Source organism: Phenylobacterium sp. (genome assembly GCF_022402485.1).
In the GTDB taxonomy this organism is placed as follows: domain Bacteria; phylum Pseudomonadota; class Alphaproteobacteria; order Caulobacterales; family Caulobacteraceae; genus Phenylobacterium.
Genome location: NZ_JAKRSA010000027.1, coordinates 1 through 111,059, shown reverse-complemented (window position 1 = coordinate 111,059; position 111,059 = coordinate 1). Strand labels below are relative to the sequence as shown.

115 protein-coding genes, 2 tRNA genes and 2 pseudogenes are annotated in these 111,059 nt (G+C 65.7%); 35 read left to right on the top strand and 84 right to left on the bottom strand.

Going from position 1 to position 111,059, the window contains the following annotated elements:
* The first annotated feature begins 23 nt into the window (after positions 1-23).
* Positions 24-245, top strand: coding sequence for a general stress protein (locus MH112_RS11285; protein ID WP_296567797.1), 222 nt, complete (start codon positions 24-26; stop codon positions 243-245).
* A 14-nt stretch (positions 246-259) separates the two neighbouring features.
* Here the strand turns inward: MH112_RS11285 and MH112_RS11280 are convergent, their stop codons facing one another.
* From MH112_RS11280 to MH112_RS11230, 11 genes are all read right to left on the bottom strand, one after another.
* Entirely contained in the window at positions 260-1,750 is a 1,491-nt protein-coding gene (locus MH112_RS11280) for an MFS transporter (RefSeq protein ID WP_296567795.1), read from the bottom strand.
* Entirely contained in the window at positions 1,747-2,520 is a 774-nt protein-coding gene (locus tag MH112_RS11275) for a TIM barrel protein (RefSeq protein ID WP_296567793.1), read from the bottom strand. The genes MH112_RS11280 and MH112_RS11275 overlap by 4 nt, the downstream gene beginning before the upstream one ends.
* A complete protein-coding gene (locus tag MH112_RS11270) occupies positions 2,517-3,668 on the bottom strand; it encodes a Gfo/Idh/MocA family oxidoreductase (protein WP_296567790.1) in 1,152 nt (383 codons plus the stop codon). Before MH112_RS11270 ends, MH112_RS11275 begins: the two co-directional genes overlap by 4 nt.
* Positions 3,665-4,723, bottom strand: a complete 1,059-nt coding sequence (locus MH112_RS11265) for a sugar phosphate isomerase/epimerase (RefSeq protein WP_296567788.1) — start codon at positions 4,721-4,723, stop codon at positions 3,665-3,667. Before MH112_RS11265 ends, MH112_RS11270 begins: the two co-directional genes overlap by 4 nt.
* A 33-nt stretch (positions 4,724-4,756) precedes the next feature.
* Positions 4,757-5,488 (bottom strand): sugar phosphate isomerase/epimerase, encoded by a 732-nt coding sequence (locus MH112_RS11260; RefSeq protein ID WP_296567787.1) that lies wholly within the window; start codon positions 5,486-5,488, stop codon positions 4,757-4,759.
* A 3-nt stretch (positions 5,489-5,491) separates the two neighbouring features.
* A complete protein-coding gene (locus MH112_RS11255; RefSeq protein ID WP_296567784.1) occupies positions 5,492-7,186 on the bottom strand; it encodes a GMC family oxidoreductase in 1,695 nt (564 codons plus the stop codon).
* Positions 7,187-7,326: 140 nt separating this feature from the next.
* Positions 7,327-7,980: a DUF2490 domain-containing protein gene (locus tag MH112_RS11250; protein ID WP_296567782.1), complete on the bottom strand. Its 654-nt coding sequence runs from the start codon at positions 7,978-7,980 to the stop codon at positions 7,327-7,329.
* Between the two features lie 153 nt (positions 7,981-8,133).
* Positions 8,134-8,940 carry an AraC family transcriptional regulator gene (locus MH112_RS11245; RefSeq protein WP_296567781.1) on the bottom strand — a complete coding sequence of 269 codons (807 nt, stop codon included), beginning with the start codon at positions 8,938-8,940 and terminating at the stop codon, positions 8,134-8,136.
* 128 nt (positions 8,941-9,068) lie between these two features.
* Entirely contained in the window at positions 9,069-11,153 is a 2,085-nt protein-coding gene (locus MH112_RS11240) for a molybdopterin cofactor-binding domain-containing protein (protein WP_296567780.1), read from the bottom strand.
* Entirely contained in the window at positions 11,153-11,608 is a 456-nt protein-coding gene (locus MH112_RS11235) for a (2Fe-2S)-binding protein (RefSeq protein WP_296567778.1), read from the bottom strand. The genes MH112_RS11240 and MH112_RS11235 overlap by 1 nt, the downstream gene beginning before the upstream one ends.
* A gap of 249 nt (positions 11,609-11,857) precedes the next feature.
* Positions 11,858-12,898: a sensor histidine kinase gene (locus MH112_RS11230; RefSeq protein ID WP_296567776.1), complete on the bottom strand. Its 1,041-nt coding sequence runs from the start codon at positions 12,896-12,898 to the stop codon at positions 11,858-11,860.
* A gap of 359 nt (positions 12,899-13,257) precedes the next feature.
* Here MH112_RS11230 and MH112_RS11225 point away from each other — a divergent pair, with 359 nt between their 5' ends.
* Positions 13,258-14,427: a hypothetical protein gene (locus tag MH112_RS11225; protein ID WP_296567775.1), complete on the top strand. Its 1,170-nt coding sequence runs from the start codon at positions 13,258-13,260 to the stop codon at positions 14,425-14,427.
* A gap of 443 nt (positions 14,428-14,870) precedes the next feature.
* On the opposite strand, the gene MH112_RS11220 is transcribed toward MH112_RS11225, so the two are convergent.
* Positions 14,871-15,050, bottom strand: coding sequence for a hypothetical protein (locus tag MH112_RS11220; protein WP_296567772.1), 180 nt, complete (start codon positions 15,048-15,050; stop codon positions 14,871-14,873).
* A 388-nt stretch (positions 15,051-15,438) separates the two neighbouring features.
* Between MH112_RS11220 and MH112_RS11215 the strand changes: the two genes are divergently transcribed.
* From MH112_RS11215 to MH112_RS11205, 3 genes are all read left to right on the top strand, one after another.
* A complete protein-coding gene (locus MH112_RS11215) occupies positions 15,439-15,609 on the top strand; it encodes a hypothetical protein (RefSeq protein ID WP_296567770.1) in 171 nt (56 codons plus the stop codon).
* Positions 15,610-15,768: 159 nt separating this feature from the next.
* Positions 15,769-16,188: a hypothetical protein gene (locus MH112_RS11210; protein WP_296567768.1), complete on the top strand. Its 420-nt coding sequence runs from the start codon at positions 15,769-15,771 to the stop codon at positions 16,186-16,188.
* Positions 16,185-17,291, top strand: a complete 1,107-nt coding sequence (locus tag MH112_RS11205; protein WP_296567766.1) for a site-specific integrase — start codon at positions 16,185-16,187, stop codon at positions 17,289-17,291. Before MH112_RS11210 ends, MH112_RS11205 begins: the two co-directional genes overlap by 4 nt.
* A 102-nt stretch (positions 17,292-17,393) precedes the next feature.
* Here the strand turns inward: MH112_RS11205 and MH112_RS11200 are convergent.
* A tRNA-Ser gene (locus MH112_RS11200) sits at positions 17,394-17,483 on the bottom strand.
* 215 nt (positions 17,484-17,698) lie between these two features.
* Here MH112_RS11200 and MH112_RS11195 point away from each other — a divergent pair.
* From MH112_RS11195 to MH112_RS11180, 4 genes are read left to right on the top strand one after another with little or no spacing between them, the layout of a single operon-like run.
* Positions 17,699-19,315, top strand: coding sequence for an exopolysaccharide biosynthesis polyprenyl glycosylphosphotransferase (locus tag MH112_RS11195; protein ID WP_296567764.1), 1,617 nt, complete (start codon positions 17,699-17,701; stop codon positions 19,313-19,315).
* A 10-nt stretch (positions 19,316-19,325) separates the two neighbouring features.
* Positions 19,326-20,768 carry a lipopolysaccharide biosynthesis protein gene (locus MH112_RS11190; RefSeq protein WP_296567762.1) on the top strand — a complete coding sequence of 481 codons (1,443 nt, stop codon included), beginning with the start codon at positions 19,326-19,328 and terminating at the stop codon, positions 20,766-20,768.
* Complete coding sequence (locus tag MH112_RS11185; RefSeq protein WP_296567761.1) at positions 20,765-21,685, top strand: glycosyltransferase family A protein; 921 nt, start codon at positions 20,765-20,767, stop codon at positions 21,683-21,685. The genes MH112_RS11190 and MH112_RS11185 overlap by 4 nt, the downstream gene beginning before the upstream one ends.
* Entirely contained in the window at positions 21,685-22,458 is a 774-nt protein-coding gene (locus MH112_RS11180) for a polysaccharide deacetylase family protein (protein ID WP_296567759.1), read from the top strand. The genes MH112_RS11185 and MH112_RS11180 overlap by 1 nt, the downstream gene beginning before the upstream one ends.
* 6 nt (positions 22,459-22,464) lie before the next feature.
* Here MH112_RS11180 and rsgA read toward each other — a convergent pair whose 3' ends face one another.
* The 4 genes from rsgA to MH112_RS11160 all read right to left on the bottom strand — a co-directional run bounded on the left by rsgA (position 22,465) and on the right by MH112_RS11160 (position 27,123).
* Positions 22,465-23,532, bottom strand: coding sequence for a ribosome small subunit-dependent GTPase A (gene rsgA, locus MH112_RS11175; RefSeq protein WP_296567758.1), 1,068 nt, complete (start codon positions 23,530-23,532; stop codon positions 22,465-22,467).
* Positions 23,533-23,575: 43 nt separating this feature from the next.
* The gene (locus MH112_RS11170; RefSeq protein ID WP_296567757.1) at positions 23,576-24,853 is read right to left on the bottom strand and encodes an O-antigen ligase; all 1,278 of its coding nucleotides are present in this window, start codon (positions 24,851-24,853) and stop codon (positions 23,576-23,578) included.
* Positions 24,850-25,551 carry a sugar kinase gene (locus tag MH112_RS11165; RefSeq protein WP_296567756.1) on the bottom strand — a complete coding sequence of 234 codons (702 nt, stop codon included), beginning with the start codon at positions 25,549-25,551 and terminating at the stop codon, positions 24,850-24,852. The genes MH112_RS11170 and MH112_RS11165 overlap by 4 nt, the downstream gene beginning before the upstream one ends.
* Before the next feature lie 69 nt (positions 25,552-25,620).
* Positions 25,621-27,123 carry a lipopolysaccharide biosynthesis protein gene (locus MH112_RS11160; protein WP_296567755.1) on the bottom strand — a complete coding sequence of 501 codons (1,503 nt, stop codon included), beginning with the start codon at positions 27,121-27,123 and terminating at the stop codon, positions 25,621-25,623.
* Between the two features lie 171 nt (positions 27,124-27,294).
* On the opposite strand from MH112_RS11160, the gene MH112_RS11155 reads away from it, so the two are divergent.
* The gene (locus tag MH112_RS11155) at positions 27,295-27,969 is read left to right on the top strand and encodes a polysaccharide biosynthesis/export family protein (protein WP_296567852.1); all 675 of its coding nucleotides are present in this window, start codon (positions 27,295-27,297) and stop codon (positions 27,967-27,969) included.
* A 27-nt stretch (positions 27,970-27,996) separates the two neighbouring features.
* Here MH112_RS11155 and MH112_RS11150 read toward each other — a convergent pair whose 3' ends face one another.
* Positions 27,997-28,272 carry a sel1 repeat family protein gene (locus MH112_RS11150; RefSeq protein ID WP_296567754.1) on the bottom strand — a complete coding sequence of 92 codons (276 nt, stop codon included), beginning with the start codon at positions 28,270-28,272 and terminating at the stop codon, positions 27,997-27,999.
* 347 nt (positions 28,273-28,619) lie between these two features.
* Between MH112_RS11150 and MH112_RS11145 the strand changes: the two genes are divergently transcribed.
* Entirely contained in the window at positions 28,620-29,153 is a 534-nt protein-coding gene (locus tag MH112_RS11145; RefSeq protein ID WP_296567751.1) for an RcnB family protein, read from the top strand.
* 72 nt (positions 29,154-29,225) lie between these two features.
* On the opposite strand, the gene gatB is transcribed toward MH112_RS11145, so the two are convergent.
* On the bottom strand, positions 29,226-30,719 hold the full coding sequence (gene gatB, locus MH112_RS11140; RefSeq protein ID WP_296567749.1) for an Asp-tRNA(Asn)/Glu-tRNA(Gln) amidotransferase subunit GatB: 1,494 nt from the start codon (positions 30,717-30,719) through the stop codon (positions 29,226-29,228).
* 123 nt (positions 30,720-30,842) lie between these two features.
* Here gatB and MH112_RS11135 point away from each other — a divergent pair, with 123 nt between their 5' ends.
* A complete protein-coding gene (locus tag MH112_RS11135) occupies positions 30,843-31,127 on the top strand; it encodes a hypothetical protein (RefSeq protein ID WP_296567747.1) in 285 nt (94 codons plus the stop codon).
* Between the two features lie 49 nt (positions 31,128-31,176).
* Here MH112_RS11135 and gatA read toward each other — a convergent pair whose 3' ends face one another.
* From gatA to MH112_RS11120, 3 genes are all read right to left on the bottom strand, one after another.
* Positions 31,177-32,649 carry an Asp-tRNA(Asn)/Glu-tRNA(Gln) amidotransferase subunit GatA gene (gatA, locus tag MH112_RS11130; RefSeq protein ID WP_296567746.1) on the bottom strand — a complete coding sequence of 491 codons (1,473 nt, stop codon included), beginning with the start codon at positions 32,647-32,649 and terminating at the stop codon, positions 31,177-31,179.
* A complete protein-coding gene (gene gatC, locus MH112_RS11125; protein ID WP_296567744.1) occupies positions 32,650-32,937 on the bottom strand; it encodes an Asp-tRNA(Asn)/Glu-tRNA(Gln) amidotransferase subunit GatC in 288 nt (95 codons plus the stop codon).
* Positions 32,938-33,095: 158 nt separating this feature from the next.
* The gene (locus MH112_RS11120) at positions 33,096-33,995 is read right to left on the bottom strand and encodes a sulfotransferase domain-containing protein (protein ID WP_296567742.1); all 900 of its coding nucleotides are present in this window, start codon (positions 33,993-33,995) and stop codon (positions 33,096-33,098) included.
* A gap of 117 nt (positions 33,996-34,112) precedes the next feature.
* Between MH112_RS11120 and ruvX the strand changes: the two genes are divergently transcribed.
* The 11 genes from ruvX to rpmG all read left to right on the top strand — a co-directional run bounded on the left by ruvX (position 34,113) and on the right by rpmG (position 46,823).
* Positions 34,113-34,595, top strand: coding sequence for a Holliday junction resolvase RuvX (gene ruvX / locus MH112_RS11115; RefSeq protein WP_296567740.1), 483 nt, complete (start codon positions 34,113-34,115; stop codon positions 34,593-34,595).
* A 64-nt stretch (positions 34,596-34,659) separates the two neighbouring features.
* Positions 34,660-35,670, top strand: a complete 1,011-nt coding sequence (locus MH112_RS11110; RefSeq protein WP_296567739.1) for an aspartate carbamoyltransferase catalytic subunit — start codon at positions 34,660-34,662, stop codon at positions 35,668-35,670.
* Entirely contained in the window at positions 35,667-36,965 is a 1,299-nt protein-coding gene (gene pyrC, locus MH112_RS11105; RefSeq protein WP_296567850.1) for a dihydroorotase, read from the top strand. The genes MH112_RS11110 and pyrC overlap by 4 nt, the downstream gene beginning before the upstream one ends.
* A 138-nt stretch (positions 36,966-37,103) precedes the next feature.
* Positions 37,104-37,760, top strand: a complete 657-nt coding sequence (plsY, locus tag MH112_RS11100; protein WP_296567738.1) for a glycerol-3-phosphate 1-O-acyltransferase PlsY — start codon at positions 37,104-37,106, stop codon at positions 37,758-37,760.
* Positions 37,757-38,851 carry a DNA-processing protein DprA gene (dprA, locus tag MH112_RS11095; protein ID WP_296567737.1) on the top strand — a complete coding sequence of 365 codons (1,095 nt, stop codon included), beginning with the start codon at positions 37,757-37,759 and terminating at the stop codon, positions 38,849-38,851. Before plsY ends, dprA begins: the two co-directional genes overlap by 4 nt.
* Before the next feature lie 122 nt (positions 38,852-38,973).
* Complete coding sequence (topA, locus tag MH112_RS11090; RefSeq protein WP_296567736.1) at positions 38,974-41,640, top strand: type I DNA topoisomerase; 2,667 nt, start codon at positions 38,974-38,976, stop codon at positions 41,638-41,640.
* Positions 41,641-41,646: 6 nt separating this feature from the next.
* On the top strand, positions 41,647-42,786 hold the full coding sequence (locus MH112_RS11085; protein WP_296567735.1) for an AAA family ATPase: 1,140 nt from the start codon (positions 41,647-41,649) through the stop codon (positions 42,784-42,786).
* Positions 42,787-42,846: 60 nt separating this feature from the next.
* Positions 42,847-45,138 (top strand): ribonuclease R, encoded by a 2,292-nt coding sequence (gene rnr, locus MH112_RS11080; RefSeq protein WP_296567734.1) that lies wholly within the window; start codon positions 42,847-42,849, stop codon positions 45,136-45,138.
* Between the two features lie 62 nt (positions 45,139-45,200).
* A complete protein-coding gene (locus MH112_RS11075) occupies positions 45,201-45,911 on the top strand; it encodes an NUDIX hydrolase (protein WP_296567733.1) in 711 nt (236 codons plus the stop codon).
* Between the two features lie 18 nt (positions 45,912-45,929).
* Entirely contained in the window at positions 45,930-46,487 is a 558-nt protein-coding gene (locus tag MH112_RS11070) for an NAD(P)H-dependent oxidoreductase (protein ID WP_296567732.1), read from the top strand.
* A gap of 168 nt (positions 46,488-46,655) precedes the next feature.
* Positions 46,656-46,823: a 50S ribosomal protein L33 gene (rpmG, locus tag MH112_RS11065; RefSeq protein ID WP_111458827.1), complete on the top strand. Its 168-nt coding sequence runs from the start codon at positions 46,656-46,658 to the stop codon at positions 46,821-46,823.
* 87 nt (positions 46,824-46,910) lie between these two features.
* Here the strand turns inward: rpmG and MH112_RS11060 are convergent, their stop codons facing one another.
* A complete protein-coding gene (locus MH112_RS11060) occupies positions 46,911-48,275 on the bottom strand; it encodes a PleD family two-component system response regulator (RefSeq protein ID WP_296567731.1) in 1,365 nt (454 codons plus the stop codon).
* 5 nt (positions 48,276-48,280) lie between these two features.
* Positions 48,281-48,646: a response regulator gene (locus tag MH112_RS11055; protein ID WP_296567730.1), complete on the bottom strand. Its 366-nt coding sequence runs from the start codon at positions 48,644-48,646 to the stop codon at positions 48,281-48,283.
* A gap of 98 nt (positions 48,647-48,744) precedes the next feature.
* On the opposite strand from MH112_RS11055, the gene MH112_RS11050 reads away from it, so the two are divergent.
* From MH112_RS11050 to clpA, 5 genes and pseudogenes are all read left to right on the top strand, one after another.
* Positions 48,745-49,449: a hypothetical protein gene (locus tag MH112_RS11050; protein WP_296567729.1), complete on the top strand. Its 705-nt coding sequence runs from the start codon at positions 48,745-48,747 to the stop codon at positions 49,447-49,449.
* Between the two features lie 18 nt (positions 49,450-49,467).
* Positions 49,468-50,364 (top strand): ROK family protein, encoded by an 897-nt coding sequence (locus MH112_RS11045; RefSeq protein ID WP_296567728.1) that lies wholly within the window; start codon positions 49,468-49,470, stop codon positions 50,362-50,364.
* The gene (locus tag MH112_RS11040) at positions 50,361-51,635 is read left to right on the top strand and encodes a DNA polymerase IV (protein ID WP_296567727.1); all 1,275 of its coding nucleotides are present in this window, start codon (positions 50,361-50,363) and stop codon (positions 51,633-51,635) included. The genes MH112_RS11045 and MH112_RS11040 overlap by 4 nt, the downstream gene beginning before the upstream one ends.
* A 155-nt stretch (positions 51,636-51,790) precedes the next feature.
* Positions 51,791-52,120, top strand: coding sequence for an ATP-dependent Clp protease adapter ClpS (gene clpS / locus MH112_RS11035; RefSeq protein ID WP_296567726.1), 330 nt, complete (start codon positions 51,791-51,793; stop codon positions 52,118-52,120).
* A 10-nt stretch (positions 52,121-52,130) separates the two neighbouring features.
* Positions 52,131-54,421 (top strand): annotated as a pseudogene (gene clpA, locus MH112_RS11030) (ATP-dependent Clp protease ATP-binding subunit ClpA); the annotation flags it as partial.
* A 95-nt stretch (positions 54,422-54,516) separates the two neighbouring features.
* On the opposite strand, the gene MH112_RS11025 reads toward clpA, so the two are convergent.
* On the bottom strand, positions 54,517-54,954 hold the full coding sequence (locus MH112_RS11025; RefSeq protein WP_296567725.1) for an HIT family protein: 438 nt from the start codon (positions 54,952-54,954) through the stop codon (positions 54,517-54,519).
* 238 nt (positions 54,955-55,192) lie between these two features.
* Here MH112_RS11025 and MH112_RS11020 point away from each other — a divergent pair, with 238 nt between their 5' ends.
* The gene (locus MH112_RS11020) at positions 55,193-57,517 is read left to right on the top strand and encodes a TonB-dependent receptor (RefSeq protein ID WP_296567723.1); all 2,325 of its coding nucleotides are present in this window, start codon (positions 55,193-55,195) and stop codon (positions 57,515-57,517) included.
* 67 nt (positions 57,518-57,584) lie between these two features.
* Here MH112_RS11020 and MH112_RS11015 read toward each other — a convergent pair whose 3' ends face one another.
* The 4 genes from MH112_RS11015 to phaP all read right to left on the bottom strand — a co-directional run bounded on the left by MH112_RS11015 (position 57,585) and on the right by phaP (position 60,546).
* Positions 57,585-58,736 carry a GNAT family N-acetyltransferase gene (locus tag MH112_RS11015; RefSeq protein WP_296567720.1) on the bottom strand — a complete coding sequence of 384 codons (1,152 nt, stop codon included), beginning with the start codon at positions 58,734-58,736 and terminating at the stop codon, positions 57,585-57,587.
* Positions 58,733-59,479 carry a glycerophosphodiester phosphodiesterase gene (locus MH112_RS11010; RefSeq protein WP_296567718.1) on the bottom strand — a complete coding sequence of 249 codons (747 nt, stop codon included), beginning with the start codon at positions 59,477-59,479 and terminating at the stop codon, positions 58,733-58,735. The genes MH112_RS11015 and MH112_RS11010 overlap by 4 nt, the downstream gene beginning before the upstream one ends.
* Positions 59,476-59,937 (bottom strand): RidA family protein, encoded by a 462-nt coding sequence (locus MH112_RS11005; protein ID WP_296567716.1) that lies wholly within the window; start codon positions 59,935-59,937, stop codon positions 59,476-59,478. Before MH112_RS11005 ends, MH112_RS11010 begins: the two co-directional genes overlap by 4 nt.
* 165 nt (positions 59,938-60,102) lie before the next feature.
* Positions 60,103-60,546: a TIGR01841 family phasin gene (gene phaP / locus MH112_RS11000; protein WP_296567714.1), complete on the bottom strand. Its 444-nt coding sequence runs from the start codon at positions 60,544-60,546 to the stop codon at positions 60,103-60,105.
* 323 nt (positions 60,547-60,869) lie between these two features.
* On the opposite strand from phaP, the gene MH112_RS10995 reads away from it, so the two are divergent.
* Positions 60,870-62,150 (top strand): D-alanyl-D-alanine carboxypeptidase, encoded by a 1,281-nt coding sequence (locus MH112_RS10995; RefSeq protein WP_365786996.1) that lies wholly within the window; start codon positions 60,870-60,872, stop codon positions 62,148-62,150.
* Positions 62,151-62,200: 50 nt separating this feature from the next.
* On the opposite strand, the gene MH112_RS10990 is transcribed toward MH112_RS10995, so the two are convergent.
* Together MH112_RS10990 and MH112_RS10985 are read right to left on the bottom strand one after the other, a co-directional pair.
* Positions 62,201-62,650, bottom strand: a complete 450-nt coding sequence (locus MH112_RS10990) for a molecular chaperone DnaJ (protein ID WP_296567712.1) — start codon at positions 62,648-62,650, stop codon at positions 62,201-62,203.
* Between the two features lie 4 nt (positions 62,651-62,654).
* On the bottom strand, positions 62,655-63,479 hold the full coding sequence (locus MH112_RS10985) for a division plane positioning ATPase MipZ (RefSeq protein ID WP_296567710.1): 825 nt from the start codon (positions 63,477-63,479) through the stop codon (positions 62,655-62,657).
* 163 nt (positions 63,480-63,642) lie between these two features.
* On the opposite strand from MH112_RS10985, the gene panC reads away from it, so the two are divergent.
* Positions 63,643-64,500 carry a pantoate--beta-alanine ligase gene (gene panC / locus MH112_RS10980; protein ID WP_296567707.1) on the top strand — a complete coding sequence of 286 codons (858 nt, stop codon included), beginning with the start codon at positions 63,643-63,645 and terminating at the stop codon, positions 64,498-64,500.
* A 4-nt stretch (positions 64,501-64,504) separates the two neighbouring features.
* Here the strand turns inward: panC and MH112_RS10975 are convergent, their stop codons facing one another.
* Genes MH112_RS10975 through MH112_RS10960 form a run of 4 tightly spaced genes read right to left on the bottom strand, consistent with a single transcriptional unit; the run spans position 64,505 to position 69,273 of the window.
* A complete protein-coding gene (locus MH112_RS10975) occupies positions 64,505-64,915 on the bottom strand; it encodes a DUF1489 domain-containing protein (RefSeq protein WP_296567705.1) in 411 nt (136 codons plus the stop codon).
* Between the two features lie 9 nt (positions 64,916-64,924).
* Positions 64,925-66,814: an acetyl/propionyl/methylcrotonyl-CoA carboxylase subunit alpha gene (locus MH112_RS10970; protein ID WP_296567703.1), complete on the bottom strand. Its 1,890-nt coding sequence runs from the start codon at positions 66,812-66,814 to the stop codon at positions 64,925-64,927.
* Positions 66,811-67,650 carry an enoyl-CoA hydratase-related protein gene (locus tag MH112_RS10965; protein ID WP_296567698.1) on the bottom strand — a complete coding sequence of 280 codons (840 nt, stop codon included), beginning with the start codon at positions 67,648-67,650 and terminating at the stop codon, positions 66,811-66,813. The genes MH112_RS10970 and MH112_RS10965 overlap by 4 nt, the downstream gene beginning before the upstream one ends.
* 15 nt (positions 67,651-67,665) lie before the next feature.
* Positions 67,666-69,273 carry a carboxyl transferase domain-containing protein gene (locus MH112_RS10960; RefSeq protein WP_296567695.1) on the bottom strand — a complete coding sequence of 536 codons (1,608 nt, stop codon included), beginning with the start codon at positions 69,271-69,273 and terminating at the stop codon, positions 67,666-67,668.
* 47 nt (positions 69,274-69,320) lie between these two features.
* On the opposite strand from MH112_RS10960, the gene MH112_RS10955 reads away from it, so the two are divergent.
* Positions 69,321-71,090, top strand: coding sequence for a patatin-like phospholipase family protein (locus MH112_RS10955; protein ID WP_296567693.1), 1,770 nt, complete (start codon positions 69,321-69,323; stop codon positions 71,088-71,090).
* 315 nt (positions 71,091-71,405) lie between these two features.
* Here MH112_RS10955 and MH112_RS10950 read toward each other — a convergent pair whose 3' ends face one another.
* The 6 genes from MH112_RS10950 to MH112_RS10925 all read right to left on the bottom strand — a co-directional run bounded on the left by MH112_RS10950 (position 71,406) and on the right by MH112_RS10925 (position 76,900).
* Positions 71,406-72,104 (bottom strand): methyltransferase domain-containing protein, encoded by a 699-nt coding sequence (locus MH112_RS10950; RefSeq protein ID WP_296567690.1) that lies wholly within the window; start codon positions 72,102-72,104, stop codon positions 71,406-71,408.
* Positions 72,105-72,171: 67 nt separating this feature from the next.
* The gene (locus MH112_RS10945) at positions 72,172-73,338 is read right to left on the bottom strand and encodes an isovaleryl-CoA dehydrogenase (RefSeq protein WP_296567688.1); all 1,167 of its coding nucleotides are present in this window, start codon (positions 73,336-73,338) and stop codon (positions 72,172-72,174) included.
* A gap of 118 nt (positions 73,339-73,456) precedes the next feature.
* The gene (locus MH112_RS10940) at positions 73,457-74,932 is read right to left on the bottom strand and encodes a lysozyme (protein WP_296567685.1); all 1,476 of its coding nucleotides are present in this window, start codon (positions 74,930-74,932) and stop codon (positions 73,457-73,459) included.
* A 67-nt stretch (positions 74,933-74,999) separates the two neighbouring features.
* Entirely contained in the window at positions 75,000-76,421 is a 1,422-nt protein-coding gene (gene mgtE, locus MH112_RS10935) for a magnesium transporter (RefSeq protein WP_296567682.1), read from the bottom strand.
* A 57-nt stretch (positions 76,422-76,478) separates the two neighbouring features.
* Positions 76,479-76,563, bottom strand: a tRNA-Leu gene (locus MH112_RS10930).
* Between the two features lie 61 nt (positions 76,564-76,624).
* Entirely contained in the window at positions 76,625-76,900 is a 276-nt protein-coding gene (locus MH112_RS10925; RefSeq protein WP_296567680.1) for a FliM/FliN family flagellar motor switch protein, read from the bottom strand.
* A 51-nt stretch (positions 76,901-76,951) separates the two neighbouring features.
* Between MH112_RS10925 and lipB the strand changes: the two genes are divergently transcribed.
* Positions 76,952-77,683, top strand: coding sequence for a lipoyl(octanoyl) transferase LipB (gene lipB / locus MH112_RS10920; protein WP_296567677.1), 732 nt, complete (start codon positions 76,952-76,954; stop codon positions 77,681-77,683).
* 4 nt (positions 77,684-77,687) lie between these two features.
* Here lipB and MH112_RS10915 read toward each other — a convergent pair whose 3' ends face one another.
* The 3 genes from MH112_RS10915 to MH112_RS10905 all read right to left on the bottom strand — a co-directional run bounded on the left by MH112_RS10915 (position 77,688) and on the right by MH112_RS10905 (position 80,445).
* Positions 77,688-78,050, bottom strand: coding sequence for a PRC-barrel domain-containing protein (locus MH112_RS10915; RefSeq protein ID WP_296567675.1), 363 nt, complete (start codon positions 78,048-78,050; stop codon positions 77,688-77,690).
* A gap of 83 nt (positions 78,051-78,133) precedes the next feature.
* Complete coding sequence (locus MH112_RS10910) at positions 78,134-80,113, bottom strand: acetyl/propionyl/methylcrotonyl-CoA carboxylase subunit alpha (RefSeq protein WP_296567672.1); 1,980 nt, start codon at positions 80,111-80,113, stop codon at positions 78,134-78,136.
* 11 nt (positions 80,114-80,124) lie between these two features.
* Positions 80,125-80,445, bottom strand: a complete 321-nt coding sequence (locus MH112_RS10905) for a heavy metal-binding domain-containing protein (protein ID WP_296567670.1) — start codon at positions 80,443-80,445, stop codon at positions 80,125-80,127.
* A 78-nt stretch (positions 80,446-80,523) separates the two neighbouring features.
* Here MH112_RS10905 and msrB point away from each other — a divergent pair, with 78 nt between their 5' ends.
* Positions 80,524-81,006 (top strand): peptide-methionine (R)-S-oxide reductase MsrB, encoded by a 483-nt coding sequence (gene msrB, locus MH112_RS10900; RefSeq protein ID WP_296567668.1) that lies wholly within the window; start codon positions 80,524-80,526, stop codon positions 81,004-81,006.
* 5 nt (positions 81,007-81,011) lie between these two features.
* Here the strand turns inward: msrB and MH112_RS10895 are convergent, their stop codons facing one another.
* The 8 genes from MH112_RS10895 to MH112_RS10860 all read right to left on the bottom strand — a co-directional run bounded on the left by MH112_RS10895 (position 81,012) and on the right by MH112_RS10860 (position 88,649).
* Positions 81,012-81,806 carry an aminoglycoside phosphotransferase family protein gene (locus MH112_RS10895; protein ID WP_296567665.1) on the bottom strand — a complete coding sequence of 265 codons (795 nt, stop codon included), beginning with the start codon at positions 81,804-81,806 and terminating at the stop codon, positions 81,012-81,014.
* A gap of 43 nt (positions 81,807-81,849) precedes the next feature.
* Complete coding sequence (locus MH112_RS10890; protein ID WP_296567663.1) at positions 81,850-82,647, bottom strand: BON domain-containing protein; 798 nt, start codon at positions 82,645-82,647, stop codon at positions 81,850-81,852.
* A 102-nt stretch (positions 82,648-82,749) separates the two neighbouring features.
* The gene (locus MH112_RS10885; RefSeq protein WP_296567660.1) at positions 82,750-84,276 is read right to left on the bottom strand and encodes an acyl-CoA carboxylase subunit beta; all 1,527 of its coding nucleotides are present in this window, start codon (positions 84,274-84,276) and stop codon (positions 82,750-82,752) included.
* Between the two features lie 91 nt (positions 84,277-84,367).
* Entirely contained in the window at positions 84,368-85,099 is a 732-nt protein-coding gene (locus MH112_RS10880) for an ATP12 family protein (RefSeq protein ID WP_296567658.1), read from the bottom strand.
* A gap of 33 nt (positions 85,100-85,132) precedes the next feature.
* Positions 85,133-86,122 carry an RluA family pseudouridine synthase gene (locus MH112_RS10875; protein ID WP_296567656.1) on the bottom strand — a complete coding sequence of 330 codons (990 nt, stop codon included), beginning with the start codon at positions 86,120-86,122 and terminating at the stop codon, positions 85,133-85,135.
* The gene (gene crcB / locus MH112_RS10870) at positions 86,122-86,502 is read right to left on the bottom strand and encodes a fluoride efflux transporter CrcB (protein WP_296567653.1); all 381 of its coding nucleotides are present in this window, start codon (positions 86,500-86,502) and stop codon (positions 86,122-86,124) included. The genes MH112_RS10875 and crcB overlap by 1 nt, the downstream gene beginning before the upstream one ends.
* Before the next feature lie 6 nt (positions 86,503-86,508).
* Positions 86,509-87,330, bottom strand: coding sequence for an RluA family pseudouridine synthase (locus MH112_RS10865; protein ID WP_296567652.1), 822 nt, complete (start codon positions 87,328-87,330; stop codon positions 86,509-86,511).
* An 11-nt stretch (positions 87,331-87,341) separates the two neighbouring features.
* Positions 87,342-88,649, bottom strand: a complete 1,308-nt coding sequence (locus tag MH112_RS10860) for a replication-associated recombination protein A (protein ID WP_296567650.1) — start codon at positions 88,647-88,649, stop codon at positions 87,342-87,344.
* 207 nt (positions 88,650-88,856) lie between these two features.
* Between MH112_RS10860 and MH112_RS10855 the strand changes: the two genes are divergently transcribed.
* Positions 88,857-89,366, top strand: coding sequence for a hypothetical protein (locus MH112_RS10855; RefSeq protein WP_296567649.1), 510 nt, complete (start codon positions 88,857-88,859; stop codon positions 89,364-89,366).
* Positions 89,367-89,664: 298 nt separating this feature from the next.
* Here MH112_RS10855 and MH112_RS10850 read toward each other — a convergent pair whose 3' ends face one another.
* From MH112_RS10850 to MH112_RS10695, 32 genes and pseudogenes are all read right to left on the bottom strand, one after another.
* A complete protein-coding gene (locus MH112_RS10850; RefSeq protein ID WP_296567647.1) occupies positions 89,665-91,080 on the bottom strand; it encodes a Do family serine endopeptidase in 1,416 nt (471 codons plus the stop codon).
* A 65-nt stretch (positions 91,081-91,145) separates the two neighbouring features.
* Positions 91,146-92,462 (bottom strand): TCR/Tet family MFS transporter, encoded by a 1,317-nt coding sequence (locus MH112_RS10845; RefSeq protein ID WP_365786977.1) that lies wholly within the window; start codon positions 92,460-92,462, stop codon positions 91,146-91,148.
* Positions 92,463-92,583: 121 nt separating this feature from the next.
* On the bottom strand, positions 92,584-93,831 hold the full coding sequence (locus MH112_RS10840) for an ectonucleotide pyrophosphatase/phosphodiesterase (protein ID WP_296567645.1): 1,248 nt from the start codon (positions 93,829-93,831) through the stop codon (positions 92,584-92,586).
* Between the two features lie 130 nt (positions 93,832-93,961).
* The gene (rplQ, locus tag MH112_RS10835; RefSeq protein WP_296567643.1) at positions 93,962-94,375 is read right to left on the bottom strand and encodes a 50S ribosomal protein L17; all 414 of its coding nucleotides are present in this window, start codon (positions 94,373-94,375) and stop codon (positions 93,962-93,964) included.
* 182 nt (positions 94,376-94,557) lie between these two features.
* Positions 94,558-95,573: pseudogene (locus MH112_RS10830) on the bottom strand (DNA-directed RNA polymerase subunit alpha).
* 74 nt (positions 95,574-95,647) lie between these two features.
* On the bottom strand, positions 95,648-96,037 hold the full coding sequence (gene rpsK, locus MH112_RS10825; RefSeq protein ID WP_183777088.1) for a 30S ribosomal protein S11: 390 nt from the start codon (positions 96,035-96,037) through the stop codon (positions 95,648-95,650).
* Positions 96,038-96,053: 16 nt separating this feature from the next.
* Positions 96,054-96,422: a 30S ribosomal protein S13 gene (rpsM, locus tag MH112_RS10820; RefSeq protein WP_293319335.1), complete on the bottom strand. Its 369-nt coding sequence runs from the start codon at positions 96,420-96,422 to the stop codon at positions 96,054-96,056.
* A 216-nt stretch (positions 96,423-96,638) separates the two neighbouring features.
* A complete protein-coding gene (locus MH112_RS10815; protein ID WP_296567639.1) occupies positions 96,639-97,211 on the bottom strand; it encodes an adenylate kinase in 573 nt (190 codons plus the stop codon).
* 60 nt (positions 97,212-97,271) lie between these two features.
* On the bottom strand, positions 97,272-98,624 hold the full coding sequence (gene secY, locus MH112_RS10810; protein WP_296567636.1) for a preprotein translocase subunit SecY: 1,353 nt from the start codon (positions 98,622-98,624) through the stop codon (positions 97,272-97,274).
* A gap of 145 nt (positions 98,625-98,769) precedes the next feature.
* Positions 98,770-99,258, bottom strand: coding sequence for a 50S ribosomal protein L15 (rplO, locus tag MH112_RS10805; RefSeq protein WP_296567633.1), 489 nt, complete (start codon positions 99,256-99,258; stop codon positions 98,770-98,772).
* Between the two features lie 89 nt (positions 99,259-99,347).
* Positions 99,348-99,536 (bottom strand): 50S ribosomal protein L30, encoded by a 189-nt coding sequence (rpmD, locus tag MH112_RS10800; RefSeq protein WP_296567844.1) that lies wholly within the window; start codon positions 99,534-99,536, stop codon positions 99,348-99,350.
* Complete coding sequence (gene rpsE, locus MH112_RS10795) at positions 99,533-100,144, bottom strand: 30S ribosomal protein S5 (RefSeq protein ID WP_296567631.1); 612 nt, start codon at positions 100,142-100,144, stop codon at positions 99,533-99,535. Before rpsE ends, rpmD begins: the two co-directional genes overlap by 4 nt.
* Positions 100,145-100,154: 10 nt before the next feature.
* Positions 100,155-100,511 (bottom strand): 50S ribosomal protein L18, encoded by a 357-nt coding sequence (rplR, locus tag MH112_RS10790; RefSeq protein WP_296567628.1) that lies wholly within the window; start codon positions 100,509-100,511, stop codon positions 100,155-100,157.
* A gap of 3 nt (positions 100,512-100,514) precedes the next feature.
* Positions 100,515-101,048 carry a 50S ribosomal protein L6 gene (rplF, locus tag MH112_RS10785; RefSeq protein ID WP_296567626.1) on the bottom strand — a complete coding sequence of 178 codons (534 nt, stop codon included), beginning with the start codon at positions 101,046-101,048 and terminating at the stop codon, positions 100,515-100,517.
* Position 101,049: 1 nt separating this feature from the next.
* The gene (gene rpsH / locus MH112_RS10780; protein ID WP_293319349.1) at positions 101,050-101,445 is read right to left on the bottom strand and encodes a 30S ribosomal protein S8; all 396 of its coding nucleotides are present in this window, start codon (positions 101,443-101,445) and stop codon (positions 101,050-101,052) included.
* A gap of 9 nt (positions 101,446-101,454) precedes the next feature.
* Complete coding sequence (gene rpsN, locus MH112_RS10775; RefSeq protein ID WP_296567623.1) at positions 101,455-101,760, bottom strand: 30S ribosomal protein S14; 306 nt, start codon at positions 101,758-101,760, stop codon at positions 101,455-101,457.
* 20 nt (positions 101,761-101,780) lie between these two features.
* The gene (rplE, locus tag MH112_RS10770) at positions 101,781-102,338 is read right to left on the bottom strand and encodes a 50S ribosomal protein L5 (protein WP_293319353.1); all 558 of its coding nucleotides are present in this window, start codon (positions 102,336-102,338) and stop codon (positions 101,781-101,783) included.
* Entirely contained in the window at positions 102,331-102,645 is a 315-nt protein-coding gene (rplX, locus tag MH112_RS10765; protein WP_296567842.1) for a 50S ribosomal protein L24, read from the bottom strand. Before rplX ends, rplE begins: the two co-directional genes overlap by 8 nt.
* The gene (rplN, locus tag MH112_RS10760; RefSeq protein ID WP_056018090.1) at positions 102,645-103,013 is read right to left on the bottom strand and encodes a 50S ribosomal protein L14; all 369 of its coding nucleotides are present in this window, start codon (positions 103,011-103,013) and stop codon (positions 102,645-102,647) included. Before rplN ends, rplX begins: the two co-directional genes overlap by 1 nt.
* A gap of 16 nt (positions 103,014-103,029) precedes the next feature.
* Complete coding sequence (gene rpsQ, locus MH112_RS10755; protein ID WP_296567621.1) at positions 103,030-103,281, bottom strand: 30S ribosomal protein S17; 252 nt, start codon at positions 103,279-103,281, stop codon at positions 103,030-103,032.
* Positions 103,282-103,292: 11 nt separating this feature from the next.
* On the bottom strand, positions 103,293-103,487 hold the full coding sequence (gene rpmC, locus MH112_RS10750) for a 50S ribosomal protein L29 (protein ID WP_293319368.1): 195 nt from the start codon (positions 103,485-103,487) through the stop codon (positions 103,293-103,295).
* Positions 103,487-103,915 (bottom strand): 50S ribosomal protein L16, encoded by a 429-nt coding sequence (gene rplP / locus MH112_RS10745; RefSeq protein ID WP_293319370.1) that lies wholly within the window; start codon positions 103,913-103,915, stop codon positions 103,487-103,489. Before rplP ends, rpmC begins: the two co-directional genes overlap by 1 nt.
* Before the next feature lie 12 nt (positions 103,916-103,927).
* Positions 103,928-104,680 (bottom strand): 30S ribosomal protein S3, encoded by a 753-nt coding sequence (rpsC, locus tag MH112_RS10740; protein WP_296567616.1) that lies wholly within the window; start codon positions 104,678-104,680, stop codon positions 103,928-103,930.
* On the bottom strand, positions 104,680-105,060 hold the full coding sequence (gene rplV, locus MH112_RS10735) for a 50S ribosomal protein L22 (RefSeq protein ID WP_293319374.1): 381 nt from the start codon (positions 105,058-105,060) through the stop codon (positions 104,680-104,682). The genes rpsC and rplV overlap by 1 nt, the downstream gene beginning before the upstream one ends.
* A 2-nt stretch (positions 105,061-105,062) precedes the next feature.
* Positions 105,063-105,341 (bottom strand): 30S ribosomal protein S19, encoded by a 279-nt coding sequence (rpsS, locus tag MH112_RS10730; RefSeq protein WP_296567612.1) that lies wholly within the window; start codon positions 105,339-105,341, stop codon positions 105,063-105,065.
* A gap of 3 nt (positions 105,342-105,344) precedes the next feature.
* Positions 105,345-106,181 (bottom strand): 50S ribosomal protein L2, encoded by an 837-nt coding sequence (rplB, locus tag MH112_RS10725; protein ID WP_296567610.1) that lies wholly within the window; start codon positions 106,179-106,181, stop codon positions 105,345-105,347.
* A gap of 4 nt (positions 106,182-106,185) precedes the next feature.
* The gene (locus MH112_RS10720; RefSeq protein WP_296567607.1) at positions 106,186-106,485 is read right to left on the bottom strand and encodes a 50S ribosomal protein L23; all 300 of its coding nucleotides are present in this window, start codon (positions 106,483-106,485) and stop codon (positions 106,186-106,188) included.
* The gene (gene rplD, locus MH112_RS10715; protein ID WP_296567605.1) at positions 106,485-107,123 is read right to left on the bottom strand and encodes a 50S ribosomal protein L4; all 639 of its coding nucleotides are present in this window, start codon (positions 107,121-107,123) and stop codon (positions 106,485-106,487) included. Before rplD ends, MH112_RS10720 begins: the two co-directional genes overlap by 1 nt.
* Positions 107,123-107,869 carry a 50S ribosomal protein L3 gene (gene rplC, locus MH112_RS10710; protein ID WP_296567602.1) on the bottom strand — a complete coding sequence of 249 codons (747 nt, stop codon included), beginning with the start codon at positions 107,867-107,869 and terminating at the stop codon, positions 107,123-107,125. Before rplC ends, rplD begins: the two co-directional genes overlap by 1 nt.
* Positions 107,870-107,881: 12 nt before the next feature.
* The gene (gene rpsJ, locus MH112_RS10705; RefSeq protein ID WP_004616952.1) at positions 107,882-108,190 is read right to left on the bottom strand and encodes a 30S ribosomal protein S10; all 309 of its coding nucleotides are present in this window, start codon (positions 108,188-108,190) and stop codon (positions 107,882-107,884) included.
* Between the two features lie 290 nt (positions 108,191-108,480).
* Positions 108,481-109,329 (bottom strand): DUF2807 domain-containing protein, encoded by an 849-nt coding sequence (locus tag MH112_RS10700; RefSeq protein WP_296567599.1) that lies wholly within the window; start codon positions 109,327-109,329, stop codon positions 108,481-108,483.
* Between the two features lie 83 nt (positions 109,330-109,412).
* On the bottom strand, positions 109,413-110,867 hold the full coding sequence (locus MH112_RS10695) for an adenosine deaminase (RefSeq protein WP_296567597.1): 1,455 nt from the start codon (positions 110,865-110,867) through the stop codon (positions 109,413-109,415).
* Positions 110,868-111,059: the final 192 nt, after the last annotated feature.

Here is a 111,059-nt window from a genome sequence, read left to right as displayed (position 1 = left end):
CGAGAGGGTTCCAGGAGTGACCCATGAGTAGCCCCGAGCAAGATCCCCCGCGCGCCCGCCGAGGCTTTGCTGCCATGAACCCGGAGCGTCGCCGCGAAATCGCCCGCAAGGGCGGCGCAAGTGTCCCCAGTGAAAAGCGCAGCTTCGCCAAGGACCGCGATCTGGCCGCCTCGGCGGGTCGGAAGGGGGGCGAGGCCTCAAAGGGAAGCGGGCGCAAGCCAGACGCCGATACGACCGAATCCTGAAACCTGAACAATTCTCAGGTTGGACCGGGACTCGGCACAGGCTCGTCAGACGCCAGATCAGCGGCGCGGCGGCGACGGATTTCGGTGCTGATCTCCTGCTGGCGCAGCCGTCCGACCGCGTACGGCGCAAACAGCACCATGGCCACCAGAGCGACCAGGGCTGAACCTGGCCCCCAGGCCAGGAGCAGTCGGGTCAGCACATCTGCCGGCAGTTCAACCCCGACGGCCCGGCCGGCTTCCCGGGGAAAACGCAGGGCGTCGAGCGCCAGGCCTGCCACCAGCACCCCCACTCCGGAGGCCGCCTTGGCGGCAAAGCCGAGGCCGGCGAAATAGAGCCCTTCCCGGCGCCTTCGGAACAGGAATTCATGCTCGTCGGCGGCATCGGCCATCATTGAGGGATAGGCGATCATGGCGAAGCCCACCCCGATCCCAGCCATGGCGCTGTTGGCCGCCAGGAGCACAGCAGAGGCCGCGCCCTCAGGCCGATAAAGCCCGCTGACCCAGACGAGCGGGAGGATGACCCACGACACCAGCACAAGACCAAGCCCGACCAACACCACCGTGCGCTTTTCGAGGCGTTGGGTCAGTCTCGGGGTGACCGGAATGCCGACCAGAATCCCGGCGAGATAGGCATAGCCGACGAACTGCATCATCTCTGGACGCAGCTTCCAGACGAACAACTGGCTGTGGGTGTTCAGCGTGCCGTTGGCACCCACGGCGGCGTAAAAAATCACCGCGGAAAAGAACAGAATGCGGAACGAGCGGTTGCGAAGGATCTCGCTCACCTCCCCCGGAAGCCGACTGATCATGGAGGCGTCTACCGATGGCACCCGAGGCAGGGTCGCGGCGAACTTGTAGATCCCCAGACAGCAGAGGGTCATGGCGGTCAGCACCAGGGCTGCTACCGACCAGCCAAAGGCCGGATAGCGCTCAGGACTCTGCAGGCCGCCCTCACCGGCGAAGAACACAGAATAGGCCAGGGCCGTGATCAGAACGCTGGTGAGAATGCCCACCACCACCCGCCAAGCGACGATGCGAGAGCGCTCCACATAGTCGTCGGCCATCTCCGCCCCGAGGGCGAGATAGGGCACCCAGAACAGCGAAATGAAGGCCCTCACCGCCACCGAGGTCACCGCAAGCCAGATGAACAACATCGTCGGCGGGAGGCCTTCGGGCGGGGAGAACAGCAGCCCCAAACCCAGGGCGGTCAGGGGCGCCCCAGCGAACATCAACGGCGCGCGACGGCCAAACCGCGACTGAAGATTATCTGACCAGGAGCCGATGAACGGATCGACGGCGGCATCAGCGCAGAGGCCTATGAACAGGGCCGCCCCCACCATGGTCCCGGAAAGCCCCAGAACCGCCGTGTAGTAGAAGAAGATGAAACCAACGGCGGTGGAGAACAGGGCGTCCCCAGCCCCCCCCAGGCTGTAGGCGAACTTGACCCGGCGGGGCGGCCCAAGCGGTGCAACCTGACTTGCGGCTGCATCAGAGACTGCGCTCATGCGTCAGGGGTCCTGAAATGACCGATCGCCTGGCGAAGGGCGGCAGCCGGATCGTCGCGGGGGATGAACTCGTGACCGACCCACGCGTCGTACTCGAGGTGTCGCAGCAGTCCGGCCACGGCGGGCCAGTTGATTTCCTGCCGATCGTCCAGGTCCCGGCGTCCAGGGGCGCCGCCCGTATGCACATGGCCGATCAGGGGCAGGTTCGCGCGGATTGTCCGCAGGAGGTCTCCCTCCATAAGCTGCATGTGATAGGCGTCATAGAGCAGCCGCAGGGCGGGCGAATTGACCGCCGAGACCACCTGGGCGCCCCAGGCTGTATGGTCGCATTGCTGGTCGGGATGATCGACCTTGGAGTTCAGCAGCTCCAGCAGCAGCATGACGCCCGCGTCCTCAGCTACCTTTGTCAGGGGCGTGAGCCCCTCAATGGTGGCCGCCAGGCCCGCCTCATCGGAACGGCCTTCGCGGTTGCCGGAAAACACGATGACCTTTTCGACACCGCCGGCCGCAGCCTTGGCGATGGACTCCCTTACCGTCGCCTGCAGGGCCAGATGATGGGCGCGGTCATTGAAGCCGATCTCCAGGGGCTGATGTCCGGTCAGGGTCACCAGGCTCAAGCCCAGATCCCGGGCCACCGGCCAGAGGACCTCAGGCAGCATCTCCACCCCTTGAGCCCCGGCCTCGACCATCTGGCCTAGAAACTGCGGGCCGTCCACCTCGCGGCCTGCGGTGAAGGACCACCAGGCGAAGGACTGTCGAAAGCCGCTCATGGGGAAATCCTTGTCCACGCACCGTCCGCCCCGTGGCTTTCCACCACGGCGGAAATGAAAGCCACGCCCTCGATCCCATCAGCGATCCCGGGTGCCAACTGGGCCAGGGGGTTGGGCGCACGCCCTTGCTGATGGGCGCCGATTAACTCGGCGGCGTCGGCATAGATCTGGGCGAAACCCTCCAGATACCCCTCTGGGTGGCCCGCCGGCAGTCGGGTGGCCGCCGTGGCGTCCGACGACAGGCCAGGCCCACCCCGGCGCAGGATCCTGGGCGGCTCCCCGAGGGGGGTAAAGCGCAGCAGGTCGGGTTCCTCCTGCGACCATTCCAGACTGGCGTCCTCGCCATAGATCCGCAGTCGCAGACCATTGGCCGCGCCAACCGCCACCTGACTGGCCCAGAGCTGACCCCGGGCACCGCCCTCAAACCGCATCTGGACGTGGACATTGTCGTCGACCCGCCGCCCGGCGACCAGGGTTGCAAGATCGGCGCTGAGGCTGGCGACTCGCGCACCGGTCACAAATCGAACCAGGTGGAAGGCATGGGTGGCGATGTCCCCCAGGGCGCCGCCGGGGCCGGCCCGATCAGGGTCGCCCCGCCACTCAGCCTGCCGGTTGCCGGGCAATTCCCGGGCCAGCCAGTCCTGGGCATATTCCACCTGCACCACCCGCAAGGCGCCCAGCCGACCTGCTGCCATCAGGGCGCGGGCTTCCCGGACCATGGGATAGCCGGAATAGTTGTGGGTCAGGATGAAGGGCAGCCGGCTTTGCGCCACCTGGTCCCCCAAGGCCCTGGCGGAGGTCAGATCTGTCGTCAGGGGCTTGTCGCAGATCACCGGGATGCCAGCCGCCAGAAAGGCGAGGCTAATGGGTGCGTGCAGGTGGTTTGGAGTTACCACGGCGACTGCATCAATCCCGTCCGCCCGCGCCGCCTCGGCCCGGGCCATCCCCGTCCAGTCCCCGTAGGCCCGCTCAGGGGCGAGACCAAGGGAAGTGCCGAACGCCTTTGAGGTGTCAGGGTCCGAGGAAAAGGCGCCTGCCGTCAGGGTCCAGCGACCATCCAGTCGGGCGGCCATGCGATGGACCCCGCCGATGAAGGCCCCCGGCCCGCCGCCGACCATGCCCAGCCGCAACATCTTCGGATTGCTCAACGGTCGAGGCCAAGGAGCTTGCGATTGGCCGCCTGATCCACATCGGTGGCGACAAAGTCGTCAAAGGCCCGATCGGTCACCCGGATGATGTGGTCGGCGATGAAGGCGGCGCCTTCCCGGGCGCCGTCCTCCCAATGCTTGAGGCAGCACTCCCACTCCAGCACCGCCCAGCCTGCGAAGTCATAGGCGGCGAGTTTGGAGAAGATGGCCCCGAAATCCACCTGCCCATCGCCCACCGAGCGGAAGCGCCCGGCCCGGTTGATCCAGGGCTGATAGCCGCTGTAGACCCCCTGTCGTCCGGTCGGATTGAACTCCGCATCCTTGACGTGGAACATCTTGATACGCTCGTGATAGATGTCGATATATTCCAGATAATCAAGCTGTTGCAGCAAGAAGTGGCTAGGATCGTAGAGGATGTTGCACCGGGGGTGATGGCCCACACGTTCCAGGAACATCTCGAAGGTCGCCCCATCGAACAGATCCTCGCCGGGATGGATCTCGTAGCAGAGGTCGACGCCCGCCTCATCAAAGGCATCGAGGATCGGCCGCCAGCGCCTGGCCAGCTCATCAAAGGCCGTCTCGATCAAGCCGGCGGGCCGTTGCGGATAGGGATAGATGTAGGGCCAAGCCAGAGACCCTGAGAACGTCACATGGGCGTCGAGGCCCAGCCGGCGGGACGCCTTGGCCGCCAGCAGCAGCTGGTTCTCCGCCCAGGCCTGCCGAGCGGCGGGATTTCCCCGCACCTCCCGCGGCACACCGCCGTCATAGAGGGCGTCATAGGCCGGATGAACGGCCACCAGTTGGCCCTGGCTGTGGGTGGAAAGCTCGCTGATCTCTAGGCCGGCGTCGGCCAGCATCCCCTTTACGTCATCGCAATAGGTCTGGCTCTCGGCGGCCTTGGCCAAGTCGAACAGGCGCCGGTCCCAGGTGGGGATCTGCACGGCGACAAAGCCCATCTCCGCCGCCCAGCGGGCGATCCCCGGCAAGGTGTTAAACGGCGCCTCATCGGTGGCGAACTGCGCCAGGAAAAGTCCGGGGCCCTTGATGGTCTTCATCTTGTTTCGCCTCTTGCTTCGCGCCCAGCCCCCTCAGGCCGGCAGGGTCAGTCCACGCAGATGGTTCAGGCTGGCGGCCACGCTCTCCCAGGGTTCAGCTGGCCGGTCATGCTCGACAATGAAGTGCTCAGCCCCCGCCGCACGGGCCGCCGCGATCAGGGACGCGAAATCCATGACGCCGGCCCCCACATCGGCCATGTCACCATCAGCCGCCATGTCCTTCAGGTGCACCAGCTTCACCCGGCCCGACAGTCGCGACAGCATCGCTTCGGGGTCCTGGCCCGCCTTCCGCGTCCAGTAGAGATCCAGCTCCATCTTCACCAGATCAGGGTCAGCGCCGGCCAGGATGCGGTCATAGGGCCGATCCCCTTCCCCGCCTTCGAACTCAAAGTCATGGTTATGATAGGCAAAGCCGAAGCCCCCAGCCCGCACCGTCCGGGCGAGCCCGTCCAGGGCGGGGATGACCTCGTCCCACTGGCGCTGTTCGGGGGTCAGATAGGGCAGGACCAGATAGTCGCAGCCCAGTTGCTCGCCCATCTTCAGCACCTCGGCAGGCCGCTGGCGAAGATCGTCCAGCCCCACATGGGCAGCGGGACAGACCAGGCCAATCTCGTCCATCGTCCGCCTCAGGGCGGCGAAATCCGTGCCCAGGGGGGCGGCGAACTCCACTGCGTCATAGCCGATGGCCCGCACCCGCTTGAGGGTGGCGACCGGATCGGTCTGGAAGGCCCGGCGCAGGGTGTAAAGCTGAAGACCGATCTGCATGGGTCAGAGCACTCCGTCGCGCAACAGGTCGGCGGCGTGATTGGCCGCCCGGGCGCTGAGCGCCATATAGGTCAGGGACGGGTTCATTGAGGCCGACGAAGTCATGGCCGCCCCGTCGGTGATGAACAGGTTCGGAACTTCGTGAGCCTGGCTCCAGCCGTTCAGAACCGAGGTGGACGGATCCCGGCCCATCCGCGCGGTGCCCATCTCGTGGATACGGTCGCCTGGCGGCGTGATCTTCTCCCCGGCCGCTTCCCACGGCGTGATGTCCACACAGCCGGCGGCCTGGAGCATTTCATAGGCGTCCCGTGCGGCCTCCCGCATCATGATCTGCTCATTGGCCCCATGAGCGGCGTCGATCACCGGCACAGGAACGCCCCACTGATCGGTACGGCTGGCCGACAGGGTCACCCGGTTGTGGGCATAGGGCAGCACTTCCCCAAAGGGGGTCAGCACCATGGACCAGGGCTTGCCGCCGCTGACCTCTTCCCGCTCCGCGCCGCCCATGGCGCGAGCCTCAATGCGCCGAGTGCGCCCGGCCCCGCCCTGCATCCCAAAGCCCCGCAGGTAAGGCTTCTCCCGCTCTGTAACCTGGGCATAGCGGGGAATATAAATGCCCGTCGGCCGGTCGGCGGCGTCATGGACGTCATCAAAGCCCGGATAGCGCCCCGTAATGCTCTCGCAGCTCACATGGTCCATCAGGTTGCGGCCCACCTGATCGCTGCCATTGGCCAAGCCCCGGGGATGGGCCTCAGAGCGCGAATTGAGCAGGATCGAAGCCGTCGCAATGGTCGAGGCGTTGAGGAAGATGATCTTGGCCTCAAAGACCTGACCGGCCTTGGTTACCCGATCCACCGTCCTCACGCCGGTCGCCCGCCCTGTGGCCGGGTCGTACTCTACCGCCGCCACGATGGTGTCGGTCATCACCGTCAGGTTGCCGGTCTTGCGCGCCGCCGGCAGGGTCGCCGCCAGGGTGGAGAAGTAGCCGCCGAGGGGACAGCCGTGGACGCAACGCATCCGCTGCTCACACCGGCCACGGCCCAGATCCTGATGAATCTTGGTCACCCGTGACAGCTGGGCGGCCCGGCCAATGATCATGCGCCGGCCTGGAAAGGCCTGTTCGATGGCCCCCTTGGCGGCCTCCTCTACGCAATTCAGGGCGTAGGGCGGCAGGAAGTCCCCGTCGGGCAGATGGGGGATTTCGTCATAGTCTCCGGAGATGCCGGCAAAGGCCTCCACATGGTCGTACCAGGGGGCGAGGTCCTCATAGCGGATGGGCCAGTCGACCCCGTGCCCGTCGGCCAGATTGGCCTCGAAATCCTGCGGCGCCCAGCGGTAGGACTGCCGCCACCAGGTGATCGAGCGCCCGCCCAGGTGATAGCCGCGGATCCATCGATAGGGCTTGCCGGGCACCGTCTCATAGGGATGGTCGTGGTCGCTGGCCCAGAACTTCCGGTTGGAGTTGAACAGGGCGTAGCTGACGCCTGGATAATAGGGGTGATGCAGGTCCCGCTCCTCGACCGGCACCTGATCTTCCCGCCGACTGAGCTTGGCCGCCAGATCGTGGCTGTAGTCGGCCCCGTGCTCGATATGCGGCCCACGCTCCAGCATCAGGACCTTCAGGCCCCGCTCGCACAGTTCCTTGGCCGCCCACCCGCCGCTGATGCCAGAGCCCACGACGATCGCGTCGAACGCCATACTGATTTCCCCCGTCTTTTTCGAGAGCATGTCAGCGGGTCCGAGCCGGTGCAAACCCAACTTGCCGGCACCTCCTGGGGTCGCCCAAAGGTGACGCAGGGGCGCAAAGGCCCCGCGCGCCAAAGCGCGGCTTTTATGGCCTAGAAATCCACATTGAAGCCGATGAACGGCGCGTGTCCGATCCGGTCTGGCCGGCCCTCACGGATGTCCTGCTGGCGCAGATAGCCAAGGCTGAGATCATAGGGACCAAACCCCCGCTCGAACCCGACAAAGGTTCGCACCCCAGTCAGGCCTGTCTGACCATTCTCCGACGTGCTCGCCAGGGTCATGATCAGCTCGGCGTCGGCTGCAAGGCTCCAGCCGTCTTCGGTCTGGCCCAGGGGTATGGTGGTTCCCAGTCTTTGGCGCAGGCGCCAGCCCGTATTCGGATCAGTGGACACAAACCGCTGCTCCAGCCGGGTTCGGAATTCCAGGGCCCGCCAGCCGTATCCGACCTGCTGCAGAAACCGGACTTCCTCCTGATCAGGTCCATTCCAGCGCTGCTCGGCACCCAGGCTCCACTTCGTCCCGTTCTCGGCCTTTCGATTCAGCCAGAGCCGGACATAGTAGGTGTCGTCCCGGGGCGCTTCGCGCAGCCGCTGGGCAGTTTCGATCTCCACCTCGGTTTGCTCGTCCAGGCTATGGGTGACCGACGGATTGAACCAAAGCTCCGCCGCCTCATCCGTGGCCATGGCCGCCCCGGGAAGCCCCATTACCGCAAAGGCAAAAAGGGCAAGACCAAGGGCAACGCGCATGAGGCTCTCCAGACCAGGGGCGCGGGCGACCAGAAGGCAGTATCCTGGCTGGGCCGCGAGGGAGAACAGGATACCTGTTCGGACACCTGCAGGTATAAGCCGTTTAGCTGCCTACAAAGCCCCCGCCGAATGGCCTAGGCCGTCGGAGTTTCTTCAGGCCTGCACGCCGCTGATACCAAACTGCGTCCGAAAGGCCGCCGGCGGGATGCCAACGGAGCGGCTGAAGGCGCGGGTAAAGTGCGCCTGGTCGGCATAGCCCGACAGAAAACCGACTTCAGCCAGGCTCGGCCCTCCACGCAAGCATACCTGTTCGGCGGCAACCTGCAGCCGACACTCCGCCAACAGTCGCGCAAAGGGTCGCTCGGCCCCAGCGAGCCGCCGCTGCAGGGTCCGCGACGAGGTACCAACCCGCAGCGCCATGTCATCGACGGTCCAACGGCGAACAGGATCGCTGAGCAGATGACCCCGGACAGCCTCAACCAGCCCCCTGCCGGGCTCCTCGTCATGGGCGGCCAGGGCCCTTGCAGGTGTCACACCAAGAGGCGTCAACGCGGGCTTGAGTTGGAATTGCCTGGATAATTTGCGCGGCGCCAGCCAGACGGCATTGCTCCGGACCACCTCTCCCGTGTCCAGGGTCAGGCGCGCGGCACCTCCTGTGACTTGCTCGACCATGACCGTGACGACCGCCACCACCAGCAGGGTCTCTGCCCCCGTGGGCTCCGGTCCCTGGTCGATCGCGTGGTGAGTCAGATGGAAGGCGCCGCCTGGTTCGGGAGTCCACGTCAAGCGGTGACGCGCATGACTGAAGCGCTCAAGCCGGCTCCACCGATCCAGCAGATCAGCGCCATCGCGAGCCTGGATCAGGGCCTGCATCACAGGCTCTGGCGGAAGCTCTGGTATGACATCTGCGATCTGCAGGATTGCCAGCGCTCCATGGGCGGCCTCGATCGCGGCCAACACCTCGCGCTTCTGCGCCTGCTGGACATGTGCGCCAATCGGCGCGGTCGATCGCACAAGGCCTTGCCGTTCGAGCCCCGCGGCCACCAAACGCATCATGGCCGCCGAGGCAAAATCCGTCGTCCTGTCCCTCATGGTGCCAGAGCGAACCCGGCGGGGTCGATAGGGAACCTCACCGGTCGTTGGCCGGTGGCCGCCCGGATCGCATTGGCGATGGCGCCTGGCCCCGCCACGATCGCGGTCTCACCCGCCCCTGACAGCGTGGTCTTCCCCACCACCAGATCGACCACAATGGGCGGGGTATCGCTCATGCGCGGGATCGGCGCATCTGCGAAGGTTTCCGCCACAACCCGGCCCGCCTCGACGGGCAAGTTATCAGAGAGCACCATCCCAATGGACCAGACCAGATTGCCCTCGCATTGCGCCCGGACCTGGTCGGGATTGATCACCAGCCCGCAGTCATGGGCGCACCAAAGCTTGGTCACCTTCACCTGACCCTCCGGCGTCACGGCCACGTCAGCCACCACGGCAGCGTAGCTGGTCTCCTTGTAAACGCCACAGGCCAGCCCCCTGCCCGTCCGGTTCCGCAGGGGAAGGCCGGCCGACGGGGCGGGAGGTCGCCCCCACTCCGCGATCTCAGCGACCCGGCGAAGGACCCCGGCAAGCCGCACATCGCTCACATGGGCCAGTCGGAACGCCAGGGGATCAATCCCGGCCGCCAGGGCCGCTTCATCTATGGCGCTCTCAATGGCCAGGCCGTTGGGGCCAGCCCCAAGACCCCGCCATGGGCCGGTGTGAACTGACAGGCGCTCGGCGTCGTAGCGCGCTTGAGCGCGGCCAAGCTCGTAGGGTGCCTTCATCCCCCGGGCAACTCCGCCGTCCCCCAACAGCAGATCTGTGCCCCTCTGCATCCATGCCGGGGCGACGGCGGCTGTGAAAAGGATGTGCGATGAGACCTGCCCGTGCCCCCAGTCAGTGACTTTCCCGTCCACCACCCTGGCCTGCACCCGATGTGACGAAGGCGGGCGATGGAACCCGAGGGCAAACTCCTGGGCCCGCGTCCACTGAACCTTGACCGGCACCGCCCCGGCCTTGGACAGCGCCGCAGCCTCGGCCTCCACCGTGCAGATTGTCTTGCCGCCAAAGGCACCGCCGATGCGGCAGGACTGGACCGTGACCTGTTCGGTAGAAAGCTTGAAGGCGTCCGCGAGCACGTCCCGAACATAGAAGGCGTCTTGCGTTCCGGCCCAGACCTTCAAGGCCCCCGCATCCCAGGAAGCCACAGCGGCCCGGGGCTCGATCGGCGCATGCGCGGCGAGCGGTATGTCCAGGCGGATATCCACATCCCAAGCGCCGGGCTCCGGGGTCCCGTCCAGCACGGTATGCGGCAGCGCCCCCTTCGCCAGCCGGGCGTCGATGTCGATGACCTGTGAGATGTCACGGACCCTCGACGTCTTATCGATGTCCCATTCCACCGCCAGAGCTTCGGCGATGGCGGCCAGAACGCCGGGACGCTCCGCCAGGATGCCCAGACCCCGTGCGCGGCCAATGGCCGGACCGCAGGCCTCTACCACAGCCACGAAACCTGGTATCCGCAAGGCCGCGTCAATGTCCCACCGACGTGGACGGGAGGCTGTCTCCACCGGAGCCGGCGCGCGCAGCACTCGCCCAAATAGCATCCCTGGCAGGCGCACATCGGCGCTATAGAGCGGCTCTCCCGTGACGATCTCACGACCGTGGACGATCTCAGGCGAGGTGCCTGAGGCACCGCCGGGCTGGAACGCCCGAAGCTCTCGAAAGGGTCGCGGGTTGACCTCGACCAGCCCCTGCTGGCGACCTGCGGCCAGGGCGTCACGAAGGGCCGCACAGGCTTGGGCCAAAGGCTCAGCAAACTGCATCACGGACTCGCTGCCCACCGTCGCCCGGACTCGCGGCAGGGCCGTGTCGTGCAGCTCGACCTCGACAGCTTCCCAGGGGACGCCCAGTTCCGCCACGGCCACCTGCTTCAGCGCGGTGGCGATGTTCTGGCCCATTTCTGCCCGGGGAAGGGTCAGGGTGAAGCGGCCATCGCGGTGGGCGATCCAGCCCACGGCGTCAGCCAGGTCCGGGAGCGGCCGCCTAGGGATCACCGGAACCAGCGCGCCGACCGCAGCGCCTGCGCCGACCAGGGCCACCAGTCCGCCCCCCGCCAGGGCCAGTATGTCCCGACGCCGCATCAGCTTAGCTCCACAGCCTGCTGAATAGCCGCCCGAATTCGCTCATAGGTGCCACAGCGGCAGAGGTTGCCATCCAGCGCCGTCTCCACGTCAGTCGCGCTCGGTCGTGGGGTCTGCTCCAGGAGCGCCACTGCCAACATGATTTGGCCGGCTTGGCAGTAGCCACACTGCGGGACTGCAGCGGCGAGCCAAGCCTGCTGCACGGGATGGAGCGCTTCGGCCGAGCCCAGACCTTCGATGGTGCGTACGGTAAGCCCCTGCGCGTCCCCCGCCCTTACGACGCAAGACCGCGTCGCTACGCCATCCACGATCACAGTACAGGCGCCGCAAATCCCCACGCCACAGCCGAACTTCGCCCCACTCAGACCATAGGCCTCCCGCAGGAGGCTCAGCAGGGTCTCGTCCGCCCAATCCTCGGGGATGGATTGGGGCGCGCCATTAAGAATGAGGAACACAGTCGGCCTCCAGACTGGATGGATCTGGCCGAATGATGCTCGGTCACGACCGGCAGGTCTTGAACGATCGCGCCACATCAGTGGGCGGCTCTGCCAGACCTATGACCTGGGTCCGCATGATCATGCTCCAATGGCTGCCAGCAATACGACGCGCGGCGTGTCCAGAACTGACGAGAATGAAGGAATGCGCCATGCGCTTTGCGCATCAGCTGCTCATCCCATAGGCCAGCTGCCTCGAGATTGAGGCGTTTAGCGCCCGGTGTCGGTGCCGATATCGGCGGCCTCTGTATGGGCCACGGAGATAATCGTCCCGGGGTGGGCTTCAGCGACACTGACCCGGGCATCCAGCTGGTTGGCGAGGGCTTCGACGATGCTGGTGCCCAGTCCGGGGGTCGCGCTGGCCGCGTCCTTGGGCATGCCCACACCATTGTCGGCCACCGAGAGGGTCCAGTTTGGTCCCTCGGATTCATAGCCAACCTCGATCTTGCCCTGTCGCCCACCCGGAAAGGCATGTTTGAGGCAGTTGATCACCAGCTCGGTGACGATCAGCCCCAGGCTCACGGACACATCGGCTTCGCTGGTGCTGTCATCAGCCTTTACCTCCAGGACCAGCTGTTCGTGATCGCGGATCATCGAGGCACCGATGCTGTCACAGAGCTTGCTGAAATAGGCGCGCAGCTCCACCTCGCCGAGGCGCGACGCCGACAATTGTTGCTGCAAGGCGGCTACCGACATCACCCGGTTGTGGGCGTCGGTCAGGTGATGGCGAGACTCATCTGAGTTCACCCGTCTGGCGCTTTGTAAGATCACACTGGCGATGATTTGCAGGCTGTTGGCCACCCGATGCTGCAGCTCCTGCAACAGGATCGCCTTCTCCCGCACAAGATCGTCCTTCAGCTTGGCGGCCAGCCGCGCATCGGTCACATCGACCACCGACAACAGGATGTAGCTGTGGGTGGCGTCGCCGAAGTCCAGCTTCTGGGCGTTGACCACCAGACGACGGGCGTCCCCCTTGGTCAGGGCGAGATCCATTTCATAGGCGTCGATTTCGGCATCGCCCGCGGCGGTGGCCTGCAACAGCGAGCGCAGCTGACGTATGTCCCATTCCCCCGCGCCCAGCTGGAACAGCAGCCGGCCCGGCGCACCGACCGGATCAATCTGGAACGCCCGGTAAAAGGTCTTGCTGGCACCCATGACCCTCAGGTCACCGTTCAGCAGCACCATGGGGGAATTTGAGGATGCGACAATCGCCAGCCCAAGGCTCTGTAGGGCATCGGGATGGACAGGCATGGCTAGCCTTTCAAAACGCCGGAGGCCTGCGGAGCGCAATCCATAGCCGGTGGCCTGTTCGCAAAGGTAGAACCCGTCGCCCGGCAAACCCGACCATATTCCAAACATTTAACACACTCTACCTGACGGCGTGAGTATATCTGCACTTGAGGCGGACAACCCTGTGGCGAGCGCCCCAAGATCGCCCCGGTTGAAGGCCGAGCGCGTCCGTCATCTGGCCACGGAACTCTCTTTCCATCGCAACAAAGTGGTCGAGCACGCGTTCCTGACCTTGCAGGACGAAGCTTGGGCGTCCTGCCGAACATTGGGTCGCGTCGTCCGATGACCCTGTCCAACCCGCCCCGGCGCAAGAGACCGCCATGACCCGATTTCTGACCCTCGCCGCCCTGACGGCGGGCCTACTTGCCGCGTCCGCGCCTGGAGCTCAGGCGCAGTACCGCTCGCCTGCCGCCAGCCTGGGGGGGTCCTGTCAGACTATCCAGACCCTGCAGACCGGCTATGTCACCGCTGAGTGCCGCGATGATCAGGGCCGCTACCGCTGGAGCAGCATCTATGCGCCCCAATGCCGCAGCGAGCTCATAAACCGCAACGGTGTCCTCGCCTGCCAGGGGGCCACCGGCAATGCCGGGGGATATGTCAGTCAGCCGACGTCCCAAGGCTCAACCGCCGCCAATGTGATCGGCGCGATTGCCCAGGCCCTGCTCGGCGTAGACAATGATCCCGTCTGGGGCCAGCCCGGCGATCAGGATCCTAACCAGTCCTACGGCCGCCCGGGCTGGGACTATGGGACCACAGGCCAATGGGTCCCGATCGCCAGTCGGAAAGCCTGGCTGGAGGATCGCCTTGCGACAGGTCAGTGGGATCGCAGCCTGTCGCGCCAGGACGCCACGCGCCTCCGCTCAGAGTTTCAGGCCATCGCCCGGCTTGAGGTCCAGTACCGCCGGGGCGGACTGAGCAATACCGAACAGGCCGATCTTGACCGTCGCTTCGATGCCCTGAGCGCCCGCCTGCCCGGCGTTCGTCAGAATGGCCCATACGGCTGGCAAGGTCTCACCGAGCGCCAGGCCGAGGTCGACGCCCGGATCGACGCCGCCCTGCGCGATCGCGCCCTGAGCGTCCGGGACGCCGCCCAGCTTCGCGCCGACTTCCAGGCGATCGTCCGGCTCGAAAGCCAGTATCAGCAACGCGGAATGACCAACGCGCAGCAAACCGACCTGAACCGCCGGTTCGAGGCCCTCACGGCCCGCATTCCGAACCAGGGCCAGTACGGTCAGTCCAATCCGTATGGCCAGTACGGCTGGGAAAGCATTAGCCAGCGGCAGGCCCAGATCGAGGCGCGCCTCAACACCGCCCTGCGCAACCGCGCCCTCAGCAACTGGCAGGCCGCGCGCCTGCGGGCTGACCTCAGCGCCCTCGTGCGCCTGGAAACTCAGTACAGCCAGGGGGGCATAACCCGCGCCGAACAGGCCGACCTGGACCGCCGCTTCAACGCCCTCAGCGCCCAGATCCCCGGCGCAAACGCCTACTAAGCAAAGAGGCTGCACGCCACGCACACCGCAGCGCCCATCAACGGCGCTGCGGTGAAGCGACATCATGTGCGGAAATGATGAGGAAAGGTGGCGGTGACGAAGCGGCGATCTAGTCTATTGGCAGTTGGATCTCGCATCAGCGCCTGGGTAAGCGCTCCTGATCAATATTACGCTCTTGCCGCCCCAGACTGTAAGCGCATGGCGAACTAACATTGAGCCAAACATCGTAGGCCACGTGGCAGTGACAAAGCTCTAATCGCCCTGAGAGCTGCGAGCTGCGAGCTGCGAGCTGCGAGATCTGTAAATTGAAAACTTAGGGTTACCCAGCGTACGGTCTCGCTCTTTCACTTAATACATGAAGTCGGACAAATTCTTCCCGAGGTCATATTTGATCCAGACAACCCGGTTAGGCATAGACCGAATGTTTGCCCGCGCCGCTCAGATTAAAACAATCGGTAGATAGTCAATCTATCAAAGATGGGCAGTTCCTTGGCGTCCTCTAGGCTGGCCATCAACTGGTCAATGGTCGTCCCCAGTTCTACCGACTTTGAATGTTCAGCCTCCGCCGAGCCGGTGGCTGCAGCAAGCAGAACCAGCGAGGCCAAGCCTGTCACCCAGAACATTACGTCCCCCTCCAGCGAGAGGCTCACAATAGCCGAGGCAAGGGCGGGCGCCTGCCTCTATTTCTGGCCCACTAAAAAGCTGGTAAAATCGGCGGCAAAATCGCTCGCGTAGACCGAGAGTTTTTCTCAATAAAATCAATGGGAAATAGCGGCAGTGGAGGGATCAAACCTAGCCACATCAAGGACTTCCCGGGAGTGGAAGGTGGGGGCCAGTTGGCAGCTTCCAGACAGACTGCCTTCTGCCCCCCCGGCACCCACTCGAAACGCCCACGGGATAGGCTTTCAGGCCTGCATAGGCGGTGCCATGATGGCAGGGCGAATTACTGCTCACCCTTGGCACAGGAGACTCTAACTAAAGGCTACCCCAAGGACACTTAAAGGAACCTTCATGACAGACAAACCCGTCCCCCTCCTCGACCGGCTGGGCGACCTTCGAGACTTCCTGAAGGCTGCCAGGGAACACGAGGAGGCCCAGCCCATGGTGACTGCCGACGACCTGGAGACATTCGATGAGCACATCGCCACCGTCGATGACGCCTGTGAGGCGCTGAGTCCTTAAGGGACCGCCTGTCAATTTCAGGCCCACCCACAACCCTCAGCCTCACCGCTGGGGGTTTTCATTTGGAGAGAGCCTTGAGCCTGAAAGTTGACCATCATCCAGGTTTAACGCAGATACTGGATAATCTGCGCCTAGCCCGAGACCTGGAGCGAACTGACCATGACCCGTAAGAACCTCACCATGGCTACCACGCCCGATCTTCTGCCCGGTTCCGCGCACGCCTTCGAGCGTTTGGCTGCGGCCATCCAGATACTCTCGGAGATGGTGCCGCCTAGACTCAGTGCCCGCCAACTCCTGGCCTTCTCAATCATCGCCTATGCCAACGCGATGGGCCGGCGCATCACCCTGGCTGAGGTCCGGGAGATCGCCGGGGACGGCCTGGGGGTGTCCATAGAGCGGACCATCAATAGCTTCTTCGAGCCCACCCGGCGCGAGCCTGACGGCCTGGGCTGGCTGGAGCAGGTCCCCGACGAAGACGACCGACGCCGCAAGTTCCTGGTCCTCACTGCTGAGGGCCGGCGTGCGGTCAACGAGATCACCGCCGCCTTCACGGCGACTGAGAGGGAGCTCCCGGCATGAACTTGAGACAGAAGCCCAGCGGCATCTGGGTGGTGGACTTCGAGGGGCCAGACGGCAATCGCCGCCGCGTCTCGACGGGCCTCCGTGACAAGCGGGAGGCCGCCAAGAGGGCGCGAGAGATCGTCCTGGGTATCGACACCCCACCGCCACCCTCAACGGCCCCTAGGCCCGGCTCTGAGGCCGCTCAGGGGCTCACCATGGCCAGCCTGTTCGACCTCTGCTGCAAAGGGGATGGCCCCTGGAGCGTCCGCGCCGCCAAGTCGCAGCGCACCGTGAAGTCGAACGTGAAGATACTGACGGAGATGCTGGGGTCAGAGCCGGTGTCATCCATCGGGGTCCTGCGGCTGAACCAGCTGCGGGATGGCCTGTTCGCCCGGGGCTATGCCCCCGCCACCGTGAAGCGGAAGCTGGACGCGGTCAGCCGCGCCCTCACCTATGCGGTCAGCCTCGCCCTGATCCCCTCCCGACCGGCCATGCCCTCGGTGAAGATCGACAACCTGCAGGACCGGGTCCTAGAGGACGACGAGGAGGCTGCCATCTGGGCTGCCATCGACCGGCGCATAGCGGCCGAACCGCAGCGGCAGTGGACCCGGTTCCGACACCTGATCCGGTGGCTTCTGGACACCGCCTGCCGCCTGGGTGAGCCCCTGCAGGCCAGCCCCAGCTGGGTCGCCACGCACCGGCAGCGCGCCGTCCTGGAGATACCAGCCTGGGCCACGAAGACGGGGAAGCCTCGCGCCATCCCCCTGTCTGAGGCTGTGGTCGAGACCCTCACCTACCTGCGGGTGACCGCGACCAACGACAAGCTGTTCGACATGCTCCCCGCCACCGTCTGGTATATGTGGGACACGATCCGCGCCGACGTTCGGGAGCAGACGAAGCTCAACATCGACGACGTGAAGCTCCACACCCTGCGCCACACGTGCCTGACGCGCCTGCTTCGGGGCGGTCTGCCCCTCCACAAGGTCAGCATCTGGGCTGGCCACGCCAACGTGAAGATCACCCTGGAGCGATACGCCAAGGTGAACGTGTCCGATCTGATGGACGGCCTGGACATTCTGGACGCGCCCCCGACACCGCACCTCAAAGCGGTATCTGCATGATCGCAGAAACCCCGCCGTCAAGGGTGCCAGTAAAAGGCCCGCCATCTGTGCCATATGCGGCACCCCTGGGGCGGCCTAGCTGTTGATTTCAGTGAGAAAAAGTGGCGGTGACGGAGGGATTCGAACCCTCGATACCCTTTCAGGTATGACGATTTAGCAAACCGTTGCCTTCAGCCACTCGGCCACGTCACCATATGATTTCAGCCGGGTTGTCTCCCGTGCCCTCAGCGCCGATCGGGAAGGTGAATCCCCAAGGCGGCGGCGAAGGAGGGTCTCCATAGCCGAAACCCTGGCCTGGGGGCAACGGCTCAAAATCGTCCCCATGGCAAACAGCAAGACCCCGCCGGTTAACCTGTCGATCAGAGGCCTCGTTCATAATGAGCGTCACACAGGGTCTCTCGAGCAGAATGTCCAACCTCGTTCACCTTCCCCGCCGCGAGGACCGCCTCCGCCCAGCGCGCCGGCCGGAGGCGTGGACGGGCGAAGCCCTCCCTGACGAAGCCCTGCCTGACGAAGCTCCGGGCGATGAGGCGTCGGCCTTTTCGCCGGCCCCCGATGATCGCCTGCCGCCGCCCGAGGTGGCGGGAAGCCAGGATCGCCGTGGCCCGATGCGCCCGGGCCAACTCAGCCCCAGCCGTCGCAGGCTCCACGGTCAGGCCTTTGCCTGGACCTTTCAGGGGGTGGATGGCCTTTGGCTGAGCCTCGTCGCCCTGGCGGCCTTTGTGACCGGCGGTAGCGATCAGGCGGGCGTCTACGCCACGCCGGTGCTGTCGGTGATGGTGATGCTCAGCCTTTTCGATCTCTATGCCTTCCGCGCCCGACAGGGCCTGGCCTACCACCTGGCCATGACCTCGATGGCCATCGCCCTCGGGATCGTCCTGGGGGTGCTGCTGCTCGACGCCTTCCTGCCGCTGGGTGAGGTGCTCTCGCGTTTGTCGGCCTGGATCGTCGGGGTGTTTGTGGGGCTCTACGTCCTTCACGCCCTATGGTGGCTGCAGGTGCGCCGTTGGCGCGCCGAAGGGCGCATGACCCCCAATGTGGTTGTGGTCGGTGCCACCAAGGCTGCGGAGCGGCTGATCAGCCGGGCGCTGAAGACGGGTGAGGTCAATGTCCTGGGGGTCTTTGACGATCGTCTGGCCCGCAATCCCGAAGCCCTGCGCGGGGTGCCCCTGCTCGGCGACACCCAGGCGCTCCTGAGCCATCGGATCATGCCGTTTGTCGACCGCGTGATCGTGGCGGTGCCCACGGGTGCCCAGGAGCGGGTCCGCCAGGTGATTGCGGCCCTGCGTCCCCTGCCCAATGAGGTCAGCCTGCTGCTGGAAGACGATTTCCTGACGGCTGCCGGATTGTCCTCCGCACACTCTAACCTGATCAGCGATCTGCCCCTGGCGCGGGTCGCGGGCATTCCGCACCATCTCGGCAGTGCCACCGTCAAGCGTGCGGTCGATCTGTTGGTTGGCAGTCTGGCCCTGGTCTGCGCCCTGCCCGTCATGGCCCTGGTGGCCCTGGCCATTCGCCTCGACAGCCCAGGCCCCATCCTGTTCACCCAGCGCCGCCAGGGCTTCAACAACGAAGAGATCATCGTCTGGAAGTTCAGGTCCATGCGCCACGACGTGGCCGACGCCAATGCGCGCCGCCAGGTTCAGGCCGGCGACGACCGCGTGACCCGGGTCGGCCGCCTGATCCGCAGCACCAGCCTTGATGAGCTGCCGCAGATCTTCAACGTCCTGAGCGGCGAGATGTCCCTGGTGGGGCCCCGCCCCCACGCCATCGGCATGATGACCGGCGATGTGGAGTCCGCGCGGCTGGTGGCCGAGTACGCCCACCGCCATCGGATGAAGCCTGGCATGACCGGTTGGGCGGCCATCAATGGCTCCCGCGGGCCGGTGGATACCCCTGAAGATGTCCGCCGCCGGGTGGAGCTGGATGTCGAGTACATCGAGCGTCAGTCCCTCTGGCTGGACCTGTACATTATCGCCATGACCATCCCCTGCCTGCTCGGGGATCGGCAGGCTTTGCGCTAGGCGGACCCTCATGTTCTGGCGCGGCGTGGTCGGCTACCTGCCGGTGAACATCATCCAGGGTCTGGTGGGTCTGGCGACCATCGTCACCTTCACCCGGCTGCTGGAGCCCTCGCAGTTCGGCGACTATGCCCTGGGCTTTGCCGCCATGAGCCTGCTGCATACGGCTGTTTTCACCTGGAACGAGGCGGCGATGGCCCGTTACTGGGTCGGTGAGTCCGACCGGGGTCATGGCCGCCAGCATGCCGCCACGGTCTACCGGACCTGGCTGGCCCTGCTGACGGTGCTGCCTGTGGCTCTGGCCGCCGCCCTGCTGATCCCTATGTCGCCGGGCCTGAAACTGGCTGTGATCGCCGGGGTCCTGTCCGTCCTGCCCCGGACGTTTGCCAAACTGGCCCAGGAGCGCCGCCGGGCGCAGGGCGATGTGGCCGGCGCAGCGACCATCGAAATCATTCAGACCCTGGGGGCCTTTGGCCTGGGTGCCATCCTGGCCTGGCAGGGGTTTGGCGGCGCAGCGCCCCTGATCGGTTTTGGCCTGGCCGCGGTCGTCTGCATGATCTGGGCCCTGCCCCAGGAGGTGGTCGAGAGCCGCCAGGGGACGTTTGAAGCCCCCCGGGCCCAACGCCATCTGAGCTATGGCCTGCCGGTCGCCCTGTCTCTGATCCTGGCCCTGGCGCTTTCGACCACTGACCGGTTCCTGCTGGCCGCCTTCCTCGATGAGGCGACGGTGGGCGTCTATCATGCGGGCTACAGCCTGGCGAACCGCACCCTCGATGTGCTGTTCATCTGGCTCGGCGCCGCGGGAGGTCCGGCCCTCATTGCCGCCCTGGAGCGTGGCGGCTCCAGCGAACTCACCCGGGCCGCCCGGGAACAGGCCAGCCTGATGCTGCTGCTCTGTGTGCCGGCCGCCGTCGGCCTGGCCCTGGTGGCCGCTCCCCTGGCGCAGCTGATGGTCGGACCCGATCTGGCCCAGGGCGCGGCCCAGGTAACTCCCTGGATCGCGGTCAGCGGCCTCCTGGCGGGTCTGACCACCTACTACTTCCATCAGGCCTTCACCCTCTCCCAGCGCACCCGGCTGCTGTTGCTGGCCATGGCTGTGCCGGCCCTGGCCAATCTGATCTTGAACCTCATCCTGATTCCGCGCTTTGGGCTCGACGGAGCCCTGTGGGCCACGGTCGCCAGCTACGGCCTGGGGCTTGCGGCCTCCATTGCGCTCGGCGGCCGCAGCCTGGCCCTGCCGATCCCCTGGCGCCCCCTGATCCAGACCCTGGGGGCGACGGCGGTCATGGCCCTGGTGGTGATTCAGATCCCGGCACTCGGGGGCTGGAGTGAGCTCATGCTCAAGGCCGGCGCCGGCGCCCTGGTATTTGGCGCCATCACCTTCACCCTGGATACCGGTGCCCTGCGCAGCCGAGGCCTGGTCCTCCTGCGGAATCTGAAGGCCAGACCCGCATGAGCCCGGCCTTGTGTGACAACGCCGCCTGGGCCGGAGCCACGCCACGCCTGTCGGTGCTGATCCCGTTCAAGGGGGACGACCCCTGCCCGCTGCTGGCGCTGCTGGCCCGGGAGACCGTGGCGGTGGAGATCATCCTGCTGGATGACGGCACCGGCCAGCCGGCCCTGAGCACAGCGGTCGAGGCCGCCATACACGCCTTGAGCTTGCCAGCCCGTCTGGTCACCCTCTCGGCCAATGAGGGCCGGTCCAAGGGCCGCAACCGCCTAGTCAGCCACGCCCGGGCCGCTCATTTCCTGTTTCTCGACAGCGATATGGCACCCGACGGTCCAGACTTCCTGGCCAACTGGCTCGCCCTGATCGACCGGGAGACCCCCGCCGTCGCCTTTGGCGGCTTTTCCTTGCAGCAGGTCTCGCCTCGGCGGGATCAGGCCCTGCACCGGGCCATGGCCGCCCACAGTGACTGCCTGCCGGCCTCTGTGCGGGCCCTCGCCCCAGAGAAGCACGTCTTCACCTCCAACCTCCTGGTCCGCCGGGACGTGTTCGAGGCCGAGGGCTTTGATGAGGGCTTCGCCGGCTGGGGCTGGGAGGATGTGGAATGGGGCATGCGGGTGGCCCGCCGGTGGCCCATCCTGCACCTGGACAACACCGCCACCCATCTGGGTCTAGATCCCGCACCCGTGATGGCGGCCAAGTATGAGCAATCGGCCGCCAACTTCGCCCGGGTGGTGGCCGCCCATCCGGCCGTGGTCGCCACCTATCCCAGTTACAAGGTCGCCAGGATCCTGCGCCGGCTGCCCTACCGCAGGCTGTGGCGTCCGTGGCTCAAGGCCTACGCCCTGAGCGACCTGGCCCCCTTGCCCAGCCGCGCCTTCGCCATGCGTCTCTACCGCGCCGCCCTCTATGCCGAGGCTGTCTGATGTCCCCTGCCGACGCCTACCAACCCGACCGTTCCCTGAAGGGCAAGCTGCGCCGCCGTCTAGTGCGCCTGGCCCATCGTCGGCCCCTGGCAACAGGTCCGGTGACCCCTATGGTCTCCTTCACCTTCGACGATGCGCCCCTCACCGCCGTGGAAACCGGCGCGCGGCTGCTGGAAGATCAGGGGGTCCGAGGCGTGTTCTATGTGTCGGCAGGCCTGGCCGGGGCCGAGGGGCCCATGGGCCGCTTCGCCACCGCCAGCGACTATGCCCGGCTGGCGAAGGCTGGCCACGAGATCGCCTGCCACACCTATTCCCACCTGGACTGCGGCCAGGCACCAGGCCAGGACGCCGATCAGGACGCCGCCCGCAATCGGGAGGCCCTGGCGGACTGGAGCGCCGGTCCGGTGAGCAACTTCGCCTATCCCTATGGGGATGTCGCTGCCGGTCCCAAGTCCGCGCTGGCACCGCGCTACGACGTGCTGCGCGCCCTGCATCACGGGGTGATCGAGACCGGGACCGATCTCAACCAGGCCCCCGCTGTGGGGATTGAAGGGGAAGACGGTGAGGCCATCGCGCAACACTGGATGGCGCGGGCCAAGGCCAGGTCGGCCTGGCTGATCCTTTACACTCACGATGTCCGGCCCGATCCGTCCCCCTGGGGCTGCACCCCAGAGGCCCTCGCGCGGCTGATCGCCTCGGCGCAAGCCCAGGGGCTGGAGATCGTCACCGTGGCGCAGGCCGCCCAGCGGCTCGGGATCAGGGCGGCGGCCTGAGGGCGCTCAGCCTTCTTCTTCGGCGCGGCGGCGGCGGCGCTCGGTCTTGGCCTTGCTGGCCCATAGCTTGCGGTGCGCCACCGAAGCTGCGGGGTCTTCCTTGCGGCTGATAAACGCCCCTTCCCGGTCGAGCTTGCGATAGCTCTCCAGGCGCTCAGGTGCCAAGGCCCCCGACCTTAAGGCCGCCTGCACCGCGCAGCCGGGCTCGGCCACATGGCTGCAGTCGCGGAAACGGCATTCACGGGCCAAGGCCTCAACGTCCTCAAAGGTCTGGGCGTTGGCCTCACCAGGATCCCAGAGCCCCAGCTCCCGCATCCCTGGCGTATCCAGCAACAACGCGCCGCCGGGCAGAAGGACCAGTTCCCTGTGGGTGGTGGTGTGGCGACCGCGACCGTCTGTGGCCCGCACCTCCCCCACCGCCTGACGGGCCTCTCCCGCAAGTGCATTGACCAGGGTCGACTTGCCCACACCGGACATGCCCAGCATCACCGCCGTCGTGCCCGGGGTCAGGAAGGTGCGGAGCCGTTCAAGTCCCAGGCCCGTAGGCGCCGACACCGCCAGCACCGGGGCCCCCAGGGCCACGGCCTCCACCTGGGCGACCATCTCCGCGACATTCTCAACGAGGTCGGCCTTGGTCAGCACCACCACCGGCTGGGCACCCGTTCCCCAGGCCGCCGTGAGATACCGCTCAATCCGGCGCAGGTTGAAGTCGGTATCCAACCCGGTGGTCAGCAGCACCACATCGAAATTGGCCGCCACCACCTGCGGCTTATCCACCACCCCGGCCGCCTTGCGGACAAACTGGCTTCGCCGGGGCAGGACCGCATGGATCGTCGAGACACTGTCGCTGGACTTATAGGCCACCGCCACCCAGTCCCCCACCACCGGCAGGCCCGTGGTCGAGGTGTTGTGCAGGAACCGCCCAGCGGTCTCGGCGGAGAATTCTCCCTCAGCCCCCATCAGCACGAACCGCGCCCGGTGCTGGATCACCACCCGCGCCGGGACAAGCCCCTCGGCCGCGAAAGGGACGAAGGCCTCGGCCAGGGCCTTTGTCCAGCCATAGGGGATCAGCACGGCGAAACGTCTTTGCCCAAAACCAGGACTGGCAAGGCGAGGGTCAAATTCGCCGGGCCTCGACCTCATGGTCGGGCCAGACCAGCTTCACCGCGATGGCGACAAAGAGCACCCACCGGAATTCATTATAGGTCATGGCGATACTCTCGGTGATCGTCATCAGACTGTAGACGATCAGGAAGGGTGCCGCGAGATAGGCCCCGGAATCACGGAACAGGGAGACGACCGTCAAGATGGCGGTCTGGGCATAGAGCAGTGCAAAGGCCGCCAGCCCGAGAATCCCCATCCCCAGCCACTGCTCGATCCAGGAATTGTGCGCATGCTGCGGCGTGAACCCGGCATCACGGACCATGGCGGCGAGCGGGGCCCAGGGCCCGAGGTCATCCCAGACCACCCCATAGCCATAGCCCGTCCAGGGCTGGGCCTCGATCTGGATCATCGCCGCCGCCCAGATCTTGGTTCGCCCTGTCAGGGTGGCGTCCTTGCCCAGCAGGTCAAAGACCGCATCGGCGGCAAACAGCGCCACCCCCAGTCCCAGACCAGCGGCCACAATGGCCAGCCAGACCATGACCACCCGCGTGACAGGTCCCCGACGAAGGATGGCCACGAAAATCAGGGTGCCTAACCCGAGAACCAGCGCCACCAGCGAGGTTTTGGAGGTCGACATCAGGGTCAGGAGCAGGGCGATGGCGGCAAACCCCCACCACAGCAAGGCCCGCCGTGGGTTGAGCATGGCGGCGGCCCCGAAGATGGCGAAGGCCAAGGCCATGTTGCCGCCCAGGGCGTTTTTCTCCGACCAAACTCCCCGCCAGGCGCCCGGGAAAATCGACTGCATGATCCCGACGGAGGGCAAAAGGAGCGCGGTCAGCAGGGCAATCACCGCCAGGATGGCCATGGCGCAGGCCGCCAACTCCGCCAGCTCAGACCACTTCAGGCGAGAGGCCAACACCACGCCGCCCAGGGCTGAGCAATAGGCCGCAAACACCCGCCGGACGGTCTGGTCTGGGGCGATGGACCAGAAGTATGAGGCGGCCACCAGCAGGAGCAGGACAATTAGAAACGGCTGACGCAGGACCGCCAGGAAGGCCGCACCCGGTGCGACCGCCAGGAGCAGAAAGCCCGCCGCATAGGCCGGGAGGTAAAGCGCCCGGATCAGGCCGCTTTGACTGGTGTCAGCCTGCTCGCCCATCAAGGGGAAGACCCACGCCTGACTGTAGACCAGCAGCAGGAAAACCCCCGCGCCGGCCAGAACCAGCCGCCAGGCCGTGATCGGCGCAGCCCGGGTCGGGGCCATCGTCGTGGCGTAGGTGAGCCCGCTCACCGCAGGAACGCACGGGCGAACGGCGGCTGCTCCACCGTAACCCGGTTGAAGAACAGACCCACCACATCAGCCCCGGCCCCTACCAGAGCATCCCGCAGCAGGGCGGGGGCGCGGACATCAGCCTCGTCAGCGGCCACCACCAACAGAGTCTGGTCCATGAAGGGGGCCACCGTCATCGCCGCCTGCGACCGGTCAGCGGATGGACAATCGACGATGATCAGATCGGCATGTCGGCGCAGGGCACTCCAATAATCCCCATCGGCCAGGACATGGACCCCTTGGCGGCCCCGCAGCGCCTCGCGGCGGAACCGTGTCACCCACCACCGCGCCGCCCCCACCCGATGGGCCGACAGATAGCGGGCGTCGGGCCATGGTGCGCCGTCAGGGCCTCGGGCCGGAGGTTGGATGGAGAAGAAGATTGAGCCGTCCGGGCTGGCAGCCGCAGGCTCGCCGATCACCCCATAGCGTTCGCTCTCGGCGGTCACAGCGGCGTGCTGGGGTGAGGCCATCAGATCAAGATCCACCAGCCAGACCGAGCGTCCGGCGCGGCGGGCGGCGAAGAAGGCCAGCTCCCGCGCCACGGTGGAGGCCCCCTCCCCCCGTCTTGCCGAGACAATCTGAATGGTGCGGGCGCGACCAGCCGCAGGCGCCCCAAGGGACGCCCATAGCTCAGCCATCTCGGCGTTGAGGTTCACCATGACTCGAATCGCCGCGCGTACACCCGACTGATCCTAGCCGAAAGCGTCATGCCGCGCCGAGATCATCGCCTAGGCGGCCTTGTAAGGGGCGACACCGAGGACAGGCAGATCAAGGGTACGGGAGGCTGACGCCGGCGTAGGCAGGCCCGGCCGCAGGAACATGCGCAACAGCCCCGCGCACAGGGCGGTGAACCCGGCAAACAGGAAGGCCAGGACCAGGACGGGCTTCTTCAGGCTCGATCCCCGGGAGGGGGCGGTCGCCCGCTGGACGATGCGGATGTTGTCATTGGACGCCGAGGCGATCTCCATGGCCGCCCGGCTCTGTTCCTCACGGACGGCGAAGTCACGGACATTGGCCTGCAGCACGTCCCGGTCGAGGCTAAGCGCCTGGAACCGGGGCTCCAGCTCGGCGAGCTTCAAGCGGCGGTCAAGCAGCTGCCCCATCTGCCGGTTCAGGGCATCAAGGCTCTGGCGCAGGGCGGCGACCTCGGCCTGGAGCTGAATCCGCTCGGTCTGCAGGGTCTGATAGACCGGATTGACGCCGATCCGGCTGGCACCGTCGCCGGTGGTACGGCCTGCGGCCATGCCGTCTTCCAGACGAGCGATCTGTGCGTCCAGGTCACGAACGGGCTGGGCGTCAGGGCGATAACGGCCCAGCAGGTCCTCCCGCTGCAGCCGCAGGGCGATCAGCTTGTCAGAGGCCGCAGTGTTCACATCGCGGAACAGACCGACCTCCGGGGCGATCTGACCCATCTGCGCCTGCAGAGCACCAAGCCGGCCGCTACGATCCTGCAACTGAGTCTCGGTCAGATACTTCTGCTGTTCGATCTGCGACTGCAGCTGGGACAGGGCAGCCTTCTCAGCGACAAAGTCGGCGATCCGGTTGCTGGTCAGAAACGCTTCATAGGCCGCATCGGCCTCTTGCAGCCGACTTTCAAAGGTCTGGCGCTGGAGGGCCATGGCCGGCGTATTGGCCTCCACCAGAACCGTCCGGCGAAAGATCAGATATTCTTCCAGCAGGGTGTTCAGAACCAGGGCCGCGGTCTTGGGATCCTCATGGGAAAAAACCAGGCGGACAATCGGGGTATCAGGGGCGGTCTGGATCTTCAGCTCGGTCTCCAGGGCCCGGATGGCCTGCCCCATGACGACCCGCTTTTCCTCTGCAGATCCCTCAGCAAACTTCTGGGCCAGTTCCGGATAGATCCGCATCAGGCCCAACCGGTCGATGACCCGCTGCTTGAGCTCCACCGAGCCAATGATCTCCGTCTCCGACCCGATGACCTGATCGGGGTCTGGCACGGCCCCGCGCCCGGCATCGCCAGCACGCGGTTCATAGACATATTCCTGACCCAGCCGGATCAGGATGCTGGAGCTGGCCGGATAGGTGGTCTTGAGAGACAGGGCCACAGCCGCGCCGATGACGAACAGCACAGCGAACACCGCCAGCATGAGAAACCGCTCGCGCCATAGCAGGACCACGAAGTCCGACATCGCATAGCGCGGCCGCGCCACCCACTCCGAGCGGGGCGCGACATCATGCGTTCTGACGGTCCAGGCGCTCGAGGCGGCCATAGCGAATCCGATGATCCCAGGGGAGACTTCGCCTGACCCTCGCCGCCCGCCCTTAAGACTTCGTTACCCATTCCTGTTAACCCTGGGGGCATGCTGAACAGCCGCAGATTCCGAGCCCTGACCGCCATTGCCGCCGCCCTGGCCGTGGTCGGCTGCGCTGGCGTACGCACCATGCCTGGCGCTGACAGAATCGGCCTGGCACCGCCGGCCCATGAAGGTCAGTTCGCCAATATTCCCTATGCCCGTTGGACAGAGGACGAGCCGGCCTATCGCTTTTATCCAGGCGACGAGCTTGAGGTTGCCGTCCCGTCAGCGCCGGAGCTGACCAAGACGGTGATCGTTCAGCCCGATGGTCGGATAACCGTGCCGCTGATCCCGCCGATCATGGCTGCGGACCGAACGACGCTGCAATTGGAAGCGGCCCTCTCGCAGGCCTATGGCGCCCACCTTATCCGGCCGGACGTGTTCGTTACCGCCAAGGCCGCGCCGTTGAAGGTGTTTGTCGGGGGGGAAGTGGGCGCGCCGGGGATCTACGACATGCAGGGCGATGCTGACGCCCTGCGGGCTGTAATCCAGGCTGGGGGCTTCAGCCCCACGGCCGATCGCAGCAAGGTCATTATCATTCGGCGCGGGACCGATGGTCAGGGGATGATGCGCACGGCCGACCTGCTGGCCGGACTGCGTCGCCCCTCGGCCGATCTGGTGCCGCTACGGCGATTCGACATTGTCTACGTTCCCCGTAGTGGGGTCGCCAACGCTGGGCTGTTCGTCCAGCAGTATTTCAGGGACCTGTCCCCGATCCAGTTCGGGTTCAGCTATGCGCTCAACGAGCAAGGGATCAACTAAGGCAGCGGCCAAGGCCGGCCTCGCAGATCAACCCTGAGCCAGCCATTCCCGCGCTGCGCGCTGGGCCTCGGCCACGTCCTCGGACGCCATCTCCTGTGAGAGTTCCTTGCGGTAGACCTTGGCCTCCAGGGAGCCCTTCATGGCCGCCAGGTTGAACAGCATATGCGCCGACACATAGTCCAGCGGCGCGCCGCCCTGACCGGTCGAATAGAGCATGCCCAGCCGGAATAGCTCATCCCCAGAAGCCTCTGGTCCCGGCAAGGGCAGGCCTTCGGCTTGGCCCATTTCCACGTTCGCAAACATGACTTTCACGTCCTCATCCAGCGGCGGGCGACGTTCTGACGCCCCTGCCCCGCTATCCATGGCGATAGAAAAGTCGAGATCAGCTGAACATATAGTTAAGTCGGAGAATAACTCATTTTCATGAGGGATTCAGGCAGACTTCGCATGTCTTACTACCACGAAACCTTTATCTACACGGACTTAACGCCGAGGCTTCGTCGGCCTGTGGGCTCACGGGGACTCTGGGGTTCCCTCTAACCTGACCGACCTGTTCAGATTGGGTTCAGCCCCAGGCTGGGAAGGTTAACGTCATCGGGGGATGAAGCGGCCCGCACCTTCAGGGCGCGCATGGAAAACGGAGACGTCACATGAAGCGTCTGATCTTGAGTATCGCGGCCATGGCCGCAGTTGCAGGCCCCATGCTTACAGCCGCGCCAGCCGCGCAGGCCCAGTCCTGGGACCGGCAGGAGCGTCACGCCGAGCGACGCGATGACCGATGGGACCGCCGCGAGGACCGCTGGGATCGGCGGGAGGACCGCTGGGACCGCCGGGAAGACCGCTATGATCGCCGCGATCATCGCTTCGACCACCGCTACAGCCATCCCCATCGGGGGCAGGCCTGGGATCACCGGCGCTATAACGGCTACTATTATCAGAACCGCTGGTCCTATGGTCCGCCGCCGGCTGTCTATTACAGCCATCCGCAGTATCGGCCGGGTTATGTGGCCTGGCGGCGTGGCGCTGTGCTGCCGCACCACTACCGTGGCTATGTGATCCACGACTATCACCGCTACCGCCTGCGGCATCCGCCCCGGGGCTATGCCTGGCATCAGGTGGGCAATGACTATCTGCTGGCGGCCATCGCCACGGGCGTCATTTTCGAGATCATCAGCAACCGCTGAGTTCCAGAACCAAAGAGGGCCCCGGATCATCGATCCGGGGCCCGTTCTATTTGGTGCAGTTTCCCGGAGAGTTTAGAGCCCGAGCTTGGCCTTCAGGAGCTGGTTGACGGTTCCAGGGTTGGCCTTGCCGCCGGTCGCCTTCATCACCTGGCCGACGAACCAGCCGATGGCCTGAGGCTTCTCCCGGACCGACTCGGCCTGAGCCGGGTTTGCGGCGATGAGGCCGTCAATAATCGCCTCAAGTTCTCCTGTGTCGGAGACCTGCATCAGCCCCTGGGCTTCAACGATGGCTCTCGGCGCGCCGTCGCCGGCCCACATGCGCTCAAACACGTCCTTGGCGATCTTCGAGGAAATGACCCCTTCTTCGATCAGGGCCACCAGCTCGGCGATGGCCCCGGCGCTGATCGGGCTATCTTCAATGTCCAGTCCCGCTGCTGTGAGCCGGGCGGCCAGATCATTGGTCACCCAGTTGGCCACCAGCTTGGCGTCACGGCCCTTGGCGGCCGCCTCAAAGAAATCAGCCCGGGCCTGTTCGCCCACCAGCACCCCGGCGTCATAGGCCGACAGGCCGTACTGGGCCTGAAGCCGCGCTTTTTTCGGGTCAGGCAGTTCGGGCAGGCTCTGGCGGATGGCCTCCACCCAGGCCTCATCCAACACCAGGGGCAGCAGGTCGGGGTCAGGGAAGTAGCGATAGTCGTGCGCCTCTTCCTTGGAGCGCATGGACCGGGTCTCCCCCTTGCCGGGGTCAAACAGTCGGGTCTCCTGGTCGATCTTGCCGCCGTCCTCGAGAATCTCGATCTGACGGCGGGCCTCATACTCGATGGCCTGCTGAATATAGCGGTAGGAGTTGACGTTCTTGATCTCGCAGCGCGTGCCCAGGTGGCTGAAATCCCCTGTCGCGCGGAACTTTTCATAGGCACCTGGTCGACAGACCGAGACGTTCACGTCGGCGCGCAGATTGCCCTTCTCCATGTCCCCGTCGCAGGTGCCCAGATAGACGAGGATGGTCCGCAGCTTCTTCACATAGGCCGCCGCCTGCGCGGAGGAACGCATGTCAGGGCGCGAGACGATCTCCATCAGGGCGGTGCCGGCGCGGTTCAGGTCCACATAGGTGGAGTCCGGATCCTGGTCGTGCAGGGACTTGCCGGCATCCTGCTCCAGATGCAGGCGCTCGATCCGCACGGTGATGGTCTCACCATCGTCCAGCTCCACCAGAACCTCGCCCTCCCCGACCACCGGCTCCTTGAACTGGCTGATCTGGTAGCCCTGGGGCAGGTCAGGATAGAAATAGTTCTTCCGGTCGAAGGTCGACGTCAGATTGATCTTCGCCTTCAGGCCAAGCCCAGTGCGCACGGCCTGCTCGACGCAACGACGGTTGATCACCGGCAGCATGCCCGGCATGGCGGCATCCACCAGGCTGACCTGAGCATTGGGGCCGGCCCCAAAGCCCACGGCGGCCCCGGAGAAGAGCTTGGCATTGGAGGCGACCTGGGCATGGACTTCCAGCCCCAGGACCAACTCCCAGGGACCTGTACGGCCCTGGATCAACTTGGTGTTCTCAGTCATCCGTTCTTCCTAATCCCAGCCGCCGCCCTGCGAAAGCAGCCAAGTTAAACCTCTTGCGAAACGGCTTCGTCTGCCGCTCACTCCGCCACGGCAAACACGCCGTTCCAGGGAGGAACTCCATCCATGCGTAAGGCACTTCTGACGGGCGCCCTCGCCCTATCTCTGACCTTCGCCGCCGTCACCGGCGTTGCGGCTGCAACTCTGAGCATTGAAACCAATTCCGTCGCCGAACTGGTCGCTGACGAAAAGGCCAAGGCCGTGCTCGAAAAGCACATCCCCGGCATCAGCACCCACGACGCCTACGAGATGTTCAAGGATATGACCCTTGTGCAGCTGAAGCCCCTCTCCGAAGGCCTGATCACCGATGAGACCCTGGCCGCCATCAAGAGCGAGCTGACCACCGACTAAGGTTGACACCACGCTTCCGTCCGGTGCCCTGCGGCCCGGACGGAGGCGACTACCACCAGCGTTGGGGCTTGGCGCTGAAGCCCGCCGCCTTCTCGATGACTCCGCCCAGTGAAAACAGCGAGCCCTCGTCGAGGGCGCGACCGATCAGCTGAAGGCCCAGGGGCAGGCCCTTGGCGTCCACTCCCGCGGGCACGCTCATCCCCGGCAGACCCGCCAGGTTCACCGTCACCGTGAAGATGTCGTTCAGGTACATGGCGACAGGATCATCGGCGTTTTCCCCAAGCGGGAAGGCCGCAGACGGCGCGGTCGGCGTCAGCAGGGCGTCGACCCGCTCAAAAGCCTGGTCGAAGTCATCGGCGATGCGCTGACGGACCTTCTGGGCCTTGAGATAATAGGCGTCGTAATAGCCCGCCGAGAGCACATAGGTGCCGATCAGGATGCGGCGCTTGACCTCTTCGCCAAAGCCCGCCGCTCGGGTCTTCTCGTAGGTTTCGGTCAGATTGGCACCATCGACCCGTAGTCCGAAACGCATGCCGTCATAGCGGGCCAGGTTGGACGAGGCCTCGGCGGGGGCCACGATATAGTAGGCCGGCAAGGCGTATTTGGTGTGGGGCAGCGACACCTCGACGATCTCGCAGCCGGCCTCCTTCAGCCAGGCGATCCCCTGCTCCCAGAGGGTTTCGATCTCTGCCGGCATGCCATCGGCCCTGTATTCCTTGGGAATACCGACCCGCATGCCCTTGACCGACTTGCCGACAAAGCTGGCGAAGTCCGGCACAGCCACGTCGAGACTGGTGGAATCGCGCGGGTCATGGCCAGCCATGGAGGTGAGCAGCAGGGCGGCGTCCTCCACCGTGCGGGCGATGGGGCCAGCCTGATCCAGGGACGAGGCGAAGGCGACCACTCCCCAGCGGGAGCAGCGCCCATAGGTCGGCTTGATGCCCACAGTGCCGGTCAGGGCGGCCGGCTGGCGAATCGAGCCGCCGGTGTCTGTGGCTGTCGCCCCCAGGCAAAGCTCCGCCGCCACTGCAGCCGCCGAGCCGCCGGACGAGCCGCCGGGCGTCAGGGCCGTGGTCTCGCCGGCACCGCGCCAGGGATTGATCACCGGTCCAAAGGCGCTGGTCTCATTGGACGAGCCCATGGCGAACTCATCCATATTGAGCTTGCCGAGCATCACCGCCCCGTCCCGCCACAGATTGGCCGTGACGCTGGATTCGTAGGTCGGCGTAAAATTCCCAAGGATCTTGGAGCAGGCCGTAGAGCGCACACCTTCGGTGCAGAACAGGTCCTTGATCCCCAGCGGCGCGCCGTCCAGCGCGCCGGCCTGGCCCTTCGCCCTGCGGGCGTCACTGGCCTGGGCCATCTCCAGGGCCTTTTCCGGGGTCTCCAGGACGAAGGCGTTGAGGGGTTTGGCGGCTTCGATCGCGCCTAAGTGCGCGCGGGTCAGCTCCACAGCGGAAAATGCCTTGGAATCAAGGCCTTCCAGGGCAGACTTCAGGGTGAGCTTGGTCAGGTCGCTCATCTATTCCACCACCTTGGGCACAACAAAGAAGTCCTTGGCTGCCTTGGGGGCATTGGCCAGCACCTTGGCCGGATCACCGCCTTCGGTGACCACGTCCTCGCGCATGGGCAGGCCCTGATGGACCACTGAGGTCATGGGCGCGACCCCATCGGTATCGACCTCACTCAGCATTTCGATCCAGGTAAGGATGCCATTGAGCTCGCGGGCCAGCGGCTCGATGCGGTCTTCCGGTTCGGCGATGCGCGCCAGCTTGGCGACCTTACGGACGGTCGCCGCGTCGATGGCCATGGGGGCCTCCTTGCAATCTGATCCGTGGGTTAGCCGTGGTGGTCGGCTCTTTGCAAGCCGTCGGCGCATTCTCAGCGGCTCAGAGGTCAAAAAGACCGCTTTCGCCCCCTGCTCGACGCCCTTAGGCGGATCGTATCCGGCCGGGCACCACCTGACGTCTAAGCACCCCGCCCTTCGGCCAGCCAACGGGCGCAGTCGGGACCAAGCTCGGCCAGGGCCCGGGCTTCGTAGGCGGCGATATCCTCGGCCGAGAGCACATCCTTCCAGCGCCCATTGACGCCCTTGTTGATGAAGGTCTGGGCCCCGCCCTCGAAGATCGCCCCGCCGAGGGGCGCAACGTTTTCGGCGTGAGACTTCATCCAGTCGAAGGAACAGTGCTCCAGGATCTGCGGCCAGCGGTCCTCGGGAATATCGCAGTCCAAAAAGGCCGCAATGGCCCGCATTTCCCCGGCCAAATCGCGCTTTAAGTCGCTGAAATGCACCAATTTCACATTGGGCAGGTCACGGATCGCCCACCATAAGGCGATGTTCTCCCAATAGGGCCAGAACGGCGCGCCGTCCTCTTCAAGCCAGGTCTGGAAATAGCGCCGGATGTCGGGGTCTGGCCGCCCGATCGGCGGACCGACCCGCCCCGGGGCATTGTTCAGGCTGTCGTACCAGAGCTGATTAGCCCCGGCGTGGTGGTTATAGAGGCTCCACACCACATCGCGGCCGTCGCGGCCGATATAGATGTACTTGGCCTCCGGCGAGAACCGCAGGGCATCCACCGGCAGGTGAGTCTTGAGGATCCGCCGATGGGTCTGGCCCTCCAGGATCTCGAGGAGGTTCGGGGGCATGATCCGCAGATCCACCCAAGGGGAGAGCTCAGCCACCTTCACCGTCGGATCGCCGGCAAAGATCAGCTGCCCGACGATGTGCTGGGTCCAGGTGGTGCCGGACTTGGCATAGGTGCTGACGATTACATCGTCGCTGCGAAAGGCGAACCGATCCCAGACCGTGGAGTCCATATGATGGTTGTGCAGGTCCCGCGTCTTTCGCGGCCAGGCCGTCTGCGACATCTGATCCCCCGGGACTGTCCAGGCCTTCCGTCATATCCACAGGCTTGCGTCACGCCAAGCGGCGTTCGCGGGCCTTCGCAGCCATGACATCCAGGCAGGCCGTGATATGAGCGCTACATGCCTGTGATGGACCTTACCGACCTGCCTGCCCATCTGCCCCGCCAAGGCGCTGTGGTGGGTTTGGACCTGGGGGAAAAGACCATTGGCGTGGCGGTCTCCGACACCGGACGCCTGGTGGCCTCGCCCCTGAAGCTGATCCGTAAGAGCAAGTTCACCGCCGATGCCGAGGCGCTGTTTGCCCTGATGGAGGGCCGCGAGGCCGTGGGCGTGATTATCGGCCTGCCCGTCAACATGGATGGAACCGAGGGGACCCGCTGCCAGTCCAGCCGCGCCTTCGCCCGCAACCTGCTGCGCCTGCGCGACCTGCCCATCGCCTTCTGGGACGAGCGCATGTCATCCATGGCGGTCAACCGCATGCTGGTGGACGAGGCTGACATGACGCGGGCCAGGCGCGGCGAGGTCGTGGACAAGACCGCCGCAGCCTGGATCCTCCAAGGTGCCCTGGAGCGCCTGCGCAACCTGCCCCCGGCGGAGGCCTGACCATGATCAGGCCCTTGACTGGCGCCTTGGCGAACCCCGCATGTCCCCTTAAGAGGGCCGCCCTATGAGCCCGCCCGAAACTGGCCCCACCGCGCCTGAGCCGCAGCTGGCCCCTGGCCTGATCCAGGTCCTGGGCAAGACTTTTCCATTCCCCCGTCGGCACTTTCTCTCGGTCCTGGACCTGAACCCGGTCGAGGTCGCCGACCTCCTCGACCTGGCCGACGGCTTTGTGGTCCTCAACCGCCAGACCTCCAAAAAGCTCGACCTGCTCAAGGGTCGGACGCTGATGAACCTGTTCTTCGAGAACTCCACCCGCACTCAGAGCTCCTTCGAGCTGGCCGGCAAACGCCTGGGTGCCGATGTGGTCAATATGAGCCCAAGGGCCTCGTCGATTTCCAAGGGCGAAACCCTGATCGACACCGCTGTGACCTTGAACGCCATGCAGCCGGATTTGCTGGTGGTGCGCCACGCCTCATCGGGCGCGGCCTCCCTGCTGTCGCAGAAGGTCTCCTGCTCGGTGATCAATGCCGGCGATGGCCAGCATGAACATCCCACCCAGGCCTTGCTGGACGCCCTGTCCATGCGTCGGGCCTTTGGCCGCATCGCCGGCCTTCGGGTAGCGATCTGTGGCGACGTGCTGCACAGCCGGGTGGCGAGGTCCAATGTGGGGCTGTTGCAGATGATGGGTGCCGAAGTGCGGCTGGTCGGTCCGCCGACCCTGATCCCCGCCGAGGCCGACCGTTGGGGATCAGAGGTGTTCCATGACCTGCGCAAGGGCATTGCCGGCTGCGACGTGGTGATGATGCTGCGCCTGCAGCTGGAGCGCATGGACGGGGTACTGGCCCCGTCCCAGCGGGAGTATTTCCGCTTCTTTGGCCTGGACCGGGAGAAGCTGGCCTGCGCCGCGCCCCATGTCCGGGTCATGCATCCTGGCCCGATGAACCGCGGGGTCGAGATTGATTCCGAGGTGGCCGACGACCTAGCCGTCAGCCTGATCCAGGACCAGGTGGAAATGGGCGTCGCCGCCCGCATGGCGGTGCTGGCAGCCCTGTCGGCAAGACTGGATAACGACTGATGGCGTCCCGTCCCCTGGCGATCCTCAATGCCCGGCTCGTGGACCCGGCCTCTGGTCAGGACGCCCCAGGGGCCCTGCTGGTCAAGAACGGCAAGATTGCCGATGTGGTGTTCGGCGGTCAGCTCGGCGGCCTGTCCGACGAGATCGAGACCCTCGACGCCCGAGGTGCCATGCTCGCGCCCGGTCTCATCGACCTGCGGGTCAAGACTGGTGAGCCCGGCGCTGAGCCCAAGGAAACCCTGAAGTCCGCCGCCCTGGCGGCCGCAGCGGGCGGTGTGACCTCCATCGTTGTGCAGCCCGACACCTCGCCGGCCGTGGATGATCCCTCCGTGGTGGACTTCATTCTGCGCCGAGCCAGGGATATCGAGCTGGTGCATGTCTATCCGGCCGGCGCGGCCACCAAGGGTCTGGCCGGAGAGCGGATGGCCGAGATCGGCCTGATGCGGGATGCCGGCTGCGTCTATGTCACCGATGCCGACCGGCCCATCGTGAACTCGAAGGTCTTCCGCCGGCTGCTCGCCTATGCCCGGAGCTTCGGCGTGCTGGTGGCCCATCGCCCCGCCGACCCCTGGCTGTCGGCGGGCGCAGCTGCCACGGAGGGGGAACTGGCCGGGCGCATGGGCCTGCCGTCGGTGCCGCCCATCGCCGAAAAGATCATGCTGGACCGGGATCTCGCCCTGGTGGAGCTCACCGGCGGGCGGCTGCTGGTCGACCAGATCACCACCGCCTGCGCCCTGGAAAGCCTGGAGCGCGGCAAGGCCAGGGGTCTGGACGTCACGGCCACCACCTCCATCAACCACCTCTCGTTCAATGAGGTGGACATCGGCGACTACCGCACCTTCTCCAAGGTGGACCCGCCCCTGCGCGGCGAGGACGACCGCCAGGCGGTGATCGAGGCCCTAGCCTCAGGCCTTATCGACATCGTCGTCTCGGCCCATGCCCCGGCCCCGGCCGAGGACAAGCGCCTACCCTATGACGAAGCCGCCCCCGGTGCCGTCGGCCTGCAGACCCTGCTGCCGGCCCTGCTGGCCTTCCATCATGAGGGGCGAATTCCCCTGATCGATCTGATGGCCACCGTCACCAGCCGCCCGGCGGCCCTGCTCGGCCTGCCCGCGGGACGGCTGGCCAAGGGCGCTCCGGCTGACCTGGTGCTGTGTGATCTGGCCGCGCCAATGGTGGTTGAGCTTGCAGACCTGAAGTCCAAGTCCAAGAACTCGCCCTTTGACGGTCGCCGGCTGCAAGGGGTGGTGCGGATGACCCTTGTGGACGGCCGGGTGGTCTATCGCCGGGACTGAAGCCCCTCTCGCATCTTGTCAGGGTCGGATATTTGGAACAAAACAGAAACGATAAGCGCGACCGTGACGAGGTCGCAGGGCGGGGCTAGGACTAGGTCAACAGAAAAGGCCGCTCGCTTAAGCGCCGGAGGAAACCAGATGCCGACCGAAACCCTCAGCCCCATGCTCATCGCCATCGCCGTCATCGGCGGCTATCTCCTGGGGTCGATCCCCTTTGGCGTCATCGCCACCCGCCTGGGCGGCGCCGGAGACGTCCGGTCCATCGGATCAGGGAACATCGGGGCCACCAATGTCCTGCGCACCGGCCGCAAGGACCTGGCCCTCCTGACCCTGCTCGGGGACGGGGGCAAAGGGGCCCTGGCCGTGTTCATCGCCTGGAGCCTGACCAGGGGTGCGCCGCAGGAGGTCCAGGCGGTTCTCACCAGTCTGGCGGGGGGCGCGGCCTTCTTTGGCCACATCTTCCCGGTCTGGCTCAGGTTCAAGGGGGGCAAGGGCGTTGCCACCTTCTTTGGCACGCTTCTGGCTGCGGCCTGGCCGGTGGGCGTCCTGGCCGGCGCCACCTGGATTGCGATGGCCCTGATTTTCCGGATGTCGTCCCTGGCGGCGCTGACGGCTGTCGTACTGGCGCCAATCTATGTCTTCCTCACTGACCGGCCCTATCCGGTGGCAGTACTCGCCGTGGTCATGGCTGTGCTGGTTTTCATTCGCCACAAGGACAACATCACCCGACTGATGAAGGGCGAGGAGCCCAAGATCGGCGGCAAAAAAGCCCCGCCCGCCCAGGACCCCGCATGATCCCAGCATTATCGCCCGCGGCGCGACGGGATTGGCTGAGGCTGGCCCGGACCGAGGGCGTTGGTCCTGTCACCTTTGCCCAGTTGATCACCCGCTACGCCGAACCCGGGCGGGCCCTGGAGGCCTTGCCCGAGCTCGCCCGGCGCGGGGGGCGCAGCCACCCCCTGGCCATTCCGTCCATGGCTGAGATCGAGGCCGAACTCGCCGCCGGCGCAGCCCTGGGGGCCCAGCTGCTCTGCGCCTGTGACCTGGACTATCCCACAGCCCTGGCCGCCCTCGACCCACCCCCACCCGTCCTCTGGGCCCGGGGGGATGTGAGCCTTCTCGACCGCGCGATCGTGGCCATTGTGGGCGCAAGGGTGGCCTCAGCAGCCGGCCAGCGTTTTGCCCGAGGCCTGGCCTCTGAGCTTGGTCAGACCGGCCATGTGGTAGCCTCCGGCATGGCCCGGGGGATCGACGGGGCTGCCCACGAAGGGTCCCTGGAGCATGGCTCTGTGGCCGTTCTGGGGGGTGGGGTCGACGACATCTATCCGCCCGAGCATGGGGATCTCTATCGCCGCCTGGTGGCCGAGGGCTGCGTCGTGGCCGAACACCCCCCTGGCCGGCAGGCCCAGGCCCGGGACTTTCCCCGCCGCAACCGAATCATCGCTGGCCTGTCCCGGGCCGTGGTGGTGGTGGAAGCCGAGCTCCGCTCCGGCTCCCTGATCACCGCCCGCCTGGCCGCAGAACAGGGCCGCGAGGTGCTCGCCGTGCCGGGATCGCCCCTGGACCCCCGAGCCCGGGGAACCAATGATCTGATCCGCCAGGGTGCCGCCCTGTGCGAAGGCATCAGCGACGTGCTGCGCGCCCTGGAGACCCTGGGCGACCTTCGGGAGCCGTCCGCACCCTTTGCAGGACCGCCCCTCCTGACCCAGTCCGACTCGGTTTTGACCGAAAAGGTCGCCGCCCTCCTGTCGCCCACCCCGGTTTCCAGGGACGAACTGGTCCGCGCCACAGGCCAAGATGCGGGCGCCGTCGCCGCGGCCCTGATGGAGCTGGCCCTGGCCGGCCGGGCTGAACTGCTCCCTGGCGGCCTGGCGGCCACCGCATGAATCCTCTGCTCAGGACGACGCCGACCGGCACCCGGTTGACATCGCCCTCCCCCCCGGCCCACCTTTCGCCCCTTTGTGTTCCGGGCTTTCCGTCCGCGTAACCACCAGTCAAAGCTCCATAAATGAACGTCGTCGTCGTCGAGAGCCCGGCCAAGGCCAAGACCATCAATAAGTATCTGGGTGGCGACTACATCGTCCTCGCCTCCTACGGCCATGTGCGGGATCTGCCTCCCAAGGACGGCTCGGTCCGACCTGACGACGACTTCGCCATGAGCTGGGACGTCGACGCCAAATCCGCCAAGCGCCTCAATGACATCGCCGACGCCATGAAGGGGGCCGACCGCCTGATCCTGGCCACTGACCCCGACCGGGAAGGCGAGGCCATCTCCTGGCACGTGCTGGAGGTCCTTCAGAAAAAGAAGGTCATCAAGGGTGCCCAGGTCCAGCGGGTGGTGTTCAACGCCATCACCAAGTCCGCTGTCACCGAGGCCATGAAGGCCCCCCGGGACATCGACATGGAGCTGGTGGAGGCCTATCTGGCCCGCCGCGCCCTGGACTATCTGGTAGGCTTCACCCTTTCCCCCGTCCTGTGGCGCAAGCTGCCAGGGTCCCGCTCGGCGGGCCGGGTGCAGTCTGTGGCCCTGCGGCTGATCGTTGACCGCGAGCTCGAGATCGAGCGGTTCAAGACCCAGGAGTACTGGACCGTCGACGCCGACGTTTCAGCTGGCGGCGATCCCTTTGTCGCCCGACTGGTCAAGCACCAGGCCAAGCGGCTGACCAAGTTCGACCTCGGCGATGAGACCGCCGCAGCCGCCGCCAAGGCCGCCGTCCAGGCCGCCAGCTTCACCGTCGCCTCGGTGGAAAAGAAGCCGGCCAAGCGCTCGCCTGCCCCGCCCTTCACCACCTCGACCCTGCAGCAGGAAGCCTCCCGCAAGCTCGGCTTCTCCGCCCAGCGGACCATGCAGGCCGCCCAGAAGCTCTATGAGGGCATTGATCTCGGCGGCGAGACCGTCGGCCTGATCACCTATATGCGGACCGACGGGGTGCAGGCCGCGCCAGAGGCCCTGGAGGAGGCGCGCAAGGTCATCGGCGGGGTCTATGGCAAGGACTATGTGCCTGAGCAGGCCCGCATCTATCGGACCAAGGCCAAGAACGCCCAGGAGGCCCATGAGGCCATCCGCCCGACAAGTCTGGCCCGCAACCCCGGCTCGCTGCGCCTCGAGGGCGATCTGGGCCGGCTCTATGAGCTGATCTGGAAGCGGATGATCGCCTCCCAGATGGAAAGCGCCCGGATCGAGCGCACTACCATCGAGCTGGAGAGCTCTGACGGTCAGACCGGCCTGCGGGCGACGGGCCAGGTGATCCTGTTTGACGGCTATCTGGCAGTCTACGAAGAGGGCCGCGACGACGCCGACGACGAGGAATCCGGCCGCCTGCCACAGGTGAGCCAGGGTGCGACCGCCAAGGTCGCTGCCGCTCGCGCTGCCCAGCACTTCACCGAGCCGCCGCCCCGCTATTCCGAAGCCAGCCTGGTCAAGAAGATGGAGGAGCTCGGCATCGGGCGACCGTCCACCTATGCCTCGGTGCTCACCGTGCTGCGGGACCGCGACTATGTGAAGATGGACAAGAACCGGTTTGTCCCTGAGGACAAGGGCCGGCTGGTCACCGCCTTCCTGGAGCAGTTCTTCCGGCGCTATGTGGAATACGACTTCACCGCAGCCCTGGAGGAAAAGCTCGACCTGGTTTCGGCCGGCGAGCTGAACTGGAAGGTGCTGTTGCGGGAGTTCTGGCAGGACTTCCATGCCGCCGTGGGCGAGATCTCCGAGCTCCGCGTCACCAATGTTCTCGATGCGCTGAATGACGCGCTGGGCCCTCACATCTTCCCACAGAAGGCTGACGGCTCTGATCCCCGGGCCTGCCCGACCTGCGCCACAGGTCAGCTGTCTCTGAAGACCGGCAAGTTTGGGGCCTTCATCGGTTGCTCCAACTATCCCGAGTGCCGGTTCACCCGTCCCATCGCCCAGAGCGAGGGCGATGACGCCGACGCCGCCAATGGCGACCGCGAGCTGGGAACCGACCCTGAAACCGGCCTGATCGTACACCTGAAAAACGGTCGGTTTGGCCACTACGTGCAGCTAGGCGACGGCGACAAGCCCAAGCGCTCCAGCCTGCCCAAGACCTGGTCGCCAGCGGCCATGGACCTGGAGAAAGGCCTGCGTCTGCTGCGCCTGCCCCGGGAGGTCGGGGAGCACCCGGAAGACGGCCAGATGATCCTGGCGGGCCTTGGCCGCTACGGCCCCTTCGTCCAGCACAATGGCGCCTACGCCAATCTGGAGAGCATCGACGAGGTGTTCGAGGTCGGCCTCAACCGGGCCGTGGCCCTGATCGCCGAGAAGAAGGCCGGCGGCAAGGGTCGCCGGGGCGAGGCTGCGGCTCTGAAGGACCTGGGCGCACACCCCGCCGATGGGGCCCCCGTGCGCATCCTGGCGGGCCGTTTTGGTCCCTACATCAAGCACGGTGCCACCAACGCCAACATCCCCCGGGGCGGCGATCCCCAGGAGGTGACCCTGGAACAGGCCGTGGCCCTGCTGGCCGAGCGCGAAGCCAAGGGCGGAACCAAGAAGAAGCCGGTGAAGAAGGCCGCCGCCAAGCCCAAGGCTGAGAAGACGACCAAGGCCGAAAAGGCACCAGCCAAAAAGGCGGCGACGAAAAAACCTGCTGCCAAGAAGCCCACGGCCAAGAAACCTGCCGCCAAGAAGGTGCCGGCCAAGACCACCGCGGTCAGCTGATTGCCCATGGACCTGCCCGTCCGCGAAGTCTCGGTCTCGGGCTATCGGTCGCTGAAGGCCATCACCTATCCCATGTCGCGGCTCGACGTGTTCGTGGGTGCCAATGGGGTCGGCAAGTCCAACCTCTACAGGGCGCTAGACCTGTTGCAGGCCGCCGCGCAGAACCAGTTGGGCGCGAGGTTGGCTGCTGAGGGCCTGGACCTGGCCATGTGGGCGGGATCCCGTAAGGCCCGCGACCCGGCCCGGATCGCCCTCTCGGTCACCCTGGCCGCACCCGGGGCCCGCAACAGCGCCTTCCGATATGAGGTGGAGGTCGGCTTTCCTCAGCGGGTGACCGCTGCGGCCTTCAATCTGGAGCCCCAGGTCAAGATCGAGACCCTGACCTATCTGTCGGGTCAGCGCCGCTCGCGGCTGGTGGAGCGCCGCAATACCGCGGTGATGGCCCGTGACGCGGACGGTGGACCCACCGACCTCGACATCGACCTCTTGAGCTCCGAGACCCTGTTAGGACGCCTGGAGGACCCCGCCCGCTATCCAGAGCTGGACGCGGTGCGACGCACGCTGCTGGAGTGGCGCTTCTATCACGATGTTCGCACCGACGCAGACTCGCCCCTGCGCCGCCCGTGTGTGGCTGTCGCGGCCCCGACCCTGGCCTCGGATGGGTCCAATCTGGCCGCCGTCTTCGCCACCCTGGCCCACATTCGCGGCGACCGGCGCGATCTGGACGAGGCGGTGGCCAACGCCTTCCCCGGCGCGGTGCTGGACCTGCCTGAGCCTGCGCGTCATGCCACCTTTGGCCTGCGGCTGCCGGAGTTTGCAAACCGGGTGTTTGAGCCGGCGGAGCTCTCCGATGGCACCCTGCGGTTTCTCGCCCTGGCCGGTGCCCTCCTGGCCTATCGCCTGCCTCCCTTCATCGCCCTCAATGAGCCGGAGGCCAGCCTCCATCCGGACCTGATGGAGCCCCTGGCCGCATTGATCGCCAAAGCCTCGGAGCGTTCTCAGGTCTGGCTGGTGACCCATTCAGAGCGACTGGCCCAGGCCCTGAAGGCTCACGGGGCGGTGCGCACGGTGCGAAAGGTCGACGGGGCCACCACCATCGAGGGCCTGACCCTGTTTGGCGCCTTCAAGGATGACGACGACGACTGAGACGCGCCTGAGGTGCGCACGGGGGGAAGCCGAGCCCCGATTCCCGCGTTAGAAGGGGCCATGGCTAAGCCCCGCTCCCCCCGATCTGCCTCGCGCCCCGCCTCGCGTCCGCCCCAGGGCATGCCTGACCGAGAGACCCTCCAGAAGTTCATTCGCCAGACCGGTGAGACCGACCGGGCCGAACTGGCCCGGGCCTTTGGCCTGAAGGGTGTGGATCGCCGGGCCCTGCGCGAAATGCTCAAAGAGATGCAGGCCGAGGGCCTTTTGGGTCGCCGGGGCCGCAAGGGCGTGGCCGAGGCCAGCGCCCTGCCCCCGGTAGGCGTGGTCGATGTGGTGGAGCGCGACACCGACGGCGACCTGCTGGTCCGCCTGACCAAGGGCGCAGAAGACACGCCGCTCGTTCATCTCGCCCCGGACAAGGCCGAGGTGGTGGCCGGTGCCCCTGGCCTCGGCGACCGGCTGCTGGTCCGCTTCGTCACCCTGGAGAGCGGCGAGACCGAGGCCAGACTGATCAAGCGCCTGGGCCAGAGCGCCCATCGGGTGCTCGGCGTCGTACGCAAGGTGCGCCGCGAGGTCCGCATCGAGCCCGTGGACCGCAAGTCCAAGGAAAGCCTGATCGTATTCGATGACGGCCAGCTCAAGGACGGCGATCTGGTCCTGGCCCAGGTGGGGAGCGCTGAGCGCCACCATGGCCCCAAGCGCGGCAAGGTGCTGGAGGTGGTGGGGCGCGAGGACGAACCTCGGGCCGCCAGCCTGATCGCCATCCACAGCCATGGCATCCCCACCGGCTTCTCCGACGAGGCCGTCGCCGAGGCCGAAGTCGCCCAGGCCCCGACTCTGGCTGGCCGGGAAGACCTGCGAGACCTGCCGCTGATCACCATCGACCCCGCCGACGCCCGCGACCACGATGACGCGGTGTTCGCCCAGGCCGATGAGGACCCGAGCAACGAAGGCGGCTGGATCGTCTGGGTCGCCATCGCCGATGTGGCGGCCTATGTCCGGCCAGGGGCGGCCCTGGACCGGGAGGCCCGGGACAAGGCCAACAGCGTCTATTTCCCTGACCGGGTGGAGCCCATGCTGCCCGAGCGGCTCTCCAACGGCCTCTGCTCCCTACGCGAGGGCGAGACCCGGGCCTGTATGGCCGTGCGCATGGTCTTTGACCGTAATGGTCGCAAGCGCAGCCACAAGTTCGTCCGCGGCCTGATGCGCTCAGCCGCCAAGCTCGCCTATGAACAGGCCCAGGACGCCATCGACGGGCGCCCCGACGACAAGGCCGGGCCGCTGCTGGAGCCGATCCTCAAGCCCCTGTGGGCCGCCTATCTGACCCTGAAACAGGGACGCGAGGCCCGCTCGCCCCTGGCCATCGAAAGCTCTGAGCGGCGCATCATCATCGGCGAAGATGGCAAAGTCGCCTCGATCACGCCCCGTCCTGCCCTCGAAGCCCACAAGCTGATCGAGGAGATGATGATCCAGGCCAATGTCTGTGCGGCCGAGACCCTGGAGGCCAAACGCACCCCGCTGATCTTCCGGATCCATGATGCGCCGAGCCCGGAGAAGCTGGACTCCCTGGCCGAATTCCTCGGCTCCATCTCGGTGAACTGGTCCAAGGGCGAGGCGGCGCGCACCGACCGGTTCAACCGCCTGCTGGACCTGACCCGCGAGGGGCCGCATGCCGAGATCGTCAACGAGGTCGTTCTGCGCACCCAGATGCAGGCCCATTATTCCACCGACAATATCGGCCATTTCGGCTTGAATCTGGACCGATATGCGCACTTTACGTCGCCTATTCGCCGCTATGCTGACCTCATCGTCCACCGGGGCCTGATCAGCGCGCTTAGCCTCAACCTGCCCGGCGGGCCCGATGGTTTGAGCGACTGGGACATCTCTCACATGAAGGCCACCGCCGAAGAGATCACCCATGCCGAACGCCGGGCCATGGCGGCCGAGCGCGACGCCACCGACCGCTATGTGGCGGCCTTCCTGTCCGACAAGGTGGGCGCGACCTTCCTTGGCCGCATCACCGGGGTCACCCGCTTTGGCCTGTTTATCCGCCTGGCCGAGACCGGCGCCGATGGCCTGATCCCCATCTCCAATCTGGGGGACGAGTTCTTTATCCATGATGAGAAGATGCACGCCCTGATCGGCGAGCGCTCCGGCGCCCGCTGGCCGCTCGGCATGAGCGTGGAGGTGCGATTGCGGGAGGCCACCCCGATCACCGGCGGCCTGCTGTTTGAGATGCTGAGCGATCCAGCCCAGCCCGACCCCACCGCGCCCCGGCCACGGCTGGGCATCCGCCGCAAGGCCGGTCGCCCGCCCCTGCCCCGCCAGGGCGGCAAACACCGGCGGCGGTAGGCGAGGCCTGTTGACCTAAGGTCAGGCTTCCTAGGTTCCAGGGACGGTCATACAGTTGTTTCATGACCGATCCCCAGATTCCCCAACGCTCCGAGGGCAGCCGCATGCGCCTGCCCGGTGCCCGGGCCGTGAAGCCCCGAGACGCCGCCACCATCATCCTGGTCCGCCGGGACGCCGCCAAACCGCGGGTGCTGATGGGCAAGCGCAACAGCGGCCACGATTTCATGCCCAACCTCTGGGTCTTTCCCGGCGGACGGATCGACCGGGCCGACTTCCGCGCCCCCCATGCCACCGACCTGCGCCCTGAGGTCGCCGCCAAGTTCGACCGGCACATCAAGCCCGGCCGGGGGCGCGCCCTGGCCATGGCCGCCATCCGCGAAACCTTCGAGGAGGCGGGCCTCCTGCTGGCCAAGCCGGCACCGACCAGGCCGGGCGTGGGTCCCTGGCGGGAATTCCTCGCTCAAGGCGCCTTGGCCGACCTGGAGGCCATGGAGATCATCGCCCGGGCCGTCACCCCGCCCTCCCTGGCCAAGCGCTTCGACACCTGGTTCCTGATGGCCGACGCTGAACGGCTGGTGAGCCTGGAGCGCCAGCCCGACTGTGGGGAACTGGAGGAAATCGCCTGGGTGGATTTCGATGACGCCCTGGGGCTCGAACTGCCCATGGTCACCCGGACCATGATCAAGGAGGCCGTCCAGCGCCTGGACGATCCAGAGCGCCCCTCGCCCTATATGCGGTTCGGGACGAAGGGGGCTAAACTCGGGCACCTCTAAGCCCTCCCAGGAGTTCGCATGTCCGATCGTCCCAAGGTCGCCGTCATCGTCGGCAGTCTTCGCCGGCAGTCTGTCAACCGGCGCCTTGCCGAGGCCATCGCCATGGTTGCGGCCCCCAAGCTCGACCTGAAAATCGTCGAGTATGACGAGGTCCCGCTCTACAACCAGGATCACGAGGCCGATCTCCCGGCCGCCGTCATCGCCTTCAAGGCGGCCATCAAGTCCGCAGATGCGGTGCTGATCGTCACCCCGGAATACAATCGCTCCATGCCGGGCGTGCTGAAGAACGCCATCGACTGGGCCTCGCGCCCGCCGGGCCAGGGGGTATGGTCGGGCAAGCCGGCCGCCATTGCCGGGTCCAGTCCCGGCGCGCTCGGCACCGGTGCGGCCCAGGTCGACCTGCGCAATGTGCTCACGGCGATCAACGTCGCGGTGATGGGCGCCCCACAGATCTATTTCGTCCACCGGGAAGAGAACTTCACCGAGGACGGCAGCTTTTCCGACCCCAAGTTCATAGCCTTCATCGAAGGCTGGGCCGACAAGTTCGCCGCCTGGATCGCCAAGGTCGGCAGCTGAGCGCAAAGCCCACGGCAGCTCTGGAAATGGTGGTCTCGGCCGGGCGACATCAACCTGGCCAAAGGCCCCACCGCGCATTGACTTTGGTCTGCGGATTCGTATTGTCCGCGGCTCATTCGAAAAGACTGCCTGGGTAAGCGCGCTTGCCCGGCCCCGCGAGGACCGACCATGGCGAAGCCAGCTTCCATCAAGATCCGCCTGAACTCCTCGGCGGATACCGGCTTTTTCTACGTGACCAAGAAGAACGCCCGCACCAAGACCGACAAGCTGGTCATGAAGAAGTACGACCCCGTCGTGCGCAAGCACGTGGAATTCCGCGAAGGCAAGATCAAGTAGCATCGCCTCGCGCACACGAACACGAAAACGCCCGGCTGGATCAGCCGGGCGTTTTGCGTTTCTAGCCGGGAAGAGGCACCGAGGGGCCTAAGCCGCGCGGGATATCACCTTGTTCCGACCTGAGGACTTGGCCTCATAGAGGGCCTCGTCTGACCGCTTGAGCAGGGTGTCAGGGGTGTCTTCTGGGCCGGTGGTGGCGGCCACGCCGATGGAGATGGTGGCTGTCAGGAGCTCGGTGCCGTGGGCCACCCGGAAGGGGGAACCGGCCACATGCAGGCGGATGCGCTCGGCGATGCGTTCGGCGTCCTCGATCCGCGTGGCGGGCATCACCACGACGAACTCCTCGCCGCCATAACGACAGGGCAGATCCACGGCCCGGACATTGGAGGCCAGGCGCACGGCGAATTCGCGCAGCACCTCGTCGCCCACATCGTGGCCATAGCCGTCGTTGATCTTCTTGAAGTGGTCGATGTCGATCAGCAGGGTCGCCACCGGCTCGCCCCCATGGGCGGCGCGCTTGACCAGGGCGTCCAGCTGGCCGGTCATGTAGCGCCGGTTGTGCAGGCCGGTGAGCTGGTCAGTGACCGCCAGCTCCAGGGAATGGTCAAGATTGTCCCGGAGATAGTCGGTGTAGCGCTTGCGGCGGATCTGGGTGCGGGCCCGGGCCGAGAGCTCCTGAGGGTCGATGGGCTTGGACAAGAGGTCGTTGACCCCGATGTCCAGGGCCTTCATCAGCCGCGGACGCTCGTCAAAATCGACAATGGCCAGGATCGGCAGGTGACGGGTGGCCTCGTCTGAGCGCAGCTGGGCGCAGAAACGCAGGCCATCGAAACTCCGGGCCGTGACATTGACAATCACCAGGTCCACAGGCCCCCGGGCGCTGAGCAGTGCCTTTTCCGGCTCAGACTCGATGACCGGCCGATGTTCGATCGACAGCTCGGACGCCACCCTCTGGGCCTGACGCTCGTGGTCATCGACGATCAGCACCCGGCCACCCGTACCGCCCATGCGCGAGCCGGCCCCGGCTATGACGCCAATGCGGCGGCCAGAGGCCTCGCGCACCCGCAATTCGTCGATCACGGTTTTCAGGCGGGTCAGGCTGCGCACCCGGGCAAACAGCATGACATCGTCGATGGGCTTGGTCAGGAACTCGTCGGCCCCCGCCTCAAGCCCAGCAATCCGGTCGGCGCGGCCGTCCAGGGCGGTGACCAGCACCACGGGGACGTGCCGGGTTTCGGGATCATCCTTCAACCGGCGGCAGACCTGGAAGCCGTCCATCCCAGGCATCATCACGTCGAGCAGCACGATGTCGGGCTGTTCGGCTGCGGCGATGGCCAGGGCGGTGGGCCCGTCATAGGCCACCAGAACCTCATAATATTCAGCGGTCAGACGGGCCTCGAGGAGCCGGACGTTGGCCTCGATGTCGTCTACGACCAGGATTCGAGCGGACATGGCGGCTACTCCAGGAGCCGGCGGATTGTGTCGAGGAAGTGCGACACGGAAATCGGTTTGGAGATGTAGGCCTCGCAGCCGCCTTCGCGGATGCGTTCCTCATCGCCCTTCATGGCAAAGGCCGTGACGGCGACAACGGGGATGCCCGCCAGTTCATCGTCTTCCTTCAGCCACTTGGTGACCTCCAAACCGGAAATCTCCGGCAGCTGGATATCCATCAGAATGAGGTCGGGACGGTGCTCACGGGCCAGCGACAGCGCCTGCAGTCCCTCGCGGGTCTGCAGCGTCTCGTACCCCTGTGCGTCGAGCAGATCATGAAAGAGCTTCATGTTCAGCTCGTTATCCTCGACGATGAGGACCTTCTTGGCCATGGTCATCCCGACGATGCTTGTTTCGAACGACGAATCTGCGCCGTCCCCACCTTTGGGCCCATTGATCCCACGGATATCCTTAAACTGGCGTTAGCCGCATGAGAGAGCCAGTGGTCGACACGCCGCACCCTTCCCCGCCGATCCCCGCCCCCAGCCTGCCCCGCGCCCGCGCGCCGCAGATTGAGGCCCTGGGCCTCGATCCCGCCCGGCCCTTGGTCATTGTCGATGTCGATGAGGTGCTCGGGCATTTCATGGAAGGGTTCGGCACGTTCCTGGCCACCCGGGGCCTGGAGTTCCGGGTGGAGCGGTTTGCCCTGTTCCAGAACATCTATCGTCCCGGCGAAGACGTGCACCTGGCCGTCGAGGAGGGGCGTCGGCACTTCGACGACTTTTTCCGATATGGCTCGGGGGACATGCGCGTGGCTGAGGGCTCGGCTAACGCGCTGCGGCAGCTGTCGGAAAAGGCCGGGGTGGTGATCCTGACTAATGCCCCGGGCCAGGGGCGGCTGGCCCGGGCCCGGTGGCTCGGCCGGCATGGCCTGGACTATCCCCTGCTCCTAAACACCGGGCCCAAGGGGCCGCTGGCGGCCGCCCTGGCCGATCAGGTGCGCGGACCGGCAGCCTTTATCGACGACCTGCTACCCAATCTCGACTCGGTGGCCGACACCGCCCCCAAGGTCGCCAGGTTCCAGCATGTGGCCGATCCCCGCCTGCGCCCCCTGGCCCCCGCCGCCCCGGACCGGCATACCCGAATCGATGATTGGGACGCCCTGGGCCTGGCCATCGCCGACTCCATCGCCTGAGGACGCAGGCCAAGGGTGATGATCCGCATCGGCGTCGATTTCGGCGGCACCAAAATCGAAGCCGCCGCCCTGAGCCCGGACGGTGCCGTGGTCGCCCGGCGGCGCGTTGCCAATCCCGGAGCCTATCAACCGGCTCTGTTGGCGGTGGCGCAGCTGGTGGCCGAGGTGGAGGATGCGGCCGGCACCAGGGTCGACCGGGTTGGGGTTGGCATGCCGGGCTCCATTTCTCCGCGCTCGGGCCTGATCCGCAACGCCAATTCGGTCTGGCTGAATGGCGAGCCGTTTGGGCGGGATCTGGAAACAACACTGAAGCGTCCCGTGCGTCTGGCCAATGACGCCAACTGCCTGGCCCTTTCGGAGGCTGCAGACGGAGCCGGACGGGGCCATGGGGTGGTCTTTGCCGCCATCCTTGGCACCGGCTGCGGCGGCGGCGTGGTGGTGGAGGGGCGGCTGATTGAGGGGCGCAGCGGCGTCGCCGGCGAATGGGGCCACACCCCCCTGCCCTGGCCGGGACCAGAAGAACATCCCGGGCCGGCCTGCTGGTGCGGGCGCAGGGGGTGCCTGGAGACGTGGATCTCCGGCCCGGCCTTCGCCGCCGATCATGGGGGCGGACTGGCGGCACCCGACATCATCTCCCAGGCCCGGCAAGGGGCCTCAGGGGCGCAGGCAAGCCTGGCGCGCTACATCGGCCGCCTGGGGCGCGCCCTGGCGGTGGTGGTGGATCTGATCGATCCCGACGTGATCGTGCTGGGGGGCGGCATGTCCAATGTCCCTGAGCTCTATGATCGGCTGCCCGGCGCCATCGCCCCCCATGTGTTCGCCGATGGCTTTGACACCCCGGTCAGGGCGGCGGTGCACGGCGACTCTTCGGGGGTTCGGGGCGCGGCCTGGCTCTGGCCCCTGAGTGACCGGTGACGGCGCTCTGCCGGGATTGCTTATGGACGGGTGCGTCGCCTGGCCTCCGGCGATGCCCGGCCTGCGGCTCACCGCGCATGGTCGCCCATGATGAGCTCTTCACGCTCACCATGGCGCACATGGACTGCGACGCCTTCTACGCCTCGGTGGAAAAGCGCGACCGGCCCGAACTGCGTGACCAGCCTGTGATCGTCGGCGGCGGGGTCCGCGGTGTGGTGACCACCTGCTGCTATATGGCCAGGGTCTATGGGGTGCGCTCGGCCATGCCGATGTTCAAAGCCCTGGCCGCCTGCCCTCAGGCGGTGGTGATCAAGCCGGACTTCGCCAAGTACAAGGCCGAGAGCAAGGGCATCATGGGCATGCTGGCGGAATTGACCCCGCTGGTTCAGCCCCTGTCGCTGGACGAAGCCTGGATGGACCTGACAGGCACCGAGCGCCTGCACGGTGCCCCTGCCGCCCTGACCCTGGCCAGGCTCCAGGCACGGATCGAGGCCGAGACCGGGCTGACTGTCTCCATTGGTCTGGCCCCCAACAAGTTCCTGGCCAAGATCGCCTCGGACCTGGACAAGCCCCGAGGCTTCTCTGTGATCGGACGCCAGGAGGCCCAGACCTTTCTGGCCCCCCGTCCGGTGGGCCTGCTGCCTGGGGTTGGGCCAGCCATGGTCAAGTCGCTGGAGGCCGTGGGCCTGAAGACCATCGGCGATCTGGCCCGGGAGGATCAGAAGGACCTGGCCCGCCGGTTCGGCGCCCAGGGGTTGCGGCTGCACGACCTGGCCCATGGCCGCGACACCCGGCCGGTGGATCCCGATCAGGTCCGCAAAGGGATCAGCGCCGAAACCACCTTCAACACCGATCTGGCCGACTATGGCGCCCTGGAGGATCGCCTGGCGGGTCTCTGCGAGCGGGTAGCCCGGCAGGCTCGGGCGGCAGGGGTAGCCGGCAAGGTGGCGACCTTGAAGCTGAAGACGGCCGACTTCCGGCTGCTGACCCGAAGACGCGCCCTGGCTGAACCCACCCAGACGGCCAAGTCCCTTTTGGCCGTCAGCCGAGAATTGCTGCGTCACGAGGCTGATGGTCGCAGTTTTCGACTGATCGGCGTTGGCCTGAGCGAACTGACCCCAGCGTCCCAGGCCGGCGGCGGGCTATTTTCCGGCGATGAGCAGCGCAGCCTCAATGAGGCCCAGACCGCCGACGCCATAAGGGCCCGATTTGGCCCTCAGGCCCTCACCACCGGTCGCGCCCTGCGCTCCAAAGCCGTCGATCAGGATTGAGCGGGGCTTGGAACCCAGATAACCGCAGCGATAAAAAGATGGGCGTCGGCTGCTTGGGGGCGGGCCTTATCGATTTCAACCCTTTCAAACGCGTCCCTTTTCCATATCTAATCCCCTAGCGGCGGGAACCAGACTCCCGCCAGGAGACGTTTTCGATGGCCGAGCGCAAGCAAGGTGATGTGTCGACGGGCGTCAAGTCGGCGGTCATCACTCAGACCAAGCCGAAGACGCAAAAGCCGTCTATGTATAGAGTCCTGCTGCTGAACGACGACTACACCCCAATGGAGTTCGTCGTTTATGTTCTGGAGCAGTATTTTAACAAGTCGCGTGAAGACGCGACGAGGATCATGTTGCACGTACACCAGTATGGCGTGGGCGTTTGCGGTGTGTTCACCTTTGAGGTGGCCGAAACCAAAGTCGCGCAGGTCGTAGATACCGCCAGGCGGCATCAACACCCGCTTCAATGCACCATGGAAAAGGATTGAGAGGCTCAGCTTGCCCTCGTTTTCGCGCCCCCTAGAAGAATCACTGCATCGCGCTGTGGCCTATGCCAACGAGCGAAAGCACGAATATGCGACCCTGGAGCACTTGCTCCTGGCGCTCATCGACGATGAGGAGGCCGCAGCCGTCATGCGCGCCTGTGACGTCGACCTGGGCGCCCTTCGGGCGACCCTCACCGGCTATGTGGACAATGAGCTCCGCTCCCTGGTGGTCGATGACGGGGAGGACGCCAAACCCACGGCGGGCTTCCAGCGCGTGATCCAGCGCGCAGTGATCCACGTCCAGTCCTCCGGCCGCGAAGATGTTACCGGGGCCAATGTGCTGGTAGCGATCTTCTCTGAACGGGAAAGCCACGCCGCCTATTTCCTGCAAGAGCAGGACATGACGCGGTACGACGCGGTGAACTACATCGCTCACGGCATCGCCAAGAAGGCCGGTGCCACCGTCGAGGGCAAGCCCGTGAAGGGGGCCGACGACGAGGAGAAGCCCAGCGTCAAGACCGGCGGCGAGGCGTTGGAGGCCTACTGCGTCGATCTCAACATCAAGGCCAAGGAAGGCAAGGTCGATCCCCTGATCGGCCGCGCCGCTGAGGTCGAACGCTGCATCCAGATCCTGTGCCGGCGGACCAAGAACAATCCCCTGCTGGTGGGCGATCCCGGGGTCGGCAAGACGGCCATCGCCGAAGGCCTGGCCCGCAAGATCGTCAACAAGCAGGTCCCTGAGGTCCTGGCCGGTGCGACCATCTTCTCCCTCGACATGGGGGCGCTGCTGGCCGGCACCCGCTATCGCGGGGACTTCGAGGAGCGGGTCAAGCAGGTGGTCAAGGAGCTGGAGAACCACCCCGACGCCATCCTGTTCATCGACGAGATCCACACGGTGATCGGGGCCGGTGCCACCAGCGGCGGGGCCATGGACGCTTCAAACCTGCTGAAGCCCGCCCTGGCCTCAGGGGCTCTGCGCTGTATGGGATCGACCACCTACAAGGAGTTCCGTCAGCACTTCGAGAAGGATCGGGCCCTGGTCCGTCGCTTCCAGAAGATCGATGTGAACGAGCCGACGATCGAAGACACCATCAAGATCCTCAAGGGGCTGAAGACCTATTACGAGGACTTCCACAAGCTCCGCTACACCAACGACGCCCTCAAGGCTGCGGTGGAGCTGTCGGCCAAGTACATCAATGACCGCAAGCTGCCGGACAAGGCGATCGATCTGATCGACGAGGCCGGTGCCAGCCAGATGCTGCTGCCCGAAAGCCGTCGGAAGAAGACCATCGGGGTCAAGGAGATCGAGTCCGTCGTGGCCAAGATCGCCCGCATCCCGCCCAAGTCGGTTTCCAAGTCCGACACCGAGGCGCTGAAGCAGCTGGAGACCGACCTGAAGCGGGCGGTTTACGGCCAGGACGACGCCATCGACCAGCTGTCGGCCGCCATGAAGATGGCCCGCGCTGGCCTGCGTGACCCTCACAAGCCGATCGGCTGCTACCTGTTCACTGGTCCCACCGGAACGGGCAAGACCGAAACCGCCCGGCAGCTGGCCTCGACGCTGGGGATCGAACTCCTGCGCTTCGATATGTCGGAGTACATGGAGCGGCACACGGTCAGCCGGCTGATCGGGGCGCCTCCCGGCTATGTGGGCTTCGACCAGGGGGGCCTGCTGAGCGACGCCGTCGACCAGCATCCCCACGCCGTGGTCCTGCTCGACGAGATCGAGAAGGCCCATCCGGACGTCTACAACATCCTGCTCCAGGTCATGGACAACGGGATGCTCACAGACTCCAACGGCAAGAAGATCGACTTCCGCAATGTGGTGCTCATCATGACCACCAATGCCGGGGCGGCGGATGCTCAGCGCAACACCATCGGCTTTGGCCGGGGCAAGGCTGATCACGAGGCCGAAGATGCGATCAAGCGGGTCTTCACCCCGGAATTCCGCAACCGCCTTGACGCGGTGGTGGCCTTCCGGCCGCTCAATCCGGCGATCATTCGCCAGGTGGTCCAGAAGTTCGTCATGCAGCTTGAGGCCCAGTTGGCCGACCGCCATGTGACGATCGAAACCACCGATGAGGCGGCGGGCTGGCTGGCGGACAACGGCTTCGACGAGCTCTATGGAGCGCGGCCGCTGGCCCGGGTCATCCAGGAGCACATCAAGAAGCCCCTGGCCGACGAGATCCTGTTTGGCCGGCTGGTCAAGGGCGGCCACGTCCGCGTGGTGCTCAAGGACGGCAAGCTGGACTTTGAGATCGAGGGCGACAGCCGCGAGCCGGGGGCACCGACGATCGAGAACCCGTCCAAGGATGCCGCCGCCGAACTGGCCGACTGATCGGTCTGGCTCGGCAAAACGTCAAAGCCCCGGCCGATGGCCGGGGCTTTTTCGTAAGGGCTCAGCTGATCTTGGCGGCGATCTGCTCGGCCAGGGCCTTGAGCTCGACGGGATCAGCCATGCCGCCGGAGGCGTGACGCCCCACCGCCACCCCCTCCCAGCGGGGCAGGATGTGGAAGTGCGGATGGAAGACCGTCTGGCCCGCCGCCGTCCCATTGAACTGGGTGATGACCACGCCGTCAGGCATCAGCGCCGCGCGCACGGCGCGGGCGACCCGCTGCACGCCAAGGATCAGCGGGGTGAGCACCTGAGGATCCTCCTCCAGCAGATTGCGGGCGGTGGAGGCCTTGGGAATCACCAGGGTGTGTCCCTTCACCTGGGGGAAGACGTCCATGAACGACAGAACGTGGTCGTCCTCGAACACCCTGGCGCAAGGCGCCTCGCCCCGAAGGATTTTGGCGAAGATATTATTGGGGTCGTAGGTCCCGTCCAGGCTCATGGGGCGCTCCTTGGTTATGGCCCTTACCTAACCCGTTCCCGGCCTGGAGGAAATCGTCACGCCGGGCTCGCGCCTCGGGCGATCAAAGCTGGACCCCTTACGGAACAAGGGATTTTTGCCACCTTTGACAAATTCAGCGATGTCACGGCCCCGTCGCGTATTCATCACCAGACCGTCAACGAGCACCCCTATCGCAGCGCAACTTAGCAATTGCCGCAATGCGAACGGGGATCACCACATGCATCGCAAGAACCGCCTTCTGCTGGGGGGTGCTATCGCCGCCCTGGGCCTGGCCACCCAGGCTCAGGCCCAGGTGGCCGCCACCGACACCGTGGTCGACGAGTTGATCGTCACCGCCCAGCTGCGCGAACAGAAGTCCATCGAAGTGCCTATCGCCCTGACCGCCTATGGCGCCGGGCGTCTGGAGGACCTGGGGGTGCAGGAGTTCGAGGACCTGGCGCTGTTCGTGCCCGGTTTCGAGGTTCAGAACCAGTCGCCGAACAATCCCGGCTTTGTGATGCGCGGCATTACGTCAGACTCCGGCGAGGCGACCAACGAACCTCGGGTTTCGGTGTTCCAGGACGGGGTTTCCATGTCCAAGTCGCGCGGCTCCTATGTGGAGTTGTTCGACCTGGAGCGGGCCGAGATCTCCAAGGGCCCGCAATCGACCCTTTATGGTCGCGGCGCGCTGATCGGAGCTGTGAACCTGGTCCAGGCCAAGGCCGACCCCAGTCGCCTGGCCGCCAGCTCCAAGGTCGAGGTGGGCAACTATGGCTACGCCATGATCGACGGGATGCTCAACCTGCCGGTCAGCGAGACCTTCGCCGTACGGGTCGCCGCCCGCCTGAAGGCCCGGGACGGGTTTGTGGAAAACCTTCTGGGCGGAAAGGATTTCAACTCCACCGACACCCAGGCGTTCCGCGTGGCCCTCAACTGGGCACCCAACGACCAGTTCAACGCCGACCTGATCCTCAACTATCAGCAGGATGACCCCAGCGGCACCTCGTTCAAGTCCCTGACCTATCTGCCGACCAATCCCACCACGGGCGCGGTGATCGGCGATCTGGGGCGCAACTCCGGCGCGGCGATCTCCTCGGGCCTGGGTTTCCTCGGGGGCAAGGACCTCGGTCTCGACCGTCAGGTCTGGGGGGTGACCCTGCTGGCCGACTATGCGTTCAACGACTCCCTCAGCCTGAAGTCGATCAGCGCCTACCGGGAGTTCGACAGCCTGGAAGTGTTTGATCCCGACGGCTTCTCCCTGCCGCTCTTCGTGTTCGCCGAAGACGCCGTGGGCAAGCAGACCAGTCAGGAATTCCGTCTGAGCTACGACGCCGGCGGCCGCGTCACCGCCTTTGCCGGTCTGGGCCTGTTCCACGAGGAAGGCTCCCAGACCGTCCCGCTGCAGTTCAGCGAGAAGGTCTATGCCCTCTTCGCCACAGGCGCCCTGGTCGCACCGCGGGGCCTGGCCCTGCCGGTGATCGAGGCCGTGGCCCCAGGTCCGCTGAAATCAGCGCATCGGGAAACCTTCGCCAACTTCGGCGAGACCACCGCCTATGACGTGTTCGCCGATGTGACCTACAAGCTGACCGACGCCCTCGAGGTGACCGGCGGCGTGCGCTACACCACCGAGGACAAGACCAGCGGCTATCAGGCCCAGCTGAACAATGGCGGCTCGGTCCTGGCCGGCAGCACCGCCACCCTGGCGCGGGGCCTGTTCGTGCAGCCGACAGCGGGCGGCGCAGTCATCAACCGCGATCTCACCGACGATGGCCTGACCTATCGCCTGGTGGCACGCTATGCCCCCAGCACCACCCTCAGCGCCTATGCCTCCTATGCCCGCGGTCGCCGGCCGCAGGTGCTCAATGTCGGCTCGCCGACCACCCCTGGCGGTCCGGTGCGCTTCACCGAGCTGCCGGCCGAGGAGGTCGACTCTTTCGAAGTTGGGGTGAAGAGCGAACTGTTCGACCGCGCCCTGTCCCTGGAAGGCTCGATCTATCGCTACACCTACGAGAACTTCCAGACCTCGGTGCTCAACAGCGCCGGCCAGATCGTGGCGGCCAATGCCGGGGAAGCCGACGCCACCGGCTTTGAGGGGCAGTTCACCTGGCGGCCGTCCTCACGCTTCGAGGCCTTCGGCACCTATGGCTATAGCGACGCCCGGTTCGGCAATGGCCTGTTCAAAGGCAACCAGTTCCGCCTGGCGCCCGACCATGCGGTCTCCCTCGGCTTCCGGGCGGCCATGCCCCTGGCCGGCGGCGAGCTGGCCTTCGTCCCGGCCTATACCTGGCGCTCAGAGGTGTTCTTCGACAACAACAATGACCGCTCCAGCCTGCAGGCCCAGGACCGCATCGTTGATGAGGTCCAGAAGGCCTATGGGCTCTTGAACCTGAGGGTCGTCTATCAGCGCGATGACGCCCCCTGGACCCTGGGCGCCTTTGTCACCAACGCCCTGGACCAGGACTACATCAAGGACGCCGGCAACACCGGGGACGCCTTCGGCATCCCCACCTTCATCGCCGGCGAGCCGCGCTATTACGGCGTCTCCTTCGCCATGAGCTACTAAGGTCTGCGACTGAGGTCGGGGGCGCGGTCGGTCCGAGGGGAGCGACCGCGCCCTGATCTCGTCCCACTCAGCCCTGGCGGAAGGGCGAGTACTCCTCGGCCAGCCACTCCATCTCGCCATCCACGGCAGCCTTTTCACGGGCCACGAAATCCTCAACAGGCCCGCGCAAGGCCGGATCGGCGATGTAGTGCGCCGAATAGACCGGTGTCGGCAGGTAGCCCCGGGCGATCTTGTGCTGGCCCTGGGCCCCGGCCTCGACCCGCTTAAGGCCCCGCTGAATGGCCCAGTCGATGGCCTGATAATAGCAGAGCTCGAAGTGCAGAAAGGCGACATCCTCCACGCAGCCCCAGTTGCGGCCATAGAGGGCGTCGTCACCCATCAAGTTGAGCGCGCCAGCGATCCAATGGCCGTTCCGCTTTGCCATGATCAGCAGCACCTGATCGGCCATCCGCTCCCCGAGCAGGGAGAAGAACAACCGGTTCAGATAGGGCCGTCCCCATTTGCGCGAACCGGTGTCCATGTAGAAGCCATAGAAGGCATCCCAGGCGTCGTCGGTGAGGTCTGCGCCAGTCAGGCACAGGATTTCCAGTCCCGCCTGGGCGTCACGGCGCTCCCGGCGAATGGTCTTGCGGCGGCCAGAGGAGAGGTCAGCCAGGAAGTCCTCGAAGCTGCCATAGCCCCGGTTGAACCAGTGGTATTGCTGGCCCTGGCGTTGGGCGAGCCCCTGGCCCCCTAGCCAGTCCCATTCGGCTTGGTTGGGAAAATTGATGTGCATGGAGGAGACGCCCATCTGTTCGCAGAGGGTCAGGGCCCCGCCGAGCAGCATGTCGTAGCCCGCCTCAACCGGGATATCGGGCCGCACCAGCAGCCGCGGCCCTGTGGCCGGGGTGAAGGGTGCCGCCGCCAGGAGCTTGGGGTAGTAGCGCCCCCCTGCCCGCTCATAGGCGTCCGCCCAGCTGTGGTCGAAGATGTACTCCCCCTGGCTGTGGGATTTCAGATAGAGGGGCATGACCGCCCCGACTTGACCGGCCTCGTCGTCGATGGACAGGTGCTGTGGCCCCCAGCCGGTGCGCTCTACCGCACAGCCAGACTGTTCCAGAACATCAAGAAAGTCGTAGCTGACAAACGGGTTTCCGCTGGCATGGGCGCAGGCGGTCCAGGCCGATCTGCCAATGTCAGCGATGCGGCGGTTCACCTTGACCGCCGGCCTCAGACTCACGGCGTGAAGCCCTCGAAGATCAGGTTGTCACAGTGATCCTTCACCGCCTCCCACTGCTCGGGCTTGCGGACGGTCCAGGCCACCACCGGCATGCCTTCAGCCCGGTAGGCGTCAGCCCTCTCGCTCGGCAGCATGTCGAGGCCTAGGGCCAGGAAATGGGGTCGGGCGATTTCCACCTGCTCCAGCCGGGCATAGGCCTCGCGCTGTTCCGGATTCAGGTGCTTCACGTCACGGTAGCTGAAGGAGTCCAGGCCACGCAGGACGCCCGGATAGTGCTCAGCAAACCAGGCGTGGGAATAGGGATTGAAACCGATCACACAGAGCGGACCGGCGTGATCGATAATGATCTCATGCACTCGGCGCTCCAGGGGGCCCACCTCGCCCCAGTGGGTCTTCAGCTCCACATGCACCATGGCCCGTTGGCCGATCAGGGCCAGGGTCTCGGCCAGGGTCGGGATAGTTTCATCTGTCCCCATGAGGGACATCTCGCCGAGTTCAGCAGCGGTGCGGTCGCGCAGCCGCCCCTCAATGCCGGTCATCCGCTGCAGGGTGTTGTCATGGAAGACCATGGCCTCCCCGTCCGATGACAGGTGGACATCGAGTTCGATGCCATAGCCCGCGGCACAGGCGGCCTGGAACGCGCCCAGGGAGTTTTCGGGAGCACCGTCCGGCGTCCATAGACCCCGGTGCGCCACCGGCGGGTGGAACAGAAGATCCCAGGCCTCGCCGAAACGCGCCTTCACGAGACCTCCACCACGGCGTCAACCTCAACCGCGAAGTTCATCGGCAGGCGGTAAACACCCACGGCCGAGCGGGCATGACGGCCCAGATCGCCAAAGGCCTCGACCATCAGGTCGGACGCACCGTTGACCACCTGCGGGATCTCAAAGAAATCCGGTCCAGCCTGGACGAAGCCGCCGAGCTTGACCACCCGCACGACCCGGCCGAGATCACCGTCACAGGCCGCCTTCATCTGGGCGATCAGATTGATGGCGCACAGGCGCGCGGCCCGCCTGGCCGTCTCCATGTCGACATCCTGACCGACAATGCCGGTAATGCCGCCTTGGGCGTCCCGGGACACCTGGCCGGAAATGTGAAGGAGCGCGCCAACCCGTACAAAGGGCACATAGTTGGCGACGGGGGCGGAGGGCTCGGGCAGGCGGACGCCAAGCGCGGCCAAACGATCTTCGACAGTGGACATGCGCCAATCTGTAGAGCGCGTTCGGGGAAAGTGGAACCCGGTTTTCCCGAAAGCGCCCCCTGGCGCGCCGGGGGCCAACGGCCCAAGCGCCCATGAGAAAAGCCCGGTCCGTTGCGGGACCGGGCTTCTGATCGTCCAGCCGGCGCCAAGAGGCGCCAGAGTGCCTTAGCGGGCGGCTTGCAGACGCTCGACGGTCGCGGTGACGCGCTCGTTGATCGGCTTCAAGGAGTCCTTCATCGAGGCGGTGAAGATCTCCGACATGCGGGTCATTTCCGACATGTAGGATTCCATGGCCTTCTTGGTGAAGGCGGTCTGCAGCTCAACAGCTTCCTGCAGGCTCTTGGCCGAGGCCAGGGTCTTGGCCGCAGCCATCTGCTCTTCCACCGTCTTCTTGGTGTAGGCCATGGCTTCGGCACCAACGGCTTCGGCACCCTTGGCGGCGGCCGTGGCCGAAGCCACCAGGGCCTCGAGGTTCTGCTTGGAATAGGTGTTGGTCTCAGCCAAGGCGGTCATGGACTTTTCCATGACGTCCTTGAAGGCATGGTTGCCGGCCAGGGTGAATTCTTCGGCGGCGGTCTTGGCGGTCTTGGCGGTGTCGGCGGCAGCCATGGCTGAGCTCCTTGTTAGGTCACGGGGCGCGGCGGCGGCCGCACGGGAGGGGCAGAAGGCGCGGGCAGCCGCGCGGCTCTAGACTGATCAATTACGCTCTACGCAGCCGCAACATCCCATGTTGCACCGCAGCAGTCAATCGCGTTTTTGTGCAGCGCACAATCAACCTGGGCCATCAAGGCCATGCCGCAAGTTCGCTCGTTAAGCGGGCTATGCGACGTTTTGCAATGCTCAACAGGTGTTTACCCTCGCGCAAGACCGAACATGCCATGCTAGCCTTCTGACCATGGCGGTCCGATCAGCGATCGCCAGAAACTCAAAACGTGACGGACGACGCGATGCTCAAACACGCCCGCCGCCAGATCCTCGTCGGCCTGATCGCCGTGGCGACCGCGCTCGGCCACAGCGCGCCGGTTGCGCAAGCCCAGATTCCCTATCTGCAGCTCCCGGCCCAGCAGCCGAAATATGCCTCCATCGTCGTGGATGCCCAGACGGGCGAGGTCCTCTATGGCAAGCGCGCCGACAGTGCGCGTTACCCGGCCTCCATCACCAAGGTGATGACGCTCTATCTGATGTTCGAGCAACTGGCCGCCGGGCGGATGAAGCCGGATGACCGGATCGTCTTCTCCCCGCGGGCCGCTGCGGCCCCGCCCACCAAGCTGTTCATCAAGGCCGGCGACTCCATCACCGTAGATGAGGCCATGCACGCCCTGGCCCTGCGCTCTGCCAATGATGTGGCCGTCGCCGTCGCCGAACGACTGGGCGGCAGCGAAGCGCGCTTTGCCGCCCTGATGACCCTGCGGGCCCGCGAGCTCGGCATGGACTCCACGACCTTCGTCAATGCCTCAGGCCTGCCAGACAGCCGTCAGCTGTCCACAGCCCGGGATCTGGCGGTGCTGTCGCGGGCGATCATGCGGGATTTCCCGCAGTACTACACCCTGTTCAGCACCCCACAGTATGACTTCAGGGGCACGCCGATCCGCAGCCACAACAGCCTGCTGCGCCGGGAATTGGGCGTGGATGGTTTGAAAACCGGTTTCACCAACGCCTCGGGCTACAACATCGCCATTTCGGGGGTGAAGAATGATCGCCGCCTGATCGTGGTGGTCATGGGGGGAGCCTCGACCGCAGCCCGGGATAATCATGCCCAGGACCTGCTTCTGACCGGGTTTGACGTGGCCAATCGCCGGGCCCGCGGCGAGCGGATCACGGTGGCTCAAAACCTGTTCGAGCCCGAGCCCACTGGCCCCCTCATGCGGCCATCCCGCGAGCAGGGCGACGGGGAGCAGGATGAACTGAAAATCGTCCTGGCCACAGCCCCTCCCCCGCCGACCCCCAGTCGCGCCGCAGCCCCCGCGCCGCCCGCCGGCAAGTGGCAGGTGCAGGTGGGTGCCTTCAAGTCCAAGGCCCTCGCCCAGGAACAGCTGAAGCTCAGCCGCCGGCGCTTCGCAGAGGCCTTCACCGGCGCCACGACCCTGGTTACGGACGCCAGCGCCGGCTTCTACCGGGCCAGGTTCGCCGGGCTAACCGAAGCCAAGGCCAAGGCCGCCTGTGAAACCCTGAAGGCGAAGAAACAGGCTTGTATGGTCATCAGCCCCGCCTGAACCGCGCAAGTCAGAACCGCGCAAGCCTGAGCTGCCAGATCGGGCCGCGCCTATCGCGGCAGGAGCCGATCCCGGGCGGCGTTTATCTGGGCCGCGAGGCCTGCTGAGCCCCCCGCATCGGGGTGGCTGCGGCGCATCAGGCGGGTATAGGCCGCCTGGATCTCCTCGACCCCAGCGTCAGGGCCGATGCCCAGAATCTCGCGAGCTTCGCGCTCGCTCATGGTCTCAGTCCGACCTGGCCGTCGGTGGCCGGTGTCGCCAAGTCCGGGTCCAGCGCCTGCACTCCGCGCGCTCATGGCCAGCCACAGGCCAAGAATGATCAGAGCTGGGGCAAATGCCCAGCCGCCTCGCAGAGCGAGGAAGGCAGCCGCGGCAAACGCCGCAACGCTGGCCAGACCTGAAAGGATCCGCCACTCGCGCCGCTGAAACATCGGACGGCCGCGGCGGCCCACCCAGACAAACAAGGCCAGGGCCAGACACCCCAGCGCCACATAGAGCATGGGGTTATTCGGCCGCCATAAGGGTCTGGCCAGTGATCTCACCAAGCCCCAGAGCGCCAATCAGGGCGCGAAGCTCCTGGCGCGCGGCCACATGCTGCAGGGAAATGGCCACAGGCCGGATTGCCGGCGACAGATCGGCAATGGTCAGGCCAAAGGGATAGAGCTCCCGATAGATGACCCGGTCGCGCAGGCCAGGCCCCACCTGGAAACCGACCCGACGGGACAGGGCCTTGATCCGCTCGTCCAGGCGACGGCGGTTGCGGGCTTCGGTGGGCGCCAGACGGTTGCGCAGCACCACCCAGTCGATGGAGCGGCCATCGGACACGGCCCTGGCTTTGCGGCTGTCCCAGACGGTCACGGAATAGAGGCCTGGGCGTTTCAGATCGAGGGAGACGGGATCGACGACGCCCAGCATGTCAAAGTCGACAAAGCTGTCGTTCATGGGGGTGACGATCAGGTCGGCCAGACCGTGGGCTGCCCGGGAGATCGCTGTGTCACCGCCTGGGGTGTCAATGAGCACCACGTCCGCTGCGGCCTGGGCCTGCTCGAAGGCCTGTTGGAACGCCTCCAGCGCGACGTCGTCCGAGGCCAAGGCCAGGTCGGGGCTTAAGGGAAACTCCAGGGGCATTGGCGCTTCGGCCCCATTGGCCGTCAGCCAGGCGCGCCGGCTGGCGAAGAAGTGGCCGAGGGACTGCTGACGAAGGTCCAGGTCGAGCACCGCCACCTTGGCGCCGCCATACATCAAGGCCACGGCGAGATGCAGGGCGATGGTGGATTTTCCAGCGCCGCCCTTCTCGTTGCCGACGACGATCACACGGGGTTGGGACATCAGTCCTGCTCCATCGATTCGGCCAGGCAGGCCTAGAAGTTAACGAGACGCTTATGCCGGCCGCTGCGTCAACTTTGCAGGCGGTCCGCCCTGTGGACGGATGGACGCACCCCCTGTGGATCGGTCATAAGCCTGGACCCCGTTTTCCGCCGCAGGAGACCCCATGTCCGCCGAGAGCCTGCCGATCGTCCGCAGCATTGCTGATCTTCGGGCCCAGGTCCGCGCCTGGCGCGCTGCCGGCGAGACCGTGGCCATGACCCCCACCATGGGGGCCCTGCATGAAGGGCACCTGTCCCTGGTGCGGCTGGCCAGGACCCGGGCCCAAAGGGTCGTGGCCAGCATCTTCGTCAATCCGACCCAGTTCGGCCCCAATGAAGATTTCGAGCGCTATCCCCGCAATGAGGCCGGGGACGCCGCTCTATTGGCCAGCGCCGGCTGCGACCTGCTCTACGCCCCAGATGTCAGCCAGATCTATCCACAGGGTTACGCCACCCAGGTCCGTGTCGCCGGCGTCAGCGAACCCTTGGACGGGGCCGCCCGGCCGGGCCACTTCGACGGCGTGGCCACCGTGGTGGCCAAGCTGCTGAACCAGGCCCAGCCTGATGTAGCGGTGTTTGGCGAGAAAGACTTCCAGCAGTTGCAGCTGATCCGGCGGTTGGTCTGTGATCTGGATATCCCTGTGGAGGTTCTCGGCGCTCCTATTGCCCGGGACACCGACGGCCTCGCCCTGTCCTCCCGCAACGCCTATCTCAGCGCCGAGGAACGGGCCATTGCCGGCATGATGAACAGGGTGCTGGCCGACGCCGCCGAACGACTAAGGGCTGGAGACTCTGTCGAGAAAGTCGAGGCCACCGGCCGGGCAGCCCTTGAACGTCACGGCTTCCAGCGCGTGGACTATTTCGAGGTCCGGCAGATCCATGACCTCAGTCCGGCCGGCCTGCCACCCTATGACGGCCAGGTCCGGATCTTCGCCGCCGCCCACCTGGGCAAGACACGGCTGATCGACAACATGGCCGTCTAGAGACTTACCAGAGACCAGCCTCCCGCAGCTGGCGGGCCAGTTCCGGCGGGGCGTCGAGCCCCCCCTCGCCCTCAAGGTCTGGCGGCGCATCCTTGGGCTCCAGATACCGCCAGCCCTGGAAGGGGCGCCTTGGGGTCGGCGCCACCCGGATGAGGGTCTCGTCGAGAACCATTTCACAGCGGGCATCCTGCCCTTGGCCCACCGTAGTCACATCCAAGATCAGCTGCCGCGTCAGGATCACGCCCTTATAGACCCGGTAGAGGGACCCGCCGTCCGTCAACTCGGCCGCCCGCTTTGGGGTCTGCCGGGTGTGCAGGGTCCAGGGCTGGCCGGCGCGGGCCTGGGAGGCATGCCAGTCCAGCAGGTCCTCCACGGTGTCGCAGCCGACGACGAGCTTGATCAGATGTACGGTCATGGAAGGGCTCTAGGCCGCCGGCGTCAGCCGCGCCAGCACGACGCCTTCGCTGACCTGCGCCCCGACGGCGACGGACAGGACCTCGACGACGCCGTCAAAGGCTGCCGTCAGGGCGTGTTCCATCTTCATGGCCTCCAGGGTGAGCAGGATCTGGCCGCGCACCACGGTGTCACCCTGCGCTACCGCCACGGCGACCACCTTGCCCGGCATGGGAGACATGACCACCCCATCGCCGGCAGGCCCCTCGCCCACCGCAAAGGCCGGAGCATCGCCGGAGAAGGCGAAGGCCTCGCCGGCCTCAAACACCACGATCGATCCATCGGCGGCCAACAGCACGTCTGCTGACAGAGGACCGGCCACCAAGGGCGCGGTCACCGGTCCATCGTCACGATAGAGACGAACCGAAGCCTCGGGAGGGGCATTGAGCCGAAACCCCGTCAGCGTGCGCCAGGGATTGTCCGGCTCAGACTCCGGGCCGGCCTGCTGGGACAACAGGCCCTGAGCGGCGGCCGACAGCACGGCCTGGCTCGGCGGCGGCGTTGAGGCCAGCGCCGCCTGACGCGCGGGGATGAAGCCCGTATCCACCTCCCCCCGCAGGAAATCCTCGTCGGAAAGCGTACGGGCCAGAAAGCCGGCATTGGTTCGCACCGGCCAGACCTGGACCGCGCCGCAGGCCTGGACCAGCCGTCGAGCGGCGACCTGACGGGTCGGCCCGTGGGCGATCAGCTTGGCGATCATCGGATCATAGTGCGGGCTGACGGCACCGCCGGCCTCAACACCAGTATCGACCCGGACCGTGTCGGGCAGGACGAAGTGCTCAAGCTCGCCGATGGAGGGCAGAAAGCCCGCCGACGGGTTTTCGGCATAAAGCCTGGCCTCCATGGCCCAGCCGTTCAGGGTGATCTGATCCTGGCCCAGGGGCAGAGGCTCACCTGCAGCCACCCGCAGCTGCCATTCCACCAGATCCAGGCCCGTGACGGCCTCGGTCACCGGGTGCTCGACCTGCAGTCGGGTGTTCATCTCCATGAACCAGATGCGGTCTGGCCGCAGACCCTGGCTGGCGTCGGCGATAAACTCCACCGTGCCGGCTCCCACATAGTCCACAGCCTGGGCCGCGCGGACCGCGGCGGCGCAGACAGCGGCACGCACGTCCGGGGTCATGCCGGGCGCCGGGGCCTCCTCGATCACCTTCTGATGGCGGCGCTGCAGAGAGCAGTCGCGCTCGAACAGATGGACCACCTGGCCGTGGGTGTCGCCAAACACCTGCACCTCAATGTGCCGCGGCCGGGCGACATAGGTCTCCAGCAGGACGCGGTCATCGCCGAAGGCACCGGCGGCCTCCCGCTGCGCCGCGCCCAGGGCCTGGGCAAAGTCCTCAGGCCCCTCGACCTTGCGCATGCCCTTGCCGCCACCGCCGGCCACAGCCTTGATCAAGATGGGATAGCCGATCGCCTTGGCCTGGCTGGCCAGAAAGGCGGGGTCCTGATTTACCCCGTGATAGCCCGGCGTGACCGGCACGCCCGCCTCAATCATCAGGGCCTTGGCCGCATCCTTCAGGCCCATGGCCCGGATCGCGGCCGGGGGCGGCCCCACCCAGACCAGACCCGCCCCCATCACCGCCTCGGCGAACGCCGCGTTCTCTGACAGGAAGCCGTAGCCAGGATGCACCGCATCAGCGCCGGACGCCCTGGCCGCGTCGAGCACGGCAGCGACATTGAGATAGCTCTCCCGCGCCGCCGCTGGCCCCAGCCGTACGGCCTGATCAGCCTCGCGCACATGGAGGGCCCCCGCATCGGCGTCCGAATAGACCGCCACGGTGGCGAGCCCCATCTGGCGCGCCGTTCGGAAGATCCGCCGGGCGATCTCGCCGCGATTGGCGACCAGGAGGTTGGTGATCATTCAGACCAGCTGGGCTTGCGCTTTTCGAGGAAGGCCATGACGCCCTCCTGGCCCTCTTCACTGACCCGCATCCGGGCAATGGCCCGGGCGGTGTCGTCCATGAGCCGGTGGTCGATCTCCTGATAGGCCACCAATTCGACGATCTTCTTGGACTCGATCACCGCCATGGGTCCGCAGGCCATCATCTCAGTAGAGAGCGCAGCCATGGCCGCCTCCAGCCCTGCGTCATCGGCGACCACCTGGGTCACCAGGCCAATCTTCTCGGCATGGGCGGCGTCAAAGGTGCGGCCGGTGGCAAACAGGGCGCGGGCGGTGCGGGGGCCGATCGCCTCAACCACATAGGGGCTGATGGTGGCGGCCACGAGGCCAAGCTTGACCTCGGCAAAGCTGAACTTCGCGTCCGCTGTGGCAATAGCCATGTCACAGGCCGCCGCAAGACCGGCCCCACCCCCGTAGGCGCCCCCTTGAACCATCGCAACGGTCAGGGCCGGGATGTCCCGCAACAGCTTGAACATCTTCGCCATGGCCATGGCGTCTAGACGGTTGTCATCCTCAGTATGGCCTGCCGCCGCCCGCATCCACTCCAGGTCGGCACCGGCGCAGAACATGCCGCCAGCCCCGCGGAGGAACACCAGGCGCACATGTTCGGCACCGTGCAGGGTCTCGAAGGTTTCCGACAGGGCGGCGATCAGCGCTGCATCAAAGGCGTTACGGCGGTCTGGGCGGTTGATGGTGACGATGGCCACCCCCTCAAGGGTCGCCTCCAGCCGCACCAGGGGCGAGGTGGCGTCGGTGTCGAGGCCTTCCACCAGGGGATCGGCGATGGGATGGCTCATGGGATCAAGGCTCCGTCACATGCGGAAGACGCCAAAGCGCGTCTCGGGTACTGGCGCATTGAGCGCCGCAGAAATCGACAAACCCAGCACGTCGCGGGTCTGGGCCGGATCTATCACCCCATCATCCCACAGTCGGGCAGTGGCGAAATAGGGGTCACCTTCGGTCTCATAGCGATCGCGTACCGGGGCCTTGAAGGCGGCTTCGTCCTCGTCGGACCAGGACTCGCCGCGGGCCTCCAGCCCGTCCCGACGGATGGTGGCCAGCACGCTGGCGGCCTGCTCGCCACCCATGACGCTGATGCGGCTGTTGGGCCAGCTCCAGAGGAAGCGCGGAGAATAGGCCCTGCCGCACATGCCATAGTTGCCGGCCCCAAAGGAGCCGCCGATCAGGACCGTGAACTTGGGAACCTCAGCGCAGGCCACCGCTGTGACCAGCTTGGCACCGTCCTTGGCGATGCCGCCAGCCTCATAGCGACCACCAACCATGAAGCCTGAGATGTTCTGCAGGAAAACCAGCGGAATCTTGCGCTTACAGGCCAGTTCTATGAAGTGGGCCCCCTTCAGCGCGCTTTCGGAGAACAGCACGCCATTATTGGCCAGAATGGCGACGGGATAGCCCCAGATGCGAGCAAAGCCGCAGACCAGGGTCGTTCCATAGAGCGCCTTGAACTCATCGAAGTCCGATCCGTCCACCAGCCGCGCGATGACCTCGCGCACGTCATAGGGCGCGCGCACGTCACTGGGGATGATCCCGTAGAGCTCTTCAGGGTCAAAGGCCGGCAGCCTAGGCTCAGCCAGGGTCATCTCGTGGGTCTTTGTGGTGTTCAGGTTAGCCACGATGGAGCGGACAATGGTCAGGGCGTGCTCGTCGTTCTCGGCCACATGGTCGACCACGCCGGAGCGGCGGCCATGGGTGTCGGCACCGCCTAGCTCTTCGGCGCTGATGACCTCGCCCGTGGCCGCCTTCACCAGGGGCGGCCCGCCGAGGAAGATGGTCCCCTGCCCCCGGACAATCACGGTTTCGTCGGACATGGCCGGCACATAGGCCCCGCCGGCGGTGCAGGAGCCCATGACGCAGGCGATCTGGGCGATGCCGGCGGCGCTCATCTGGGCCTGATTGAAGAAGATCCGCCCAAAGTGGTCCCGGTCGGGAAACACCTCGGCCTGATGGGGCAGATTGGCCCCGCCGGAGTCCACCAGATAGATGCAGGGTAGACGGTTCTGCAGGGCGATCTCCTGGGCCCGCAGATGCTTCTTCACGGTCATCGGGAAATAGGCACCCCCCTTCACCGTGGCGTCGTTGGCGAGGATCATCACCTCACGTCCTGAGACCCGCCCGATCCCCGCAATGACGCCAGCGCCGGGTGCCTCGTCGTCATAGAGGCCATGGGCCGCCAGGGCACCAACCTCGAGGAATGGCGCGCCAGGATCCAGCAGCCGCATCACCCGGTCACGCGGCAGGAGCTTGCCCCGCGATTCGTGCCGCTCACGGGCGGCCGCCGGCCCCCCTAGGGCAGCTTGCGCCACCTTGGCCCGAAGTTGGTCGACCAGGCCGCGATTGTGCTGCGCCTGGGTCTGAAATGCCTCGGAACTTGGGTCGATGGAGGAAGTCAGCCTCGTCATATGCATGGCATAGCCCCGCACGCTGTTGCGCGCTAGGCTCCGCGATTGTGGCCAGGCTGCCGAATCTTCCCAGTGATAGCGCCCTCGCCCAGCTGTTCTTCAATGAACAGTTGGAGGGTGACGCCACGTGGTTTTCGCTCCCCGGGGGTGGGGTTCTGTTCGAGCCCGGCGAGGCCGCTGACAATCTCTATTTTCTGCGCGCAGGACGCCTGGGTGCCTTTCGGAAAGAGGAAGGCCAGGAGGCGGAATTCCTGGGGGTGATCCGCCCCGGAGAGCCGGCCGGGGAAATGTCCCTTTTGTCGGGCACCCCCCACACGGCGCGGGTGGTTGCTCTGCGAGACTCTGAGGTCTTCGCCCTGCCCCGGGACCTGTTCCTGGAGGCGGCAGAGGAGGATCCCGCGGTCATGCTGGAGCTGGCCCAGCTGATCGTGCGCCGGGGGCGCCGCCAGACCCACCGGGCCTCCGGGACAGAGCCGTCGGTCTATGGCTTCGTGACTGTCGGCGAGCCGGTCGCCGTTCGTCCCCTGGTGGATCGCATCGCCCGACACATGATGCGCCAGGGCTACAGCGTCACGGTAGTGGGGTCTGAAGCGGCCATGGCGCCCACCGAATGGTACTCCGAGGTCGAGCGGACCCACGACTTCGTCCTCTATGCCGCCGAGGGGCAGGACCTGGGCTGGCGGGCGGTGGTGGCCCGGCAGGTCGACCGTCTGTTCCGCATCGGCAAGGCCGCCGCCCAACCGCCAGCCAACATCATTCTGCAGCCGGCCCAGCCGCTGCAGGCGCATCAGCTGGTTGACCTGATCCTGCTGCATCCCAGAGATGGTCCGGCCCCGCGCACCTCCGAGGCCTGGGTCAAGGCCGCCCAGCCCGCCCGCCTCTTTCACATGCGTCGGGACGATGAGGCCGACGCCGCACGGCTCGCCCGGGTGCTGACCGGACAATCTGTGGGACTCGTTCTGTCCGGCGGCGGTGCCCGGGCCTATGCCCACGTGGGGGCGATCCGGGTTCTGCGGGAACGGGGCGTGCCCATCGACTTCATCGGCGGTGCCTCCATGGGGGCCATTGTCGCCGCAGGCCTTGGCATGGGCTGGTCCGACGAAGAGGCTGACCGCCGGATCCGCGAGGCCTTCGTCGCCTCCAGTCCCCTGGATGACATCGCTTTCCCCCTGGTGGCCATGACCCGGGGGGAGAAGGTGCGCGCCAGGCTCTATGAGCATTTTGGGGACACAAGCATCTCCGATCTGTGGCTGCCCTTCTTTGCGGTCTCCTCCAACCTGACCACCGGTGCCTACCAGATCCACCGCAGCGGGCGGCTGGTGGACGCCTTGCGTGCGTCTATCGCCCTGCCTGGCATCATGCCGCCAGCCACCCACGGGGATGACGTCCTGGTGGACGGTGCTGTTCTGAACAACTTCCCGGCCGATGTAATGAGCGCCATGCATCTGGGACCGGTGGTGGGGGTCGATGTCACCCGGGGCCGCAGCATCACCGCCCGGGATGTGGCGCGCCCGGCCTCAGTGCTGCGCTGGATTGCCTCCGGCGCCTGGCGTCAGGGCCCGCCCATTGTCTCCCTGCTTATGCGCGCCGCCACCGTGCCCACAGGTCGAGACCTGAGGGCAGCGCGGGAGAGCGTCGACCTCTTGGTTACCCCCGATATGACCGGGGTCGAAATCCGCAACTGGCAAGCCTATGACCCCGCCGTCACGGCCGGCTATGTGGCCATGGGCCAAGCCCTGGACGGCCTGGAGACCCCCGTCACCGAGCTTCGACGGCGCAAGGCCCTAGGGGAGGCCGCCCCTCGCGGCTGGCGCTGATACGCCGCAGGCGCAATGGGTTTGCCAAGGCAGCGAACTCGTCCCATACTCGATTCAGTCTTCAACAACTGAAAGGAGGTGACCTAGTGTCTCATTGTCATTTGTCGCAGTCGGTGACCGTGGCCTGGGCCTCCCATGAGGTTCGCGCTTAAGCGCTGCTAAGGTTGCGGGCCGCCGCACTTGCGGTCCGACAATGGAAGGGCCGACCCTGACTAAGGGTCGGCCCTTTTTCGTGCTGGGTTCACTCGAAGTTCGGCTTCGTTGACTGGTCACAAGCTGGATTGGCCTGACCACAAGGCCTGGATTTGGCCGCCTTCAACGCGGGACGAACCTCAGGAGAAAATTCTCCTTCAAGCCTGCCGCTTTGACATCCTCCAAGACTCTGAAGCCATGCGCCTCGATCAGCTGGACATGACCCGCCTTGTCCAAGGCCACCACGTCCCGGTGGCCCGCATGCCCGGCGGCGAGATCAAAGTCGACGATCACCAGTTCGCCGCCTGGCTTCAGGGCGCGAAGAAAATGGCCGAGCATGGCCTCAGGCGCTTCGAAGTGATGGAAGGTATTGACCACCAGAATCGAATCCAGGGCACCCGGGGGCAGGGTCGGGCTATCCACCCGAGACAGGATCACCGAAACATTGGTCAGGCCCTCGGTCCCCACGCGGTCGCGCATGTGGGCCACAAAGGGTGCCGAGATATCAACGGCATAGACATGGCCGTCCGATCCGACCGCCTCGGCCAGGGCTTTGAGATAAGCGCCTGTGCCGGCCCCCACATCGGCCACAGCCTCCCCAGGCTTCAGGTCCATGGCCGCGACAATGGCGTCTCGGCGGGCAATGACCTCACGGTTCGGCGACTCAAACCGCGCCGCCGCGCCTGCCACAGCCGCGACCTGCTCGCTCCAGGCCTGGTTCATTTCGATAGATTTCTCAGTCGCGGCGTGGCCGTGCTGGGCCATGACGGGACTGGCGAACCCCAGAGCGCCGGCCAGGATCAGGACAGTGATGTTTCGCATGCTCGCCCCCAAAAGCGTGATAAGAGCATAAGATGGCGTTATATTATATCAATATTCAATGCACCCATCAGCCGCCGATGAGTTCACGGCCGATCAGGAAACGGCGGATCTCATTGGTGCCCGCCCCGATGTCATAGAGCTTGGCATCCCGCAGGAGCCGCTCCACGGGATAGTCCCGGGTGTAGCCCGCCCCCCCTAGGGCCTGGATCGCCTCAAGACTGCATTTGACGGCGTTTTCAGAGGCCATGAGGATGGCGCCCGCGGCATCAAACCGGGTGGTGCGCCCGGCGTCGCAGGCCCGCGCCACCGCATAGACATAGGCCCTGGCTGAGTTCAGGGCCACGTACATGTCGGCCACCTTGGCCTGCATCAGCTGGAAAGAGCCGATGGGCGCGCCGAACTGTTTGCGTTCGCGGACATAGGGCAGCACCGCGTCCAGACAGGCCTGCATGATCCCAAGGGGGCCGCCCGCCAGAACCGCCCGCTCATAGTCCAGGCCGCTCATCAGGACGCCCACACCCCCATGAAGGGGGCCCAACACATTCTCCTCGGGCACTTCACAGTCTTCAAACACCAGCTCGCCGGTGTCGGACCCGCGCATGCCGAGCTTGTCCAGCTTCTGGGCGCAACGGAACCCCTGGAAGTCCTTCTCGATGAGGAAGGCGGTGATGGACCGGCCCGCCGCCTCAGGGTCGGTTTTGGCATAGACCACAAGCACATCGGCGTGGGGGCCATTGGTGATCCAGAACTTGGTTCCGTTCAGCACATAGCGGTCGCCCTGACGCTCGGCGCGCAGGCGCATGGAGACCACATCAGAGCCGGCCCCAGCCTCGCTCATGGCCAGGGCACCCACATGTTCGCCGCTGATCAACCGGGGGAGATAGCGCTGCTTCTGCGCCTCAGAGCCCCACCGGCGGATCTGGTTCACGCAGAGATTGGAGTGCGCGCCATAGGACAGGCCCACTGAGGCAGAGGCCCGACTGACCTCTTCCATGGCCACCACATGTTCCAGATAGCCCAGGCCCAGGCCGCCATAGGCTTCCTCCACCGTGATCCCGTGCAGGCCAAGCACCCCCATCTGGGGCCAAAGATCCCGGGGAAAGGTGTTGGTGGCATCAATTTCGGCTGCCCGGGGCGCGATCTCCGCGGCGGCAAACCGTGCGGTGGTGTCTCGGATGGCATCGGCAACATCGCCGAGACCAAATTCAAGCGAAGGGCCAGAAAAGGTCGTCATACAGGAACGGCTATCACGGGTCGCCTGACCCCGCGAGGGGCCAATCGTGCCAGATCTCAAGCTAGGCTGTCTGGCCCGACCCTTGGAGGATGCGCCCTGCCATCAGTTCCGCGGGCCATCAGTTCCGCGGGTCGTCCAGGTCATCGGGATCGTCTTCGCCCCCCAGGCGCTGGAGAACCAGATAGGCGGCAACCCCGAAGAAGCCGACCCCAGCGATGCCGGCGATCCACCCGACCGTGAGAGGGCTGAGCAGGCCGCCCTCGGCGACACGGGCATTGAACGCCCAGAACAGACCGCCTGCAAACAACGCCAGACCCGCGCCGGCCAAGGTCAAAAGCGCACTCAGATCCCCCCGATTTACCCGCGGCTGGTCGGGTTCGAACGTGAAGCTGGAGGGCTCCTCCAGGGTGTCGTCGATCAGGATCCGCGGCGGGGCGTCCACAACGGGCTGAGCCTCCGGTGGGGCCACGGGGGCTTCCAGCGGATCGTTGGCCGCCTGGATCGGGGCCGAAACGGCGGGCAGCTCCAAGGTTGAGGCCACAGGCGGGATATCGAAGGCCTCATCGGGAGGCGTCAGGACAAAGGCCCGCTCGGCGCCACCGCCAATCAGCCCCACTGTGCCGCCCCAGACCGGCGACATCATGGTCCGCGGCAGCTCGGGGGCGACCACAGCCTGAGACGGAGGCGTCATCTCGGCAGACGTCGTCGACGCCGGCAGGTCATCCGAGCTTGAGATCGCCGACTCGACTGCCATCGGTGAGGCAATAGCCGTGACCGTTGTCAGGACGGCCTCATTCTCGATCTGGCCGTCGGCCTCGCTCTCCGGCTGAGCGCCGACGTCGGCGTCAGCCTCAATCGTAGCGTCAGATTCAGCTTCGATGTTGGCGGGCTCATCACGGAAGATCGAGGCTAGGCGATAGCTCACAGCCGCAGCCGCAGCCTGGGCAGGACTGGGGACCGCAGCCTCCTCTTCAGGGGGCACGGGCTTGAGCGGTGTCGCAGCCGGATCACGTTCGGCCACCGCGTCTACGCCATCCAGCGCCGCACGTAGGGCAAGCGGTGTCTCGCGGGGCACAACGCCAGCGATGTCCGCGTCGATATTGGGGCGCAGAATGGGCGATGGGGCTGGCACCCAGCCATCCATGGGGGTCAGGAACAGGGTCTTCTCAGCGGCGCGGCGACGGACCAGGGCATCGATGACGATGCGCTCGCCCTCGAAGTCAGCCTTGCGCCAAAGCTCCATGGCGCAGGCCGCCTGAAGCAGCTGGCCCTCATTGATCCGGCGCAGCACCGAGGAACGCCGGAAGTTGTCCAGGCCAATGTTGAAGGCAAAGCAGCAGAGCGCGTCGAACTGGTTCTGGGTCAGGGGGGCGTAAGTGATCTCGTTGACCAGGTATGCGACCGCGATCAGGTCGTAGAGCAGCAGCGCTTCGGCGTCCTGTTCAGAGACCTCCGCACCCTCTCGGGCTGTCTGGGTGTGGCCGTACCCGATGGTCCAGCGACCGTCCGCCAGCTTTGCGGCCTTAGCCCGGTAGCCTTCGAAGCGCTTGATCAGTTCGATCGCTGCGCGGGATATCCGGTGACGCGGTTTCATGGCCGTCCTGATCCATGTTGAGACAAGAACACGGGGTCCGAGCCTCACTCCGCAAGATAAGGGCCGCTTACAACAGGATCAGCGCGGCAATCCCCAGGAAGGCGAAAAAACCTGTGAAGTCGGTGACGAAGGTCACAAAGACAGCAGACGACACCGCCGGATCGCGGCCCATGCGCTCCAGCGCCAGGGGTACGAGCGCACCAGCCACGGCGGCGACGAACATGTTGATCACCAGGGCGGCGGCAAAGGCGATGGTGAGCCTCAGGTCCCCAAACAGCAGGTAGATGGCCAATCCCGTGACAGCGGCCAGAACCACGCCATTGACCAGGCCCACAACCATTTCACGGCTTACTGTCCGAACGGCGTTGACCGCCGAGAGTTCACGACTGGCGAGGGCGCGCACGGCCACGGTCAGACTCTGGGTCGCCCCATTCCCCCCTAAGGAGGCCACAATGGGCATCAGGACAGCCAGGGTTACCACCTGGGCGATCTGGGCCTCAAAGGCCTGAATGACGCTGACAGCCAGGGCGGCGGTCAATGTGTTGAGCAGCAACCATGGCAGGCGCGAAGCGACCATGTCCCAGATGCCCCCATGCCGACCGCTGTCGGAGACGCCAGCCAGGGCAAGAATGTCCTCGCGGCTCTCTTCATGGATGACCCCGACAATGTCATCGACGGTGATCTGACCCACCAGACGCCCCCCCGGCTCGACCACCGGGGCCGAGATCAGGTGGTACTTGTCGAAGATATAGGCCACCTCTTCCTGGTCCATATCCACGGGGATTTCAGAGAGGGGCTCCATGATCTGGGCCAGCGGCACATCGCGCTTGGCCCGCAGCAGGGTGCTGGTGGGCACCGCGCCGACAGGCCGAAAGGCGGGGTCGACCACATAGATATCGAAGAACAGCTCAGGGAGGTCATCGGCTTCCTGACGGAAGTGGTCGATAGCCTGGCCCACCGTCCAGAACTGCGGCGCGGCCACGACCTCGCGCTGCATCAGGCGACCGGCGGTCTCCTCCCCATAGGAGAGCGCGCTCTCGATGGCGGCGCGTTCGCCTTCGGGCAAAGCGGCAAGAACCTCGGCCCGCTTCTCGGGCTCAAGGTCCTCCACCACATCGGCCGCGTCATCGGAATCCAGCTCACTGAGCGCCCTGGCCAGGGTATCGGGGGCCACAGCTTCAAGAATTTCTTCCCGGATCTCGTAGTCCAGCTCCGAGAGGATTTCCGCCAGGGCCTCGGGATCCAGATGCGGAAGGATCTCCTGCCGATCCGCCGGGGCCAGAAAGCCGATCAGATCAGCGACATCGGCCGGATGCAGGGCGCTAAGCAGGTCGCGCAGGCGATCGGAGTCGCCCCGGTCAGCCGCATCCACGACCATGGAGACGAACTGCGGATTAAGCGCATAGTCCTCGCCAAGGGCGAGGTCTTCCAGGTCCTCATCGCGGTCAGGATCGATATCAGCGGCAGGGTCGGCCTGTTCACGGCTCATCGCGCCCTCCCCTGCCCTGCGTAACGAAACCTATCGCGTCTGCTGTTCCTGGTTCACTGGTGCGGTCGAGAAGACTCGAACTTCCACGGGTTGCCCCACAGCGACCTCAACGCTGCGCGTCTACCAATTCCGCCACGACCGCTCGTGGTGAGCCGCGGGGCGTAGCAAACCACCGCTGCTTTGTGAAGGAGAGTTTTGCGCGCTTAGCTTCCGCCGGCCATGTAGTCGAACACATTGGCTCCGCGGGTGACGGCGATTGCGATCTTATCGTCGCTGATCTGGATTTCCCCCCGGGCGACCGGATGATTGTTGGCCAGAATCCAGACCTCTTCGTTGACTGTGGCGTCGAGGGGAATCACCGCCCCGCGGCCCATGCGCAGCAACTGCTGCATGGGCAGGGAGGCGCGGCCGAGGACGACCGAGATCTCAACATTGACCGCCTGAACTTGACTGGACAAACCCACACCCCTGAGCGCCACCTCGTCTGCGACTTTGCAGCGATCAGCCCTAGGCCCCACTTTGACCCTGCCATGCTTGACCGCGCGTTAAACCCAGAGTCCTCCGGGACATATTTTCATCGCCCCGATGGCGCGCCCGTCGAATGGGCTGTGTCGCGGGGTCTTGTGGATTATGAGGTGGCTGTGGGGATCATGGAGGCCCGCGCGGCCGCCATCGCCGAGGGGCGGGCCAGTGAGCTGATCTGGTTGCTGGAACACCCACCCCTTTATACAGCCGGGGTTTCAGCGCGGCCCGAAGACCTCCTGCAGCCGGAACGGTTCCCCGTGTTTCAAAGCGGGCGCGGGGGTCAGTTCACCTATCACGGGCCAGGTCAGCGGGTGGCCTATGTGATGCTCGACCTTACCGCCCGACGGCGTGACGTGCGCGCCTTCGTCGCAGCGCTGGAAGGTTGGGTGATCGAGGCCCTGGCCCGGTTCAATGTGGAGGGGGCCGTTCGTCAAGGACGGGTGGGGGTCTGGGTGGAGCGACGCACCCCGGGATTTTCACCCCAGGAAGACAAGATCGCCGCCATCGGCGTCAAATTGCGACGTTGGGTGTCGTTCCACGGGATCGCCCTGAACGTCGAGCCCGATCTCAGCCACTTTGCCGGCATCGTGCCCTGCGGGGTCACCGAGCACGGGGTGACAAGCCTGGTGGATCTTGGCCTGCCCGTCACCCTGGACGAAGCCGACGCGGCCTTGCGCGCCGGCTTCGAGACCTGGTTTGGGGCCACGGTGGAGGCTGCGCCCCCGCGCCTGCCCTAGCCTGCTAGTGCGCTGCGCCGAAGTAGCCGGCAACCTCGTCACGCCAGCTGTAATCAGCTTCACTGAAGCGGGATTTGTTGAAGCCCGGCGCGCCTTCGAGGGTTTCCTTGTCCAGGGCCACGACAAATCCATCCTGGTCGGTGTCGTAGGTCAGCAGGGACCAGGGCAGAGGATAGTGGTTCTCCCCCATACCCAGCAGGCCACCAAAGGCCATGGTGGCGAACTCGGCCTGGCCCGAGCGCTTGTCGATGAAGATGTTCTCCACAGTGCCCAGCTTGTCGCCCTGGGGATTATAGACGCTGACGCCTTCCACCTTGTCGGCGGCGATCAGACGCATGTCGGTACGGTCGGCGGGATCATGGCCCATGGGAGGCTCCTGTTTGGGGTGGGTCTCTCCAGAAGAACCCACCACCCCAGCCTCTGTTCCGACGGCCAAGCTAGAGACCAGGCTCAGGCAAACTCGGCCAGCACCTCATCTGCGGCGACGGAGTCTCCGGCCTTGGGGCCAACCATCTTGACCACCCCGTCCCGCTCAGCGCGGATGATATTCTGCATCTTCATGGCCTCGATGATCGCCACCACCTCGCCGGCCTTGACCTCCTGACCCGCGACCACGTCGAGGCTGACCACAAGGCCCGGCATGGGAGACAGCACCAGCTTGGCGGTGTCGGCGGCCTTCTTGGGCGGCAGCCGCTTGTGCAACAGGGCTGAGACCGGCGTCAGGACCAGCACCCGGGCCTCTGCAGCCCGGTGCCGGATGACGAAGCCCTCCGCCGCCGGCCGGACCTGAACCGTGAACCTGACCCCATCGAGGGTGGCGGAGAACACAGGGTGGCCCGGCCGCCAGGCGATGTCGGTGAGCGCCAGGCTGCGGCCGGTCTCGGTGAGCTTTACGCGCACCGCGCCGCCGTCATGGGACAGGCGCACTGGATGATCGACGCCGCCCAGATTGACCACCCAGTCGTTCCGTCTCCGCCCCGGCCAGGCCCGCTCGCTCAGCACCTGATGCATGGCGCAGGCCGCGGCGATCTGGATGTCGGTCTGGCGCGCCGTAGGGGCGGTTCCTTGGAAGCCCTCAGGGTACTGGTCTTTGATGTAGCTGGTGGACAGTTGGCCCGACCGGAAGCGGTCCTCGTCCATCACCGCCACCAGGAAGGGGATGTTGTGCCCCAGGCCCTCGATGTGGAAGGTCTCCAGGGCCTCACCCATGGCGTCGATGGCCGCCAGCCGGGTCGGGGCCCAGGTGGAGAGCTTGGAGATCATCGGGTCGTAGAACATGGAGATCTCGTCGCCCTCGCGGACCCCGGCGTCGTTGCGCACGGTCAGGCCCTCGACCTCCCGCTCCTGCGGCGGGCGGTAGCGCACCAGCCGGCCGATGGAGGGTAGAAAACCCCGATAGGGATCCTCCGCATAGATCCGGCTCTCAATGGCCCAACCGTTGATCTTCAGATCGTCCTGAGCAAACGGCAGGGGCTCGCCGGCGGCAGAGCGGATCATCTGCTCCACCAGATCCACCCCGGTGATCAGTTCCGTGACCGGGTGTTCCACCTGCAGACGGGTGTTCATCTCCAGGAAAAAGAAGCTGCGATCCTGGCCGGCCACGAACTCGACAGTGCCGGCGCTGTCGTAGCCGACGGCCTTGGCCAGGGCGATGGCCTGATCGCCCATGGCCTTGCGGGTGGCCTCGTCCAGCAGGGGGCTCGGCGCCTCCTCGATGACTTTCTGGTTGCGCCGCTGGATCGAGCATTCCCGCTCGAACAGGTGGACCACATGGCCGTGCTTGTCGCCCAGCACCTGGATCTCGATGTGGCGGGGGCTCTCGATGAACTTCTCGATGAAGATGCGATCGTCGCCAAAGCTCGCCTTCGCCTCCGCCTGTACGGCGGGGAAGCCCTCCTCCACGTCGCGGCGGTTCCAGGCGACCCGGATGCCCTTGCCCCCGCCCCCGGCCGAGGCCTTGATCATCACCGGATAGCCGATCTCCTCGGCGATCTGGACGGCGTGGGCAGTATCGGAAATCTCACCCACATGGCCCGGCACCGTGGAGACCCCGGCGCGACCGGCGGCCTTCTTGCTCTCGATCTTATCGCCCATGGCCGCGATGGCCTCAGGATTGGGACCGATGAAGACGATACCTTCCTCGGCCAGCCGACGGGCAAAACCGGCATTCTCCGACAGGAAGCCAAAGCCCGGATGAACGGCCTGCGCGCCCGTCTCCCGGCAGGCGGCGACAATCTTGTCAGCCACCAGATAGCTTTCCGACGCCGGCGCTGGCCCGATGAACACCGCCTCATCGGCCATCTCAACGGCCATGGAATCGGCGTCGGCTTCGGAATAGACCACCACCGTGGCAATCCCCATCCGGCGGCAGGTCTTGATGATGCGGACAGCGATTTCGCCGCGGTTGGCGATCAGAATCTTGGAAAACATGCTCACCAAACTCAACGCAGCTTCACAGCCGTTCCCGAGGCGCTGACCATCAGCATCCCGTTCTCAACGCCCAGGGTCTCATAGTCGAGATCGACGCCCACCACCGCGTCAGCCCCCAGACTGCGGGCCTCCTCGCACATCTCTCGAAGGGCGATGTCCCGAGCCTCGCGCAGGGCCTTTTCATAGCCGCCAGCCCGGCCGCCGATGATGTTGGTGATCCCGGCAAAGAAGTCCCGGAAGATGTTGGCACCGATGATCGCCTCGCCGGTGACGACGCCCAGGGTCTGGGCAATGTCCCGCTCGGCGAGGGTTGGGGTGGTGGCGGTAATCATGCTTGGACTCTCCCGACTTCGCCCCCCTTGGGCAGGGGGTCCTTCCGATCCGTCGCGCGCGACCTTAGATTGGCTGCCATGAGCAAGCCAGCCGAGTCCCCCGCGACACCTTTTGATCTGACGCCCCCCGACCTTGCGGAACGCAAGACCCTGGAGGCTGACCTCACCCTGGAAGAAGCCGATGTCCTGCTGCGGCACGGCACCGAGGCCCCATTCTGCGGTGGCCTGCTCGATAACAAGGAGGACGGGGTCTATTGCTGCCGCCTCTGTGGCCTGCCCCTGTTCCGCGCCCACACCAAGTTCGAGAGCGGCACCGGCTGGCCGAGCTTCTTCGCCCCGATGAACGAGGCCCACGTCATCGGCGTGCGCGATGTGAGCTACGGCATGGTCCGGGTCGAGACCCGCTGCGCGCGGTGCGACAGCCACCAGGGTCACGTCTTCCCCGACGGCCCCCCACCCACCGGCCTTCGCTACTGCATCAATTCGGTGTCGTTGGAGTTCGTCGGCGACGGCCAGCCCCTGCGCGATCCCCTAGGCCGGGGCGACAACGCCCATCTGTGAGCGGGCTAACCGGCCTCCAGGATGGCGAGCATGGCCCTGGCCGCAGCCGGGTCAGTGCCATCCTGGGTGTGCCAAGCGGCCGATAGTCCGGCGTGGGCGTGGGCCCAGGCGCTCAGGCGCGCCGGCTCCAGATCAGCCGCCTGCGTGATCTGTGCCAGACGGTTGGCCACGCGGTCGGGGGTGATGGAGGCCAAGTCTGGATTGGGAAAGATGTTTGCGTAGTCATAGGCGCGCTCCCCCACCAGCCCCCGTGGATCGATGGCCAGCCAGCCCGCAGGGCCGAAATCCAGCACGTTGCCGTGGTGGATGTCCCCATGCAGCAGTACGAGATCGCGAGGGGTCTCCAGCAGGCCTGAGGCGACGCCACGGGCCCGGGCCAGGGTCGGGTCAGCCGACTGAAGCAAGGCTGAGAACAGGTTTTCCAGGGGCAGCGCGATCGAAGGGGCTGAGCCTCGCGGCGCATGCAGCCTGGCGACCACTTGGCAGAGAATCGCAGTGGCCGCCTCGTCCCGTCCAGCCTGAACCAGTGGGAGCAGTGTCCCGCCCGGCGCGCGGACCATCAGAAGCGCCTGGCCCTGGAACGCCAGAACCGGGGCCGCCCCGGCTCCACCCCACCAGGCCATGATGGCTGCGCCGCGCTGCTGGTCGGGGCTGTGGGCCAATTTCAGCATGGCGGGCTGTTCCCCTGCGCGCACCGGGAGCAGGCGGGATCGTGTCACGGGCATGGACGTGACATCGCCCTCCGGAACGAGGTTCCAAAGGGCGAGCCAGGGTTCGAAGTCCTTCAGATCATCTCCCACGCCACCAGCCTAGGCGGGCGGCGGCGGCGGGCGCAATCTTGGGCTATTCCTCGCCGTCGGTGACCTTGGCGAGGGTGGAGTTGGACGCCATGCGCGGAGGCTGGCCGGTGGCCGAGGGCTGATCGACCCGGGGCTGGACCCGCAGATTGTTCTGCACGTGCTTCACCCCATGGATATCCTCGACGCAGTGTTCGGCCCTGTGCTTGGCGCGGCGGTCGTCCACCGTGCCGCTCAGGGTCACCTCGCCGTCCTTCACCTGCACCTCGATATCCGAGGCGTCGAGCCAGGGGTTGTCGGTCAGATGATGATGCACATCGTCGCTGATCCGGTCGTCGGGACGCACGTAGCCCTTGGGACCACGGCCCCGGTGACCTTGCGCACGGTCTCTGCTGCGGCGACGCTCGGCGTCATCGTCGCCGAACCAGGACGCCACTTCGTCGGTGGTACGATCCCAAAGGCCCCGATCATCCTGCTGATCCAGGCGAGACTCACGTCCGCCATAGGCTCTGGCATAGGCCTCGCGGCTCGAGGAGCGCTGTGGTGTCGGAGGTCCCCCGAACGCGCCCTCCCCCATGGCGTAGCCTTCCTGGCCGAAATAGCCCTCGCCATAGATGCGCTCATGGTCGTGATCTTGCGACATGGGCGGCCGGCGCGCGCCAACAAAGGCTTGATCCCCATACTCAGCGCCGGTCTCGCGCTCTCCAAACACAGGACCGCGACCGTCATCGCCAGAGTTGAAAGTCCGCGGCTCAGGATCACGACCGCGGAACCGGCGGCCCTGGCCTCTGCCCATCCCGCGACCACGCTCGTCGCCTTGCTCCTCGTTCCATCTGCCAGCCATGATCAATTCTCCCGTTGCTGCGGTCCCGCACGCGAAGTGCGCTCACAGAAACAACAGGTTCAGGCCGGCCAGGTTCCGAGATAGCCCCGACGAAGCGTCGGCTCAGAGCGGAATGTTGTCGTGCTTCTTCCAGGGGTTGGTCAGCGTCTTGCCCTTCAGGGAGCGAAGACCGCGAACGATCCGCCGGCGGGTGCCATGGGGCATGATCACGTCGTCGATATAGCCCCGGGAGGCCGCGACGAAGGGATTGGCGAACCGGTCCTTATACTCCGCCTCCCGGGCGACGAGCTCCTCGGGCGACTGGTTGCGGAAGATGATTTCCACTGCCCCCTTGGAGCCCATGACGGCGATCTCGGCCGTGGGCCAGGCATAGTTGAGATCCCCGCGAATGTGCTTGGAGCTCATCACGTCATAGGCCCCGCCATAGGCCTTGCGGGTGATGAGGGTGATCTTCGGCACCGTGGCCTCGGCATAGGCAAACAAGAGCTTCGCGCCATGACGGATCAGGCCCCCCTGTTCCTGGCGGGTGCCTGGCATGAAGCCCGGCACGTCGACAAAGGTGATCAGCGGGATCTCGAAGGCGTCGCAGAAGCGCACGAAGCGGGCGGCCTTGCGGCTGGCATCGATGTCCAGCACGCCGGCCAGGACCTGCGGCTGGTTGGCGACAATGCCCACCGGCTGGCCATCCATCCGGGCAAAGCCGCAGATGATGTTCTTGGCGAAGTCCGGTGAAATTTCGAAGAAATCGGCCTCATCGACGACCTTCAGGATCAGCTCCTTCATGTCGTAGGGCTTGTTGGGGTTGGCCGGGACCAGGGTATCGAGGCTGGGCTCCTCCCGCTCGGGCTCATCGAAGCTCACCCGCACCGGCGGGCGCTCGCGGTTTGAGGTGGGCAGGAAGTCCACCAGGCGGCGCACCTGGGTCATGGCCTCCAGGTCGTTCTCGAAGGCCCCGTCGGCGACCCCGGATTTCATGGCGTGGACCCGGTAGCCGCCCAGGTCCTCGTGGCTCACATCCTCGTGGGTGACGGTCTTCACCACATCGGGACCGGTGACGTACATGTAGCTCGTGTCCTTCACCATGAAGATGAAGTCCATGATGGCCGGGGAATAGACATCACCCCCGGCGCAGGGCCCCATGATCACCGCAATCTGCGGGATCACCCCTGAGGCCAGGGTGTTTTCCAGAAAGATGTCGGCATAGCCAGCCAGGGAGTCGACGCCCTCCTGGATCCGGGCCCCGCCGGCGTCGAACAGGCCGATGATCGGGGCGCCCATCTTCAGGGCCTGACGTTGGACCTTGAGGATCTTCTGCGCCTGGGCGCTGGACAGGGATCCACCGAAGACCGTGAAGTCCTTGGAAAACACAAACACGGTGCGGCCGTTGATCGTGCCCCAGCCGGTGACGACACCGTCGCCGGGCACCTTCTGCTCGGCCATGCCGAAATCGGTGGCGCGGTGCTCGACAAACATGTCGAACTCCTCGAAGGAGCCCTCGTCCAGCAAGAGATCGACCCGCTCGCGGGCGGTGAGTTTGCCCTTGGCGTGCTGAGCCTCGATCCGTCGAACGCCGCCACCAAGGCGGGCGGTTTCACGCTTGGCTTCGAGCTCTTTGAGGATCTGCTTCACGCTGAGCCCCTCCCTGACGACCACTGAGACCCCAGCCGTAATGGGCGCTGCGAGACCGCGCAAGTTCACGCGGCGTCAGCAGAAATGGCGCTTACGCCGCGTCCAGGGCGCGGAACCAGGTCTCCAGCATCGCCGCCTCGATGGACAGCCGCGCGACCCGCTCGGCGGCTTCCTCGTCAATCCCCCAGGCCTCTTCCTGAAAGATCTCATCCAGCCGGGAGAGCGCCAGGGCCCGTCCCCCATCCAGCCAGCCGTGATGCAAGGCCAGCGCCAGGACCGAGGAGCCGAAAAGCGAGGCGCCAAAGGCGACGCCGGCCAGGCGGAAGTCGTCCAGCCCTGCGGCCAGGTCCCGCACCCGGGACAAGGTGGTCTGCGGTTGTGGGCGGTGAATGATCCCAGCGGCGCGGACAAAACTGAGGCCCAGTTCGCGCTCCGCCCGCTGGAGCACCGGCTCCCACTCTGCGGTTTGACGCGCCACCAGCGCCTCGGGATCCTCGGCGAAGTAGCACAGCAGATCAGAGCTGGCGTAGTCTGCGATCGACTGGGCTGAGGCGTCGCGGGCCGCCGGGATTGAGTCGATGGCGGTGTTGGCCAGGCGTGTAGCGTGCATGCCGGGCACGTCGAGGAACTCCCCCTGCCCCTCCCACTCGCCGGCGATGACGTCGGCCAGGGCGCGGGTGGGGGCGATCAGCTTTCCGCCCCGGGGGCCGCGCACCTGGCGGGTATCCAACAGGATCGCATAACCCCCATCGGCCTCGGCAATAGTCACCGCCTTGTAGAACCGGCGCGGCCGGTCGGAGGCTTCTTGAAAACCACGTCTCAATTTCTACTCCAGGGGTTTGCGCGCCGGGCCGCTCTAGCGCCGCTTGCGGCCGAAGGGCTCGGGGTCGGCTTCATGCTCATCAAAGCCGAAGCGGGCGAAGCCGGCCTTCATCTCCGGGCTGAGCGGCGCCTCCAGGATCAGCATACCGCTGGAGGGATGCGGCAGAGTCAGGCGGCGGGCATGCAGCTGCAGCTTCAACTGCCCCGAGAGCTGGGCTGAGGCCTCGTCGCCGTATTTGGGGTCCCCCAGGATCGGGTGGCCCATGGCCTTCATATGGGCGCGCAGCTGGTGGGTCCGGCCGGTGTGGGGCCGCAGGGCCATCCATGCGGCCCGGGGGCCAGCCCGGCTGATGGTGACGAATTCGGTCTCGGCCGGGTCGGCGTCCGCATCGCCCTTTTCCGCAGGGACGATCATCTCGCGATCGCCCACGCCACGCTTGACCAGGGCCAGCTCCATGACCCCCTCCGTCGGGCGCGGATTGCCCATCACCAGGGCCCAGTAGGTCTTCTGCGCCTTGCGCCGCGCAAAGGCACCCGCCAGCTTGGCTGCGGCCGACGGCGTCTTACCCAGCACCAGGACACCGGAGGTGTCCCGGTCCAGCCGGTGGACAAGTCTTGGCCGCGCCAAGCCTTCGCCCCAGGCGCCGAGCAGACGGTCCACATGGCTGTTGGTCTTGGTGCCCCCCTGAACGGCCAGGCCAGACGGCTTGTTGAGGACCAGAACCTCCTCGTCCTCATAGATGACCAGGCCCTTCACATAGGCCACGTCCCGGGGATGCAGCTCCACGGCCTTGCGACTGTCGCCCTTGGCCGGGGCATCCGGCAGGGGGGGGACCCGGACGTTCTCGCCCCCTTCGAGGCGAGTGTCGGGCTTGGCCCGGGCCCCATCGATGCGAACCTGGCCAGAGCGGATCAGCTTGTGCAGCTGGCCCTGGGTCAGGTGCGGCCACCGGCGGCGGAACCAGCGGTCCAGGCGCACGCCGCCTTCTGCAGGATCAACGAGGATGTTGCGGACCTCGCGCATCAGGCAAATCTCCGCATCATCAGCAGGCCTACAAACAGGGCCGCCACCGATAGGACCACCGAGCCCAGGGCATAGACCGCAGCCTCCCCATAGGCCCGACGTTCGATCATCAGCAGGGTCTCCAGGGAGAAGGCCGAAAAGGTCGTGAAGCCGCCGAGCAGCCCGACCCCCAGCAACAGGCGAAGGCGCTCCTGATCTGCGCCCCCCCGCAGGGCCAGCCAGCCCACCAGCAAGCCCATCAGAAGGCCCCCAGAAACATTGGCAACAAGGGTGCCCACCGGCCAGGTCATGCCGAAACGGTGGACGCTGGCCAGGCCCAGCAGGTAGCGCGCCACCGCGCCAACCCCGCCGCCGAGCGCCACGAGAAAGAGCTTATCCATGGCCCCTTATGCCGGGCCAGGCCGTCCGCCGCCAGGGGCCGATTGCGCGCCCGCTGGGCTCAAACTCTCAATGCCCTGCGGCAGCACAAGACCGAGCGCCTCGCAGACCTGCGCCATGTCGGCAGGCGGCGGGGCCTGGATCTTCAGGCGCGCGCCGGCGGCCAGGGGCACATCCAGGGCCTGGGCATGGAGCATCAGGCGCGGGATCGGCTGCCCCCCGAGCACGAGCGCACCGCCATAGCGAACGTCCCCGGCGATCGGCCGGCCAATGGAGGCCAGGTGCACCCGCAGCTGATGCATGCGGCCGGTCTTGGGCGTCAGTTCCAGCAAGGCTGCGCCCTTGACCGACGACAGGGTCCGATAGCGGCTCTGGGCGCTCTCGGCGCCGGGGGCATCGGCCGCACAGATGCGCATATAGGCTTCCCGGCCAACCTCTTCGCGACGCATGGCCTGGTCGATCAGGCCCTCGCGGGGCTCTGGCGGGCCTGGCGTCACGACGGCCAGATAGGTCTTGCCGAACCGCCGCGCCATCATGGCCTTGCCGAGCGCCGAGGCCGCAGGCTTGGTCTTGGCGGTCAGGATGACGCCGGAGGTGTCCCGGTCCAGCCGGTGGATCAGCCGGGGCCGCGCCTTGCCGGGTTTGGCGAAGGCAAACAGCAGTTCGTCCAGGGTGTGGACCTGACCTCGCCCGCCCTGGCTCGACAGGCCAGACGGCTTATTGAGCGCCAGAAGGTCGGCGTCCTCATAGATCACCATAGAGCGAACCCAGGCGATCTCGTCGGCCGACAGCTGTATCTCTCGTGCAGGCGCTTTTTCAGCACGCGCCATGGGAGCGCGGCTCATCCTTGCGACTTCCGGGCGCGCAGCTCGGCCCAGCGGTCCAGGCGCGCCTTGATCGGCCCCTCGGCGCCCTCGCCTTTCGGGCGATAGAAGACCGGCCGCTCCATTTCGTCTGGGAAGTAGTTCTGGCCGGAAAACCCATCCTCGGCGTCGTGGTCATAGGCATAGCCCTGGCCATAGCCCAGGTCGCGCATCAGCTTGGTGGGGGCGTTGCGGATGTGTGCCGGGGGCATCAGGGAGCCGGTCTCCTTGGCGGCCTTTTGAGCGGCCTTGAAGGCCACATAGACGGCGTTGGATTTGGGTGCTGTCGCCAGGTGAACCACCAGCTGGGCCAGGGCAATCTCGCCCTCCGGACTGCCGAGAAAGTCGTAGGTGTCCTTGGCGGCGTTGGCCAGCACGAGCGCCATGGGATCGGCCGCGCCAATATCCTCGGCCGCCGTGCGGATCAGCCGCCTCGCCAGATAAAGCGGGTCCTCCCCGCCCCCCAGCATCCGGGCCAGCCAGTAGAGGGCCGCGTCGGGGTCCGAGCCGCGGATCGACTTATGCAGGGCCGAGATGAGGTTGTAGTGCTCCTCCCGGTCCTTGTCGTAGGCCGGGCTGCGCTTCTGCAGGATCGCGCCCAGCTCCTTGGTCGACAGCGCCTTGGCCGTGCCGATGTTGAACAGGGTCTCAGCAAGGGTCAGCAGGTAACGGCCATCCCCGTCGGCGAGCGCCACCAGGGCCTGACGGGCCTCGGGCTCCAGGGGCAGGTTGCGGCCCTCGAAGGCCTCGGCCTTGGCCAGCAGCGCCGTCAGCGCCTCATCGTCCAGCCGCTTGAGCACGAAGACCTGGCAGCGCGACAGGAGCGCCCCGTTCAGCTCGAAGGACGGGTTTTCGGTGGTGGCGCCCACCAGGGTGACGATCCCCTCCTCCACAAAGGGCAGGAAGCCGTCCTGCTGGGCGCGGTTGAAGCGGTGGATCTCATCGACGAACAGCAGGGTCGACTGGCCGGCCAGCCGCCGGGCCCGGGCCTGCTCGAAGGCCTTCTTCAGGTCGGCGACCCCAGTGAAAACCGCCGAGAGCTGCTGAAACTCATAGCCTGCGGCCTTGGCCAGCAGCCTCGCGATCGTGGTCTTGCCTGTGCCGGGCGGCCCCCACAGGATCATGGAGGCCAGACGGTGAGCCTGAGCCATGCGCCCGATGGGGCCGTCCTCCCCCAGCAGATGATCCTGCCCGACCACCTCGGCCAGGGTCTGAGGCCGCAGGCGATCAGCCAGCGGCGAGGGCGCGTGCGGGGTCAGCCCAGCAGCTTCGAAGAGATCGGCCATCGGCGACTCATAGCAAATGCCGGGCGCGCTCGCCGCAACCACTTGGGGAGAGGCTCGATAGCGCGATGGGGCGAGCCGACGTCAGCTTTCGGGCCGGGCACGTCATCAAGCGAGTCTGCGTCTGACGGCTGTACCGCGCTGGGTTTCTGACACCACCTTCGACAATGCGAACTGGACTGCAGCGCTTAACTAAGGTCGTCTCCGCTGATGGGCGGCGAGATCATCTTCCTCATCCCGGCAGTGTTCGGTTTCGCTGCTGTCGCAACGGTCGGCGGTACGCTCGTGCTCTGGCTGGTCTGGCTCGGAGCGCACCGATGGAGTCCTCTCTCACGGCGAACGGGTTCGTCGCGCTTTCCGGTCGGCGTGGCTGCTTCGGTACTGCTTGTGATCTCATTGCCTGTCGGCTGCATACGAGCCTGCCAGCCCGTCCCCCAGCCCGAAAGCGCCAGGACAGTGGCTGCCTTCGAGGTGCCGCTGACCACGGCGGTCGACCGGGCCGACTTCCTGACTATCCTCGCCGCTGATGCGGCGGCTGAGGGTCTCGACGTCAAGGTTGAGACGGCGGAGGAAATGGAGCGCAATGCGGAGATTTCGCCCATCCTCCGCAGCTCGATCCATGCCATCGTCTATCGCGCCGGTGATATCCGCCAAATCGAGGCTCAAGTCTCAGATCAGTTTCACCTAGGCCATGTGTGGATATCCTTCAGGCAAGGGTAAGACGTGGCATTGGCGCGGCGCTTCCGCGACCGGCTGATGTCACGGACCATTGAGCGCTGGCCGGAGACACTGAGCGTGCCGGTCGCCCAGACAGGCGCACTCCCGCTTAAAGAGGACTTGGTCCGGGGCGACCACGGCTATGAGATCGACTCTGCCAAATTGGCGAGATACGTTTGCCGGACCGCTCCCGGTAACGCGCTCCAGTCAGCCTGCGACTAGGCGAACTGCCGTTCCACCCATCGCAGGCCTTGAGAACGTCGGCTTACGGAAAGCCCCGGGGAGCAACAGCCAGCCCGCCCTACAGGCGGAAGTTGGCGGTCACAGGCTGACCATTGCGCAGGATCGTCACCTGCCAGGTGGCTGAACCCCCGCCAATGGCAGCCACGAGGTCGCGGACCGTGCGGATCTCCCGGCCATTGACGCTGCGGATCATGTCGCCGGGACGCAGGCCGGCGTTCATCGAGAAGCCGCGACCGACGCGGATCACCATGACGCCTGGTCCCTGGAAGGGATCGACGCCCAGTTCGTCGGCGACGGCCGGCGACAGGTTGACCACGGTGGCACCGTCAAAGGGATGGCGGCCGCTGAGGCTCTGTTCATCCCGGGCCGGCGTGGCGGGCGGGGCCTCGGCGCGCAGATTGAGGTCGGCTGTCTGGCCATCCTCACGCCGCACGCCCAGGCGCAGGGTCTCGCCCAGGCGGCGGGTCCCCACCGCATAGTTCAGGCCGCCCACATCGCTGACCGCCTGGCCATCGACGGTCAGGATCACATCCCCCTGGCGCAGGCCCGCGCGGGCAGCCGCGCCGCCCGGCCAGATGTCGGCCACCAACACCCCTTGCGGCGCGCTCATGCCGATGGAGCGGGCGATCTCGGCGGTGACAGTCTGGGTGCGCGCGCCGAGCCAGGGGCGTTCCACCCGCTGGCCGCCGCCGACGGCGGTTTCCACCACCCGCTTGACCATGGCTGCGGGCATGGCGAAGCCGACCCCGCTGGAGGTGCCCGAGCGGGAGACGATGAAGCTGTTGATGCCGATCAGGTCGCCGTCCATGTCCACCAGGGCGCCGCCGGAATTGCCCGGATTGATCGCCGCATCGGTCTGGATGTAGCTGGCCGCCGCGTCCCCGCTGGGGTCGGCGGTGCGGTTCAGGGCCGAGATGATGCCGTTGGTCACCGTCTGACCCACCCCGAACGGATTGCCGATGGCCAGGACCAGGTCGCCGACCTGGGCATCACCGGTGTCATCAATGGCCAGCACCGGCAGGCGCTCCTCCCCCAGGTCAATCTTCAGGACCGCCAGGTCGGTGCGCTCGTCAGCCAGCAGCAGCTTGGCGGGAAACTCCCGGCGGTCGGCCAGGGCGACGATAATCTCCTGACCGCCAGCCACCACGTGGTTGTTGGTGACGATAACCCCGTCGGCGCGGACGATGACTCCAGAGCCCAGGGAGCCTTCCACCCGCCCCTGCGGCGCACCCATGCCGAACAGGTCCCAGAACGGGTCGGCCTGGCGGCGCACCATCCGTCGGGCCGAGATGTTGACCACGGCCGGGGCGGCGGTTTTCACCACGGGGGCGAAGGAGGTCTTCATCTCCACAGCGCTCTCCGGCGCAGACCTGGTCGGCTGGGCCAGGGCGGGCTGGGCCTCGCTGCGGCTGGCCGGATCGGTGCAGGCCGCAAGGATCACCAGGGCCGGAAGGAGCAGATGGGCGGCGCGCATGAGATCTCCGTGGAACGCTCGGACTCTGCCGTTTGGCGAAGCTTTCGGGCGCAAAGATGACCAGCCTAGGTCTGTGACTGAACCTGAGGCCCGCCGGGCGCGGAGTCCGGCAGCGGCGTCCGAGCCACCCGCGTCCCCAGGATAAAGGCCGCCACCAGCAGGGCTGAGGCCAGATAGATGGCCAGGCCCGGCGCATAGATAACGTCAGTATGACGGATCGACCAGGCGAAGGTCAGGCCAAACAGGGCCGGTCCGACCATGGAGGCGATCCCCTGCAGGCTCTGATTTGCACCCTGCAGCTGGCCCTGTTGATCGGGCGCCACCCGACGGGTCATCAGGCCCTGTAGCCCCGGCATCAGGAAGTTCATCAGGGCAAAGATCGGAACGCCGGCCAGATACAGCAGACCCGTGGGCGCAAAGCCGTACCAGGCAAACCCCAGCGCCCCGGCTGCGGCCCCGAGCATGAGGGCACCCCGCTCACCGATCCGCGCCACCACAGGCCCCACCAGGAAAGCCTGGACGATCACCCCGGCCACGCCGGTTGCCATCATGGCCAACCCCATGACCGACGGGCTCCAACCATAGCGATAGCCGGTATAGAGCACGAAGATGGCCGGCAGCACGGTGTGGGCCAGCTGAAACAAGAGGCCAATCGTGGCCAGTCCCAGCAGGTCCCGTTGGGAGCGCAGCAGGCGCAGCGACCCAAGCGGATTGGCCCGCGCCAAGTCAAAGCGCTTTGTCCGGCGCTCCGGCGGCAGGGATTCCGGCAGGACGAACAGGCCGTAAAGCCCGTTGGCCAGGGACAGGGCTGCGGCCACGTAAAAGGGCAGACGCAGGTCGATATCCCCCAGGGCACCCCCGACAGCCGGCCCGATCAGGAAGCCGAAGGAGAAGGCCGAGCCCATCCAGCCAAACGCTTTGGCTCGGCCTTCGGGCGGGGTGACATCGGCCACATAGGCGTTGGCGGTGGAAAAGCTGGCCGCCGTCATGCCGTTCAGAATGCGCCCGATCAGCAGCCACATGAGATTGGGGGCGAGCGCGATGATGATGAAGTCCAGGGCTAGACCAAAGATCGACACCAGAAGCACCGGCCGCCGGCCGATCCGGTCTGAGAGCAACCCCAGAAGCGGCCCGCAGATGAACTGCATGGCACCCCAGGTCACGGCGAACACCACATTCCATTCGGCAGCTTCAGCCGTGTCGCCGCCGGTGAAGGCCTTGATCAGGTTGGGCAGGACCGGAATGATCAGGCCGAACGAGATGCTGTTCATCAGCGCCGTGGCGAAGATGAAGCCAAAGGCCGCCCGGCCCCCGAGAGGACCGCTGCCCCGCAAGAGGCCGCGCCCCTTCCCGGTCATCGCATCGCTGCTGCTGTCCGTCATCCCCCGCCCCCCGTCCACTCAGAACACAAGCGGAACGATCCCTACGCCCGAGCACCGCTGGCGTCCAGGCTGACCCGCGGCGACCGAAGGAGTCTGCTGTGAATTCTCTGACACCAGGAGCCTACTGCGTCAGAGCCGCTTCAAGGGCCGCTGGATCGCCCTGGTTGGGTTCTGCCGCCAGGGCCAGAAGCCGGGCCAGCAACGGATAGACATCGACGTTTTCGAGGGTGGGGATCCTCATGTTGGATCGAAACGCCGGCCCGGCTGCGATGAAGATCGAGGCCATCGCAGGATCGGCAGGGTCATAGCCATGCGCACCGCCCACAAGGGGCCTGCGCTCAGCCGCGCTCTGCGGCAGGATCTCCCAGCCGGTCTGGGCCAGGCAAAAGAGGCTGGCGACCCGGGGGTGATGACCAAACGCCAGGCGCTCGGGCAACTCGCCCTTTCGCCAACACTCCATATGCGGGTGCGGTCGCAGTAAGGCCGCCTCCACCTGCATCCGACGCCCTTCGGCAGGCTCGAAGGTCAGGTGCGGGCCCGTGGACAGGACCAGGCCATCAGCCGGCGACACCAGGTCCTCCAGCCGGACAATGCGCGACCGCGAGGTGGCGGCCATGCCGTGGTCAGAAACGACGATCAGATTGGCACTGGCCAGCAGGCCCTGCCCCTTCAGCCCAGCTACGAGCTGACCGATGGCCGCGTCAGTGCGGGCCAGGGCGGCGTCCAGTTCCGGGCTGTCGGGGCCAAACCGGGGGCCATAGGTGTCCACCTCATCGAAATAGAGGGTCAGAAAGACGGGACGTTCAGCCTTGGGGACATCCAGCCAGGCCAGCAGGCGGGCAACCCGGTCGGGCGCACTCATCGTCTGGTCAAAGGTCATCCAATGGGAAGGCTGCACCCCGGCTATGGGGGCCTCTGAGCCCGGCCAGAACAGGGTTGCGGTTTTCAACCCTGCCCGCTCGGCGCTGACCCATATGGGCATGGCCCCGTTCCACCAGACCGGATCGGTGACCTCATGCCGGTCGCCCAGGCGGGACACCCGGCCGGGCAGCGCTGGATCAGTCATGACATTGTCGATGATCCCGTGGCGATCTGGGCGCAGCCCCGTGACCAGGGTGTAGTGGTTGGGAAACGTCTTGGTGGGGAAGGATGCCTTCATCTCCGCCTGAACCCCGCGCGCCGCCAGGGCCGCCAGGTTCGGGGTCACGCCCCGGTCGAGATAGGCGGGATGGAAGCCGTCTATGGAGATGAGAACGACGGGGCCGCCCGGTACCCTCGCATCTTGGCCCAGCGACGGGGCGGCGGTGGCACAGGCTGAAAGGCCCAACAGGACCGTGAGGAGTAACAGGGCGCGGGGGATCCGGGTCATGGGCTCTTGTTACCTCGCCTCGATGACAGCTTGAGCGCGTCGAAGGTCGCCTGAAGCCTAAAGCCGCGACCATAGAAAAACCCCCAGGCATTGCCACCTGGGGGTTTCAAATCGTCAGACCAACGGGACCTTAGTCCTCGGCAAAAGCCTCAGGCTTGGGGCCGCTATCCTTGCCCTTTTCGGACGGATCGCGGTCTACGAACTCGATGACAGCCAAGGGCGCGTTATCGCCATAGCGATAGCCAGCCTTGAGCACGCGGATATAGCCACCGTTGCGGGCGCTGTAGCGCGGGCCGAGGGTGGAGAACAGCTTGCCCACCTGCTCCACGTCACGGACGCGGCTGATAGCGATACGACGGGCGTGCAGGTCGCCGCGCTTGGCCAAAGTCACCAGCTTCTCCACGAAGGGACGCAGTTCCTTCGCCTTGGGCAGGGTGGTCACGATCTGCTCGTGCTTGATCAGGCTGGCGGCCATGTTGGCGAACATGGCGGTCCGGTGGGCGCTGGTGCGGCCCAGTTTGCGGTGCGCGTAACCGTGGCGCATATCTTACTCTCCTGGGCTATCCAGCCCGCCTGGCGGTCCCGCATCTGCGGGGCGACGCCTTGTGTCACCTATCCCAGCCTGCTCCCGCCTGGGTCATAACGAAGCGCCGGAACCCTCCACCGCTGGTGCGGCTTCACGGGGTCCAGGCCGCCGAAGCGGCCCGGAATCAGCGCGAACACGTCCTACATCTGGTCTTCGAACTTCTTGGCGAGGTCTTCGATGTTTTCCGGCGGCCAGTTGGGCACGTCCATGCCCAGGTGCAGCGCCATGCCGGCCAGGACTTCTTGATCTCGTTCAGCGACTTTCGGCCGAAGTTCGGGGTGCGGAGCATCTCGGCTTCGGTCTTTTGGATCAGGTCGCCGATGTAAACGATATTATCGTTCTTCAGGCAGTTGGCCGAACGGACCGACAGTTCGAGCTCGTCGACCTTCTTCAGCAGGGCCGGGTTGAACGGCAGTTCCGGCTTGGCTTCGCCTTCGACCTTCTTCTTCGGCTCTTCGAAGGTGATGAAGATCTGCAGCTGGTCCTGGAGGATGCGGGCGGCATAGGCCACTGCATCCACGGGGCTGACGGCACCGTTAGTCTCCACTTCCATGATCAGGCGATCATAGTCGAGGCTCTGGCCCTGGCGGGTGGGCTCGACGCGATAGGCGACGCGCTTCACCGGCGAATAGAGAGCGTCCACGGCGATCAGACCGATGGGGGCGTCCTCTGGGCGGTTCATCTCAGCCGGGACGTAACCCTTGCCGGTCTGGACCGTGAACTCCATGCGCACGTTGGCACCGTCATCCAGGGTGCAGAGCACGTGGTCAGGATTGAGGATCTCAATGTCCGAGGGGGTCTCGATCTGGCCGGCGGTCACCACGCCAGGCCCCGTGGCGCGCAGGGTCATGCGCTTGGGGCCCTCGGCATGCATACGCACAGCCAGCTGCTTGATGTTCAAGACGATGTCGACGACGTCTTCACGAACACCTTCGAGGGAGGAGAACTCGTGGACCACGCCGTCGATCTGGACGGCGGACACCGCCGCGCCCTGGAGGGAGGACAACAGAACACGGCGCAGGCTGTTACCCAGCGTCACACCGAAGCCACGCTCGAGAGGTTCAGCGACGATGCGCGCCTTGCGGCTGGCGTCAGAACCGGTCTCGATTTGCGGCTTTTCGGGACGGATGAGCTCGTTCCAGTTTCTTTCGATCACGGATGGGTGTCCCTAAACGCAGGATCGCCGGCCGCGAAACGCGGGCCGGCGTTGGGGGATGCGAAAGCCAGGCCTTAGACGCGCCGGCGCTTGGGCGGACGGCAGCCGTTGTGCGGGATCGGCGTCACATCACGAATGGTGGTGATGGTCATGCCAACCGACTGCAGCGCCCGCAGCGCCGATTCCCGTCCCGAACCCGGGCCGGACACGTTCACTTCCAGGGTCTTCACGCCGTGCTCAGCGGCCTTGCGGCCAGCATCCTCAGCCGCCATCTGGGCGGCATAGGGGGTCGACTTCCGCGAGCCCTTGAACCCCATCATCCCGGCCGACGACCAGGAAATGGTGTTCCCCTGCGCATCGGTGATCGTGATCATGGTGTTGTTGAACGAGGCGTTCACGTGCGCCACGCCGGAGGTGATGTTCTTGCGCTCACGCCGTTTGACGCGCGCCGGTTCTTTGGCCATCGGCTAAGCTCTCTTATTATTTCTTCTTGCCGGCGATCGGCTTGGCGGGGCCCTTGCGGGTGCGCGCATTGGTGTGGGTCCGCTGACCGCGGACCGGCAGGCCCTTGCGGTGACGCAGGCCGCGATAGCAGGCCAGATCCATCAAACGCTTGATGCTGACCGCCGTGTCGCGGCGAAGATCGCCCTCGACCAGGTAGTCGCGGTCGATGGTTTCACGGATTTGCAGCACCTCAGCGTCGGTCAGCTGGTTCACGCGCCGCGCGGGCTCGAGACCTACCTTCTGAACGATTTCGGCGGCCTTGGCCTGACCGATGCCGTGGATGTACTGCAGCGCGATCACGACGCGCTTGTTAGTCGGAATGTTGACGCCTGCGATGCGGGCCACTGGGGTATTCTCCTGGTCACGCAGAGATGCGCGAACGGCGCCTGGCGACCTATGGGTTGCCGTGCGTCCTTCGCGCCCTTTCGCGGAAGCGCCCCGTTATATGGATCGTTGCGTTTCCGTCAATGGCGGAACGACACATTTCTGTGCGCTCCGTGGGCGAAGGTGGGGACTCCGTGAACAACGGCGCCCTCAAGTTTGGGTTGTGCGGGTCGAGCCCTAGGGGCGCGGTGCCCCCATGGCCCGGTCGATGGCCTGGGCCACCGCGTCGATCGCCTCCATGCCGTCCACCTCAACCAGTTTGTTCTGGCCTTGGTAGTAGGGCAGCAGGGGTGCGGTCTGGTCGTTATAGGCCCCAAGGCGAACCTTGAAGCTTTCGGGATTGTCGTCAGGTCGGGCCGTCTCAGCGTACCGCGTGGCGATCCGGTCCATCAGAGCCTGGTCGTCAACCTTGAGTCGGATGACCAGGTCAATCTTGGCGCCGCGCCCCGCCAACATGGCGTCGAGGGCTTCTGCCTGGGCCAGGGTGCGCGGGAAGCCGTCAAAGATGGCGCCGCCAGCCTTTTCGGTCTCCTCAAGCCGCTCTTCGATCAGGGCGATGACGATCTCGTCCGAGACGAGCTCGCCACGCTGCATGATCCCCTCAACCCGCTTGCCGAGCTCAGAGCCCGAGCTGATCGCCGCGCGCAGCATGTCCCCCGTTGAGAGCTGGACCATGCCCTTCTCGCTCACCAGCCGCTTGGCCTGAGTGCCTTTTCCCGCCGCCGGCGGACCAAACAAAATCAGGTTCATCTTCGAAATACCCTCCCCCACCGGCCAAATTTGGCGCGGCGTATAGCGCACAGTCCCCCTTTAGGACCGTCCGCGACCGCCCCGCAGCTTCGACTTCTTGATGAGGCCTTCGTACTGATGGGCGAGCAAATGAGATTGGATCTGGGTCACGGTGTCCATGGTGACCGTAACCACGATGAGGATCGAGGTGCCCCCCAGATAGAAGGGCGCGTTGTAAAATCCGATCAAAGCTTCAGGCAGCAGGCAGACAATGGTGATGTAGGCCGCCCCGATCACCGTCAAACGGGTGAGGACGTAATCAAGGTACTCCGCCGTTCGTTTTCCAGGCCGTATCCCCGGCAGGAACCCGCCGTACTTTCGGAGGTTCTCCGCCGTGTCATCCGGGTTGAAGACGATGGAGGTGTAGAAGAAGCAGAAGAAGATGATCAGGGCACCATAGAGCACCATGAACAGGGGCTGACCGTGCTGCAGCGCGCCGACCGTGCCCGGCAGCCACTGCGCCCAGGGCGGCAGGTCGGCTGTTGCCAGGAAGCCCATGACGGTGGTGGGCAACAGCAGCAGGCTGGAGGCGAAGATCGGCGGGATCACGCCGGCGGTATTGATCTTCAGCGGCAGGAACGAGGTATCGCCGCCAACCATGCGGTTGCCCTGCTGGCGCTTGGGATATTGCACCAGGAGGCGGCGCTGCGAGCGCTCCATGAAGACGATGGCGATGACGACGGCGATGGCGATGCCCATGATCAGCAGCATGCCGACGCCCGAGAGCGCCCCGGTCCGGGTCATGGAGAACATCTGCCAGATCCCCCGCGGCAGCACCGCGATGATACCGGCGAAAATGATCAGCGAGATACCATTGCCGACCCCGCGGCTGGTGATCTGCTCACCCAGCCACATCAGGAACATGGTGCCACCGGTCAGTGTCACCACGGTGGTGGCGATGAAGAACGGCCCGGGATCCTGAACCAGACCCTGGCTGGCGCTGAGACCCATGGCGATGCCGAAGGACTGGAACACGGCCAGCACAACGGTGAGATAGCGGGTGTATTGGTTGAGAGTCTTGCGACCAGCCTCCCCACCCTCTTTCCGGAGCTTCTCCCAGGGCGGATAGACCGCACCGAGCAGCTGCACGATGATCGAGGCCGAGATGTAGGGCATCACGTTCAGGGCGAAGATCGCCATCCGTTCCACGGCACCGCCGGAGAACATGTTGAACATGCCAAGAATGCCGCTGGCCTGGCCCTCAAAGGCCTGGGAGAACGCGATCGGGTCGATCCCTGGGATCGGAATATAGGTCCCCAGGCGATAGATGATCAGCGCCAGAAGGGTGAAACCGATGCGCTTATGAAGCTCCGTCGCCTTCTGAAAGGCGCCGAAGTTCAAGTTGGCTGCGAGTTGTTCGGCGGCCGAAGCCATTTAGATCCCCGCGTCTAAGAACCGGTCACACATAGGGGAGGCCCGGGCGCATGTCACTGGCCTCAGCCAGGCATGCGGTGAAAGCGCCCTGCCCTCCGCCGGTCACCCGGCGAATGACGGGAGCGCTCATGGGCGTCCGTCGACCTTAGCCTTCCGAACCAGCTTCGGTCTGCGGGCGCAGGGTGGTCACCGTGCCCCCAGCCTTTTCCACAGCTGCGATCGCCGAGGCTGAGGCCGAATAGACAGTGATGTTGATCTTGGTGTTGATCTCGCCCTTGCCCAGCAGACGGACGCCGTCCTTCTCCCGACGCAGAACGCCCGCGGCGACAAGCACCTTGGCGTCGATCGCGGCCTTGGCGTCGAGCTTGCCGGCGGCAATGGCCTGCTCCAGGCGCCACAGGTTCACCTCTGCGAAGTCCTTGGGGCGATGCATGTTGAAGCCGCGCTTGGGCATCCGCATGTGGAGCGGCATCTGGCCGCCCTCGAAGCCCGCGATGGACACGCCGGTCCGGGACTTCTGCCCCTTCACACCGCGGCCAGCGGTCTTGCCCTTGCCCGAACCCGGGCCGCGACCCACGCGCATGCGGCCCTTAACAGAGCCTTCGCGGGGGGACAGTTCGTTGAGCTTAGTCATAGTCGCCTCTCCTCAGAGATCTAACGCCGGGGAGAACCCCGACTCGGCTGAAATCAAAGCCCCTAGGGGCGGGTCTTGGGGTGGACGGCCTAGCCCTCCACCACCTCAACCATGTGCTGCACCTTGCGGATCATGCCACGCACCGAAGGCGTGTCGTCCAGGGTGGCGACGCGACCAACCCGGTTCAGGCCCAGGCCCACCAGGGTGGCGCGCTGATCCTTGGCCCGGCGGATCGGGCTGGCAGTCTGACGAACAGTAAGGCTGGCCATATCGCTTATCCTTCAGCGTCGGCGGCGACGGCGCTCTCGGACGAAGCGCCATCTGAACGGCGGCCGATCACGTCGCTGACCTTCTTGCCGCGCTTGGCGGCGACCTGGCGCGGAGACGCCTGGGCCTTGAGGGCCTCGAATGTGGCGCGCACCATGTTGTAGGGGTTGGACGAGCCCACCGACTTGCCGACCACGTCCTGGACCCCGAGGGTTTCCAGAACCGCGCGCATCGGGCCGCCGGCAATGACGCCGGTGCCGGGAGGTGCCGCGCGGACCATGACCTTGCCTGCGCCCCAGCGACCGTTGCCGTCGTGATGCAGAGTGCGGCTCTCGCGGAGCGGCACGCGGATCATGGACTTCTTGGCTTCTTCAGTGGCCTTGCGGATGGCCTCAGGCACTTCACGCGCCTTGCCATGACCAAAGCCCACGCGGCCTTTCTGGTCACCGACCACCATCAGAGCGGCGAAGGAGAACCGACGGCCCCCCTTAACGGTCGCTGCGACGCGGTTGATGTGCACCAGCTTCTCGACGATGTCGCTGTCGGCGCGGTCTTCCGCGGGGTTCCCGCGATTGCGGTCCCGGCGTTCACCGCCACCGCGTTCGTTTCCACGAGCCATTCGCTTACCCTTAGAAGTTCAAGCCGGCTTCACGCGCGGCATCGGCCAGCGCCTTGATCCGACCGTGAAAGATGTAGCTGCCGCGATCGAAGACGACGTCCTTGACGCCTTTTTCGATAGCGCGCTGAGCGACCAGGGCACCGACGCGAGCGGCCGCGTCCTTGTCCGAGCCCTTGGATGGCTTATCGCCCTCCAGAGACGAGGCTGCAGCCAGGGTGACGCCACGCTCATCATCGATGACCTGGGCGTAGATGTTCTTGTCCGAACGGAAGACCGACAAACGCGGGCGACCGTTGGACAGTGCACGAAGACGCCGGCGATTCCGCTCGGCGCGGCGCTTGGAGGTGTCACGGGGAGAGAGCGCCATGGCTTACTTCTTCTTGCCTTCCTTACGACGGACCTTTTCGCCCGCGTAACGAACACCCTTGCCCTTGTAGGGCTCAGGCGGACGGATCCGGCGAATGCGGGCCGCGGTCTCACCGACCAGCTGCTTATCAATGCCGCTGATCTTGACTTCGGTCTGCTTGGGCGTGGCGAAGGCCACACCCTCCGGGGCTTTGATCTCAACGTCGTGGCTGAAGCCCAGCTGCATGGAGAGCATGTCGCCCTTCATGGCCGCACGATAGCCAACGCCGACCAGTTCCAGGGTGCGCTCGTAGCCATCGGTGACCCCGACGACCATGTTGCTGACCAGGGTGCGGGAGAGACCCCACATGGCCTGAGCCCGTGTCGTATCGACCTTCTTGGCCAGAACGAGCTCGGTGCCCTCCTGACGGATTTCGATCTCCTCGGCGACCGTCCAGGCGAGTTGCCCCTTGGGACCCTTCACCGTCACGGTCTGACCCGAGATGGTCACCTGCACCCCGTTCGGGACGGGAACCGTCTTCTTTCCGATACGAGACATATCAGTAGACCCTGCAGAGCACTTCGCCGCCCACATTCGCGTCGCGGGCAGCGGTGTCGGACATGACGCCCTTCGGCGTCGACAGGATCGAGATCCCGAGGCCGTTCTTGATCGGCTTCAGGTCCTTGATCGACGAATAGACGCGGCGGCCCGGCTTGGACACGCGACGGATCTCAACGATCACCGGCGCGCCGTCGAAGTACTTGAGTTCGATCTCAAACTCCGGGAAGGCACCGGGCTTCTGCACCAGCTGATAGCCGCGGATATAGCCCTCTTCGGCGAGCACATCGAGGACGCGCGCGCGCATCTTCGAGGCCGGCGTGGAGACCTTGCTGCGGCCGCGCATCGCGGCGTTCTTGATCCGGGCGATCAGATCGCCAATGGGGTCGTTTACCATGGGCCCCTCCTACCAGCTCGACTTGACGAGGCCGGGGATATGCCCCGCCGAACCGAGATCGCGCAGGGCGATACGGCTCATCCTCAGCTTACGATAGTAGCCGCGCGGGCGGCCGGTGACTTCGCAACGGTTACGAATCCGCACCTTGGACGAACTGCGCGGCAGCTCGGCGAGCTTCAGGCGGGCTTCGAAACGTTCTTCCAGGGGCAGGCTCTCATCATTGGCAATCGCCTTCAGCGCGGCGCGCTTTTCGGCGTATTGCTTGACGAGGGCTTTGACCTTCTCGTTGCGGTTGACTGCGCTTTTCTTGGCCATGTCTCTATCCTTCCCCGTTCCTAAGCGTTGAACGGGAACTGGAATTCCCGGAGAAGCTGTCGGGCTTCGTCGTCGGTCTTCGCAGTCGTGCAGACGATGATGTCCATGCCCCAGACCTGATCGATCTGGTCATAGTTGATCTCGGGGAACACCAAGTGCTCCTTCAGGCCCATGGCATAGTTGCCACGACCGTCAAACGAGGTCGGCTTCAGGCCGCGGAAGTCCTTCACCCGCGGCAGAGCGATGGTCACCAGGCGGTCAAGGAACTCGTACATCCGATCCTTGCGCAGGGTCACCTTCGCGCCAATCACCATGTTCTCGCGCAGCTTGAAGCCGGCGATGGACTGGCGGGCGCGGGTGGGTGCTGGCTTCTGACCCGCGATCTTGGTCAGGTCGGTGATCGCCGACTGGATCTTCTTGCTATCAGCAACGGCTTCGCCGACGCCCATGTTCAGGACGATCTTGTCCAGCTTGGGGATCTGCATTTCGTTGGTGTAGCCGAACTGCTCCTTCATCGCCGCGCGGATGCGCTGGCGATATTCGGTCTTCAGCCGGGGTTCGTAAGCTTGATCAGCCATTGATAACCTCGCCGGTCGTCTTGGCGACGCGAACCTTCTTGTCGCCATCCACCTTGAAGCCGACGCGGGTCGGCTTGCCGTTGGAGTCGACAATGGCCACGTTCGAGACGTGAAGCGGCGCTTCCTTGTTCTTGATCCCACCCTGGGGATCGCCTTGCGTCGGACGGGTGTGACGCTGAACCATGTTCAGGCCTTCCACCACAACGCGCTCTTCCTTCGGCATCACGCGGACAACAGAGCCCTGACGGCCCTTGTCCTTGCCAGTGAGGACGACAACGCGGTCGCCCTTCTTAATCTTAGCCGCCATCACAGCACCTCAGGCGCAAGCGAAATGATCTTCATGTGGTTCTTGGCGCGCAGTTCGCGGGGAACCGGGCCGAAGATCCGCGTGCCGATCGGCTCGCTCTGCTTGTTGACGATCACCGCCGCATTCTTGTCGAAGCGGATGACCGAACCGTCCTTGCGCTTGATGGCCGACGAGGTGCGGACCACGATGGCCTGCAGAACGTCGCCCTTCTTCACGCGACCACGCGGGATGGCTTCCTTCACGGAGACGACAATCTTGTCGCCCACGCCGGCATAACGCCGACCGGCGCCGCCCAGGACTTTGATGCACATCACACGACGGGCGCCGGAATTATCGGCGACTTCGAGGTTAGTCTGCATCTGGATCATTAGAAGCGATCCTCTCTTATGTCGCTGACTGGGCGGTCTGCTTAGGCAGGACCTCCCAGGTCTTGAGCTTGGACTTCGGCGCGCACTCGATGATACGAGCCCGCTCGCCGATCTTGTAGGTATTGGCCTCGTCGTGCGCGTGATAGCGCTTCGAGCGACGAACAATCTTCTTCAGCACCGGGTGCAGGATGGTCCGTTCGACACGGACCACGATGGTCTTGTCGCCCTTATCGGAAACGACCACGCCTTCTAGAATACGTTTCGGCATCAATGGTCTCCTTAGGCCGAAGCCTGCTTGCCGCGCAGGATGGTCTTCAGCCGGGCGATGTCCTTGCGGATCTCGTTGACTCGGTGGGTCTTCTCCACCTGGCCCGTCGCCGCCTGGAAGCGCAGGTTGAACTGCTCCTTCTTCAGGTTCAGCAGCGACTCGGCGATCTGATCGGGGGTCATGCCCCGGACGTCAGCGGCTTTCATCACGCGTGCTCCGCGATAGGATCGATGCGGGTGACGATACGGGTCTTCACCGGCAGCTTGGCAGCGCCAAGGCGCAGGGCCTCACGGGCGATATCGTCGGGAACCCCGTCGATCTCGAACATGATGCGGCCAGGGTGAACCCGGGCGGCCCAGTATTCCACTGAGCCCTTGCCCTTACCCATACGGACTTCGGCAGGCTTGTCGGTGACGGGAAGGTCCGGGAAGATCCGGATCCACACCCGGCCCTGACGCTTCATCTGGCGGGTAATCGCCCGACGCGCGGCCTCGATCTGGCGCGCCGTGACGCGCTCAGGCTCAAGGGACTTCAGGCCATACGAGCCGAAGTTCAACGTGAAGCCGCCCTTGGCCGCACCATGGATGCGACCTTTGAACTGCTTCCGAAACTTGGTCTTCTTAGGAGACAACATGACTTGTAATCCTTACGCGCCAGCCTGGTCGCGGCGGTCGCGGCGCGGGCCACGATCGCTACGATCATTGCGGCCACCGCCCTCGCCGGCCGGACCGGACTCAGTCGCCAGACGCTTGTCCAGGGCCATGGGATCGTGCTCGAGGACTTCACCTTTGAAGACCCAGACCTTGATGCCGATGATGCCGTAGGTCGTCTTGGCCTCAGCGAACCCGTAATCGATGTCCGCACGGAGGGTGTGCAACGGCACGCGGCCTTCGCGGTACCACTCCATACGGGCGATTTCCGCACCGCCAAGACGGCCCGAAACATTGATGCGGACGCCCTTGGCACCAAGGCGCATGGCCGACTGCATCGAACGCTTCATGGCGCGACGGAACGCAATCCGGCGCTCCAGCTGCTGGGCGATGTTCTCCGCCACCAGCTGAGCATCGGTCTCGGGCTTGCGGATCTCAACGATGTTGAGGTGCACATCGCCGTCCGTCAGGGCCGACAGGTCCTTACGGAGCTTGTCGATGTCAGCACCCTTCTTGCCGATGATGACACCCGGCCGCGCGGCATAGATGGTCACCCGGCACTTCTTGTGCGGACGCTCGATGATGATCCGGGAAACACCAGCCTGGGCCAGGCGCTTCTTCAGTTCCGTACGGATCTTCAGGTCTTCATGCAGCAGCCGCCCGTAGTCACGGCCATCGGCGAACCAGCGGCTGTCCCAGGTGCGGTTGATGCCGAGGCGAAGCCCGACTGGATTGATTTTCTGACCCATCAGGCAGCCTCACCAAGTTCGCGGACCACGATGGTGATCTCGGAGAAGGGCTTCTCAACCCGCGAGGCGCGGCCACGCGCACGGGCATGGAAACGCTTCATCACCAGGTTCTTGCCCACGAAGGCCTCGGCGACGACCAGGGAGTCGATGTCGAGGTTGTGGTTGTTTTCCGCATTGGAAACGGCCGAATACAGCGCCTTTCGCACATCGCGGGCGATGCGCTTCTGGCTGAATTCGAGCTCGTTCAGAGCCTGCTGGACCTTGAGGCCGCGGATCGACTGGGCCACCAGGTTCAGCTTCTGAGGGCTGATCCGCAGGGTCCGAACCTTGGCCATGGCCTCGACGGACGCCAGGCGGCGCGCTTTCGCTTGCTTGGCCATGACTACTTCCTCTTGGCCTTCTTGTCGGCCGCGTGGCCCGGGAAATACCGGGTCGGAGCGAATTCGCCGAACTTCATGCCGACCATCTCTTCAGAGACCAGCACGGGCACATGCTTGTGGCCGTTGTGGACGCCGAAGGTCAGGCCGACGAACTGCGGCATGATGGTGGAGCGACGCGACCAGGTCTTGATCGTGTCCTTGCGGCCGGAGCTTTGAGCAGCTTCGGCCTTCTTGAGCAGGTATCCGTCGACAAACGGACCTTTCCAGACGGAGCGGGTCATGACTTAGCGGGCCTTCCGAGCATGGCGCGAGCGGATGATGAACTTATCCGTCGTCTTGTTGGTGCGGGTCTTGCGTCCCTTGGTCGGCTTGCCCCACGGGGTCACCGGGTGGCGACCGCCAGAGGTCCGGCCTTCACCACCACCGTGCGGGTGGTCGATCGGGTTCATGGCCACGCCGCGGACGTGAGGACGACGACCCTTGTGGCGCGACCGACCGGCCTTACCCAGGACTTCGTTCATATGGTCCTGGTTGGACACTGCACCGACCGTGGCCATGCAGGTGTCTTGGACCATCCGCAGCTCGCCGGAGTTCAGGCGGATCTGCGCGTAGCCAGCGTCACGGCCAACCAGCTGGGCGTAGGCACCCGCCGAACGGGCCACCTGACCGCCCTTGAGGGGCTTCAGCTCGATATTGTGAATGATCGTGCCGATGGGCATGCCGCGCAGGGGCATGGCGTTGCCCGGTTTCACGTCAGCCTTTTCAGCGGCGATCACCTCATCGCCCGCCTTCAGGCGCTGCGGGGCCAGGATGTAGGCCAACTCGCCGTCAGCATACTTCACCAGGGCGATGAAGGCCGTGCGGTTGGGGTCATACTCCAGGCGCTGAACCACGCCGACCACGTCAAATTTCCGACGCTTGAAGTCGACCTTGCGGTACAGGCGCTTGGCGCCGCCGCCGCGGAAGCGAACGGCGATACGGCCACCGCCACCACGACCGCCGGACTTGGTCAGGCCCTCGACGAGGGACTTCTCAGGCCGACCCTTGTGGAGCTCGGACTTGTCGACCAGCACCAGGCCGCGACGGCCAGGTGAAGTCGGATTGAATTGCTTCAAGGCCATCGGATCAGAGCCCCGTGGTGATGTCGATCGACTGGCCTTCGGCCAGCGTCACGATGGCTTTCTTGACGTCGGAACGACGACCGGTGATGCCGCGGAAACGCTTGGTCTTACCCTTGACGTTCAAGGTGTTGACCTTGGTCACGGTGACCTTGAACAGCGTCTCGACAGCGGCGGCGATCTCATCCTTGGACGCATCGGCGGCGACCCGGAAGACAACCTTGTTCTGCTCGGAAAGCAGGGTCGCCTTTTCGGTGATCACCGGCGCCAGGACGGTGTCGTAGTGGCGGGCGGTAGGCACAGCCATCACGCAGCTTCCTTCTCAGAGAACCGCGCATTGATCGCTTCCACCGCATCCTTGGTGAGGACCAGGGTGTGACGACGCAGCACGTCATAGACGTTCAGGCCGGCGTTCGGCAGGACGTCCACATTGGGGATGTTGCGCGCGGCCAGGCGGAAGTTGCCGTCCACTTCAGGACCGGCGATGACCAGAGCATTGGTCAGGCCGAGCTTGGCGAAGTTGGCGCGCAGGGCAGCGGTCTTGGCCTCCGGGATCGTCGCGGAGTCCAGAACCACAAGGGCCCCAGCCTTGGCCTTGGAAGACAGAGCATGACGGAGGGCCATGGCGCGGATCTTCTTGGGCAGATCGAAGGCGTGGCTGCGGACCACGGGACCGTGGGCCTTGGCGCCGCCGACGAACTGAGCCGCCCGGCGCGAGCCGTGACGGGCGCCGCCGGTGCCCTTCTGCTTGTACATCTTCTTGCCGGTACGCGAGACTTCGTTGCGCACCTGGATCTTGTGCGTGCCCGCACGGCGCTTGGCCAACTGCCAGGTCACGCACCGCTGCAGGATGTCGCCGCGGATCTCTTCGATGCCGAAGATGGCGTCAGACAGCTCAATCGAGCCGCCCTTTCCGCCGTCGAGGGTGATGACGTCGAGCTTCATTATTCCTGCCCCTCCGCAGCCGGCTCTTGAGCCGGAGCTTCTTCGGCGACGGGCGCGGACGCCGCGCCACCGGCCTTGCGGACGCCAGCCGGCTTCGGCGCGTCAGCCGGCAGAGCCGACTTCACCGCGTCGCGGATCTTGACGAAGGAGCCCTCGGAACCGGGGACCGCACCCTTGACCAGGATGAGGTTACGCTCGGCATCAACCCGCCAGACGGTCAGGTTCAGGGTGGTGACGGTCTCGACCCCATAGTGGCCGGCCATCTTCTTGCCCTTGAAGGTCTTGCCCGGATCCTGGCGCTGACCCGTCGAACCGTGAGCCCGGTGGGACACGGACACGCCGTGGGTGGCGCGCATGCCCCCGAAGTTCCAGCGCTTCATGGCACCGGCGAAGCCCTTACCGATGGTCACGCCGGTCACGTCGACCTTTTGGCCGGGGACGTAGTGCTCGGCGCTCAGTTCAGCACCGACATCGACCAGGTTGTCTTCCGACACGCGGAATTCACCGAGGGTCCGCTTGGGCTCGACCTCGCCCTTGGCGAAGTGGCCGCGCAGGGCCTTGGTGGTGTTCTTGGGTTTTTTGAAGCCAGCGCCGAGTTGGAGGGCCACGTAGCCGTCCTTCTCCTGAGTGCGCTGAGCCACCACCTGGCAGCCTTCAAGGCTGAGGACGGTGACAGGCACATGGACGCCGCTTTCATCGAAGAAGCGCGCCATGCCCAGCTTTTTGGCGATCACGCCGGTACGCATCGGCTGGTCCCCTTAGAGCTTGATCTCGACGTCCACGCCGGCGGACAGGTCGAGCTTCATGAGCGCGTCCACGGTCTGCGGGGTGGGGTCGACAATGTCGAGCACGCGCTTGTGCGTGCGGATCTCAAACTGCTCGCGCGACTTCTTGTCGACGTGCGGCGAGCGGTTGACGGTGAATTTTTCGATGAGGGTCGGCAGGGGGATGGGACCCCTGACGGTGGCGCCGGTGCGCTTGGCCGTGTTTACGATCTCACGCGTGGAATGATCCAGCACGCGGTGATCGAAGGCCTTGAGCCGGATGCGGATGTTCTGACGATCCATATCGCTCTTAATTTTCCCTACAGACGGCGGTCCGCCCGCGTGACTTTGACCATTTCAAAGACCAACTCCGGAACCCCCAAAGCGAGAGGTGCCGTACGCGTAGCCCGCAAAAACGAATTCGGCCCTCGCGTCGCCGCGAAGGCTACCCCTAAGAACGCTGTGTTATGTCACGGCCTCAGGTCGTTCTGCGGACCGCGTCTGCGACAGAAGCCGCACAGCCGGTCCAACAGGAAGCGCGGTAGTACAGAGGCGACTCGCCTGCGTCAAGGGCCGCGAGCCGCCCCCGGCCCTTAAGATGACTCACCCACTCGGATATCCCCCGACCCGATGACCGAGCGGTTTACGGCTCCGGTCACTTCGCGCACGCGGATATCACCAGATCCGACGATCGCAGCCTGAAGGCTGCGGGCCTCACCGTCAAACCGGACATCCCCTGAGCCGGTCACAGAGGCTGACATGGCGTCGACCTTGCCGGCCGCCACCTCCACGTCGCCAGAGCCCGCCAGATTGACCTTCAGGCTCGATCCGGTGAGCGTCGCCACCTTCACGTCGCCGGAGCCCGCCAGGTCCACCGCCAGGGGCCCGGAAACCTGACGCACGGCCATGTCGCCTGATCCTGCTACCCTCAGGGTCGCTGCGCTGGCCGCCCCGGCCCGCATGTCGCCAGATCCCGCCAGGGTGGCGTCGAGCTTGCCGCTGATATTGGCCATGGTCCATTCTCCGCAGCCGGCATTGGCGATCTTCAGGGATTGGCTACGGCCGACCACACCAAACACTGCCCCTCCCACCTTAAGATCCACGGCCATTGGCGTGCGGATCACCACCTGAGGCATGTCCGCATAGGCCACCTCACCAACACCCGAGACCGTGACCGAGGATCGCTCCCCTCGGGCTCTACAGCTGCGGATGCTGCGGTCGAGGTCCCCATCGATGATGACCAGGGCCCCCTCGGTGCGGACGGTCAGGGGAAGGCTTGGATTTGTGGTCAGAATGTCCACCTGGATGTCCTGGCGGGCCTCAGGCGTAACCACAACCCGAGCCACGGCGTCGCGCACCTCCACGGAGGGCGCGGCGTGGGCGGCGGTAGCCAGAGACAGTCCTGCCGCCACAACGCCGAGGGTAAAGATTGAACGGGTCATGTGCCGCTCCCTTTATTGATCTGCTCAAAGGCTAGCGGGGGCCAGACCCCAGGGCAGCTTAAATCGAGGTCATGACTTTCTGGTCATCTGCGCGAGCGCCCTCTGAAGCCTGCCTCGAAGTTGGCCAGCAGGGCCTCATGGCGCCATTGCTCACGGGCCTTGTCGCTGGACGAGACCAGGGCCGCACAACCGCCCCGGGGCTCCGATGCGCCAATCTGACCTCGGCATGCCGGCGCTGGCCGCCGGTACTGGCCAGGATCGGACCAGAGCCCCTCCCCCGCCAGGAAGGAAAAGGCCAGGGCATTTCGGGCTGAACGTTTCAGGTCGGCATAGTCGGCACCATAGGCCACTGCGCGCTCGTACTCATGGGACAGGTCGATCCGCAGGAGCCCGGAGTCGTCTGTGGACAGGCTCACCGGAATGCCCCGCTCCAGGAACCAGGCAAAGGGGTGATCCTCTGGGGTGAACTTCAAGATGACTTCGTTCGAGGAGAGGTTGACCTCAATCAGGATGCCCGCCTGGGCCATCTCGGCCGCCAGGACCTCGGCGTCGGTCTCGTGGGGGAGAGCCACCCCATGGCCAATCCGCCGGGCCCCGGCGATACGCACTGCCTGGCTGATGTGATCACGCAGGTGCTCCGGCGGCGCATAGTCAAAGGTCAGCTCGCCGGCGTGAAGAGCGGCCGGTGCCAGGTGCCCCTGCTTTGTCAGAAAGCCCACCATCTCCATGTGCAGGCGGTAGTTCCCCAGTGCGGTCGGGTGATCCTCGGGCGCCACCATCTGCAGGCCGACCCAGCGGCGGTCGGCCTGGACCAGGGCGACCCCCAGCTGCAGCTGGGCAAAGGTCGCCTCAGGGGGAATGATCCGGGTGGTCTGGACCAGATATCGCACGGTGACCTGGCATCCCGGCCTCGGATTTGGGGTATCGCAGGCCAGCACCTCCCGGGCGCGGGCCTCCATGACGTCCGTCTGGGCAATGGCGGCGTCCACCACAGCCGCAAGCCCTGCCGCTTCAATCTCTGCCTTCATCTGCGACAGGTCAGACTTCAGCCCGACCTTGAGGCCAAGCGCCGCCGAAGCCGCGCCCTGTGGGGTCACCATAGCCTCCAGATAGAAGGTGTTCTGGTGGGCCAGATCCTCCATGACCGTGGCCAGGCGGTCTCCCCCTCGGGCAGGTCCGACCGCGCCAATGCGGCCAAAGACGCCAAAGAACTGGTCATGGCCTGAGCGGTCCAGAAAACCCGGCTGACGGGTGCTCAGACTGTCGAGGATGTCTGAATAGAGCACCTCATCGGCCATGGCCTCCGCCACGGGGCGGAGGTTCTGGCCCTCACAGGGCGGGCGGGCCAGGGCCAGGGTCGATACGTCAACACAAAGACCATCCTCCACCGCCCAACCGAGCAGGGTCTCGGCAAAGATTCCGCCGGAGATGTGGTTGTGCAGTTCCCCGCCCTTGGGCATCGCCTTGGTAAAGGCAACCCGAGCCCCGGCACTCATGGTCGAAAGGTCGGGCTCGGCGGCCTGAGCCGGGCCCGTCATAACAAGCGCGAGGACAAGGGCACTCAGGCGCAACGTCCAACGTTCCATGATCGCACCCCCAGGCATCTCCCCTGCCCTGCCGATAGCATAAGACCCGGGAAGACACAGGCGCCCCTGGGTCGAGGTTTCGATGGGTGGAGGTTTCGAAATGGCAAAGGCCGCCGGGGTTTCCCCCGGCGGCCCTTGGTCTTG

Bases quoted from the DNA above. Each gene is read 5' to 3' on its own strand.
- MH112_RS11280 (WP_296567795.1), bottom strand. From the start codon at position 1,750: ATGAGCGCAGTCTCTGATGCAGCCGCAAGTCAGGTTGCACCGCTTGGG.
- rplP (WP_293319370.1), bottom strand. From the start codon at position 103,915: ATGTTGTCTCCTAAGAAGACCAAGTTTCGGAAGCAGTTCAAAGGTCGC.
- rplF (WP_296567626.1), bottom strand. From the start codon at position 101,048: ATGTCTCGTATCGGAAAGAAGACGGTTCCCGTCCCGAACGGGGTGCAG.
- rpsQ (WP_296567621.1), bottom strand. From the start codon at position 103,281: ATGCCGAAACGTATTCTAGAAGGCGTGGTCGTTTCCGATAAGGGCGAC.
- dprA (WP_296567737.1), top strand. From the start codon at position 37,757: ATGATCCCAGCATTATCGCCCGCGGCGCGACGGGATTGGCTGAGGCTG.
- rpsJ (WP_004616952.1), bottom strand. From the start codon at position 108,190: ATGGATCGTCAGAACATCCGCATCCGGCTCAAGGCCTTCGATCACCGC.
- rpsS (WP_296567612.1), bottom strand. From the start codon at position 105,341: ATGACCCGCTCCGTCTGGAAAGGTCCGTTTGTCGACGGATACCTGCTC.
- MH112_RS10875 (WP_296567656.1), bottom strand. From the start codon at position 86,122: ATGCGCGAGGTCCGCAACATCCTCGTTGATCCTGCAGAAGGCGGCGTG.
- MH112_RS10910 (WP_296567672.1), bottom strand. From the start codon at position 80,113: ATGTTTTCCAAGATTCTGATCGCCAACCGCGGCGAAATCGCTGTCCGC.
- MH112_RS11135 (WP_296567747.1), top strand. From the start codon at position 30,843: ATGCGTAAGGCACTTCTGACGGGCGCCCTCGCCCTATCTCTGACCTTC.
- MH112_RS11220 (WP_296567772.1), bottom strand. From the start codon at position 15,050: ATGTTCTGGGTGACAGGCTTGGCCTCGCTGGTTCTGCTTGCTGCAGCC.
- rpsC (WP_296567616.1), bottom strand. From the start codon at position 104,680: ATGGGTCAGAAAATCAATCCAGTCGGGCTTCGCCTCGGCATCAACCGC.
- MH112_RS10845 (WP_365786977.1), bottom strand. From the start codon at position 92,462: ATGACGGACAGCAGCAGCGATGCGATGACCGGGAAGGGGCGCGGCCTC.
- MH112_RS11020 (WP_296567723.1), top strand. From the start codon at position 55,193: ATGCATCGCAAGAACCGCCTTCTGCTGGGGGGTGCTATCGCCGCCCTG.
- rplE (WP_293319353.1), bottom strand. From the start codon at position 102,338: ATGGCTGATCAAGCTTACGAACCCCGGCTGAAGACCGAATATCGCCAG.
- crcB (WP_296567653.1), bottom strand. From the start codon at position 86,502: ATGGATAAGCTCTTTCTCGTGGCGCTCGGCGGCGGGGTTGGCGCGGTG.
- MH112_RS11045 (WP_296567728.1), top strand. From the start codon at position 49,468: ATGATCCGCATCGGCGTCGATTTCGGCGGCACCAAAATCGAAGCCGCC.
- rpsH (WP_293319349.1), bottom strand. From the start codon at position 101,445: ATGGTAAACGACCCCATTGGCGATCTGATCGCCCGGATCAAGAACGCC.
- rplB (WP_296567610.1), bottom strand. From the start codon at position 106,181: ATGGCCTTGAAGCAATTCAATCCGACTTCACCTGGCCGTCGCGGCCTG.
- MH112_RS11210 (WP_296567768.1), top strand. From the start codon at position 15,769: ATGACCCGTAAGAACCTCACCATGGCTACCACGCCCGATCTTCTGCCC.
- MH112_RS11120 (WP_296567742.1), bottom strand. From the start codon at position 33,995: ATGTCGCAGACGGCCTGGCCGCGAAAGACGCGGGACCTGCACAACCAT.
- MH112_RS10915 (WP_296567675.1), bottom strand. From the start codon at position 78,050: ATGGGCCATGATCCCGCCGACCGTACCGACATGCGTCTGATCGCCGCC.
- MH112_RS10965 (WP_296567698.1), bottom strand. From the start codon at position 67,650: ATGAGCCATCCCATCGCCGATCCCCTGGTGGAAGGCCTCGACACCGAC.
- MH112_RS11195 (WP_296567764.1), top strand. From the start codon at position 17,699: ATGTCCAACCTCGTTCACCTTCCCCGCCGCGAGGACCGCCTCCGCCCA.
- MH112_RS11155 (WP_296567852.1), top strand. From the start codon at position 27,295: ATGCCTGGCGCTGACAGAATCGGCCTGGCACCGCCGGCCCATGAAGGT.
- MH112_RS10970 (WP_296567703.1), bottom strand. From the start codon at position 66,814: ATGATCACCAACCTCCTGGTCGCCAATCGCGGCGAGATCGCCCGGCGG.
- MH112_RS10940 (WP_296567685.1), bottom strand. From the start codon at position 74,932: ATGAAACCGCGTCACCGGATATCCCGCGCAGCGATCGAACTGATCAAG.
- gatA (WP_296567746.1), bottom strand. From the start codon at position 32,649: ATGAGCGACCTGACCAAGCTCACCCTGAAGTCTGCCCTGGAAGGCCTT.
- panC (WP_296567707.1), top strand. From the start codon at position 63,643: ATGTCCGCCGAGAGCCTGCCGATCGTCCGCAGCATTGCTGATCTTCGG.
- MH112_RS11240 (WP_296567780.1), bottom strand. From the start codon at position 11,153: ATGCGGCGTCGGGACATACTGGCCCTGGCGGGGGGCGGACTGGTGGCC.
- rpsK (WP_183777088.1), bottom strand. From the start codon at position 96,037: ATGGCCAAAGAACCGGCGCGCGTCAAACGGCGTGAGCGCAAGAACATC.
- MH112_RS11265 (WP_296567788.1), bottom strand. From the start codon at position 4,723: ATGAAGACCATCAAGGGCCCCGGACTTTTCCTGGCGCAGTTCGCCACC.
- lipB (WP_296567677.1), top strand. From the start codon at position 76,952: ATGCTTGACCGCGCGTTAAACCCAGAGTCCTCCGGGACATATTTTCAT.
- MH112_RS11050 (WP_296567729.1), top strand. From the start codon at position 48,745: ATGAGAGAGCCAGTGGTCGACACGCCGCACCCTTCCCCGCCGATCCCC.
- secY (WP_296567636.1), bottom strand. From the start codon at position 98,624: ATGGCTTCGGCCGCCGAACAACTCGCAGCCAACTTGAACTTCGGCGCC.
- MH112_RS11230 (WP_296567776.1), bottom strand. From the start codon at position 12,898: ATGCCTGTCCATCCCGATGCCCTACAGAGCCTTGGGCTGGCGATTGTC.
- MH112_RS10865 (WP_296567652.1), bottom strand. From the start codon at position 87,330: ATGGCGCGTGCTGAAAAAGCGCCTGCACGAGAGATACAGCTGTCGGCC.
- MH112_RS11255 (WP_296567784.1), bottom strand. From the start codon at position 7,186: ATGGCGTTCGACGCGATCGTCGTGGGCTCTGGCATCAGCGGCGGGTGG.
- rplO (WP_296567633.1), bottom strand. From the start codon at position 99,258: ATGACTAAGCTCAACGAACTGTCCCCCCGCGAAGGCTCTGTTAAGGGC.
- MH112_RS10860 (WP_296567650.1), bottom strand. From the start codon at position 88,649: ATGGCCGATCTCTTCGAAGCTGCTGGGCTGACCCCGCACGCGCCCTCG.
- MH112_RS11215 (WP_296567770.1), top strand. From the start codon at position 15,439: ATGACAGACAAACCCGTCCCCCTCCTCGACCGGCTGGGCGACCTTCGA.
- MH112_RS11145 (WP_296567751.1), top strand. From the start codon at position 28,620: ATGAAGCGTCTGATCTTGAGTATCGCGGCCATGGCCGCAGTTGCAGGC.
- gatC (WP_296567744.1), bottom strand. From the start codon at position 32,937: ATGGCCATCGACGCGGCGACCGTCCGTAAGGTCGCCAAGCTGGCGCGC.
- MH112_RS11060 (WP_296567731.1), bottom strand. From the start codon at position 48,275: ATGTCCGCTCGAATCCTGGTCGTAGACGACATCGAGGCCAACGTCCGG.
- MH112_RS11225 (WP_296567775.1), top strand. From the start codon at position 13,258: ATGACCCGATTTCTGACCCTCGCCGCCCTGACGGCGGGCCTACTTGCC.
- MH112_RS11275 (WP_296567793.1), bottom strand. From the start codon at position 2,520: ATGAGCGGCTTTCGACAGTCCTTCGCCTGGTGGTCCTTCACCGCAGGC.
- MH112_RS10855 (WP_296567649.1), top strand. From the start codon at position 88,857: ATGGGCGGCGAGATCATCTTCCTCATCCCGGCAGTGTTCGGTTTCGCT.
- MH112_RS10700 (WP_296567599.1), bottom strand. From the start codon at position 109,329: ATGACCCGTTCAATCTTTACCCTCGGCGTTGTGGCGGCAGGACTGTCT.
- rplX (WP_296567842.1), bottom strand. From the start codon at position 102,645: ATGGCGGCTAAGATTAAGAAGGGCGACCGCGTTGTCGTCCTCACTGGC.
- MH112_RS11160 (WP_296567755.1), bottom strand. From the start codon at position 27,123: ATGGCCGCCTCGAGCGCCTGGACCGTCAGAACGCATGATGTCGCGCCC.
- MH112_RS11185 (WP_296567761.1), top strand. From the start codon at position 20,765: ATGAGCCCGGCCTTGTGTGACAACGCCGCCTGGGCCGGAGCCACGCCA.
- MH112_RS10695 (WP_296567597.1), bottom strand. From the start codon at position 110,867: ATGACGGGCCCGGCTCAGGCCGCCGAGCCCGACCTTTCGACCATGAGT.
- MH112_RS11085 (WP_296567735.1), top strand. From the start codon at position 41,647: ATGGACCTGCCCGTCCGCGAAGTCTCGGTCTCGGGCTATCGGTCGCTG.
- ruvX (WP_296567740.1), top strand. From the start codon at position 34,113: ATGCCTGTGATGGACCTTACCGACCTGCCTGCCCATCTGCCCCGCCAA.
- topA (WP_296567736.1), top strand. From the start codon at position 38,974: ATGAACGTCGTCGTCGTCGAGAGCCCGGCCAAGGCCAAGACCATCAAT.
- MH112_RS11075 (WP_296567733.1), top strand. From the start codon at position 45,201: ATGACCGATCCCCAGATTCCCCAACGCTCCGAGGGCAGCCGCATGCGC.
- MH112_RS11205 (WP_296567766.1), top strand. From the start codon at position 16,185: ATGAACTTGAGACAGAAGCCCAGCGGCATCTGGGTGGTGGACTTCGAG.
- MH112_RS10890 (WP_296567663.1), bottom strand. From the start codon at position 82,647: ATGGCTGGCAGATGGAACGAGGAGCAAGGCGACGAGCGTGGTCGCGGG.
- MH112_RS11005 (WP_296567716.1), bottom strand. From the start codon at position 59,937: ATGTCCACTGTCGAAGATCGTTTGGCCGCGCTTGGCGTCCGCCTGCCC.
- MH112_RS11190 (WP_296567762.1), top strand. From the start codon at position 19,326: ATGTTCTGGCGCGGCGTGGTCGGCTACCTGCCGGTGAACATCATCCAG.
- gatB (WP_296567749.1), bottom strand. From the start codon at position 30,719: ATGACTGAGAACACCAAGTTGATCCAGGGCCGTACAGGTCCCTGGGAG.
- MH112_RS11250 (WP_296567782.1), bottom strand. From the start codon at position 7,980: ATGCGCGTTGCCCTTGGTCTTGCCCTTTTTGCCTTTGCGGTAATGGGG.
- MH112_RS11260 (WP_296567787.1), bottom strand. From the start codon at position 5,488: ATGCAGATCGGTCTTCAGCTTTACACCCTGCGCCGGGCCTTCCAGACC.
- MH112_RS10975 (WP_296567705.1), bottom strand. From the start codon at position 64,915: ATGACCGTACATCTGATCAAGCTCGTCGTCGGCTGCGACACCGTGGAG.
- rplD (WP_296567605.1), bottom strand. From the start codon at position 107,123: ATGAAGCTCGACGTCATCACCCTCGACGGCGGAAAGGGCGGCTCGATT.
- MH112_RS10990 (WP_296567712.1), bottom strand. From the start codon at position 62,650: ATGCTCTATGTGGCGCTGGGGTGTCTGGCCCTGGCCTTGTTTGTCTGG.
- MH112_RS10840 (WP_296567645.1), bottom strand. From the start codon at position 93,831: ATGACCCGGATCCCCCGCGCCCTGTTACTCCTCACGGTCCTGTTGGGC.
- MH112_RS10720 (WP_296567607.1), bottom strand. From the start codon at position 106,485: ATGGCTGTGCCTACCGCCCGCCACTACGACACCGTCCTGGCGCCGGTG.
- MH112_RS11055 (WP_296567730.1), bottom strand. From the start codon at position 48,646: ATGGCCAAGAAGGTCCTCATCGTCGAGGATAACGAGCTGAACATGAAG.
- MH112_RS10985 (WP_296567710.1), bottom strand. From the start codon at position 63,479: ATGTCCCAACCCCGTGTGATCGTCGTCGGCAACGAGAAGGGCGGCGCT.
- MH112_RS10905 (WP_296567670.1), bottom strand. From the start codon at position 80,445: ATGATTACCGCCACCACCCCAACCCTCGCCGAGCGGGACATTGCCCAG.
- clpS (WP_296567726.1), top strand. From the start codon at position 51,791: ATGGCCGAGCGCAAGCAAGGTGATGTGTCGACGGGCGTCAAGTCGGCG.
- rpsE (WP_296567631.1), bottom strand. From the start codon at position 100,144: ATGGCTCGTGGAAACGAACGCGGTGGCGGTGAACGCCGGGACCGCAAT.
- rplN (WP_056018090.1), bottom strand. From the start codon at position 103,013: ATGATCCAGATGCAGACTAACCTCGAAGTCGCCGATAATTCCGGCGCC.
- MH112_RS10950 (WP_296567690.1), bottom strand. From the start codon at position 72,104: ATGCGAAACATCACTGTCCTGATCCTGGCCGGCGCTCTGGGGTTCGCC.
- MH112_RS11165 (WP_296567756.1), bottom strand. From the start codon at position 25,551: ATGGTGAACCTCAACGCCGAGATGGCTGAGCTATGGGCGTCCCTTGGG.
- MH112_RS11025 (WP_296567725.1), bottom strand. From the start codon at position 54,954: ATGAGCCTGGACGGGACCTACGACCCCAATAATATCTTCGCCAAAATC.
- rplQ (WP_296567643.1), bottom strand. From the start codon at position 94,375: ATGCGCCACGGTTACGCGCACCGCAAACTGGGCCGCACCAGCGCCCAC.
- MH112_RS11070 (WP_296567732.1), top strand. From the start codon at position 45,930: ATGTCCGATCGTCCCAAGGTCGCCGTCATCGTCGGCAGTCTTCGCCGG.
- MH112_RS11285 (WP_296567797.1), top strand. From the start codon at position 24: ATGAGTAGCCCCGAGCAAGATCCCCCGCGCGCCCGCCGAGGCTTTGCT.
- MH112_RS11150 (WP_296567754.1), bottom strand. From the start codon at position 28,272: ATGTTTGCGAACGTGGAAATGGGCCAAGCCGAAGGCCTGCCCTTGCCG.
- MH112_RS10850 (WP_296567647.1), bottom strand. From the start codon at position 91,080: ATGCGCGCCGCCCATCTGCTCCTTCCGGCCCTGGTGATCCTTGCGGCC.
- MH112_RS11180 (WP_296567759.1), top strand. From the start codon at position 21,685: ATGTCCCCTGCCGACGCCTACCAACCCGACCGTTCCCTGAAGGGCAAG.
- rpsN (WP_296567623.1), bottom strand. From the start codon at position 101,760: ATGGCCAAGAAAAGCGCAGTCAACCGCAACGAGAAGGTCAAAGCCCTC.
- rnr (WP_296567734.1), top strand. From the start codon at position 42,847: ATGGCTAAGCCCCGCTCCCCCCGATCTGCCTCGCGCCCCGCCTCGCGT.
- rpmC (WP_293319368.1), bottom strand. From the start codon at position 103,487: ATGAAAGCCGCTGACGTCCGGGGCATGACCCCCGATCAGATCGCCGAG.
- rplR (WP_296567628.1), bottom strand. From the start codon at position 100,511: ATGGCGCTCTCTCCCCGTGACACCTCCAAGCGCCGCGCCGAGCGGAAT.
- MH112_RS11110 (WP_296567739.1), top strand. From the start codon at position 34,660: ATGAGCCCGCCCGAAACTGGCCCCACCGCGCCTGAGCCGCAGCTGGCC.
- rplC (WP_296567602.1), bottom strand. From the start codon at position 107,869: ATGCGTACCGGCGTGATCGCCAAAAAGCTGGGCATGGCGCGCTTCTTC.
- plsY (WP_296567738.1), top strand. From the start codon at position 37,104: ATGCCGACCGAAACCCTCAGCCCCATGCTCATCGCCATCGCCGTCATC.
- rpmG (WP_111458827.1), top strand. From the start codon at position 46,656: ATGGCGAAGCCAGCTTCCATCAAGATCCGCCTGAACTCCTCGGCGGAT.
- mgtE (WP_296567682.1), bottom strand. From the start codon at position 76,421: ATGAGCCGTGAACAGGCCGACCCTGCCGCTGATATCGATCCTGACCGC.
- phaP (WP_296567714.1), bottom strand. From the start codon at position 60,546: ATGGCTGCCGCCGACACCGCCAAGACCGCCAAGACCGCCGCCGAAGAA.
- rplV (WP_293319374.1), bottom strand. From the start codon at position 105,060: ATGGCCAAGCAAGCGAAAGCGCGCCGCCTGGCGTCCGTCGAGGCCATG.
- MH112_RS10815 (WP_296567639.1), bottom strand. From the start codon at position 97,211: ATGAACCTGATTTTGTTTGGTCCGCCGGCGGCGGGAAAAGGCACTCAG.
- msrB (WP_296567668.1), top strand. From the start codon at position 80,524: ATGAGCAAGCCAGCCGAGTCCCCCGCGACACCTTTTGATCTGACGCCC.
- MH112_RS10945 (WP_296567688.1), bottom strand. From the start codon at position 73,338: ATGACGACCTTTTCTGGCCCTTCGCTTGAATTTGGTCTCGGCGATGTT.
- MH112_RS10960 (WP_296567695.1), bottom strand. From the start codon at position 69,273: ATGACGAGGCTGACTTCCTCCATCGACCCAAGTTCCGAGGCATTTCAG.